The sequence below is a fragment of the Streptomyces sp. SP18CS02 genome, assembly GCF_036322365.1.
In the GTDB taxonomy this organism is placed as follows: domain Bacteria; phylum Actinomycetota; class Actinomycetes; order Streptomycetales; family Streptomycetaceae; genus Streptomyces.
Genome location: NZ_JAQYXC010000297.1, coordinates 230,687 through 344,841, shown reverse-complemented (window position 1 = coordinate 344,841; position 114,155 = coordinate 230,687). Strand labels below are relative to the sequence as shown.

General features: G+C 75.0%; 74 protein-coding genes and 2 pseudogenes (1 of these 76 cut by a window edge). 32 read left to right on the top strand and 44 right to left on the bottom strand.

What is annotated here, in order from left to right:
* The 8 genes and pseudogenes from PUR26_RS30115 to PUR26_RS30080 all read right to left on the bottom strand — a co-directional run.
* Nucleotides 1-7,840: pseudogene (locus PUR26_RS30115) on the bottom strand (type I polyketide synthase); the annotation flags it as partial.
* Nucleotides 7,841-8,049: 209 nt separating this feature from the next.
* The gene (locus PUR26_RS30110; RefSeq protein WP_329877206.1) at nucleotides 8,050-25,344 is read right to left on the bottom strand and encodes an SDR family NAD(P)-dependent oxidoreductase; all 17,295 of its coding nucleotides are present in this window, start codon (nucleotides 25,342-25,344) and stop codon (nucleotides 8,050-8,052) included.
* Between the two features lie 254 nt (nucleotides 25,345-25,598).
* Nucleotides 25,599-26,579: a quinone oxidoreductase family protein gene (locus PUR26_RS30105; RefSeq protein WP_329877204.1), complete on the bottom strand. Its 981-nt coding sequence runs from the start codon at nucleotides 26,577-26,579 to the stop codon at nucleotides 25,599-25,601.
* A 27-nt stretch (nucleotides 26,580-26,606) separates the two neighbouring features.
* Entirely contained in the window at nucleotides 26,607-26,933 is a 327-nt protein-coding gene (locus tag PUR26_RS30100) for a hypothetical protein (RefSeq protein ID WP_329877202.1), read from the bottom strand.
* A gap of 132 nt (nucleotides 26,934-27,065) precedes the next feature.
* Nucleotides 27,066-27,770 carry a 3-oxoacyl-ACP reductase FabG gene (gene fabG / locus PUR26_RS30095; RefSeq protein WP_329877200.1) on the bottom strand — a complete coding sequence of 235 codons (705 nt, stop codon included), beginning with the start codon at nucleotides 27,768-27,770 and terminating at the stop codon, nucleotides 27,066-27,068.
* Nucleotides 27,767-28,450 carry an HAD family hydrolase gene (locus PUR26_RS30090; protein ID WP_329877198.1) on the bottom strand — a complete coding sequence of 228 codons (684 nt, stop codon included), beginning with the start codon at nucleotides 28,448-28,450 and terminating at the stop codon, nucleotides 27,767-27,769. The genes fabG and PUR26_RS30090 overlap by 4 nt, the downstream gene beginning before the upstream one ends.
* Entirely contained in the window at nucleotides 28,447-29,451 is a 1,005-nt protein-coding gene (locus PUR26_RS30085) for a ScbA/BarX family gamma-butyrolactone biosynthesis protein (RefSeq protein ID WP_329877196.1), read from the bottom strand. The genes PUR26_RS30090 and PUR26_RS30085 overlap by 4 nt, the downstream gene beginning before the upstream one ends.
* A gap of 52 nt (nucleotides 29,452-29,503) precedes the next feature.
* Nucleotides 29,504-30,412 carry a hypothetical protein gene (locus PUR26_RS30080; RefSeq protein ID WP_329877194.1) on the bottom strand — a complete coding sequence of 303 codons (909 nt, stop codon included), beginning with the start codon at nucleotides 30,410-30,412 and terminating at the stop codon, nucleotides 29,504-29,506.
* A gap of 372 nt (nucleotides 30,413-30,784) precedes the next feature.
* On the opposite strand from PUR26_RS30080, the gene PUR26_RS30075 reads away from it, so the two are divergent.
* From PUR26_RS30075 to PUR26_RS30040, 8 genes are all read left to right on the top strand, one after another.
* A complete protein-coding gene (locus PUR26_RS30075) occupies nucleotides 30,785-31,069 on the top strand; it encodes an acyl carrier protein (RefSeq protein WP_329877192.1) in 285 nt (94 codons plus the stop codon).
* Nucleotides 31,062-32,285 carry a beta-ketoacyl-[acyl-carrier-protein] synthase family protein gene (locus PUR26_RS30070; RefSeq protein ID WP_329877190.1) on the top strand — a complete coding sequence of 408 codons (1,224 nt, stop codon included), beginning with the start codon at nucleotides 31,062-31,064 and terminating at the stop codon, nucleotides 32,283-32,285. Before PUR26_RS30075 ends, PUR26_RS30070 begins: the two co-directional genes overlap by 8 nt.
* Complete coding sequence (locus tag PUR26_RS30065; RefSeq protein WP_329877188.1) at nucleotides 32,282-33,457, top strand: beta-ketoacyl synthase N-terminal-like domain-containing protein; 1,176 nt, start codon at nucleotides 32,282-32,284, stop codon at nucleotides 33,455-33,457. Before PUR26_RS30070 ends, PUR26_RS30065 begins: the two co-directional genes overlap by 4 nt.
* The gene (locus PUR26_RS30060; protein WP_329877186.1) at nucleotides 33,454-35,076 is read left to right on the top strand and encodes an FAD-dependent monooxygenase; all 1,623 of its coding nucleotides are present in this window, start codon (nucleotides 33,454-33,456) and stop codon (nucleotides 35,074-35,076) included. Before PUR26_RS30065 ends, PUR26_RS30060 begins: the two co-directional genes overlap by 4 nt.
* Nucleotides 35,077-35,090: 14 nt before the next feature.
* Nucleotides 35,091-36,674 (top strand): MFS transporter, encoded by a 1,584-nt coding sequence (locus PUR26_RS30055; protein WP_329877184.1) that lies wholly within the window; start codon nucleotides 35,091-35,093, stop codon nucleotides 36,672-36,674.
* Nucleotides 36,675-36,753: 79 nt separating this feature from the next.
* Nucleotides 36,754-37,470, top strand: coding sequence for a 4'-phosphopantetheinyl transferase family protein (locus PUR26_RS30050; protein ID WP_329877182.1), 717 nt, complete (start codon nucleotides 36,754-36,756; stop codon nucleotides 37,468-37,470).
* Between the two features lie 51 nt (nucleotides 37,471-37,521).
* Nucleotides 37,522-38,670 (top strand): sensor histidine kinase, encoded by a 1,149-nt coding sequence (locus tag PUR26_RS30045; RefSeq protein ID WP_329877180.1) that lies wholly within the window; start codon nucleotides 37,522-37,524, stop codon nucleotides 38,668-38,670.
* Nucleotides 38,667-39,350: a response regulator transcription factor gene (locus PUR26_RS30040; protein WP_329877178.1), complete on the top strand. Its 684-nt coding sequence runs from the start codon at nucleotides 38,667-38,669 to the stop codon at nucleotides 39,348-39,350. Before PUR26_RS30045 ends, PUR26_RS30040 begins: the two co-directional genes overlap by 4 nt.
* 159 nt (nucleotides 39,351-39,509) lie before the next feature.
* Here PUR26_RS30040 and ctaD read toward each other — a convergent pair whose 3' ends face one another.
* Nucleotides 39,510-41,240 carry an aa3-type cytochrome oxidase subunit I gene (gene ctaD, locus PUR26_RS30035; RefSeq protein ID WP_329877176.1) on the bottom strand — a complete coding sequence of 577 codons (1,731 nt, stop codon included), beginning with the start codon at nucleotides 41,238-41,240 and terminating at the stop codon, nucleotides 39,510-39,512.
* Nucleotides 41,241-41,672: 432 nt separating this feature from the next.
* On the opposite strand from ctaD, the gene PUR26_RS30030 reads away from it, so the two are divergent.
* The 11 genes from PUR26_RS30030 (at nucleotide 41,673) to PUR26_RS29980 (ending at nucleotide 56,969) form a co-directional block, all read left to right on the top strand.
* Entirely contained in the window at nucleotides 41,673-43,013 is a 1,341-nt protein-coding gene (locus PUR26_RS30030) for a diaminobutyrate--2-oxoglutarate transaminase family protein (RefSeq protein ID WP_329877174.1), read from the top strand.
* Nucleotides 43,010-44,470 (top strand): pyridoxal phosphate-dependent decarboxylase family protein, encoded by a 1,461-nt coding sequence (locus tag PUR26_RS30025; protein WP_329877172.1) that lies wholly within the window; start codon nucleotides 43,010-43,012, stop codon nucleotides 44,468-44,470. Before PUR26_RS30030 ends, PUR26_RS30025 begins: the two co-directional genes overlap by 4 nt.
* Nucleotides 44,467-45,846: a lysine N(6)-hydroxylase/L-ornithine N(5)-oxygenase family protein gene (locus PUR26_RS30020; RefSeq protein ID WP_329877170.1), complete on the top strand. Its 1,380-nt coding sequence runs from the start codon at nucleotides 44,467-44,469 to the stop codon at nucleotides 45,844-45,846. The genes PUR26_RS30025 and PUR26_RS30020 overlap by 4 nt, the downstream gene beginning before the upstream one ends.
* A 65-nt stretch (nucleotides 45,847-45,911) precedes the next feature.
* The gene (locus PUR26_RS30015; RefSeq protein WP_329877168.1) at nucleotides 45,912-47,678 is read left to right on the top strand and encodes an IucA/IucC family protein; all 1,767 of its coding nucleotides are present in this window, start codon (nucleotides 45,912-45,914) and stop codon (nucleotides 47,676-47,678) included.
* The gene (locus PUR26_RS30010) at nucleotides 47,675-48,235 is read left to right on the top strand and encodes a GNAT family N-acetyltransferase (protein ID WP_329877166.1); all 561 of its coding nucleotides are present in this window, start codon (nucleotides 47,675-47,677) and stop codon (nucleotides 48,233-48,235) included. Before PUR26_RS30015 ends, PUR26_RS30010 begins: the two co-directional genes overlap by 4 nt.
* Nucleotides 48,232-49,446 carry an MFS transporter gene (locus PUR26_RS30005; protein WP_329877165.1) on the top strand — a complete coding sequence of 405 codons (1,215 nt, stop codon included), beginning with the start codon at nucleotides 48,232-48,234 and terminating at the stop codon, nucleotides 49,444-49,446. Before PUR26_RS30010 ends, PUR26_RS30005 begins: the two co-directional genes overlap by 4 nt.
* Nucleotides 49,430-51,184 carry a pyridoxal phosphate-dependent decarboxylase family protein gene (locus PUR26_RS30000; RefSeq protein WP_329877164.1) on the top strand — a complete coding sequence of 585 codons (1,755 nt, stop codon included), beginning with the start codon at nucleotides 49,430-49,432 and terminating at the stop codon, nucleotides 51,182-51,184. Before PUR26_RS30005 ends, PUR26_RS30000 begins: the two co-directional genes overlap by 17 nt.
* The gene (locus tag PUR26_RS29995) at nucleotides 51,171-53,066 is read left to right on the top strand and encodes an IucA/IucC family protein (protein WP_329877162.1); all 1,896 of its coding nucleotides are present in this window, start codon (nucleotides 51,171-51,173) and stop codon (nucleotides 53,064-53,066) included. Before PUR26_RS30000 ends, PUR26_RS29995 begins: the two co-directional genes overlap by 14 nt.
* Nucleotides 53,063-53,872, top strand: coding sequence for an ABC transporter ATP-binding protein (locus tag PUR26_RS29990; RefSeq protein ID WP_329877160.1), 810 nt, complete (start codon nucleotides 53,063-53,065; stop codon nucleotides 53,870-53,872). The genes PUR26_RS29995 and PUR26_RS29990 overlap by 4 nt, the downstream gene beginning before the upstream one ends.
* Before the next feature lie 38 nt (nucleotides 53,873-53,910).
* A complete protein-coding gene (locus PUR26_RS29985; protein ID WP_329877158.1) occupies nucleotides 53,911-54,909 on the top strand; it encodes an ABC transporter substrate-binding protein in 999 nt (332 codons plus the stop codon).
* Complete coding sequence (locus PUR26_RS29980; RefSeq protein ID WP_329877156.1) at nucleotides 54,906-56,969, top strand: iron ABC transporter permease; 2,064 nt, start codon at nucleotides 54,906-54,908, stop codon at nucleotides 56,967-56,969. Before PUR26_RS29985 ends, PUR26_RS29980 begins: the two co-directional genes overlap by 4 nt.
* Nucleotides 56,970-57,382: 413 nt before the next feature.
* Here the strand turns inward: PUR26_RS29980 and PUR26_RS29975 are convergent, their stop codons facing one another.
* Both PUR26_RS29975 and PUR26_RS29970 read right to left on the bottom strand, forming a co-directional pair.
* The gene (locus tag PUR26_RS29975) at nucleotides 57,383-58,756 is read right to left on the bottom strand and encodes a cryptochrome/photolyase family protein (protein ID WP_329877154.1); all 1,374 of its coding nucleotides are present in this window, start codon (nucleotides 58,754-58,756) and stop codon (nucleotides 57,383-57,385) included.
* Nucleotides 58,753-60,315: an SDR family oxidoreductase gene (locus PUR26_RS29970; RefSeq protein WP_329877153.1), complete on the bottom strand. Its 1,563-nt coding sequence runs from the start codon at nucleotides 60,313-60,315 to the stop codon at nucleotides 58,753-58,755. Before PUR26_RS29970 ends, PUR26_RS29975 begins: the two co-directional genes overlap by 4 nt.
* 109 nt (nucleotides 60,316-60,424) lie before the next feature.
* Here PUR26_RS29970 and PUR26_RS29965 point away from each other — a divergent pair, with 109 nt between their 5' ends.
* From PUR26_RS29965 to PUR26_RS29940, 6 genes are all read left to right on the top strand, one after another.
* Complete coding sequence (locus tag PUR26_RS29965) at nucleotides 60,425-60,922, top strand: MarR family winged helix-turn-helix transcriptional regulator (RefSeq protein ID WP_329877152.1); 498 nt, start codon at nucleotides 60,425-60,427, stop codon at nucleotides 60,920-60,922.
* Nucleotides 60,923-61,315: 393 nt separating this feature from the next.
* Entirely contained in the window at nucleotides 61,316-63,421 is a 2,106-nt protein-coding gene (locus PUR26_RS29960) for an MMPL family transporter (protein ID WP_329877151.1), read from the top strand.
* A gap of 125 nt (nucleotides 63,422-63,546) precedes the next feature.
* Nucleotides 63,547-64,863, top strand: a complete 1,317-nt coding sequence (locus PUR26_RS29955) for a polyprenyl synthetase family protein (protein ID WP_329877150.1) — start codon at nucleotides 63,547-63,549, stop codon at nucleotides 64,861-64,863.
* Nucleotides 64,860-66,440: a phytoene desaturase gene (locus tag PUR26_RS29950; protein ID WP_329877149.1), complete on the top strand. Its 1,581-nt coding sequence runs from the start codon at nucleotides 64,860-64,862 to the stop codon at nucleotides 66,438-66,440. Before PUR26_RS29955 ends, PUR26_RS29950 begins: the two co-directional genes overlap by 4 nt.
* Nucleotides 66,437-67,474 carry a phytoene/squalene synthase family protein gene (locus PUR26_RS29945; RefSeq protein WP_329877148.1) on the top strand — a complete coding sequence of 346 codons (1,038 nt, stop codon included), beginning with the start codon at nucleotides 66,437-66,439 and terminating at the stop codon, nucleotides 67,472-67,474. Before PUR26_RS29950 ends, PUR26_RS29945 begins: the two co-directional genes overlap by 4 nt.
* Entirely contained in the window at nucleotides 67,471-68,502 is a 1,032-nt protein-coding gene (locus PUR26_RS29940) for a DUF5914 domain-containing protein (protein WP_329877147.1), read from the top strand. The genes PUR26_RS29945 and PUR26_RS29940 overlap by 4 nt, the downstream gene beginning before the upstream one ends.
* 45 nt (nucleotides 68,503-68,547) lie before the next feature.
* Here PUR26_RS29940 and PUR26_RS29935 read toward each other — a convergent pair whose 3' ends face one another.
* From PUR26_RS29935 to PUR26_RS29860, 16 genes are all read right to left on the bottom strand, one after another.
* Nucleotides 68,548-70,092, bottom strand: a complete 1,545-nt coding sequence (locus PUR26_RS29935; protein WP_329877146.1) for an FAD-dependent oxidoreductase — start codon at nucleotides 70,090-70,092, stop codon at nucleotides 68,548-68,550.
* 193 nt (nucleotides 70,093-70,285) lie between these two features.
* Nucleotides 70,286-71,008, bottom strand: coding sequence for a class I SAM-dependent methyltransferase (locus PUR26_RS29930; protein ID WP_329877145.1), 723 nt, complete (start codon nucleotides 71,006-71,008; stop codon nucleotides 70,286-70,288).
* Entirely contained in the window at nucleotides 71,005-72,216 is a 1,212-nt protein-coding gene (locus PUR26_RS29925; RefSeq protein ID WP_329877144.1) for a lycopene cyclase family protein, read from the bottom strand. The genes PUR26_RS29930 and PUR26_RS29925 overlap by 4 nt, the downstream gene beginning before the upstream one ends.
* Nucleotides 72,217-72,630: 414 nt before the next feature.
* Nucleotides 72,631-73,554 (bottom strand): glutaminase, encoded by a 924-nt coding sequence (locus PUR26_RS29920; RefSeq protein ID WP_329877143.1) that lies wholly within the window; start codon nucleotides 73,552-73,554, stop codon nucleotides 72,631-72,633.
* A 45-nt stretch (nucleotides 73,555-73,599) separates the two neighbouring features.
* The gene (locus tag PUR26_RS29915; protein WP_329877142.1) at nucleotides 73,600-75,717 is read right to left on the bottom strand and encodes a xanthine dehydrogenase family protein molybdopterin-binding subunit; all 2,118 of its coding nucleotides are present in this window, start codon (nucleotides 75,715-75,717) and stop codon (nucleotides 73,600-73,602) included.
* A 63-nt stretch (nucleotides 75,718-75,780) separates the two neighbouring features.
* Nucleotides 75,781-76,788 carry an FAD binding domain-containing protein gene (locus PUR26_RS29910; protein WP_329877141.1) on the bottom strand — a complete coding sequence of 336 codons (1,008 nt, stop codon included), beginning with the start codon at nucleotides 76,786-76,788 and terminating at the stop codon, nucleotides 75,781-75,783.
* A complete protein-coding gene (locus PUR26_RS29905) occupies nucleotides 76,785-77,309 on the bottom strand; it encodes a 2Fe-2S iron-sulfur cluster-binding protein (RefSeq protein ID WP_329877140.1) in 525 nt (174 codons plus the stop codon). Before PUR26_RS29905 ends, PUR26_RS29910 begins: the two co-directional genes overlap by 4 nt.
* 26 nt (nucleotides 77,310-77,335) lie before the next feature.
* Nucleotides 77,336-77,818, bottom strand: coding sequence for a DUF5709 domain-containing protein (locus tag PUR26_RS29900; RefSeq protein WP_329877139.1), 483 nt, complete (start codon nucleotides 77,816-77,818; stop codon nucleotides 77,336-77,338).
* Nucleotides 77,819-78,009: 191 nt separating this feature from the next.
* Nucleotides 78,010-78,186, bottom strand: coding sequence for a CsbD family protein (locus tag PUR26_RS29895; RefSeq protein WP_329877138.1), 177 nt, complete (start codon nucleotides 78,184-78,186; stop codon nucleotides 78,010-78,012).
* Between the two features lie 80 nt (nucleotides 78,187-78,266).
* Entirely contained in the window at nucleotides 78,267-78,446 is a 180-nt protein-coding gene (locus PUR26_RS29890) for a hypothetical protein (protein ID WP_329877137.1), read from the bottom strand.
* A gap of 287 nt (nucleotides 78,447-78,733) precedes the next feature.
* Nucleotides 78,734-79,861: a glutamate--cysteine ligase 2 gene (locus tag PUR26_RS29885; protein WP_329877136.1), complete on the bottom strand. Its 1,128-nt coding sequence runs from the start codon at nucleotides 79,859-79,861 to the stop codon at nucleotides 78,734-78,736.
* 556 nt (nucleotides 79,862-80,417) lie between these two features.
* A complete protein-coding gene (locus tag PUR26_RS29880; protein ID WP_329877135.1) occupies nucleotides 80,418-81,554 on the bottom strand; it encodes an XdhC/CoxI family protein in 1,137 nt (378 codons plus the stop codon).
* A gap of 42 nt (nucleotides 81,555-81,596) precedes the next feature.
* Nucleotides 81,597-83,039, bottom strand: a complete 1,443-nt coding sequence (locus tag PUR26_RS29875) for an NCS2 family permease (RefSeq protein ID WP_329877134.1) — start codon at nucleotides 83,037-83,039, stop codon at nucleotides 81,597-81,599.
* A 343-nt stretch (nucleotides 83,040-83,382) separates the two neighbouring features.
* Nucleotides 83,383-85,791: a xanthine dehydrogenase subunit D gene (gene pucD, locus PUR26_RS29870; protein ID WP_329877133.1), complete on the bottom strand. Its 2,409-nt coding sequence runs from the start codon at nucleotides 85,789-85,791 to the stop codon at nucleotides 83,383-83,385.
* Nucleotides 85,792-85,796: 5 nt separating this feature from the next.
* The gene (locus PUR26_RS29865; protein ID WP_329877132.1) at nucleotides 85,797-86,420 is read right to left on the bottom strand and encodes a (2Fe-2S)-binding protein; all 624 of its coding nucleotides are present in this window, start codon (nucleotides 86,418-86,420) and stop codon (nucleotides 85,797-85,799) included.
* 2 nt (nucleotides 86,421-86,422) lie between these two features.
* Nucleotides 86,423-87,313: an FAD binding domain-containing protein gene (locus PUR26_RS29860; protein ID WP_329877130.1), complete on the bottom strand. Its 891-nt coding sequence runs from the start codon at nucleotides 87,311-87,313 to the stop codon at nucleotides 86,423-86,425.
* 344 nt (nucleotides 87,314-87,657) lie between these two features.
* Between PUR26_RS29860 and PUR26_RS29855 the strand changes: the two genes are divergently transcribed.
* Nucleotides 87,658-89,370, top strand: coding sequence for a PucR family transcriptional regulator (locus PUR26_RS29855; RefSeq protein WP_329877238.1), 1,713 nt, complete (start codon nucleotides 87,658-87,660; stop codon nucleotides 89,368-89,370).
* Between the two features lie 125 nt (nucleotides 89,371-89,495).
* Here PUR26_RS29855 and PUR26_RS29850 read toward each other — a convergent pair whose 3' ends face one another.
* From PUR26_RS29850 to PUR26_RS29800, 11 genes and pseudogenes are all read right to left on the bottom strand, one after another.
* Nucleotides 89,496-91,223 (bottom strand): ABC transporter ATP-binding protein, encoded by a 1,728-nt coding sequence (locus tag PUR26_RS29850; protein ID WP_443077214.1) that lies wholly within the window; start codon nucleotides 91,221-91,223, stop codon nucleotides 89,496-89,498.
* Entirely contained in the window at nucleotides 91,220-92,947 is a 1,728-nt protein-coding gene (locus PUR26_RS29845; RefSeq protein WP_329877128.1) for an ABC transporter ATP-binding protein/permease, read from the bottom strand. Before PUR26_RS29845 ends, PUR26_RS29850 begins: the two co-directional genes overlap by 4 nt.
* Nucleotides 92,944-94,254: a hypothetical protein gene (locus tag PUR26_RS29840; protein WP_329877126.1), complete on the bottom strand. Its 1,311-nt coding sequence runs from the start codon at nucleotides 94,252-94,254 to the stop codon at nucleotides 92,944-92,946. Before PUR26_RS29840 ends, PUR26_RS29845 begins: the two co-directional genes overlap by 4 nt.
* 7 nt (nucleotides 94,255-94,261) lie before the next feature.
* Nucleotides 94,262-95,632 carry a YcaO-like family protein gene (locus PUR26_RS29835; RefSeq protein WP_329877124.1) on the bottom strand — a complete coding sequence of 457 codons (1,371 nt, stop codon included), beginning with the start codon at nucleotides 95,630-95,632 and terminating at the stop codon, nucleotides 94,262-94,264.
* Complete coding sequence (locus PUR26_RS29830) at nucleotides 95,629-97,167, bottom strand: CocE/NonD family hydrolase (RefSeq protein WP_329877122.1); 1,539 nt, start codon at nucleotides 97,165-97,167, stop codon at nucleotides 95,629-95,631. The genes PUR26_RS29835 and PUR26_RS29830 overlap by 4 nt, the downstream gene beginning before the upstream one ends.
* Complete coding sequence (locus PUR26_RS29825) at nucleotides 97,161-98,051, bottom strand: hypothetical protein (protein ID WP_329877120.1); 891 nt, start codon at nucleotides 98,049-98,051, stop codon at nucleotides 97,161-97,163. Before PUR26_RS29825 ends, PUR26_RS29830 begins: the two co-directional genes overlap by 7 nt.
* A 111-nt stretch (nucleotides 98,052-98,162) precedes the next feature.
* A complete protein-coding gene (gene amiA, locus PUR26_RS29820) occupies nucleotides 98,163-98,309 on the bottom strand; it encodes a streptamidine family RiPP (protein WP_329877118.1) in 147 nt (48 codons plus the stop codon).
* A gap of 60 nt (nucleotides 98,310-98,369) precedes the next feature.
* A pseudogene (locus PUR26_RS29815) lies at nucleotides 98,370-99,225 on the bottom strand (ABC transporter ATP-binding protein).
* 8 nt (nucleotides 99,226-99,233) lie between these two features.
* Nucleotides 99,234-100,304: a FecCD family ABC transporter permease gene (locus PUR26_RS29810; RefSeq protein ID WP_329877116.1), complete on the bottom strand. Its 1,071-nt coding sequence runs from the start codon at nucleotides 100,302-100,304 to the stop codon at nucleotides 99,234-99,236.
* The gene (locus tag PUR26_RS29805) at nucleotides 100,301-101,269 is read right to left on the bottom strand and encodes a FecCD family ABC transporter permease (RefSeq protein ID WP_329877234.1); all 969 of its coding nucleotides are present in this window, start codon (nucleotides 101,267-101,269) and stop codon (nucleotides 100,301-100,303) included. Before PUR26_RS29805 ends, PUR26_RS29810 begins: the two co-directional genes overlap by 4 nt.
* Nucleotides 101,270-101,322: 53 nt before the next feature.
* A complete protein-coding gene (locus PUR26_RS29800) occupies nucleotides 101,323-102,303 on the bottom strand; it encodes an ABC transporter substrate-binding protein (protein WP_329877114.1) in 981 nt (326 codons plus the stop codon).
* Between the two features lie 146 nt (nucleotides 102,304-102,449).
* On the opposite strand from PUR26_RS29800, the gene PUR26_RS29795 reads away from it, so the two are divergent.
* From PUR26_RS29795 to PUR26_RS29780, 4 genes are all read left to right on the top strand, one after another.
* Nucleotides 102,450-103,706, top strand: coding sequence for a hypothetical protein (locus PUR26_RS29795; protein WP_329877112.1), 1,257 nt, complete (start codon nucleotides 102,450-102,452; stop codon nucleotides 103,704-103,706).
* Nucleotides 103,707-103,820: 114 nt separating this feature from the next.
* The gene (locus PUR26_RS29790; RefSeq protein ID WP_329877110.1) at nucleotides 103,821-104,582 is read left to right on the top strand and encodes a hypothetical protein; all 762 of its coding nucleotides are present in this window, start codon (nucleotides 103,821-103,823) and stop codon (nucleotides 104,580-104,582) included.
* A gap of 103 nt (nucleotides 104,583-104,685) precedes the next feature.
* Entirely contained in the window at nucleotides 104,686-105,243 is a 558-nt protein-coding gene (locus tag PUR26_RS29785) for a GNAT family N-acetyltransferase (RefSeq protein ID WP_329877108.1), read from the top strand.
* Between the two features lie 217 nt (nucleotides 105,244-105,460).
* Nucleotides 105,461-105,838: an antibiotic biosynthesis monooxygenase family protein gene (locus PUR26_RS29780; protein ID WP_329877106.1), complete on the top strand. Its 378-nt coding sequence runs from the start codon at nucleotides 105,461-105,463 to the stop codon at nucleotides 105,836-105,838.
* 28 nt (nucleotides 105,839-105,866) lie between these two features.
* Here PUR26_RS29780 and PUR26_RS29775 read toward each other — a convergent pair whose 3' ends face one another.
* The 4 genes from PUR26_RS29775 to PUR26_RS29760 form a co-directional block, all read right to left on the bottom strand.
* Nucleotides 105,867-106,358, bottom strand: a complete 492-nt coding sequence (locus PUR26_RS29775; protein ID WP_329877104.1) for an ATP-binding protein — start codon at nucleotides 106,356-106,358, stop codon at nucleotides 105,867-105,869.
* A gap of 225 nt (nucleotides 106,359-106,583) precedes the next feature.
* Entirely contained in the window at nucleotides 106,584-107,579 is a 996-nt protein-coding gene (locus PUR26_RS29770; RefSeq protein WP_329877102.1) for an ornithine cyclodeaminase family protein, read from the bottom strand.
* A gap of 47 nt (nucleotides 107,580-107,626) precedes the next feature.
* Nucleotides 107,627-108,886, bottom strand: coding sequence for a WD40 repeat domain-containing protein (locus PUR26_RS29765; RefSeq protein ID WP_329877101.1), 1,260 nt, complete (start codon nucleotides 108,884-108,886; stop codon nucleotides 107,627-107,629).
* Between the two features lie 11 nt (nucleotides 108,887-108,897).
* Complete coding sequence (locus tag PUR26_RS29760; protein ID WP_329877099.1) at nucleotides 108,898-109,659, bottom strand: GntR family transcriptional regulator; 762 nt, start codon at nucleotides 109,657-109,659, stop codon at nucleotides 108,898-108,900.
* A 151-nt stretch (nucleotides 109,660-109,810) separates the two neighbouring features.
* On the opposite strand from PUR26_RS29760, the gene PUR26_RS29755 reads away from it, so the two are divergent.
* Both PUR26_RS29755 and PUR26_RS29750 read left to right on the top strand, forming a co-directional pair.
* Nucleotides 109,811-110,656: a (2Fe-2S)-binding protein gene (locus PUR26_RS29755; protein ID WP_329877097.1), complete on the top strand. Its 846-nt coding sequence runs from the start codon at nucleotides 109,811-109,813 to the stop codon at nucleotides 110,654-110,656.
* 361 nt (nucleotides 110,657-111,017) lie between these two features.
* The gene (locus PUR26_RS29750) at nucleotides 111,018-112,091 is read left to right on the top strand and encodes a DUF2637 domain-containing protein (RefSeq protein ID WP_329877095.1); all 1,074 of its coding nucleotides are present in this window, start codon (nucleotides 111,018-111,020) and stop codon (nucleotides 112,089-112,091) included.
* A gap of 76 nt (nucleotides 112,092-112,167) precedes the next feature.
* Here the strand turns inward: PUR26_RS29750 and PUR26_RS29745 are convergent, their stop codons facing one another.
* Together PUR26_RS29745 and PUR26_RS29740 are read right to left on the bottom strand one after the other, a co-directional pair.
* Entirely contained in the window at nucleotides 112,168-112,548 is a 381-nt protein-coding gene (locus PUR26_RS29745; RefSeq protein WP_329877093.1) for an ATP-binding protein, read from the bottom strand.
* A 350-nt stretch (nucleotides 112,549-112,898) separates the two neighbouring features.
* Nucleotides 112,899-114,155: the 3' portion of a pyruvate dehydrogenase gene (locus PUR26_RS29740; protein ID WP_329877091.1), read on the bottom strand. It continues 486 nt past the right edge of the window; only the last 1,257 of its 1,743 coding nucleotides appear in the window; its start codon lies off the right edge, out of view; the stop codon is at nucleotides 112,899-112,901.

The window sequence follows — 114,155 nt, the reverse complement described above, 5'->3', positions numbered from 1 at the left end:
CGTCCGGGCCGCGACGGCTGGTCAGCAGCAGGCCGCGTACGCCGTGCGCGGTGACGAGGTGCCGGGCCAGGAGCGCCCCCAGGGCGCCGGTGCCACCGGTGATCAGCACCGTGCCGTCCGGGTCGAGCCGGGCGGACCCGGTGGTGACAGCGGGGACGGGGGTACGGGCGGGGTCCGTGCCGGCCGCCTCCGCGAGGTCCGTGCGGGAGGTGCGCGCCGGCGCGGTCGGCGGACGGTCCGCCGGGGCCAGCCGGGGTACGGAGATGACCCCCTCGCGCAGGGCGAGCTGGGGCTCGCCGGTGGTCAGCGCCGCGGGCAGGGCCCGCCACGAGGCGTCGCCGCCGTCCACGTCCGCGACGACGATCCGCCCCGGGTACTCGGCCTGGGCGGCCCGCGCCAGGCCCCAGACGGCGGCCTGCGCCGGGTCGCCCAGCTCCTCGTCCGGGGAGCACGCGACGGCGCCTCGGGTCACCAGGACCAGCTGCCCCCCGCCCTTCGCCAGGCGGTCCTCGCCCAGCCACGAGCGCACGGCCTCCAGCGCCCGCGCGGCCGCCGACCGGGCGGAGTCCGCGTCGCGCGGCTCCTCGACGGGGACCGGCACGAGGACGTGGGAGGGGGTCTCGCCGGACGCGAGCGCCGCTTCGGCGAGCGCGGCGAAGGTGGGATGAGGGCCGGCCGGGACACCGGGACCGCCGGGCCGGTCCGCACCCGGCCCCGGAGCCTGAGCCGGGTCCCGCTCACGGTCCAGGTCGAGGTCCAGGTCCAGGCCGAGGTCCGCCAGGTCGTCGGCGAGCCCCTTGACGAGGTCGTCGACCGCACCGCCGTCGGAGCCGGTGCCGGACCCCTCGCTCGCGAGCGCCGGCGGGACCGTCGTACCCAGCCACGCGAGGGCGGCCGGGCGCTCCCGCTCCGGCGTGGGCAACGCGGTCCAGTCGAGCCGGTACAGCCGTGCCTCGCCGTCGGCGGGGGCGAGGTGCCGGGCGGAGGCCCGCCTCGCCATGAGCCGTTCCACGCCGGCCACCGGGTCGCCCCGGCCGTCGGCGATCTCCATCGTGACCGCGCCCTCGCCGGCCGGCGCGATGCGCACCCGCACGGCCGTGGCCGCCGCGGTGCGCACCCGTACGCCCGCCCAGGAGAACGGCACCGCCGCGCCCGCCTCGGAGGTGAGCCCGTCCATGGCCGCCGGATGCTGCGCCGCGTCCCACAGAGCGGGATGCAGGGCGAACCGGCTCGTGTCGGCTCCCTCGGGCAGGGCCGCTTCGGCGTAGAGCACCTCGCCGTCGCGCCACACGGCCCGCACGCCCCGGAAGAGCGGCCCGTACCGCACCCCGGCGGCCTCGAAGGCCCGGTACAGGCCGTCCGTCTCCACCGGGACGGCGCCCTCCGGGGGCCACCGGGTCAGGTCATGGCCGGGCGCCGTGTCGCCGGCCGCCAGCGCGCCGTCGGCGTGCAGGGTCCACTCCCCCGCGTCCGTACCGTCGTACGGGCGGGCGTAAAGGCTCAGGGAGCGCGAACCGTCCGCGGTGTCGTCGGGCTCGCCGACGAGGAGCTGGAGTTCGATGTCGTCGCCGGCGCCCGGTACCAGCGGGGCGTGCAGCGTCAGCTCCCTTACGACCCCGCAGCCGACCGCCTCGGCCGCCTGCACCGCCAGCTCCAGGAAGAGCGTGCCGGGCACGACCGTGGCACCGAACACCTCGTGCTCGGCGAGCCAGGGAACCGCCTCCACCGACAGCCGGCCGGTGCACAGGAAGCGGTCGCTGTCCCCCAGCCGCACGGCCGTGGTGAGCACGGGGTGCCCGTCGGCGCCCGGGGCCCGCTTGGCGACACCGCGCCGCGGCCAGTACCGGCTGTGCTGGAAGGCGTACGTGGGCAGCTCGACGGGCCGGGCCGCACGGCCCGCGAACACCTCGCGCCAGTCGACCGGGAGCCCCCGGGCGTGCAGGGCGCCGGCCGCGAGCAGCAGCGACGCCTCCTGGGGGCGGTTCCCGCGCTGGGCCGCCAGGAAGACGCCCCGCCCCTCCAGGCATTCGGCGCCCATGGAGCTGAGCACGCCCAGCGGACCCACCTCGACGAAGACGGTGGCTCCGGCCTCCTCCAGGTGGTGCACGGCGTCCTCGAAGAGGACGGTACGGCGGACGTGGTCGACCCAGTGGCCGGGCGAGCACAGCTCCTCGGCCGTGGCCGGCCGTCCGGTGAGCGTGGAGACCAGGGGGATACGGGGGGCGTGGTACGTCAGTGTCCGCGCGATCCGTTCGAACTCGTCGAGCATCGGCTCCATGAGCGGCGAATGGAAGGCGTGGCTCACCCGCAGCCACGACACCCGCCGGCCGCGCTCCCTGAGCACGTCCACGGCCTCGGCGACCGCGTCCCGCTCTCCGGACAGGACGGTCGCCCGGGGCCCGTTGACGGCGGCGAGGGACACCCGCCCGGACGCGCCCGGCAGGTCCGCCAGCACCTCGCCGGCCTCGGCCGCGCCCGCCTCGACCGCGGCCATCGCCCCGCCGGCCGGCAGCCGCTGCATCAGCCGGCCGCGCGCGGCGACCAGTTCGGCCGCGTCCTCCAGCGAGAACACGCCCGCCACGTGCGCGGCCGTGATCTCCCCCACCGAGTGTCCGGCGAGGAGGTCCGGGGTGATCCCCCAGGACTCCAGCAGCCGGTGGAGCGCCACCTCGAAGGCGAACAGGGCGGGCTGCGCGTATCCGGTCCGGTCGACGAGCTCTGCACCACCGCCGTCCTCCGCGTCCTGCCCGGCCCCCTCCGGCCCGCTCCGGGCCCCGGTGAAGACCAGCTCGCGCAACGGCCGGTCCAGGTGCGGGTCCAGTGCCGCGCAGGCCGCGTCGAAGGCCTCGGCGAACACCGGGAAGGCGGCGTGCAGTTCCCGCCCCATCCCGAGGGTCTGGCTGCCCTGTCCGGCGAAGAGGAAGGCCGTTCTGTGCCCCTCCCCCGCCTCCGCGCGGACCACGTCCGCGGCGTCCTCGCCCCGGGCGAGGGCCGCCAGCGCGGACAGCGTCTCCTCGCGGCTCCCGGCGAGCACCACCGCGCGGTGCCGCAGCCGGGCGCGGGTCGTCGCCAGCGACCAGCCGACGTCGAGCGGCCGCAGCTCCGGCCGGGCCGTCAGGTGCTCGGCCAGCCTCAGCGCCTGCCCGCCCAGCGCCTCCGGGCTCTTCGCGGAGAGCGTCCAGGGCACGACACGGTCCTGGCCGGCGGTGTCCGCCGGGTTCCGCGCGTCGTCGGGCGCGGCGGCGGACGGCGGCGCGGCGGCGGGCAGTTCCGCCAGGTCCGCCGGGGGCTCCTCGATGAGGATGTGCGCGTTGGTGCCGCTGATCCCGAACGACGAGACACCGCCCCGGCGCGGGCGTCCGCCGCGCGGCCAGGGCCGGGCGTCGGTGAGCAGCCGCATCGCACCGGACGACCAGTCCACGTGCGGGGTCGGCTCGCTCACGTGCAGGGTCTTCGGCAGCCGCTCGTGGCGCATGGCCTCGACCAGCTTGATGATGCCCGCGACACCCGAAGCGGCCTGGGTGTGGCCGATGTTCGACTTGAGCGAGCCCAGCCACAGAGGGTCCTCGGCCGGGCGCCGGGCACCGTAGGTGGCGAGCAGCGCCTGTGCCTCGATGGGGTCGCCCAGCTTCGTCCCCGTACCGTGCGCCTCCACCGCGTCGACGTCCGCCGGGGAGAGTCCCGCGTCCGCGAGGGCGTGCCGGATGACGCGTTCCTGGGCGGGTCCGTTGGGCGCGGTGAGGCCGTTGCTGGCGCCGTCGGAGTTGATCGCGGAGCCGCGCACCACCGCGAGGACCCGGTGGCCCTTGCGCCGGGCGTCGGAGAGCCGCTCCACGAGCAGGACGCCGACGCCCTCGCTCCAGCTCGTCCCGTCGGCGTCGGCGGAGAAGGAGCGGGCCCGGCCGCCCGGGGAGAGCACCTTCTGCCGGTTGAACTCGGTGAACAGCAGCGGGCTCGTCATCAGCGTGACGCCGCCCACCAGCGCGAGCGAGCAGTCGCCGCGGCGCAGCGCCTGGGTCGCCCAGTGCAGCGCGACCAGCGAGGAGGAGCACGCCGTGTCGACCGTGACGGCGGGGCCTCCGAAGCCGAAGGCGTACGCCAGGCGCCCGGACAGGACGCTGGCGGTGTTGCCGGTCCCGATGTACCCCTCCAGGTCGTCCCTGCCGGTGGCCAGCACCCTCGGGTAGTCCTGGCCGTTCGTGCCGACGAAGACGCCGACCTGGCCGCCTCCGGCCACCGACCCGGGGTCGATGCCACCGCGTTCGAACGCCTCCCACGCGGTCTCCAGCAGCAGTCGTTGCTGCGGGTCCATGGCCAGCGCCTCGCGCGGGGAGATCCCGAAGAAGCCGGCGTCGAAGTCGGCGACCGTGTCGATGAAGCCGCCCTGCCGGGCGTAGGTCGTGCCGGGCCGGTCCGGGTCCGGGTGGTACAGCTCGGCGAAGTTCCAGCCGCGGTCGGCCGGGAAGTCGCCGATGACGTCGGCCTCCTCGGCCAGTACGTCCCACAGCTGCTCCGGTGAGCGCACGCCGCCGGGGAAGCGGCAGCTCATGGCGACGATCGCGATCGGCTCGGACCCGGCGTCGTGGCGCGGGACCGGGCCGGCGCCGGAGTGCGGGCCCTGGTCGGGCGCGGTGTCCGTGAGGGCGAGCAGGTGGCCGGCGACGGCACGCGGGGTGGGGCGGTCGAAGACCAGCGTCGCCGGGAGCCGCAGTCCGGTCGCCTCGCCCAGCCGGTTGCGCAGCTGGACGGCGGTGAGCGAGTCGAGCCCGAGCTCCTGGAAGCTCTGGTCGGTGCCGACCGCGTGGACGTCCGTGTGGCCGAGGACGGTGGCGACCTGGGTGCGGACCAGGTCCAGGACGAACTCCCGGCGCGCGCCCGGCTCCAGTTCCCGCAGCCGCGTCGCCACGGCGCTCCGCAGGGCCGCCCCAGGCCGGGAGGGGGCTCCCCCGACCCCCTCCTCCCGCGGTGCGTCGTCGTCCGGCCCGGGGTGTGCGGCGTCCGGCCGTGCGGTGCCGTGCGCCGCCGCGTCGCCCCCGGCCGTGGCGGAGGCGAGTGGCGCGGTCTCCTCGTCCCCGGCCAGCCAGAAGCGCGTGCGCTGGAAGGCGTACGTGGGCAGATCGACGCGGCGCGCGTCGCCGAAGAACGCGTCCGCGTCCAGCCGTGCGCCGCCCGCCAGGGCCTCGGCCACGGAGGTGGCGAACCGGAAGAGGGTTCCGTCGCCGCGGTGCAGGGAGCCGACGGCCACGGCACGGGCCTGCGCGTCCTCGATGGTCTCCTGGAGCGCCTGGGTGAGCACCGGGTGGGGGCCGCACTCGATGAACAGGTCGAAACCGTCGTCCAGCATGGCCCGGGTGGCCTGCTCGAACCGGACCGGATCCCGCAGGCTCCGGTACCAGAACGCGGCGTCCTGACCGAGCGGCTCCAGGAGCCCGCCGGTGGCCGGGGAGTAGACCGGCAGGCGGCCCGGCCGGGGCGACACGGGCGCGAGGTCGGCGGCCAGCGCGTCGCGGACCGCCTCGACCTCGGGCGAGTGGGAGGCGTACTCCAGCGGGACGCGCCGGGCCCACACACCGGCCGTCTCGCACTGGGCGCGCAGTGCGTCCAGGGCCTCGACCGGCCCGGCGACCACCACCGAACGGGGGCCGTTGACGGCGGCGACCACCAGGGCACCGCCCCACGGCGCCAGCCGCTGCCGTACCTCCTCCTGCGGTGCGGAGACCGACAGCACCCCGCCGCGGCCCGCGATCGAGGCGAGCGCCCGGGCGCGCAGCGCCACCACGCGCGCCCCGTCCGACAGGGACAGCGCACCGCTGACGGTGGCGGCGGCGATCTCGCCCTGCGAGTGTCCGACGACGCCGGAGACCTCGACGCCGCAGGACTCCCAGAGCGCGGCCAGGGAGACCATCACCGCCCACAGCGCGGGCTGGACGACCTCGGTGCGCTCCGGCGGGGGCGTGCCGGGCGCCCCGCGCAGCACGTCGCGGAGGTTCCAGTCCACGAAGGGCCCGAGCGCCTCGGCGCACTCGTCGATCCGCCGGGCGAACACCTCGGAGGTGTCGAGCAGTTCCCGGGCCATCCCGGTCCACTGCGAACCGGTGCCGGGGAAGACGAGGGCGGCCTTGCCGGAGCCGGCGAGGGACCGGACGACCCGGGGGACGGCCTCGCCGGCCGCCAGGGCGTCGACGCCCGCGAGGAGTTCGTCACGGTCCCGTCCGACGACCGCGGCGCGGTACGGGAAGCCGGTGCGGGTGCGCACCAGCGACCAGCCGACGTCCGAGGGACGCAGCGCGGGGTGGGCGCGCAGATGGGCGGCCAGACGGCCGGCCTGGCCGCGCAGGGCGTCGGCGCTCCTGGCGGACAGCGTCCACAGGGGCAGGCCCAGGGCGGTGGGGGCCGGCTCGCCGGACGTGCGCTCGCGCTCCGCCGACGGCCCGTCGGCGGATCCGGCCGGCCGGGGCGCGTCCCCGGGCGGCCCGTCGGCCGCACCCGGCCCGGGCTCGGACGCCTGTTCCAGCACGACGTGGGCGTTGGTGCCGCTGATCCCGAACGCGGAGACGGCGGCCCGGCGCGGCTCGCCGGAGTCGGGCCACGGCCGGGCCTCGGTGAGCAGTTCCAGCGGCCCCGACCGCCAGTCCACGTGCGGGCTCGGCTCGTCGGCGTGGAGCGTCGCGGGCAGGGTGGCGTGCCGCATCGCCATCACCATCTTGATGACCCCGGCGACGCCCGCCGCGGCCTGGGTGTGGCCGATGTTGGACTTCAGCGAGCCCAGCCACAGCGGCCGGCCGGCCGTGCGGTCCTGCCCGTACGCCTGCTGGAGCGCTTGCGCCTCGATGGGGTCGCCGAGCCGGGTGCCGGTGCCATGCGCCTCCACGACGTCGACCTGGGCGGGCAGCAGGCGGGCGCTGTCCAGGGCCTGCTGGATGACGCGCTGCTGGGCGGGGCCGTTGGGGGCGGTCAGGGCACCGCTGGCACCGTCCTGGTTCACCGCGCTGCCCCGCACGACGGCCAGCACCGGGTGGCCGTTGGCGCGGGCCGTGGAGAGCCGCTCCAGCAGCAGCAGACCGGCGCCCTCGGACCAGCCGGTGCCGTCGGCCCCCGCCCCGAACGCCTTGCAGCGTCCGTCGGGGGCCAGGCCGCGCTGGCGGCTGAAGCCGACGAAGGTGGCCGGGGTGGCCATCAGGGACACCCCGCCCGCCAGGGCCGTCTCGCAGTCGCCCTGGCGCAGGGCCTGGATCGCCAGGTGCAGGGCGACCAGGGACGAGGAACAGGCGGTGTCGAGGGTGACGGCCGGGCCCTCCAGGCCGAAGGTGTACGCCAGGCGCCCCGACGCGACGCTGCCGGAGCTTCCCGTGCCGAGGTACCCCTCGGTGTCCTCGGTGGGGCGCCGGACACGGCTGCCGTAGTCGTTGTACATCACCCCGGCGAACACCCCGGTACGGCTGCCGCGGACCTGCTCGGCGGGGATGCCCGCCCGCTCGAAGGCCTCCCAGGCGATCTCCAGCAGCATGCGCTGCTGCGGGTCCATGGCCAGCGCCTCACGGGGACTGATCCCGAAGAAGGCGGGGTCGAAGTCGGCGTAGCCGTCGACGAACCCGCCGTGCCGGGTGTAGGAGGTGCCGGTGTTGTCCGGGTCGGGGTGGTACAGCGCGTCGAGGTCCCAGCCGCGGTCGGTGGGGAAGCCGGAGACGGCGTCATGGCCGTCGGCGACCAGCTGCCACAGCTCCTCGGGCGTGCGGACGCCGCCGGGCAGCCGGCAGCTCATCGCGACGATGGCGATGGGCTCGTGCGCCGCCTCCTCGACCTCGTCGAGGCGCTTGCGGGTCTGCTGCAGATCGGCTGTCATCCACCGGAGGTAGTCGACAAGCTTCTCGTCGTCGGCCATCGGGAAGAACCTCACTCGTCGTCAAACGCTGTAGGGGTACGTGCGGGGAGGGCGGCGCCCGGGCCGGGAGTGGCCACGGGGAGCCGGGGGCCGGGGCCCGGGGCAGGTCCGCGAAGGGGTACCGGCGACGGTGACGGGGCTTCGCGGGCCCGCTTCGCGGACACGGCCTAGGGCCTTCTGAGGTTCTTGTCGATGAAGGCGAGCAGTTCGTCGGAGGTGGCGGTCGCCAGACCGTCGTCCAGGGCCGGTCCGGTGGCGGGCGCCGGTCCGGTGGCGGGCGCGGAGTCCCCCTGCCATCCGGACAGCAGCGTCTTCAGCCGCAGCTCCAGCCGGGCCCGCAGGTCCGGGTCGGGCGGTGCGGCGGCGAGCGACCGTTCCAGCCGGTCGAGTTCGTCGAGCGGCGAGCCGGGGGCGGTCGGCGAGCCGGGGCCGGGCGCCATGCCGCGCTCGTACTCCGTGCGCAGGTGCCCGGCCAACCGGGCGGGGGTCGGATGGTCGAAGACCAGCGTGGTGGGCAGCCGGAGGCCGCAGAGCTCGCCCAGCCGGTTGCGCAGCTCGACGGCGGTCAACGAGTCGAAGCCCAGGTCGAGCAGGCCGCCGTGTGCCTCGACGGCCGTGTGGGAGGACCGGCCCAGCACCCTGGCCGCCTCGCGGCGCACCAGGTCCAGCAGCAGGTGCTCGCGCTGCTCGGACGAGGCTGCCGCCAGGCGCGAGCGCCAGGCTTCGGCGGGCGCCCGCCCGGCGGCGGCCTTCCGTCGTGCGGCACGCGGGAAGCCGGTACCGGAGCCGGTCCCGGTGTCCGCCCCCGGCTCCGGGCCGGCCCGCCGGCCCGTCACCTCGTCCAGGACCGGTGCGAGCGTGCCCTGCCGGGCCTGGTCGCGCAGGGCGGCCCGGTCCAGGAGGACCGGGGCGAGCACGGGGGTGCCCCGGCCCGTCGCGGCGTCGAAGAGGGCCAGGGCCTCGGCGTGGCCGAGGGCGGCCACCCCGGACCGGGCCATCCTGGCCCGGCCGGCGTCACCGAGTTCGCCCGCCATGCCCCGCGCGTCCTCCCACCAGCCCCAGGCCAGCGCCGTGGCCGGCAGGCCCTGGGCGTGGCGGTGCAGGGCGAGGGCGTCCAGGAAGGCGTTGGCTGCGGCGTAGTTGCCCTGCCCGGCCGCGCCGAGGGTGCCGGCGACGGACGAGAAGAGCACGAACGCGCTCAGCGGCTGGTCCCTGGTCAGTTCGTGCAGGTGCCAGGCCGCGTCCGCCTTGGGCCGCAGGACCCGTTCGACGCGCTCCGGCGTCAGCGACTCCAGGACTCCGTCGTCCAGCACCCCGGCGCAGTGCACCACGGCGGTGAGCGGCCGGTCGGACGGCACCGAGCCGAGCAGCAGGGCGAGACCGTCGCGGTCGGCGACGTCGCAGGCCGCGATCCGCACCCGGGCGCCGAGCCGGGTCAGTTCGGCGGTCAGCTCCGGCGCGCCGGGGGCGGCCTCACCCCGCCTGCCGGTGAGCAGGAGGTGGCGCACGCCGTGTGCGGTGACGAGGTGCCGGGCGACCAGCGCGCCGAGCGCGCCCGTGCCGCCGGTGATCAGCACGGTGCCGGCCGGACCGAAGGGGGGCGCGGCGGGCGTCTCCCCGGGGCCGTCCGCCGTGGTGAGCCTGGGCACGGTGACGGCGCCGGCGCGGACGGCCGACTGCGGCTCCCCCGACAGGACGGCGTCGGCCAGCGCGTCGGCGGAGGAGGGTTCCCCGTCCGTGTCGACGAGCACCACCCTGCCGGGGTGCTCGCTCTGCGCGGAGCGCGCCAGGCCCCAGACGGCGCTCGCGGCGAGGTCGTCGGCCCGGTCACCGGGTGCGGCGGCCACCGCGCCGCGGGTCAGCAGCACCAGCCGGGAGGCGGCCAGGCGCGGTTCGGCCGTCCAGGCCCGCAGCAGTTCCGCGGCCCGGACGACGGCGCCGCGGACCTCCTCGGGCCGGGTCCGGTCGCCACGCGGCGCCGCCCCGGGGCCTGCCGTGGCGCCGGTGGCCCACACCAGTGCGACGTCCGGCGCGGGAGCGCCGCCGTCGAGCGCCGCGAGGAGCGCGTCGAGCCCGGCGTAGGGCACCGCCCTCTCGCCGGCGAAGGTCGTGGCCACCGGATCCGTACCGGGTTCCGTGCCGGAGTCCGTACCGATGACCGCCCAGGAACCGACGTGCCGCGGCGGGCCGGACGGCAGCGGGCGCCAGTCGACGCGGTACAGCGAGCCGTCCCGGTCGTCGTCCGCCGGTGCGGCGGGGCGCAGCAGCAGCGAGCCGACGGAGGCGACGGGCGCTCCGGACGGGTCCGCCAGCTCCAGCGACAGGGTGTCGTCGCCGTTGCCGGTCAGCCGTACGCGCAGGCTGTCCGCGCCTTCGGCGTGCAGGGCGACGGCGTTCCACGTGAACGGCAGCCGGGGCGCCTCGGCGGCGGCCGGGGAGAGCAGCGCCGCGGCGTGCAGGGCCGCGTCGAACAGCGCGGGGTGCAGGCCGAACCGTCCGGCCCCGGCGGCCGCCCGCTCCGGCAGGTCCACCTCGGCGAACACCTGGTCGCCGTGGGCCCATGCCCGGCGCAGGCCCCGGAAGGAGGGGCCGTACTCGACTCCGGACGCCGCGAGCCTCTCGTAGAGGTCCTCGACCGGCAGGGGCGCGGCGCCCGGCGGCGGCCAGGCACCGGCGAGGGCGCCGGTGGAGGTGTCGGCAGCGGACGTGCCGGGGCCGGCGGTGAGCACTCCGGTGGCGTGCAGGGTCCACGGCTCGCCCTCCGCCGCCTCCTCCCGGCGCGCGTACACCGACAGCGGGCGCCGTCCGGCGTCGTCGCACTCGTCGGCCTTCACCCGCAGTCGTACGCCGCCCAGCGCGGGCAGGACGAGGGGGCTGCCGACGGTGAGTTCGGCCAGCCGGCCGCAGCCCAGCAGCGATCCGGCCCGCAGCGCCAGTTCCACGAAGGCGGTACCCGGCAGCAGCACGTCGCCGCGCACGCCGTGGTCGGCCAGCCAGGGGTGCGACGCGAGGGACAGCCGTCCGGTGAACAACAGGCCGTCGGAGTCGGGCAGTTCGACGAGGGCGCCCAGCAGCGGATGCCCCGGCGTGTCGAGTCCGGCGCCCGCCATCCCGGCCGCCGCTCCCCCGCCCGCGCCACCGGCCGCGTCGGCCCCGGCCGTCCCGTGGACCCCTTCGCCTCCTTCGCTTTCGCCGGCTCCGTCGGTTTCGTGCCGCAGCCAGAAACGTTCCGGCCGGAAGGCGTACGTCGGCAGGTCCACCCGCCGCGCCCCGGTGCCCTCGAAGAAGGCCGGCCAGTCGACCGCCGCACCGCGCACGTGCAGCCGGCCCACCGCGTCCGCCAGGGCGTCCGGTTCGGGACGGTCGCGCCGCAGCGCCGCCACGGCCGCCACGGCCGGGTCCGCCTGGGCCGCGGCGAGGGTGCTCAGCGAGCCGTCGGGCCCGATGTCCAGCAGGGTCCGCGCCCCGTCGTCCACCAGGCGCCGGACGGCGTCGTGGAACCGCACGGGCAGGCGGACCTGCCGTGCCCAGTGGTCCGGGGACCCCAGCTCCTCGGCGGTCGCGGGGAGCCCGGTGACCGTGGAGACGATCGGGATGCGCGGCTCGTGGAACGTCAGGCCCCGCGCCACCTCGCGCAGCCCGGCCAGCATGGGGTCCATCCGCGGCGAGTGGAAGGCGTGGCTGACGCGCAGCCGGGTGGTCCGGTGGCCGCGCCCGGCCAGCCGTCCGGCGACGGCCAGTACCGCGTCCGTGGCGCCCGACAGCACCACGGCCGACGGGCCGTTGACCGCGGCGACGGCCGCCCCGTCGGTCAGCAGCGGCACGACCTCGTCCTCGGTGGCCTCCACGGCGACCATCGCGCCGCCCGGCGGCAGGGCCTGCATCAGCCGGCCCCGGGCCGTCACCAGGACGGCGGCGTCCGGCAGGTCCAGCACCCCGGCGACATGGGCGGCCGCCACTTCCCCCACCGAGTGACCGGCCAGCACGTCGGGCCGCACGCCCCAGTGCTCCAGCAGCCGGAACAACGCCACCTCGACCGCGAACAGGGCGGGCTGGGTGTACTCGGTCCGGTCGAGCTGGGCCGCCTCGTCCGAGCCCTCCTCGGCGTCGATCACCTCGCGCAGCGGCCGGTCGAGGTGCTTGTCCAGCTCGGCGCAGACCGCGTCGAAGGCATCGGCGAACACCGGGTGCGCCGCGCGCAGCTGGCGTCCCATGCCCGGGCGCTGGCTGCCCTGGCCCGCGAACAGGAAGGCGAGGCGGCCACCGGTCGTGCGGCCCACCGCGTCCCCGGGCGAGTGGGTCCCCTCGATCAGTTCGTCCAGCCGGTCGAGGAGGTCCTCGCGGGTGGCGGACACGAGGGCCGCCCGGTGCTCGAAGGCCGTACGGGTGGTGGCCAGCGCGTGACCGACGTCGAGCGGTCGCAGGTCCGGCCGCTCGTCGAGGCGTGCGCGCAGCCGCTCGGCCTGGTCCCGCAGCCCTTCGGCGGTACGGGCCGACAGCAGCCACGGCACGGCGGTGCCGGACCGGGCCCCACGGGGGGCCGGTCCGGCGGGGGCGGCCGGCTCGGCCGGGGCCTGTTCGAGGATGACGTGGGCGTTGGTGCCGCTGATGCCGAAGGAGGACACACCGGCCCTGCGGGGCCCGCCGCCGGCCGGCCAGGGCGTGTCGCGGGTGAGCAGCGACGCCGTGCCGGCCGACCAGTCGACGTGCGGGGTCGGTTCGTCGACGTGCAGCGTCCTGGGCAGGGCTCCGTGGCGCATCGCCATCACCATCTTGATGACCCCGGCGACGCCCGCCGCGGCCTGGGTGTGGCCGATGTTGGACTTCACCGACCCGAGCAGCAGCGGCCGGTCGGGCGAGCGGTCCCTGCCGTAGGCGGCGAGCAGGGCGTGGGCCTCGATCGGGTCGCCGAGGGCGGTGCCCGTCCCGTGTGCCTCGACGGCGTCCACGTCGGCGGGTTCCAGTCCGGCGGCGGCCAGCGCCTGGGCGATCACGCGTTCCTGGGAGGGGCCGTTGGGCGCGGTCAGGCCATTGCTGGCGCCGTCCTGGTTGACGGCGGAGCCGCGTACCAGCGCGAGGACCCGATGGCCGTTGCGGCGCGCGTCCGAGAGCCGTTCCAGCAGCAGGACGCCGACGCCCTCGCCCCAGCCGGTGCCGTCGGCGGCGGCCGCGAAGGGCTTGCAGCGCCCGTCGGGCGCGAGGCCGCGCTGGCGGGAGAACTCGATGAACGGCGTGGGTGTCGCCATGACCGTGACACCGCCGGCCAGCGCCAGCTCGCTCTCGCCCGACCGCAGGGACTGCACGGCCAGGTGCAGCGCCACGAGCGACGACGAGCAGGCCGTGTCCACCGATACGGCCGGGCCTTCGAGGCCCATCGTGTAGGCCACCCGGCCCGACGCCACGCTGCCGGCGGTGCCGGAGCCGAGATAGCCCTCGACGTCCTGGGGCACCCTGCGCATCCACGAGCCGTAGTCGTGGTACATCACCCCGGCGAAGACGCCGGTGCGGCTGCCGCGCAGGGCCGCCGGGTCGATGCCCGCCCGCTCCACGGCCTCCCAGGAGCTCTCCAGGAGCAGCCGCTGCTGGGGGTCCATGGCGAGGGCCTCGCGTGGACTGATCCCGAAGAACTCCGCGTCGAAGTCGGCGGCGCCGCGCAGGAACGCGCCGTGACGGGCGTAGCTCTTGCCGGGCCGGCCGGGGTCGGGGTCGTAGAGGCCCTCCAGGTCCCAGCCCCGGTCGGCCGGCATCCCGCCGACCGCGTCGGCTCCCCTGGCGATCAGGGCCCACAGCTCTTCGGGGGTGGTGACGTCGCCGGGGTAGCGGCAGGCCATGGCCACGATGGCGATCGGCTCGTCGGCCGCTGCCGCCGGTGCCGTGGCCGGGCGCCGGCGGTCCTGCTCGCGTCCGGACGCCTCGGCGCCCAGCAGTTCGGTGGCGAGGTGTGCGGCGAGCTCGTGCGGGGTGGGGCGGTCGAAGACCAGCCCGGCGGGCAGGCTCAGCCCGGTGAGCGCCCCCAGCCTGTTGCGCAGTTCGAGCGCGGTGAGGGAGTCCATGCCGAGCTCCGAGAACGCCCTGGTGTCCTGCGTGCTGTCGAGCGGGTCGAGCCCGAGGACGGCGGCGGCCTCCTCGCGGACCAGGTCCGCCAGGAACCGTTCCCGCTCGGTGCCGTCCATCGCCCGTACCCGCCGGGCCAGTCCGCCCTCCGGGGCGCCGGCCGGGGCGGGGCCGGACGGGCGGGGGGCGGCGCCGGGCGCCGGGGCCGGGCGCACCAGGCCGCGCAACAGCGGCGGTACGGACCCCCGCGCCTGTTCCGGCGCGGTGAGGTCGAGGCGTACGGGGGCGAGGACCGGCTCGTCGGCGGCCAGCGCCGCGTCCAGCAGCGCGAGGCCCTCCTCGGCGGGCAGGGGCAGCACACCGGTCCTCGCCAGCCTGGCCAGGTCGCCCTCGCCGAGTGCGGCGGTCAGTTCGCTGCGCTCGCGCCACAGACCCCAGGCGAGCGAGGTGGCGGGGAGCCCCTGTGCCCTGCGCGTGACGGCGAGGGCGTCGAGGAAGGCGTTGGCGGCGGCGTAGTTGCCCTGGCCCGCGGAGCCGAGGAGTCCGGCGGCCGACGAGAACAGCACGAAGGCCGACAGGTCCAGGTCCAGGGTCAGTTCGTGCAGGCGCCAGGCCGCGTCGGCCTTCGGGCGCATCACGTGCTCCACGCGCGCGGGGGTGAGCGATCCGATCGCGCCGTCGTCCAGGGCTCCGGCCGCGTGCACGACGGCCGTCAGCGGATGGGCGGCGGGGACGGTCGCGAGCAGGGCTCCCAGCGCGTCCCCGTCGGTGACGTCGCACGCGGCGAGGGTGACCCGCGCGCCCCGTCCGGTCAGCTCGTCGCGCAGCTCCGCGGCGCCGTCGGCGTCGGGGCCGCGCCGGCTGACCAGCAGCAGGTGCCGTACGCCGTGTCCGGCGACGAGGTGCCGGGCGACGAGCCGGCCGAGCAGTCCGGTCCCGCCGGTGATCAGGACGGTGCCGTTCGGGTCGATCGGGCGGCGCTGCCGCGCCGCCGGGCCGGTGACCCGCGCGAGGCGCGGTACGTGGACCGTTCCGGCGCGCAGGGCCGCCTGGGGTTCGTCGCCCGCCGCCACGTCGGGCAACGCGCGCAGCGAGGCGTCGGTGCCGTCCAGGTCGACCAGCACGAACCGGCCGGGGTGTTCGGTCTGGGCGGAGCGCAGCAGGCCCCATACGGCGGCGGCCGCCGGATCGGCCGTCTCCGCCGGTGTCACGGCCACCGCCGTGCTGGTCGCCAGCACGAGCCGGGCCTTCTCCAGGCGGGGGTCCGCGAGCCATTCCCGGGCCAGTGCGAGCGCCCGTGCGGCCGTCTCCCGGGCCCGATCCGCGGGGGTGCCGGCCGGATCGCCGGCGTCCGGGCGGGCCGTGGCGAGGACGAGGCCGGGCAGTGCGGCGCCTTCGTCGAGCGCGCGGCGCAGGGCGGCCAGGTCGTCGTGGCGGCGCGCAGGCCCGTCGGCCGCCCTGCCGCCGGGCACCGGGCCGTCCGCGCCGAGCACCGCCCAGCGGGGTGCCGCGGCCGGTCCGGGCGCCGGCCGGGCGGGGGCGGCCGGCCAGGTGAGGCGGTAGAGGTCGGTGTGGCCCGTGTGCGGGCGGCCGGCCGTCAACTCGTCGGGGAGCGGGCGCAGGACGACGGACCCGACGGCCGCGACCTGCCGCCCGTTCTCGTCGTACGCGGTCAGCGCGGCCTCGCCGGGGCCCGAGGTCGTGAGCCGTACGCGCAGGCCGGCCGCCCCTTGGCGGGTCGTCGTCACGTGCTGCCAGGTCCATGGGAGCAGGGCGGGGGACGAGCGGTCCGCGACCAGACCGATGGTGTGCAGGGCGGCGTCGAGGAGGGCGGGGTGCAGCCCGTACCGGCCGGCCTCGGCGCGCTCGGTCTCGGCCAGGGCGGCCTCCGCGAAGACGTCGTCGCCGCGCCGCCATGCCCGGGTCAGGCCCTGGAAGGCGGGGCCGTAGCCGTATCCGCGGCGGGTCAGGCGCTCGTAGAGACCGCTCACGTCGACGGGGGTGGCGCCGGGCGGGGGCCACTCGGGGGTGCTGTCGCCCCCCAGTGCCTCCGGGTCCCCGTAGGCACCGCACGCGTCCGGGTCCTCTGCCGTGTCGGAGGGCCGGGCCGACGCGAGCAGGCCGGTGGCGTGGTGCGTCCACGGCGGCTCGGTGCCCGTGCCGCCGGCCTCGGGGGCCCGGGCCGCGCCGAGGGCGGTGTCCTCGGGGCGGGAGTGGATCCGCACGGCCCGCCGTCCGGTCGCGTCCGCGGAGCCGACGGACACCTGGAGGGCGACGCCCCCGCTGGGCGGCAGGACGAGCGGAGCCGTCACGGACAGTTCGTCGAGCCGGGCGCGGCCGACCTGTTCGCCGGCGCACAGGGCGATCTCGACGAAGGCCGTGCCGGGCAGCAGGACCGTGCCGGCGACCTGGTGATCGGCGAGCCAGGGCTGTGACCCGCCGGACAGACGGCCGGTGAGCAGGTACTCGTCGGAGCCCGCGAGGCGCAGCACCGAGGACAGCAGCGGGTGGTCCAGCGGCCGCCCCCCGCCGGCCCCGGAACCCCCGGCGGCGGCCTGCGCCTTGGGCGCGTCCAGCCAGTACCGCTTGCGCTGGAAGGGATACGTGGGCAGCTCCACGGGCCGGACGTCGGCGCCGTCGAACACCGGGGCCCAGTCCACCTCGGCGCCCCGGACGAAGTCGTCGGCGAGGGAGGCGACGAGGCCCGCCGTCCCGGTGCCGCCGGCGTCGGCGATCCCGTGGACGGCCGGGGTCACGACGCCCTCGGCGCCGGAGGCGACGGCGTCGAGGCCCGCGAGGAGCTCCGCGCGCCCGGCGCCGACGACCACCGCGCGGTGCTCGAACACCGCCCGGGTGGTGGCCAGCGCGTGGCCGATCTCCGTCGCGCCCAGCTCCTCGCGGCCCGCCACGAAGGCGGCCAGGCGCGCTGCCTGGGAACGCAGTCCCTCGGGGGTGCGGGCCGACAGCGCCCAGGGGACCGTCCGCCGCTCGTCGGCGCCCGACCGCTCGGCGCCCGACCGCTCGGCGCCGGGCGCGGGCGCGGTGGTGGGCGCGTCGGTGCCGGGCTCCTCGATGATCACATGGGCGTTGGTGCCGCTGATGCCGAAGGAGGAGACGCCGGCCCGGCGGGGCCGTTCGCCGCCCGCCCAGGGCAGGTTCTCGGTCAGCAGGGACACCGCGCCCGCCGACCAGTCCACCTGCGGTGTGGGTGCGTCGACGTGCAGCGTCCTGGGCAGCACGCCGTGGCGCATCGCCATCACCATCTTGATGACCCCGGCGACACCGGCGGCCGCCTGGGAGTGCCCGATGTTCGACTTCAGCGATCCGAGCCGCAGCGGACGACCGGCCGGCCGCTCCTGGCCGTAGGTCGCGATCAGGGCCTGCGCCTCGATGGGGTCGCCGAGCCGGGTGCCGGTGCCGTGCGCCTCGACGGCGTCCACGTCCGCCGGCGACAGCCCCGCGCCGGCCAGGGCCTGACGGATGACCCGCTCCTGGGAGGGGCCGTTGGGCGCGGTCAGACCGTTGCTGGCGCCGTCCTGGTTGACGGCGGAGCCGCGTACCACCGCGAGGACCCGATGGCCGTTGCGGCGCGCGTCCGGGAGCCGTTCCAGCACCACGACGCCGACGCCCTCGGCCCAGCCGGTGCCGTCGGCGGCGGCCGCGAACGCCTTGGAGCGCCCGTCCGTCGACAGTCCCCGCTGGCGCGAGAACTCGACGAAGACACCGGGGCCCGACATGACCGTCACCCCGCCCGCCAGGGCGAGGGAGCACTCCCCCTGCCGCAGCGACTGCGCCGCCAGATGCAGCGCCACCAGCGACGACGAGCAGGCCGTGTCCACCGATACGGCCGGGCCTTCGAGGCCCAGCGAGTACGCCACCCGGCCCGAGACGACGCTGGCCGCGCTGCCGGTCAGGACGTATCCGTCCGCGCCGCCCGCCGGCTCCGAGAGCCGGGGGCCGTACTCGCCGCCCGACGCTCCGACATAGACACCGGTGTCCGTGCCGCGCAGCGCCGTCGGGTCGATGCCCGCCCGCTCCACGGCCTCCCACGAGGTCTCCAGGAGCAGCCGCTGCTGGGGGTCCATGGCGAGGGCCTCGCGCGGGCTGATCCCGAAGAACGCCGCGTCGAAGTCGGCCGCGTCGTAGAGGAATCCGCCGCTGCGGGTGTACGTCGAGCCGGTCCGGCCGGGCTCGGGGTGGTACAGCCGCTCCACGTCCCAGCCCCGGTCGTGCGGCAGGTCGCCGATGGCGTCGCCGCCCGAGACGACGAGATCCCACAGCGCGTCGGGCGACGCCGCCCCGCCGGGGTAACGGCAGGCCATGCCCACGATCGCCACCGGCTCGTCGGCCGCGAAGGCCGCTCCCGCGACCGGGGACGCCGCGGCGCCCTCGCCGGTGAGCCGGGAGAGGACGAACCGGGTCAGCGCCCGGGGGGTGGGGTGGTCGAAGATCAGGGTGGACGAGAGCCGCAGGCCCGTCGCCGCGTTCAGGCGGTTGCGCAGGTCCACCGCGGTCAGCGAGGTGAGGCCCAGTTCCGAGAACACCCGCTCCTCGCGGACGCGTTCGGGCGAGGCGAACCCGAGGACGGCGGCGACGGCGCCGCGCACCAGTTCCGACACCGCCCGTTCGCGCTCGGCCTCGTCGAGTCCTGCCAGCCGCCGCTCCAGGGCCTCGCCGCCGGTCTGCCGGGCGCCCGGGGCGAGCCCGGCGGCCAGGGCCTCGGGCAGCGCGTCGAACAGGGGGCTGGGACGGGCCGCGGTGAAGGCGGGGAGGAACGTCTCCCAGTCGACCCCGGCCACGGTGACGCAGACGTCGTCGCACTCCAGCGCCCGGCCCAGGGCGGCGAGCCCGGCACCGGGGTCGATCCCCCGCAGGCCGATCCGTTCGAAGCCTCCCGCGACGGCCGCGTCAGCCGCCATCCCGGCGCCCTCCCAGGGGCCCCAGGCGATCGAGGTCGCCGGCAGGCCCTCCGCGCGGCGGCGCTCGGCCAGGGCGTCCAGGTACGCGTTGCCGGGGGCGTAACCGCCCTGGCCGGGCAGCCCCCAGGTGGCGGCCACGGACGAGAACAGCACGAAGGCGGACACCTTCCACCGCCGGGTCAGGACGTCGAGGTGGTGTGCGGCGGTGGCCTTGGCGCGCAGCGCCCCGTCCAGCTGGGCGGGGGTCAGCGACTCGACGAGGGCGTCGTCGAGCCGGCCCGCGGCGTGCACCACCGTCGTCAGCGGGAGGTCCTCCGGCACGCCGGCGAGTACGGCCTCCAAGGCGTCGCGGTCGGCGGCGTCGCACGCGGCGATGGTCACCCGCGCCCCGAGGGCGGTCAGTTCCTCCCGCAGCCGGCCGGCCCCCGGAGCCCGCTCGCCCCGGCGGCCGACCAGCAGAAGGTGCTCGGTCCCGGCGGCGGCCAGCCACCGCGCGACCTGCGCTCCCAGCGCGCCCGTCCCGCCGGTGACGAGTGCGGTGCCGCGGGCCGCGACACCGCGGGCGGGGCGGGCCGGGGTGTGTGCGGCCTCGGCGCCGCGGCGGGCGGCGGCCCGCTCCAGGCGCCGGGCGAACACGCCGAGGGGCCGCACCGCGACCTGGTCCTCGGCGCCGGGGCCGGCCAGGAGACCGGCGAGGTGGGCGGCCGAGGCGTCGTCCGCCCGCTCGGGCAGGTCGACCAGACCGCCCCGGCGTTCGGGGTGCTCCAGGGCGACGATCCGCCCCAGGCCCCACACCTGGGCCTGTTCGGGACGGCGCGTGGGGTCCTCGACGCCGGTCGACACGGCGCCGCGGGTGGCGTACCAGAGCGGGGCCTCGATCTCCAGGTCGCCGACCGCCTGGGTCAGGGCCAGCGTGGCCGCCAGTCCGCTGGGTACGGAGGCGTGTGCGGCCAGATGGCCGTCGGCGAGGGCGAGCAGGGAGAGGATGCCGGCGGGCGCCGCGCCGTCGAGCTCGGCGCGCAGCCGCTCGCCGATGCGCTCCCGGCCGGCCCCCGGGTCGATCTCGACGGGGCGTACGTCCGCGCCGCGTGCGCGCAGCGCGCGCAGCGCCGCCTTCGCCCACGGGCCGCCGTCCGGGCCGGGCGGGACGGCCACGAGCCAGGTGCCGGGCACGCCGACGGCGGGTGCGGGCGCGACCCTGCGCCAGGTGACGCGGTAGCGCAGGGCGTCCAGGGCGGAGTCCGCGCGTCGCCGGCCGCGCCATGCGGAGAGCACGGGCAGTGCGGCCGACAGGGCTTCGCCGGGGGGCCCGTCTCGGTCGGAGCCGAGCTCATCGGCGAGGGCGTCCAGGTCGCCCTGCTCGACGGCGGCCCAGAAGCGTTCCTCCGCCCCGTCGGGCCCGGCCGAGGGGCCGGTGCTCCGCGGCTCGGGGGCCTCCAGCCAGAAGCGCTCCTTGCGGAAAGGGTAGGTGGGCAGCTCCGCCGGGCGCGCGTCCGTGCCGGCGAACACCACGTCCCAGTCCACCTCGGTGCCGTGGAGGAAGTCGTCGGCGACGGACGCCATGACGCCCCGGGCGTCACCGCGCCCCTCGGTGGTCTCCCCCGGTGCGGCCGGGGTCACGACGCCCTCGGCGCCGGAGGCGACGGCGGCGAGGCCCGCGAGGAGCTCCGCGCGCCCGGCGCCGACGACCACCGCGCGGTGCTCGAACACCGCACGGGCGGTGGCCAGCGCGCAGGCCACGTCGAGCGGGCGCGGCGCGGCGTCCGACAGCAGGTGCGCGCTGATCCGCAGGGCCTGCTCGCGCAGCGCCTCGGGGGTCCTGGCGGACAGCACCCACGCGAGGACCGGGTCGGTCCCGTTGGGTGCGTCGGCGGTGTCCGGGAGCGGCGGCGCCGGCTCGGACCGGCTGTCGGCCGGCTCGTCGGCAGCGCCGGGTTCCTCCAGGATGACATGGGCGTTGGTGCCGCTGATGCCGAAGGAGGAGACGCCGGCCCGGCGGGGCCGTTCGCCGCCCGCCCAGGGCAGGTTCTCCGTCAGCAGGGACACCGCGCCCGCCGACCAGTCGACGTGCGGGGTCGGTTCGTCGACGTGCAGCGTCCTGGGCAGCACGCCGTGGCGCATCGCCATCACCATCTTGATGACCCCGGCGACACCGGCGGCCGCCTGGGAGTGCCCGATGTTCGACTTCACCGATCCGAGCCGCAGGGGGCGGTCCTCGGGGCGGCCCCTGCCGTACGCCGCCAGCAGGGCCTGCGCCTCGATGGGGTCGCCGAGCCGGGTGCCGGTGCCGTGCGCCTCGACGGCGTCCACGTCCGCCGGCGACAGCCCCGCGCCGGCCAGGGCCTGGGCGATCACCCGCTCCTGCGCGGGGCCGCTGGGGGCGGTCAGACCGTTGCTGGCGCCGTCCTGGTTGACGGCGGAGCCGCGTACCACCGCGAGGACCCGATGGCCGTTGCGGCGCGCGTCCGAGAGGCGCTCGACCAGCAGCACGCCGACGCCCTCGGCCCAGCCGGTGCCGTCGGCGGCGGCCGCGAACGCCTTGCAGCGCCCGTCCGTCGAGAGTCCCCGCTGGCGCGAGAACTCGGCGAACGTACCGGGCGTCGACATGACCGTCACCCCGCCCGCCAGGGCGAGGGAGCACTCCCCCTGCCGCAGCGACTGCGCCGCCAGGTGCAGCGCCACCAGCGACGACGAGCAGGCCGTGTCCACCGATACGGCCGGGCCTTCGAGGCCGAAGGTGTACGCCAGCCGGCCGGAGGCGACGCTCGCCGCGCTGCCGGTGAGCAGGTGGCCGTCGGTGCCCTCCACCGCCTCGTGCAGGCGGGGCCCGTAGTCGGGCGCCATCAGGCCGGTGAACACGCCGGTACGGCTGCCGCGCAGCCGCTCCGGATCGATCCCGGCCCGCTCGAACGCCTCCCACGCCGTCTCCAGCAGCAGCCGCTGCTGCGGGTCGGTGGCCAGCGCCTCGCGCGGGGAGATGCCGAAGAACTCCGCGTCGAACCGGTCGGCGTCGTGCAGGAAGCCGCCGTGCCGGGTGTAGGAGGTGCCCGAGCGCTCGGGGTCGGGGTCGTAGAGGGCGTCCAGGTCCCAGCCGCGGTTGTCCGGGAAGCCGGTGATGGCGTCCCGTCCCTCGGCGACCAGGCGCCACAGGTCCTCCGGGCCGGTGACGCCGCCGGGGAAGCGGCATGCCATGCCCACGATCACCACGGGGTCGTCGGTCGGGACGGCGGGGGCGGCCGCGGATGTCCGGGGGACGGCCTGCCGGGTGCCGAGGAGCTCGGTCAGGAGGTGGGCCGCCAGGGCGTGGGGGGTGGGGTGGGCGAAGACCGCCGTGGTGGGCAACCGCAGTCCGGTCGCCGCGTTCAGCCGGTTGCGGAGCTCCACCGCGCCGAGGGAGTCGAAACCCAGCTCCTTGAAGGCGCGGGCCGGGTCGACCGTCGTGGCGGAACCGTGTCCCAGGACGGCGGCCGTCTCGGTACGTACGAGCTCCAGCAGCAGCACGTCCCGGTCGGCCTCGGGCGCGGCGGTCAGCCGCTGGGCCAGGGACCGGCGGGGGTCGTGCGCGTCCAGGGGCGCAGCGGCGGCCGGGGAGGGCGCGGGCCCGTCGGGGGCCGCCGCGGGGGCGGTGGCGGACGGCAGCCAGTACGGCTCGCGCTGGAAGGCGTACGTGGGCAGGTCGACCGGCCGGCCGTCGCCCAGGGCCGGGCTCCAGTCGACGGCCGCTCCGGCCACGTGGGCCTGGGCCAGCGAGGTCAGGACGCGGGCCCGGTCCCCCTGTTCACGGCGGAGCGTGCCCACCACGGCCGCCGGGTCCCCGGGGGTGGTGGCGAGGTCGATGGTCTCCTGGACGCCGACGGCGAGGACCGGGTGCGGGCTGGACTCGACGAACAGCCGGTGCCCGTCGGCGAGCAGGGCGCGCAGGGTCTCCTCGAACCGTACGGTCCGGCGCAGATTGCGGTACCAGTAGGCGCCGTCCAGGCCGGTGGTGTCGGCCATGCGGGCGCCGGTCACGGTCGAGTAGAAGGCGGTGCCGGTGGCGGGCAGCGGGGTGATGTCGTCGAGGGCGGCGAGCAGTTCGTCGCGGACGGCCTCGACCCCGGGCGAGTGCGAGGCGTAGTCGACGTCGATCCGCCGGGCCCGTACCCCTTCCTCCTCGTAGGCGGCCAGCAGGTGGTCCAGTACGCCGGGCTCGCCGGCGATCACGGTGGAGGACGGCCCGTTGACGGCGGCCACGGCGACGCTGCCGTTCCAGGGGGCGACGCGGTCGGCGACGTCGGCGACCGGCAGGGGTACGGAGACCATGCCGCCGGTCCCGGCGAGCCGGGCGAGCGCCTGGGAACGCAGGGCGACGATCTTGGCCGCGTCCCTCAGCGACAGCACCCCGGCCACCTGCGCGGCGGCGATCTCGCCCTGGGAGTGGCCGACCACCGCGTCCGGCACGACGCCGTGCGCCTTCCACACCTCGGCGAGCGAGACCATGACCGCCCACAGCGCGGGCTGCACCACGTCGACCCGCTCCAGCGAGGGGGCACCGGCGTCGGCGCGCAGCACGGCCGTGAGGGACCAGTCGACGAACTCGGACAGGGCGTCCTCGCAGGCGGCGACGTGCGCGGCGAAGACGTCGCTGTCCTCCAGGAGGGCCCGGCCCATGGCCTGCCACTGGGAACCCTGCCCGGGGAAGACCAGGACCGTGCGGCCGCCGGTCCCGGGGCCCGTGCCGACGACGGCGTTCCTGGCCGACCGGCCCTCGGCGACGGCGGTGAGGCCGGCCAGCAGGTCCTCGCGTCCGGCGCCCATCACGACCGCGCGGTGCTCGAACACCGACCGGGTGGCCACCAGGGAGTGCCCGATGTCCGCCGGGTCCAGGTCCGGCCGGTCCGTCACATGGGCGGCCAGCCGGGCGGCCTGGGCCCGCAGCGCCCCTGCGCTCCGGCCGGACAGGACCCATGGCACGACGGTGCCCGGCTCCGCGGCGCAGTCCGCCGCCGGTGCGCGGCCGGCGGTGTGCGGGGCCTCGGACAGCACCACATGGCAGTTGGTGCCGCCCACGCCGAAGGAGCTGACGCCCGCGACGAGTTCGCGGCGCTCGTCGGGCCAGCCGGTCAGCGCGGTGTGGACGCGCAGGTTCAGCTCGTCCAGCGGGATGCGCGGGTTGGGCGTCTCGTAGTGGAGGCTCGGCGGCAGCCGGCGGTGCCCGATGCTCAGCGCGACCTTGATGAGCCCCGCGATGCCGGCAGCACCCTCAAGGTGGCCGATATTGGTCTTGACGGATCCAACATGCAGGGGGTTCACGCCTGCCGTACGGGGGCGGCCGAGAGCGGCCCCGAGGGCGGCGGCCTCGACCGGATCGCCGACCGGCGTCCCCGTGCCGTGCAGCTCGACGTACTGCACGTCGTCGGGGCGGGTCCCGGCGCGGGCGTGGGCCCGGCGGATGACGTCCTCCTGGGCGCGCGGACTGGGGGCGGTGAGCCCGTCCCCGCCGCCGTCGTTGTTCGTCGCGCTGCCGCGGATCACGCACAGGACCCGGTCACCGTCGGCGAGGGCCCGGTCCAGGGGCTTGAGGACCACGAGGCCGCCGCCCTCGCCGCGTACGTAGCCGTTGGCGCGCGCGTCGAAGGCGTGGATGCGCCCGTCCGGGGACAGGCCGCCCATCGTGGCCGCGGTGACCGCGTTCTCCGCCGCCAGGGCCAGGTTCACCCCGCCGGCCAGGGCCAGCTCGCTCTCGCCGCGCCTCAGGCTCTCGCAGGCGAGGTGGACCGCGACGAGCGACGAGGACTGCGCCGAGTCGACGGTCAGGCTGGGGCCGCGCAGACCGAGGCCGTACGACACGCGGTTGGCGATGATGCCCCGCTGAAGACCCGTCAGCCAGTGGCGGGTGACCTTGCCGGTGCCCTCCCGGCGCAGCAGGGTGGCGTAGTCGTCCCAGATCGCCCCGACGAAGACACCGGTGCGGCTGCCCTCGATCCGCTCGGGGACGATCCGGGCGTGCTGGAGCGCCTCCCAGGCCAGCTCCAGGACCAGCCGCTGCTGGGGGTCCATCGCGAGCGCCTCGCGGGGGCCGATCCCGAAGAAGGCCGGGTCGAACCCGGTGACCGTGGACCAGTCGAGAAAGCCTCCGTGCCGGGTGTCGGCCCGGCCCGGGGCCTGGAGGTCGCCCTCGCCGTACAGCGCGGCGGCGTCCCACCGTTCGGTGGGCGTCGGGACCACGGCGTCGACACCGTCCCGCAGGAGCTCCCAGTACTCCTGGGGGGACGACGCCCGGGGCAGCCGGCAGGCCAGACCGACGATCGCGATCGGAGCGTCCGCCGTCGGACCCGCCGGGTCGAGGGCGCCCGAGGGAGCCGATGGACCGGACGGATCGAACGGACCGCCCAGCCGCGCACGCGGACTGCGCCCGGACCGCCCGGACCGCTCGGTCCCCTCGGCCCGTCGCGGCCGCTCGGGCCGTCCGGTGGCCCGGCCGCCGTTGTCGCCGTTTCCGCCGTCCATGAAGCCGACTCCCCCGTTTTCGTTCGGAGCAGCCCTGATCGGTGACCGGCGCTCCTCGGACTGCACTCTGTCTTTCCGGGCGGCGTCCCGCGCGCGTTCCGGACAGTGTTGAGCGGCCTTTGAGAGGCCTTTGTGCCTCCGCCCGCCGGGCCGGCAAGAACCGTGACGTGCGCGCGGAGTGGTCCCCGGAGCGTGCGAGCGCGGGCGGTCCCGACCAGCCTCGGTGTCCTTCGATGGACCTCCGTGTCCCTCGGTCAGGGAACGAGGACGACGCGGCCCATGCTCTGTCGCCGCTCCAGCAGGTCGTGGGCGTGCGGTGCCTCGTCGAGCGGCACTCGCGCGTGGATCACGGGGCGCACCGATCCCTCCGACACCATCCGCACCAGGTCCCGCACCGCTTCCTCGGCGAGGTCGGGCCTGTTCTGCAGGAGTGTCGGCATGCTGAAGCCCATGACCTGGCGCATGCCGAGAAGGTCCAGGACCGGGATGTCGGGCTGCTCGGCGTCCCCGCCCGAGCCGCCGAAGAACACCAGCCGGCCGTAGGGAGCCAGCAGATGGATGTCGGTGACGAGCTGCTTGCCGCCGATCCCGTCGAGGATCACGTCCACACCCCCGGTCCCCGCCGCCTCGGCGACCCGCTCCGTCCAGTCGGGAGCGGTGTAGTCGATGGCCGCGTCCGCGCCGAGCGAGCGGATGAAGTCCAGCTTGGCCGGGGAGCCGGCGGTCGCGAGGACCTTCCCCGCGCCCAGCGCCCTGGCGACCTGGACCGCGATGTGCCCGACCGCGCCGGCGCCGGCGTGGACCAGGACGGTCTCGCCGGCCGCCAGCCGCGCCGTGCGCAGCAGGTTGATGGCGACGCGACCGGTGGCGCCGAGGATGGTCGCCTCGGCGGGGTCGAGGCCGGCCGGGATGGGCAGGACACGGGCGGCCGGGGCCGCCACGTACTCCGCGTAGGCGTCACGCGCCTTCCACACCGTGACCCGCATGCCGGGCGTGATGCCGGCGACCTCGGCACCGACCTCCACGACGGTGCCGGAGACGTCGGTGGACGGGCAGTGGGGCAGGGAGGGAGCTCCCAGGGGGAACGTCCCGAGCCTGCGCTGCACGTCGGCGTGGTCGACGCCGATCGCCTCGGCCCGTACGAGCACGTCCTGGGGCCCGTATGCGGGGAGGTCGGCCTCCTCGGTCCGCAGTACGCCGGACGGGCCGTATTCATGGTGGCGGACTATGCGCACGCCGCTTCCTTTCGACAGTCGGTAGGTTCAGCCGCGGCCGGGGGTGTCGCCCCGCGCGGTGAGATCCCGCAACCGTACGCACATGTCCCACACATCGGTGTGGAGGGTGTGCAGCGGGCACAGGAGGAGCTCGGTCCGCCCCACGGCCGGGTGGCTGAAGGACAGCCGGGCGTCCTCCTCCGTGAGCCGGACACCGTGGGGCCGCAGCCATGACTCGTAGAGCGTCCGTGCGACGTGCCGCAGCCGCCAGCTCTTGCCCGTGGCGGCCACCGCCTGTTCGCCGGCGAGCTGTTCGGCCGCCCGGCACTTCGGGCCGTCACAGCCGGCGGGCCGATGGCAAACGGTCAGGGGCATCCACCGGTCGAGGATCTCCAGATCCTCCCTGGACAGCCCGGAACGGGGTGTGCAGTCGACTGTGATGGCGGGGCGTCCCTCCCCGCCGGTTCGGTGCACGCCGGTGTCTCCCATCCCTCCCTGCGCGGCGGGTCAGTGACCCATGCCGATGCCGCCGCTCACCGGTACGACAGCACCGGTGACGAAGGCGGCCGCGTCGCTCGCCAGGAACTGCACGACCGCGGCGACCTCCTCTGGCGTTCCGGTCCGCTTGAGCGGGGTGTTCGCGATGAGCTCGGCCCGCCGCTTGTCGGTGACGTGCTGGATCATGTCGGTCTCGATGAGACCGGGGGTGACGACGTTGGCCGTGATGTTGCGGCCGCCGAGCTCCCAGGCCAGCGAGCGGGCGAGGCCCACCAGGCCGCTCTTGGAGGCCGCGTAGTTGGTCTGGCCGGGCGAGCCGAGGGTGCCCATCACCGAGGACATGAAGACCAGCCGGCCCCACCGCTTGCGCAGCATGCCGCCGGTGGCGTGCTTGGCCAGCCGGAAGGCTCCCATGACGTTGGTGTCGAGGACGTCGTGGAAGTCGGCCTCCTTCATCATCGGCAGCAGGCCGTCGCGGGTGATGCCCGCGTTGGCGACCAGCACCTGGACGTGGCCGTACTGCGCCTCGACCTCGGCGACCGCGCGCTTGACGGACTCCTCGTCGGTGACGTCGCAGTGCACGCCGAACAGGTCGGCCGGCGGCTCGCCGCTGCGGTACGTCACCGCCACCTTGTCGCCGGCCTCGGCGAACGCGCGCGCCACGGCGAGACCGATGCCCCGGTTGCCTCCGCTGATCAGAACAGTGCGGCTCATGACGAAATCCTCTCGGGGGTCGGGGTGACGCCGGGGCCGGTCCGCGGGATTCCGCAGAGCTCCCGCAGTGCGCGGATGGCGTCCTCGGTGTCGGTGAAGTGCAGTCCGTGCCAGCCGGCCCGGACGGCGCCCTCGCAGTTCTCGGCGAGGTCGTCGGCGAGCAGACTCTGCTCCGCGGGGATCCGCGAGCGCTCGACCGCGAGGTCGAAGATCTCCTTGTCCGGCTTGCGGCAGCCGGTCTGGAAGGACATCACCAGGTCGTCGAAGTCCTCCGGCGGCACCATCAGGCGCCAGTACGCGTCCCAGCCGGGCGGCATGTTGGACAGCAGGCCGACGAAGACGCCGGCCGACCGCAGGCGACGCAGTTCGTCGATCCACGGCTGGTTGACGCGCCGGTCGGCGAACCACCGCTCGGCGAAGTTCGACATGTCGGCCGTGACGCCGAACTGGTCGTACAGCGCCGCCTCGACCTGCCGGCCCCACTCCTCCTCGGTGGCCAGCGGGGTGTCGAGGACCTCCATGGAGCCCGCGCCGTACGCCTTGCCCACGGTGCGCATGGCGGTGTGCAGCATCCGCGGTTCCAGACCCAGCGGCCGGCAGAACGCCTCCACGGCCCAGGGCAGGGGCGGGGTGAGGACGCCGCGGAAGTCGGTCCAGACCGCCCGTACGGTCCCGGTCAACTGTCCGCTCCGGTCCTCGGGTCGGGCTCCTGGTACAGCCGCACCGAGGCGGTGGCGATGGTGCGCCCCGACTGCTCGAAGGCGACGTCGAGGATGTTGCCGTCGCCCTGCGGCATCGTCGCGCTCAGCACCACGGGCGCGTCCAGCTCGGCGAAGCGCAGGAACGCGGCGTCCACGCCCAGCACATGGGTGGAGCCCAGCTGGCGGCCGCGCCAGAAGGCGGCCAGCAGGCCGAGCTGGCGAGCGCCTTCCAGCAGCGTCATGGCCGGGTAGTGGTCGTACTCGTGATCGAAGAGGCTGCGGTTCTCGAAGTCGGGGACCAGCTGGGCCGTCAGCCGGCCCTCGTCGAACGCGGGCGAGGCCAGCACGACATTGCCGCGCGAGGTACGTCCGACCTGCTCGGGGGCGAGGATCGCGGACCGGTCGGGGCGCGGCACCTCACGGGTGGAGGGCGCGACGCCGCCCCGCTGGTACTCGCGCAGCGCGCGGTACTCGGTCTTCGTCAGCGCGCTGACCTGCATGGTCGAGGTGCCGACGGCCCTGCCGTTGAAGGTCAGCTCCTGTGCGACGCCCACCTTGCGGGCGCGGTCGGCCTTCATCCGGACCGTCGGGTACTCGGTGAGCAGCTGGAGCTCGCCCGGGTCGCCGCCGGTGCGCAGGGCCTCGGGGTCGTCCAGCTGCACGGAGACCTCGTTGACGAGGAAGGAGGTGTCCATGGGGATGTCGAGGAAGGTGTGGGCCGCGCACACCGCGGCCTGACGGCACGCCTCCAGGACCAGCAGGACATCGGTGATGGCCGGCTTCTGGAGGTGGTCGTTGTAGTAGCTGTGGGACAGCGGGGTCTGGGCGCCGGCGAGATAGACGGAGTCGCCGATCTGCCGGGCGTCGGTGACGAACACCTCCGCCACCGCGGCGCGGTGGACCAGGTGACGGTCGACGGTGTGCGCGAAACGTATGTGGAGTGCGGGTTCGGCAGACGAGGCCACTACGGTCTCGGACATTGAGGGTTCTCTCTCCAGACTTCGGGAAGGGCGCCCGGCACGAGGGCGGCTGTCAGCGGCGGGCGCGCAGGACGACGGCCGAGGCGACGGCGCCCGCGGCCACCACGAGGCCCGTGGCGGTGAGGGTCGCGGCGTCGGGGTGGATCAGCGCCTGACCGCGCAGCGCCTGCCAGGTGACGATGGCCAGCAGACCGGTCCAGACCAGACCCAGGACGATGACGAACCGGGCGGCGGCGCCCTCGTCGGCGAAGCGGGAGCGCGGGCGGCGCCGTCCCGCGACACCGACGGCCAGGGCGGCCAGCGGCAGGACCTGGAGGGCGTGGATGCCGACGAAGTGCGGGATACGCAGGTCGCCGCCCTCGGTGCTCCAGTTGGTCAGCGGCATGCCGGGGCCGCCGTCCTCCACGCCGACGTTGTGCGCGCCGACGAGGGTGGGCAGTCCGGCGTCCATCGCCTGCTGCTGGTCGGGGGTCGGGGTGTTCATCAGCATGCCGAGCGCCATGCCGATCACGGCGAGCGCGAGTCCGATGCGTACGCCCCATCGCAGCGGCGGGGTGAGTGAGCGGTCCCGGAGGACCAGGACCGCCGCCACGAAGTTCGAGGTCCACAGGACGATCACGGCGACGGTCATGCTGTGCATGAACGCGGTGTTCACCGGGGTCGTCATGTTGAAGTGGCTGTAGGTGCCGCGCCATGCCTGGATCGAGATGATCAGGGCCTCGGCGAGCGAGCTGATGGCGATCATCGTACCCGCCCACCAGGCGGTCTTCGGGAAGCGCCGGATCTTGGGGATCAGCCAGGCGAGCGTCGCGCCGTAGACGGCGAGCGAGAAGGCGAAGTGCAGCGGCTTCAGCCAGATCGGCGCTCCGTTGAGGATCCGGTCGTCGGCGCCCACACCGGCCAGCGTGGCCAGGGTCAGGACTCCCATCGACACGGAGAAGGCGGCCAGGGGCCAGTGCACGGCCGAAGGTGCCGGCGTGCGCGCGGCCCCGGTTATCTCCGAGTCCGCCGACGTGCTTTCGCTGATTGTTGAGGGCATGGAATTCCCTTTCTCCGCCACGCCTATCGGGGGCGTTTGCGGGAATCAGCATGTGTGTACTCCGGGGCACTCCTCAACGCCGGTACCACCAAGGGGTACGGGCACTACCTCGAAAGTGACATCGAGAGGTACCGACCCCCCTCCACCAGGCATTCCCCCAACGACACAGGGCCCCTGCCACTTGCGGTGCAGGGGTACGCGCCTTGGGAGCAAAACCCTTCTCGTACCCGCTCCGACCTGCCAGATTCCTGTCATCGGTCGGCGGAGGTCGTCGGCCCAGGAGGGGAATTCACCATGTCGAACAACGCTGTCGCGCTGACGTCGGACGAGATCCTGGCCCGTATCCAGGTCATTGTCGCCGAGGAGCTGGAGCTCGAAGAGGAGCCCTCGACCCTCGACCCCGCCGCCCAGTTCGTCGAGGACTTCGACGCCGACTCGCTCGCGCTGATCCAGATACTGGCTCGCATCGACAAGGAGCTGGGCATAGCCGTCCCGGTCGAGGAGGCCGAGAACCTCACCGACCTGGGCACCCTCGCGGGCCACGTCGTCGCGCTCGCCTCGGGGGCCGAGCGTGCCTGAAGCCACTTCGCGTCGCGTCGTGGTGACCGGACTCGGCGCGGTGAGCAGTCTCGGCATGAGTGCCGAGGCCCTCACCGCGTCCGTCCGGGAGGGCCGCAGCGGCATCTCTCCCATCCGTTCCTTCGACACCACCGGTTTCCCCAGCGTGATGGCCGGTGAGGTGCACGACTTCGAACCCCGTGCGGCGCTGCGCACGCTCGACACCGAGCGCTGGGGCCGTTCCTCCCTGCTCGCCGCGGCCGCGGCGGCCCAGGCCGTCGAGGACGCCGGGCTGGACCGCGCGGAGCTGGCCAGGGCCCGCTCCGGCTCCGCCATGGGTACGACGAGCGGCGAGGCCCCGGCGGTCGACCGGCTGACCCAGGAGTGGGTCGGCGGCGGCCTCAAGAGCCTCTCCCCCCACCTGGTCTCCCAGGTGCCGGCCGGCCGGATCGCGGCCGCCGTCAACACCGAACTCGGCCTGACGGGCGAGGCGCAGACCATCCCCACCGCCTGCTCGGCCAGCAACTACGCCATCGGGTACGCGGCCGACCTGGTCCGCACCGGTGAGGCCGACTACATGCTGGCGGGCGGCGCCGACTCGGTGAACCGCTACACCCACGCGGGCTTCCTGCGGCTGGGCGCGCTCGCCGAGGAGGTCTGCCGGCCGTTCGACAAGGACCGCACCGGCATCCTGACCGCCGAGGGCGGTGTGGCGCTGCTGCTGGAGCCGCTGGAGCGGGCCCAGGCCCGTGGCGCGACGATCTACGCAGAGGTGCTCGGCTACGGACTGAGCTGCGACGCGAAGCACATGGTGCACCCGGATTCCGGGAGCATCGCCGAGTGCATCCGCCGGGCGCACCGCAACGCGGGCATCACGCCGGACCAGGTCGACTACATCAGTGCCCACGGCACCGGTACGCCGACCAACGACATCACCGAGGTCACCGCGATCCGCGAGGCCTTCGGGGACCGTCTTCCGCCGGTCAGCTCCGTGAAGTCCATGCTCGGTCACACCATGGGCGCGGCCAGCGGCTTCGGCGCCCTCATCTGCTGCAAGGCGATCCAGCAGGGGTTCCTGCCGCCCACGGCGAACCTCCGCGAGACCGACGCCGCGCTCGGCCCGGGCCTGGACCCGATCCCGAACACGGCCCGTCCGGCCGAGGTGCGCATCGCGCAGAACCACGGCTTCGCCTTCGGCGGCAACAACGCCATCACCATCCTCGGGAAAGTGTCATGACGACCACTCTCGCGTCCACGACGGACGTCACGACAGCGAGCCCGCTGCCCCGCGTCCGGCCCCTGGCGGTCACCGCCCACGGTGTCGTCTCGCCGGCCGGTACCGGGCTCGACGCGCTCGCCGAGGCGCTGCGCGGTACCCGTGAGGCGTGCTCCGACGCCGCCCAGCTGCCGCTCGGTCCGGCCGAGGCCGACGGTCTGCCGGACGCCGTGCGGGTCGTCCCGGACTTCCGGATCGCCGACCACGTGGGCCGCAAGGGCACGCGGCACCTGGACCGTACGACCGCGCTGGGGCTCGCCGCCGCGGCGGTGCTGCGCTCCTCCGCGGGCGCCTCGCCCGACGACCCGGGCTGGGCGGCCACCGGTGTGGTGCTCGGCAGCACCTCGGGCAGTGTCCGCAGCAGCAGCGAGTTCGCCCGCGACACCCATGTCGAGGACCGCCCCTACCTGGTCAACGCGGCCGCGTTCCCCAACACGGTGATGAACTCGGTCACCGGCCAGGTGGCCATCTGGCACGGTCTGCGCGGCATCAACGCCACGCTGTCGGGCGGCACCACGGCCACGCTGGCCGCCTTCCGGTACGCCCGCAACGCCCTCACCCAGGGCCACGCCGACCGCCTTCTGGTCGGCGGCGTCGAGGAGCTGTGCCCGCAGACCGCCTGGGGCTGGGCCGCCACCGGCGCGCTCGCCCCGGGCACCCCGGTCGGCGAGGGCGCGGCCCTGTTCGCCGTCGAGGACGCCGAGGCGGCCCGCGAGGCGGGGACCACGGTCCTCGCCGAGGTCCTCGCCTGTGAGACCGCCTTCGTGCCCGAGGGGGTGCGTCCGGGGCTCACCGGCGCGCTCGCCGACTGCATCGACCGGGCGCTCCGGCGCAGCGGTGTCGACGCCTCCGAGGTCGCTCTGGTCGCCCCGGGCGCCGACGGGCTGATCGCGCTGGAGGGTGCGGAGCAGCGCGCCCTGCGGCGGGTCCTGGGCGACCGCGAGGTCGAGGAGGTCCGCGTCAAGGACGTCGTCGGCGAGGCGTACAGCGCGGACGGCGCCCTCCAGGTCGCCGCGGTGCTGGCCCACTGGCAGGGCACCCCGGCCGACGGCGGCCGGATCGCGCTGGTCACCGGGCTCGGGCACGACGGCAATGTGGCCTGCCTGGTCCTGCGGGACGGGGCGGACCGATGACGGCCGGGCAGGACGGCGCCGGCGTGCTCATCGTCGGCGCCGGCCCGGTCGGGCTCACCGCCGCGGCCGGACTGCTCCAGCAGGGCATTCCGGTACGGCTGATCGACCGGTCCGAGCGGCCCAACCCGCACGCCAAGGCGATCACGCTGTGGCCGCGCGCCCTGGAGGCGCTGCACCGGCTCGGCGCGGCGGACGAGATCCTGGAGCGGGGTCTGGCGCTGCACGCGCAGAACTACCACTCGGCGGGCAAGCAGGTCGCCCGGCTCACCTTCGACCAGGTCAAGGACACCCGGTTCCCGTTCGCGGTCTCGCTGCCGCAGCAGGAGACCGAGGAGGCGCTGCGCCACCGGTTCGAGGCGCTGGGCGGCAAGACCGAGTTCGGGGTACGGCTGACCGGGCTGCGCCAGGACGCCGACGGCGTGACGGCGGAGCTGACGGACGGTGAGGGCACCTCCGAGGTGCGCGCGGACTGGCTGATCGGCGCCGACGGCGCCCACAGCACCGTGCGCACCGCGATCGGCACGGGTTACGTGGGGGAGACCTACCCCCAGCAGTTCCTGCTGTCCGACGGGCCGTGCGACACCCCGCTCGCCCAGGACGAGGCGCACTACTTCATGACGGCCAAGGGGGTGCTCGTCGTGGTCGGTCTGCCGGGCGGGAACTTCCGGGTCTTCACCAGCCTCCCCCCGGACGCGGAGATCGCCGAGGACATCCGCGCCGAGGTGCAGCGGGCCGCGTCCGAGCGCTGCCCTGTCCCGATCGAGCTCACCGGCGAGCACCGCACCGGTGTCTTCCGGGTGCACCGCAAGGTGGCCGACCGGTTCCGGGACGGCCGGGTGCTGCTGGCCGGCGACGCCGCGCACATCCACAGCCCGGCCGGCGGCCAGGGCCTCAACACCGGGATCGAGGACGCCTCGACGCTCGCCTGGCGGCTCGCCGCTGTGGTACGCGGTGAGCGGTCCGAGGCGTTCCTGGACCGCTGGGAGGACGAGCGGCGCGCCGTCGCCCGCGGCGTCCTCGACGACACCGACCTCCAGACCCGGCTGTGGACTATGAAGGGCTGGAAGCGCAATGTGCGCGACGCCGCCCTCATGGTCGGTGAGCGCACCGGTCTGCTCGACCGTTTCATCACTCCCCGCCAGACCCAGCTGTCCCTGGTCCACGACGGCCCCCGCCGGGCCGCCGGCCGGCTGCGCGAAGGCGCGCGGCTGCCCGACGTCCCCCTCTCCCCCGCCCGTCCGGCGGGTGGCGTGTCCGGCGAGCGGCTGCACGACCTGCTGGACGGCGGGCGGCCTCTGCTGCTGGTGTTCGCCGCCGACAGCGCCCACGCGGAACGTACGACGGAGGCCGTCGGAGCGGCCGCCGCGCTGGCCGCCCCCGGCCACCGGACCGTCGTCGTCTCCAGCGTCCCCGCACCCGAGGAACGGCCTGGTGCGCCGGTCCTCGCCGACCCGGCCGGAGCCCTGCACGCCGCACTCGGCCTGCGCGGCCCCACCGTGTGCCTGGTCCGTCCCGACGCGGTGGTCTCCACGGTCAGTCCCCTGGGCGATCTGCGCCTGGTCCATGACCTGGTGACCTCTCCCCCGCACCCGCACCCCGTACAGGATCCGCTCGAGTAAAGGAGCACGACCTCATGTCCACCCCCGACGCCCGGCCCGCTGCCGGGAACCGTACGGGGCTCACCCTTCTTGTGGTGTGCCTCGGCGTATTGATCGTGCCGCTGGGAGTCAGCGGCACCCCGGTGGCGCTGCCCGACATCGGGCGCGAACTCGGCGGCAGCCTGGCCTCTCTGCAGTGGGTGGTCAACGCCTACAACGTGATGGCGGCCAGCCTGATGATGGTCGCGGGTTCGCTCGCCGACCTCATCGGCCGCAAGAAGATGTTCGCCTTCGGCACCGGGCTGTACGCCGTCTCGCTGATCGCCACGGTCTTCGCCCCCAGCGTGCTCGTGATCGACATCGCGCGTGGTCTGGCGGGTGTCGGCGCCGCCGCGCTGATGACGTCGGCGACCGCGATCGTCGCCACCACGTTCGACGGCGCCGCCCGCGCCAAGGCGTTCGCCGTCGCGGGTATGACCCTCGGCGCCGGTCTGGCGCTCGGCCCGACGACCAGTGGTCTGCTGGTCGGCGCCTTCGGCTGGGAGTCGGTGTTCTACGCGCACCTCGCGCTCGTGGTGCTCTCGATGCTCGGTCTGCCCTTCCTGGCCGAGTCGCGCAACCCGGACGCCGGCCGGATCGACTGGCCCGGCACCGTGACCTTCAGCCTGGCGCTGGTGCTGTTCACGCTCGCCATCATCCAGGGCCCGCAGAACGGCTGGGCCAGCGGAACCGTGCTCGGCCTGTTCGCCGGCTCGATCGTGCTGATCGCGATCTTCGCGGTGGTGGAACGTCGCCACGCGGCACCGATGTTCGACCTGTCGCTGTTCAAGGAGCGCCGCTTCCTCGCGGTGAACCTGCTCAACGTGGCCTTCTCGTTCGGCTTCATCGGCCTGCTGCTGGTGCTCCCCGCGTACCTGATCGGTGCGAACGGCGCGAGCAGCGAGGGTGCCGGTCTGATCATGCTCCTGCTGACCGGACCCGTGCTGTTCTGTCCGCTCATCGGCGGCAGGATGGTCGCGGCCGGTGTGCAGATGCGTGTGGTGCTCGGCCTCGGTCTGATCCTGATCGCGGCGGGCTGTGCCTGGCTGACGGTCGCCCACCCCGGGATCAGCGTGCTCGGCCTCGCCGGTCCGCTCCTCGTCGCCGGTGTCGGCGTCGGTCTGATCATGGGTGTCCTCGACGGCGCCGCGGTCAGCACCGTGCCGCCGGAGCGCGCCGGCATGGCGGCCGGCATGTTCAACACCATCCGCCTGGCCAGTGAGGCCATCGCGGCCGTGGTGATGGTCGCCGCCCTCGCGTCCATGGTCCGCTCCCGGATCACCGACGGCCTCTCCCAGTACCTGGGCGACAAGGCCTCGGCCGGTACCGCCGCCGACCAGGTCGCCAGCGGTGACGCCGCCGGTGTCGTGGCCGACGCGCCCGCGAACCTGCGGGACTCGTTCCTGGACTTCCTGTCCCAGGGTCACACCGATGCCCTGCGCATCATCCTGTGGGCCTCCGCCGCGCTGTGTGCCGTCACCGCGGTGGCCGTCCACCTCATGCTCGCCGAGCGCGACGTGAGCGCGCCGGCCGACGAGGCGGCCGCGGCGCCGCGTAAGCGGACGCTCGTCGACGACTGACCCGCCCCCCTCCCTGCCGGGTCTCCGGTGCGCTCCCCCGCGCACCGGGGACCCGGCGGGCGTCGAAAGGAACCGGATCATGCTCGATCCCGACACGGTCGATGTGTGGGTGATACCCCTCGATGCCGTCGCCCCCGGCGGTCATGACTCCCGCGCGGGCGAACTCAGCCCGTACGAGCAGCAGCGGCTGCGCCGGCTCGAACGCAATCCGCGGGCCCGGCACCGCTACCTCGCCTCCCACCTCGCGGCCCGCGACATCGTCGCCGGATACCTGGGCTGCGAGCCCGCCGACCTCACCCATGTGCGCAACGCCCAGCACGGCAAGCCCGGTTACATCCTCGGCTGGTGCCCCGGCCCCGCGATCAGCCTCTCCCGTTCCGACGGACTGGCCCTGCTGGCGGTGCGGCAGCCGGGCTCGACGGTCGGCGTCGACGTGGAGCGCATCCGTCCGGGCATCGACTGGCCCAGGGTGCTCGGCCGGCCGAACGTGGAGACCGCGTCCGGATTCCGCGCCTGGACCCGGCTGGAGGCGTCCGTCAAGGCGTCGGGTCTCGGACTCTCCGCCTCGGTGGGACGGGACCTCTCCCCCTGGCCCGCCACCCCGGTGACACTGCCGCACCCCTTCCGCGACTACGCGGCGGCGGTCGCGACCGACCACGGCGGACGTGTCCAAGCCGACATCCGGCTGCGTCACCACTGCGCTTCGCGGACAGACCTGGCGAATTCAGCCAATCTCACAGGCCGGGACACGATAAACCGTGGTTACATATTGAATTCCGCTCGATCTTCAGCGTGATTGGTTCGCGTAGACTCCCTCCCGGTGACACTAGGGGGAAGGGTTCGCACCATGATGAAGACACAGCAGGACGAGTACGTCAGTTCAGCGGCTCGGCAGCTGGAGAACCGGTTGTCCGCAGGCAGAGACGAAATAATCAGCCGCTTCCAGGATTCCCTCATCAGCGTATGCAGCCCGTTGGTCTCCACCGACGAGCTCTGGAGCGAGGCACGGGAACACGCCAAACTGGTCCTTGAGGAGTGCTGCGAGTCGCTGCGCAACGGAACCGACGCCGCGGCCGCCGCGAACATCGCCCTCAGCCTCTCGGTGGGTCTGAGCACCCGCGGCATCCTGCAGACGGTGCACCCCGCCGACACGCTCCGCTCCTCCGGCCTGCTCTTCCAGATCACGCTGCAGTACCTGATCAACGCCGCCGCCGACCTGCCGCCCGAGCAGTCCTCCGAGTGCCTCGGCCGTGCGGTGTCGGCCCTCAACCACAGCCTCGCGACCTGCCTCCAGGTATCGGCCGCAGGGTATGACGCGTACCTGCTGAACAAGGTGGAGCAGACCGCCAACAGCCACCGCAAGCGGCTGGGCCGCGACCTCCACGACCACCTGGGCAACAGCCTGGCGATGGCCCACCGTTACCTGGATCTGCACGAGCTGGCGGTCGAGCAGGACCAGCCGGCGGAGAAGCGCGAGCGCTGCCTGGCCCGGGTCAGGGAGGCCCTGGACGAGGCGGGGGACTACACCCGCGGCCTGATCTCGGACCTGCGGGTGAGCACCGGCACCCGGCGGCTGGCCGATGCCCTGAGGGAGTACGCCGAGCGGCACCAGTCGCCCGATGTGGAGCTCCACATCGAGGTGAACGGGGACGAGAGCTGGCTGCCGCAGCAGCACTCCGAGGAGCTCTTCCTGGTCCTGCGGGAGTTCTTGCGCAACTCGCTGACGCACGCCCGGCCGCGCACGGTCGCGCTGAAGGTGGATGTGGCCCCCCACCGCGTGGACTGCTTCGCCCATGACGACGGGGACGGCTTCGACATGGACTGTCCGTCCGGCCGGCGGGGCAGCGGGCTCGCGTCGATGCGGGAGCGGACCATCGGTCTGGACGGCATGTTCTTCCTGAGCAGTACCCCCGGGGTGGGCACGGGCATGCGGATGTCCCTGCCGCTGCCACAGGGCAGCAGCGTCAGGACGTTCAAGGAGCCCGCCACTTCATGAGCTTGTACCGGATCATCATCGCCGACGATCACACGCTGCTGCGGGACGCACTCGCCGAACTGATCAGGGGCATGGGGGACTTCGACGTGGTCGCCGCCGTCGGTGACGCGCCCAGCATGGTGGCCGCGGTGGCGGAGCACCGCCCGGACGTGGTGCTGATGGACATCGAGATGCCGGGCAACGAGGATCCGGCGCGCACGGTCCGGGCCCTTCAGGCCGCCTCCACGGACACCAAGATCATGGTCCTGACCATGCACGACGACCCGCGCCTGCTCCAGGCCCTGCTGCCGCTGGGCATCCGGGGCTATCTGCACAAGACGGCCACGCACCGCTCGCTGACCGCGGCCCTCCGGGACGCGTGCAGCCAGGACGGGCTGACCGTGTCGCTGCCGCCCCGGTCCCGTCCGGGCCCCGAGCCGGAGCCCGAGCCGGAGCGCGAGGTCCTCAGCAGAAGAGAACTCGAAGTGATCGCGCTGGTGGCCACCGGCCTCAGCAACCGGCGCACCGCCACGCAGCTGGGCCTCACCGAGGGAACGGTGAAGCGCCATATGCGCAACATCTTTTCGAAACTCGGAGCGACGTCGAGAGTGGACGCCGCGAACAAGGCCGTGGCGGCCGGACTGATTCCCGCGCCCACGACGCCGCCGCCCGCCGCGCAGTCCCGGCAGTCGCCTCTTTAAGGGGTGCCCCGCCGGATTGCCGTCCGGTGGCTGTCGCGTGACCTTGTTCATGACGGCGAAACACTCCGGTGATATCGGGGTAACGCTTCCGCTTCCTCTCTCCACCATGTCGACGAATGATCGACGGGCTGAGTTCCCGGGCGGGTTCGCGCGGGCCGCTCAGCCGTCGTCATTCCCTTCGGAGAGCGGGGAGGCCACGCCCCGCCCGGGCTCGATGACGTCCCGGCGGCCCCCACGGTGCCTCTTGTCGAGGGCGCTGATCTCGGGGTGGTGCAGCTCGAAGGCGGGGGACTCGGAGCGGATCCTGGGCAGGGTGACGAAGTTGTGGCGCGGCGGCGGGCAGGAGGTGGCCCACTCCAGCGACCTGCCGTACCCCCAGGGGTCGTCGGTGTCCACGCGCCGGCCGGCCCTGGCCGTCCACCACACGTTGTAGAGGAAGGGCAGGGTCGACAGACCGAGCAGGAAGGAGCCGATGGACGCGAGGGTGTTGAGGGCGGTGAAGCCGTCGGCGGCCAGGTAGTCGGCGTACCGGCGGGGCATGCCCTCGGCGCCGAGCCAGTGCTGCACGAGGAACGTCATGTGGAAGCCGACGAACAGGGTCCAGAAATGGACGCGCCCCAGCCGTTCGTCGAGCATGGTGCCCGTCATCTTGGGCCACCAGAAGTGGAAGCCGGCGAACATCGCGAAGACGATCGTCCCGAAGAGCACGTAGTGGAAATGGGCGACGACGAAATACGAGTCGGTGACGTGGAAGTCCATCGGCGGTGAGGCGAGGATCACGCCGGTCAGCCCGCCGAAGAGAAAGGTCACCAGGAAGCCGATGGACCACAGCATCGGCGTCTCGAAGGTGAGGCTTCCCTTCCACATCGTTCCGATCCAGTTGAAGAACTTCACCCCGGTCGGGACGGCGATGAGGAAGCTCGTGAAGGAGAAGAACGGCAGGAGTACCGCACCTGTCGCGAACATGTGGTGTGCCCATACGACTGCCGAGAGACCGGTGATGGCGATGGTGGCGCCCACGAGCCCGATGTAGCCGAAGAGTGGTTTCCGGGAGAACACCGGGAGAATCTCCGTGACCACCCCGAAGAACGGCAACGCCAGAATGTATACCTCCGGATGGCCGAAGAACCAGAAGAGGTGCTGCCACAGCAGCGCTCCGCCGTTCGCCGGATCGAATACGTGCGAACCGAACCGGCGATCCGATTCGAGAGCCAGCAGGGTGGCCGCCAGGACCGGGAAGGCGAGCAGGACCAGCACGGAGGTCAGCAGCACATTCCAGGTGAAGATCGGAAGGCGGAACATCGTCATGCCCGGAGCCCGCATACAGACGACCGTGGTGATGAAATTCACCGCGCCCAGGATCGTGCCGAATCCGGCGAGCGCCAGGCCCATGATCCACATGTCGGCGCCCACGCCGGGCGTCCGTTCGGCACGGCTGAGCGGGGCGTAGGCCGTCCAGCCGAAGTCGGCGGTGCCGTCGGGGGTGAGCAGGCTCGCGAGGACGATGACGGCGCCGAACAGGAAGAGCCAGTACGACAGCATGTTCAGCCGGGGGAACGCGACGTCCGGGGAGCCGATCTGGAGCGGCATCACGGCGTTGGCGAAGCCGGCGAAGGTCGGTGTGGCGAAGAGCAGCAGCATCACGGTGCCGTGCAGGGTGAAAGCCTGGTTGTACTGCTCGTTGGAGATCAACTGAAGCCCCGGACGGGCCAGTTCCGCCCTCATCACCAGGGCGAGCAGCCCCCCGACGAGGAAGAGGGCGAAGGAGGTGATCAGGTAGAGGTGCCCGATCTTCTTGTGGTCCGTCGTCGTCAGCCAGGCCACCACGGCGGCACCCCTGCCGCGTCGCGCCACCGGCGGCGGAGCGATGGACCCGGTCGTTGTCACCATACGAATCCTCAGAACGCACGCACGGGCAGGACGCGCGGCAAAGTACCCCCTCACCGCCTCCGGAACGCTACGCGCGGCCGGGCGGATCGGCCCGCTTTGATCCCGCGCGCTGGACGGACGTCACTCGTATTGGGCAGCAGCGGCCCCCGGCCGGGCGCCCCGCCGGGCGTCAAGGGGGCATGTCGGGCCGGTGTGGCCGACGTCAACGCCACGCCCCTTCTTTCACCGTCCTGGCACATGCGCCACAACCTGCACTGTAAACAGGGAAGTTGAGCGGACGGATCGACATGAAAAGGCGTCAGAGGGCTTGATCTTTCACAAGGTTAGGCTAACCTAACTTTCTGTGAGGCGGCTGTGACCACGTGCACCTGCCGCCTCTGTACGTGCGCCCTGCGCGCGACTCCTCCGCATCACGACCGAAGGGCACCTGACATGCCGAACGGTGCGCTGCGCGCCGAGCTTCTCGAGCGCCAGGAGCGACGAGAGTCCTCCGCCCGTACCTACGCCAGCACCCTGCCTGTCGCCCCCGTTCACGCCTCCGGCGCGGTCATCACCGGCGCCGACGGCCGCAGTTACCTGGACTGCCTGTCCGGCGCGGGCACACTCGCGCTGGGGCACAACCACCCCGAGACCGTCGCCGCACTCCAGGCGGTCCTCGCGTCAGGAGCGCCCCTGCACACGCTTGACATGATCACCCCGCAGAAGGACGCCTTCACCACCGAGCTGCTCGACCGCCTGCCCGGCGGTCTGCGCGGTGACGCGCGGCTCCACTTCTGCAGCCCGGCCGGCACGGACGCGGTGGAGGCCGCGCTCAAACTGGCCCAGCACGCGACGGGGCGGCGCGGCATCGTCGCCTTCACCGGCGCCTACCACGGCATGACGCTCGGCGCCTCCGCCGTGTCGGGGCCGCCCAGGATGAGCGGCATGACCGGTGCGGACTCCGTGCCCGTGACCCGGGTGCCGTATCCGTCCGCTCTGCGCTGTCCCTTCGGGACGGACAGCGCCGACCGTTCGGGGGAGTTGTCCACGCGTCTGCTGGAGAGCCTGATCACCGACCCGAGCAGCGGGGTCGGGGTGCCCGCCGCGGTCATCCTGGAAGTGGTCCAGGGCGAGGGCGGGGTGGTGGAGGGCCCGGACGGCTGGCTCCGCGAGGTCCGCAGGATCACCGCCGAGCACGGCATCGTCCTGATCATCGACGAGGTCCAGACCGGCGTCGGCCGGACCGGGCACTACTGGGCCTGCGAGCGGGCGGGGGTGACCCCCGACGTCCTGGTCACCTCCAAGGCCGTCGGCGGCGGGCTGCCGCTCGCCCTCATCGCGTACCGGCCCGGACTCGACACCTGGCGCCCGGGGCACCACACGGGCACCTTCCGGGGCAACACCCTCGCCATGGTCTCGGGACTCATCACCCTGCGTACCGTCGCCGAGCAGCAACTGGCCGAAAGGGCGACCAAGTTGGGCGAGAGCATGCGCCGGGGGCTGCGTGAGATCGCCGCCTCGTACCCGGTCTTCGGCGACGTGCGCGGCCGGGGACTGATGATCGGCGTGGAGCTGGTCGACCCCGACGGCACTCCGGGGCGAGACGGCGCGGCCCCCGGCAACCCGGAGCTGGCGGGCGCGATGCGCGCCGCCTGCCTGGAGCGCGGGCTCATCCTGGAGCTCGGCGGCCGGGACGACACCGTGATGCGGCTGCTGCCGCCGCTGATCATCACCGACGAGCAGGCCGACTCGGTCGTGGAACGCGTCGCCTCCGCCCTGGAGAGCGTCGTATGAGCCCCGTCACCCCGTCGGCCGTCTCGGGGGGCACCCAGGGCCCCCTGGAGCTGGAGAAACTGACGGCGATCGTCCTCGACGCGCTCGCCGAGGGTGCCGCCGCCCGTGGCGGCCCCCTGCCCGCCGGAGGCCCGGGTGCCGTCGCCGACCGGCTGCGCGCCGCCTGCGGCCCCGTCCTCCCGGAGTACGGGGTGGGCGCCGAGGAGGCGCTCCACACCGTCGTACGCGCGGTGGCGGAGGGTGCGGCCGACCCTTCGGAGCCCGCCTGCGTCGCCCATCTGCACTGCCCGCCGCTCGCCGTCGCGGCGGCCGCCGATCTGGCGGCCTCGGCCCTGAACCCCTCGATGGACTCCTGGGACCAGGCCCCGGCCGCCGCCGCGCTGGAGGAGGAGACGACCGCCGCCCTCGCCGCGCTGGTCTACCCCCGCGCGGCGGCGCCGGACGCCATCGTCACCAGCGGCGGCACCGAGTCCAATCTGGTGGCGCTGCTGCTGGCCCGGGAGCACGCCCGCGACACCGGCGCGCGCGGTGTGCAGGTGGTGGTCGGTACGAACGCGCACCACAGCGTGCACCGGGCCGCCTGGACGCTCGGGCTGCCGACGCCGGTGTTCGTGGAGTGCCGGGCGGGGCGCATGGTGCCCGCCGCGCTCGACCGCACCCTGTCCGAACTGGCCTGCCCCGCACTGGTGGTGGCCACCGCCGGCACCACCGACGAGGGGCTCGTCGACCCGCTGCCCAAGATCGCCCGGATCACCGCCTCGCACGGCGCGCGGCTGCACGTCGACGCCGCCTACGGGGGCCCGCTGCTCTTCAGCGACCGGCTGGCGCCCCGGCTCGACGGGCTGGAGTCGGCCGTGTCGGTCACCTTCGACCTGCACAAGCTGGGCTGGCAGCCGGTGGCGGCCGGGCTGCTCGTCGTCGCCGACCGGGGGACGCTGCGGCCGCTGGACTTCCAGGCCGACTACCTGAACGCCGACGACGACACCGAGGCCGGCCTGCCCGATCTGCTCGGCCGCTCCCTGCGCACCTCGCGCCGCCCCGACGTGCTGAAGATCGCCGCGACCCTGCGCGCGCTCGGCCGCCGGGGGCTCGGCGAGCTCGTCGAGCGGTGCGTGCGCTCCGCCGAGGAGTTCGCCGCCCTGCTCGACGCCCATCCCGGAATGCGCCGCCGCCCCGGTGACCTGGGCATCAGCACCGTACTGTTCCGGCCCGCCGCCGCCGACGCCCTGTCCGGGACCGCGGGCGACGAGCTGGTCGCCGAGGTCCGGCGGCGGCTGCTGGCCGAGGGCCGGGCCGTCATCGGGCGGGCGGTCGCCGAGGACGCCGACGGCGTCAGGAAGCTGTGGCTCAAGGCCACGCTGCTGCACCCGGGCACGACCGGCGACGACCTGGCGGGCCTCCTCGGCCTCATAGCCGCCGCCGCAGCACACATATCCACCGTGGAAGGACAGCGATGACCGAGGAAACCACCGTCGATCTGCTCGGTGTGGGCATCGGCCCGTTCAACCTGTCGCTGGCGGCGCTGGCCGGCCAGGTGCCCGGACTGGACGCCGTCTTCCTCGAACAGCGCACCGCCTTCCAGTGGCACCCGGGGCTGCTGATCGAAGGGGCGACGCTCCAGGTCCCCTTCCTGGCCGACCTGGTGAGCCTGGTCGACCCGACCAGCCCGTGGTCGTTCCTCAACTACATACGGACCCATGAGCGGCTCTTCCCGTTCTACTTCGCCGAGCGGTTCCACATCGACCGCTCCGAGTACGACGACTACTGCCGCTGGGTCAGCGAGAGCCTGCCGTCCTGCCGCTTCGGCCACCAGGTCGACACCGTCCGCTGGGACGCCGCGCGCGGCGCGTTCGAGGTCGGCTTCACCCGGGTCGACGACCGCGGTGAGGCGGAGGGCGTGGGCCGCCTCTTCGCCCGGCACCTCGCCCTGGGCGTGGGTACGGCCCCCAAGGTGCCCGCCGCGCTGCGCGCCCTGACCGACGACCCGGACGCCCTGGTGCTGCACTCGGCCGACTACCTCCGCCACCGCGACCGGCTGCTGTCCGCCGGGCACGTCACCGTCGTGGGCTCCGGGCAGTCGGGCGCCGAGGTGCTGCTCGATCAGCTCCGGGCCAGGCCGGCCGGGCGGGAGGGGCTGACGTGGCTGGCCCGCACTCCGGCGTTCGCGCCCATGGAGTACAGCAAGCTGGGGCTGGAACACTTCACGCCCGACTACACCCGCTACTTCCACGACCTCCCCGAGCGGACCAGGGACCGGCTGCTGCCCGCCCAGTGGCAGCTGTACAAGGGCGTCAGCGGGGACACCCTCGGCGAGATCCACGACGAGCTCTACCGGCGGGCACGGACCGGCGGCTGGCCCGATGTGACCCTCACGCCCGGCGTCGCCGTCAGCGGTGCCGACCGGGTCGAGGGGCGGATCGAACTGAACGTGGTCCACGCCGAGCAGGAGAGCGCCGCACGGCTGACGACCGACGCCGTGGTGCTCGCCACGGGCTACGCCGAGCGGCCCGTCGACGGCCTGCTCGCGCCGCTGCGCGCGCACATCGCCCGTGACGAGTCGGGCCGGCCGAGGATCGGCCAGGACCAGCGGCTCGTCCTGGACGACGCCGTCGAGGGCTCGGTGTTCGTGCAGAACGCCGAACGGCACACGCACGGGGTCGGCACGCCCGATCTGGGGCTGGCCGCCTGGCGTTCGGCGGTGATCCTCAACGCCCTCGGCGACCGTGACGTCTACCCGCTGCCCCGTCGTACCGCCTTCACCAGCTTCGGACTGACGGGTGCGCTCGGCGGGGACCGGCAACGGGCCGAACCCGCGGGCTCCCGGCTGCGCTGACACCGCGGCATCCCGTCCTTCTCGCTACGCGGCCGTCCCGCGGCCGCCGGACAGAAAGAGTGCTCATGAGCCCGACCCTGGAGTCCCGCTCCCGGCCGGACAGCCTCCACCCGGACCACGGCGACCCGGCCACGGCGGCCGACCTCGCCGCCACCGAGAACCTGCTGCGCTGCTGGGTGCGGGAGACCGGTGTGCCCCGTCCCGACGACGGCGTGCTGCGCCTGGAGCTGCCGGCCTCCGGCACCGGCGTCGAGGCCCCGGTCCTGTACTGGTCGCCGGTCGGCTGGCACCGGTTCGGCCCCGCCCGGCTGCGGACCGGTACGCCCGCCTCCGCCACGGCGATCGCGGCGCTGCTCGGCGTCGAGGCGGCAGCCGGCGACCCGGCGGCCGTGGCCGACCTCACCGGGCGGGTCAGCGATTCGGTCCGCCGCGTCGAGGAGTTCGTACGGGTGCGCGGGCAGGCGCCCGAGGATCCGGCGGGCACCACCGCCTTCCTCGCCGGCGAGCAGGCCCTGATCACCGGTCATCCGCTGCACCCCACGCCCAAGAGCCGCGAGGGGCTCACGGAGACTGAGGCCGCGCGCTACTCGCCGGAGGTGCGGGGCAGCTTCGCGCTGCACTGGTTCGCCGCCGACCCCTCCGTCGTACGGTCCGACTCCGCACTCGACCGGTCCGCGCAGGCGCTGCTGGCGGAGTTCGCCGGTGACACCCTCGCTCCCCCGCCGGGCACGGTCCTGGTCCCGGCCCATCCGTGGCAGGCGCAGGACGTGCTCGCCCGGCCCGCCGTGCGGGAGCTGCTGGACGCGGGGCTGCTGCACGACCTGGGCCCGGCGGGTCCCGCCTGGTCGGCCACGTCGTCCATCCGGACCCTCTACCGCGCCGACGCGCCGGTGATGCTCAAGTTCTCGCTGGGCCTGCGGATCACGAACTCCCGCCGCGAGAACATGCGTTCCGAACTGCACCGGGGGCTCGCCGTGCACCGGCTGCTGGACGCCGGGCTGGGCGAGGCGCTGCGTACCGCGCACCCCGGCTTCGACATCGTCCGCGACCCGGCGTGGCTCGCGGTGGACACCCCGGAGGGTTCCCCGGACGGCTCGCCCACCGGGCTCGACGTCGTCGTGCGCGACAACCCGTTCCGGGCCGGCGCCGACGAGCAGGGCGTGTGCGTGGCCGGGCTCGTCGCCCCGCGACCGGACCTGCCCGGCGGCCGTTCCCGTCTGTCGGCCCTCGTCCACGGACTGGCCGGGCGCACCGGCCGCCCGGTGGAGGAGATCGCGCGGGAGTGGTTCGACCGCTACACCGAGCGGGTCATCGTCCCCGTCCTGTGGCTCTACGCCGCGTACGGGCTGGGCCTGGAGGCCCACCAGCAGAACACCCTCGTCGTCCTCGACGAGGACGGCTGGCCGGCCGGTGGCCGCTACCGCGACAACCAGGGCTACTACTTCTCGCCCGAGCGGAGCGAGGCCCTCTACGGCTGGGTCCCCGGCGTCGGCCGCGACCTCGGTACGTACGTCGCCGACGAGGTCATCGACGAACGCCTGGCCTACTACGTCGGCATCAACAACTGGCTGGGGCTGGCCGGGGCCCTCGGCTCCCAGGGGCTGGCCGACGAGGAGGAGCTGCTGCGCGCCGCGGACCGGACGCTCGCCGCGCTCGCCGGGGAACACGGCGAGCGGCTGCGGCTGGCGACGATCCTGCGCGAGGAGCCCACTCTGCGCTGCAAGGCGAACCTGCTCACCCGGGTCCACGGCATGGACGAGCTGACCGGTCCGCTCGAAGCGCAGTCGGTGTACGTCGACATCGTCAACCCGATCGCGGAGGTGCGCAGGTGACCGATGACGTGCGCGAGGACGGAGCGCTCGCCGAGACCCGCCTCGACCAGGGCACCTTCACGCTCCGGGCCGTCGGCCCGGACACCGACGCGAAGCTGATCCACCCCTGGATGAACGACCCGGAGGTGGCGCGGTACTGGGAGATGGCGCAGCCGCTCGAAGCCATCACGGCCTATCTGCGCTCCCAGGTCGAGAGCGCGCACTCCACGCCCTTCGTCGGCTGTCTCGACGGTGTTCCCATGAGCTACTGGGAGCTGTACCGCGCCGACCTCGACCCGCTCGCGGAGCACTACGCCGCCCAGCCCCATGACGCCGGCCTGCATCTGTTGCTGGGCCCGTCGGCGTTCCGCGGGCGGGGGCTGGGCGCGTTACTCCTGCGGGCGGTCTCCGACTGGCAGCTGCGCAGCGATCCGTACGCGCGGCGCGTCGTCGCCGAACCGGACGTGCGCAACGTCCGTTCCGTCCGCGCCTTCGAGCGGGCCGGTTTCCGGCGGGTCCGCGAGCTCGATCTGCCGGACAAGCGCGCCGCGTTCATGGTCCGCGAGCGCGGGATATGAGCGGGCACGGACGCCCGGTGCTGCTGGCGGCGGCGGGCCTGCACATGGTCACCCAGTCGGCCCTCGCCCCGTTCTACCCGGCCCTCTTCCGGGCCGCGTACGGGGTGGAGGAGCTGGCCGCCACGGGACTTTTCCTGATGCTCTGTCAGGTCGCGGCGGTCGTCGCCCTCCCGCTGTGGGGGCGCGCGACCCGCCGGGTACCGCTGGCCCGGCTGGTCACGGCCGGCCAGTCGGCGGCGGTCCTGCTGGCCGGCGCTCTGGTGCTGGCCCCGTCGTACGCCGTCTTCACCGTGGTGTCCGTGCTGCTCGTCGCCGCCAAGGCGGTGGTGCTGCTCGCCTATCCGGGGCTCGCCCGCAGCCATCGGCGCGGGGTGCTCCCCGGGGTGGTGCAGTACGTGGCCGTGCTGCACGCGGCGTCGGTCGTCGCCACCCTGCTGGGCGGTCTGGTGGTGTCCGTGCCCGACCCTCGCACGGCTCTTCCGCTGCTGGCGCTGCTGGAGGCGGTGCTGCTGGTCGCCTGTGCGCGGGTGCTGCGTCCCGCGCCGGTGCCCGCGGCCGGGGCGGTGCGCCCCGTGGCGGACCCGGACGGGCCCCTCCCCACGGGCGGCCAGGTCACACGGCTGGCCGTCTACGTCCTGATCACCGCCGTGGCCGTCTACGCCGCCCGCCCGTACTTCACCGAGTACGCCACGGGCGCCGGGGCCCCGGCCGCGCTGGCCACCGTGCTGTTCGTGCTGCCGCATACGGCCGTGCTGGCGGTACTGCCCGCCGCCGGCCGGCTGCGGGCCCGATTCGGGGAGCGGCTGCTGCCGGGGGCGATGCTGCTCGCGGCGGTGGCGCTCGGCGTCCAGGCCACCGTCACGGACCCGTTGGCGCTCGGCGGCGCCCGGCTGGTGTTCGGCGCCGGGCTCGGACTCGGCCAGGTGGCCCTGGACGAGCGGGTCATCACCACGAACGGCACCGGCGCCGCGTACAGCCTGATCGCCATGGCCCAGACCTGCGGACTGCTGCTGGCCCCGCTGGTGGCGACCGCCACGGCCACCGCCGCCCTGTGGGCCCCGCTGCTCGCCGGGGCCGTCCTGCTGGCCGCCCTCGCCTTCCTCGCGCCCGTCTCCGTACGTCCGACCCGCCCCGCTCCGAGACCCGTAGGGGGTCCCCCCCTATCCGCACCAGGGACAACAGGAATGACCTCCCATGACATTGCCCGGTAGTGCCCTGCCCGGCCAGGCGCCGAAGACGCCCATACCCTCTCCCCTGCTCGAACCCGATCTGCTCGCCGCCGATCCGGCCGGACTCGCCGATGTGGGGCGTCTGGTCGCCGAGATCACCCGGGAGGCGGCGACCGGACTGCGCCGCCGCAGCGGTCCGCTGCCCGCGCTCACCCCGGAAGCGCTGACCCGGCTGGTCGACGAACAGCTCCCGGACGGTGTCGTGCCGCGCACCGGCGGGGGCCGGGCCGCCGTGCTCGCCCTGGCCCGGGCGTGCGCGGAGACGACCGTGGACCTGGCCGACCCGAGGGCGGCCGCCCACCTCCAGCCGCCGTCCCTGGCCGTCGCCGCGGCCGCCGACGTCCTCGCCGGGATCTTCAACGCCTCGGTGGACACCTGGGACAGCGGCCCCTACGCCGTCGAGATCGAGCGGCGCCTGGTCCGGGGCCTGGCCTCCCTGGCCGGCTTCGGACCCGAGGCGGGCGGGGTGCTCACCCCGGGCGGCAGCGCCTCGAACCTCCAGGCGCTGCTGATCGCCCGTGACGCGGCGACGGCGAAGCTGCGCGACGTACGGGCCGACGGGCTGCACGGGCTCGGTTCCGAGCCCGTGGTGTTCTGCTCGGAGCTCGCCCACTTCTCGGTGGCCCGCGCCTGCGCGATCCTGGGGCTGGGCGAGGACGCCGTACGTCCGGTGCCCACCGACGCCCGGCACCGGATGCGACCGGAGGCGCTGGACGCGATGCTCCGCTCGCTGGACCCGGGCCGCGAACTGCCCGTCGCGGTCGTCGCCACGGCGGGGACCACCGACTACGGCTCGATCGACCCGCTGCCCGAGACGGCCGCGGTCGCGCGTGAGCACGGCGTCCGGTTGCACGTGGACGCCGCCTACGGCTGCGGGGCGCTCTTCTCCGACCGGCTGCGCCCGCTGCTGTCCGGGATCGAGGAGGCCGACTCGGTCACCCTCGACCTGCACAAGACGGCCTGGCAGCCCGCCGCCGCCAGCATGCTGCTGGTCCGCGACGCCGGGGACTTCGCCGCGACGACCGGTCTTCGTGTCGCCTACCTCAACCCCGACGACGACGGCGAGGCCGGCTACGACGGTCTGCTGGGCGTGTCCCTGCAGACCACGCGGCGCGCCGACGCCCTCAAGATCGCGGCGACGCTCCTGGCGCTGGGCACCGAGGGCATCGGCGCCATGCTGGACGCCTGCCACGACCTGGCCAGGCACGCCGAGGCGGTCGTCGGGGCCCACCCCCGGCTCTCCCTCACGGCCGGGGTGACGCTCTCCACGGTGGTCTTCCGCTACCTCACCCGGACGCCGGCGGACGCCGACGCGGTCAACGGCGAGCTGCGCCGGCGCCTGTTGCGCGAGGGCTCCGCGCTGATCGGCCGCACGGACGTGCCGGGGGACGACGGGCAGGGCGCCGTCCATCTCAAGCTCACCCTGCTCAACCCGCAGGCCCGCGCGAGCGACATCGACGAGCTGCTGGACGCGGTCGTACGGGCCGGGGAGGCCGCGGAGGCCTCAGCGGGCGCGGCGGCCCCCGGCGCCACCGCAGCCGCAGCCGCTCCGGCCACCGCCACCCCCACCGCCGCCACCGCCACCACCACCGCCACCACCACCGCCGAGGACACCACCCCCACCGAGGACACCACCCCCGACGTCTCCGCGGCCCGTGGGGCGCCCGGGCGCGGGGCGGACCGCACCGGCGCCACGAAAGGCGGCCATGAAGCGCCGTAAGGACGAGCAGCGCAAGCACTCCGAGCAGCCGAGGAAGCGGCGCGAGGAGAAGAGCGTCACCGACAAGAAAGGCACCGCCCGCATGACTGCCGGTCACCCCGTCCCCGAACTCGCCGATGTGTCGCCGGAATCCTGGCGGGAGGCCAACCGCCGGCTGCTCGCCAAGACGCTCTCCGAGTTCGCGTTCGAGGAACTGATCAAGCCCGTCCCGCTGGAGGGCGACCGTTACCGCGTCGACCTGGACAGCGGCGTCTCCTACGTCTTCTCCGCCTCCCAGGGGGCGCTGGGGTCCTGGCGGGCCGACAAGGACTCGGTCACCCGGGGCGCGGCGGGGCTGCTCGGCAACGAGATCGAGACCCCGGCCTGGGACGCCCAGCAGTTCCTGGTGGACTGCGCCGGCACCATCGGCACCGACGCTCCCACCCTCGGCATGTACCTCACCGAGGTGTCCGCGACGCTCGCGGTGGACGCCGCGCGCATCGAGCACGGCGGGGAGAACGCGGCCGAGCTGCGCGAGCTGGGCCACGCCGAGCTGGAGTGCCGGATGACCGGCCACCCCACCCTGGTGGCCAACAAGGGGCGGATCGGCTTCTCGGCCACCGACGTACGGGCCTACGCACCCGAGTCGCAGGAGCTCGTCAGGCTCCAGTGGATCGCGGTGCACCGGGGCCTGGCCGAGTTCCGCGGCACCCCCGATCTGAGCGAACGGGCCGTGCTGGCCCATGAGCTGAGCGAGGAGACCATCGCCGCCTTCCGGTCCCGGATCGAGCGGACGGGCGGGGACCCGGACGCGTACGTCTGGATGCCCGTCCACCCCTGGCAGTGGGACCACGCCGTCCAGGTGCTGTTCGCGGGCGAGGTCGCCCAGCGGCGCGTCATCCCGCTCGGCGAGAGTGCCGACGCCTATCTGCCGCAGCAGTCGGTGCGCACCATGACGAACATGTCCGAGCGCGAGCGCTTCGACGTCAAACTGCCCCTGAAGATCGTCAACACCCTGATCTGGCGGGGGATCCCGCCGCACTGCACCCAGGGCGCGCCCGTCGCCACCCAGTGGCTGACCGGGCTCCTCGACAAGGACCCGGTGCTCCGTGACGAGCTGCGCACGGTGTTCCTCGGCGAGATCGCCTCGGTGACCGTGCGCCACCCCTACCTCGACCGGGTGCCGGAGATGCCGTACCAGCACCTGGAGACGCTGGGCTGCATCTGGCGCGAGTCGGTCTCCTCGCGGCAGGACGAGGGCGAGCGGGTGCGCACCTTCGCCTCGCTGCTGTACGTCGACGAGCAGGGCACGTCCTTCGCGGCGGAGCTGGCCCGCGCCTCCGGGCTGCCCGCCGAGGAGTGGCTGACCCGGCTGTTCGAGACGGTCCTGCACCCGGTGCTGCACGTGATGTACACGTACGGCATCACGTTCAACCCGCACGGCCAGAACACCCTGATCGGCTACGACGGGGACGACGTGCCGCGCCGGCTGTTCCTGAAGGACTTCGTCGACGACGTCTCCGTCTCGCACACGCCGGTGCCCGAGCGGGGGCCCGAGCCGGACGGCTACGACCATGTGCTGCCGCGCAAGAACCCCGTCGTCATCCGCCAGCACGTCGTCGACCAGCTGCTGCTGGGCCACTTCCGCTATCTGGCACCGCTCGTCGCCGAGCAGCTGGGCGTCCCCGAGGAGCGGTTCTGGCGGCTGGTGCGCGGGGCGGTCGACGCCTACCACGGGCGTTTTCCCGAGAAGGCGGACCGGTTCGCCGAGTTCGACATGCTCGCGGACGAGTTCCCGCGCTACCCGTTCAACACCGACCGGCTCGTCATCACCCGCTATGTCGACCGGGCGCTGCGCCATGCGCTGCGCCCGAACGGCACCGTCGCCAACCCGCTGTCATGAGCGTGGAGATCAGGGCATCGGAGCTCACCCTCGGTCACGGGGGTGAGCCCGTGGCGCGTGCCGTCGGTCTGGAACTGACGCCCGGTGAGGTCACCGCGCTCGTGGGCCCCAACGGGTCGGGCAAGTCGACGCTGCTGCGGGCCCTGGCCCGGCTGCACACCCCGGACGCCGGCCGGATCGTCCTGGACGGCCGGGACCTCGCCGCGTACAGACCGCGGGAGCTGGCGCGCAAGCTCAGCTTCCTCACCCAGTCGCCGCTGGTGCCGGCCGGGGTGACGGTGGAGGAACTGGTGGCCTACGGGCGCCATCCGCACCAGGGGATGCTGGCCCGCGGCAACGGCGAGGAGGACCGGGAGGCGATCGGCTGGGCGCTGGACGCCACGAATCTGCGGCCCCTCGCCGAGCGGACGCTGGACCGGCTGTCCGGCGGGGAGCGCCAGCGCGCGTGGATCGCGATGGCGCTGGCCCAGCGCACCGGGCTGCTGCTGCTCGACGAGCCGACCACCTATCTCGACATCCGCTACCAGATCGAAGTGCTGCGTCTGGTGCGGCGTCTGGCGGACGAACACGGCATCACCGTGGCCGTCGTGCTGCACGACCTCAACCAGGCCGCCGCGTTCTCCGACGCGATGGTCGTGCTCGCCGGGGGCCGGATCGTGGCCTCGGGCACCCCCGGTGACGCGATGACGCGGGACACCATCCGTACGGCCTTCGGCATCGACACCACCGTCACCCTCGACCCCCACACGGGTGTTCCGACCTGTCTCCCCACCTGGCGCGAGCCCGCGCCCGCGGTCGCCACCTGAACCGTCCCCGTACGACGCACAGTAAGGAACCACCGCTCATGCGCACACCACGTACCTTCACCACGCTCCTCGCGGCCACCGCGCTGGCGCTCACCGTCGCCGGCTGCGGCTCGGCGGGCGACGAGGCGGGCGGTAAACGTGCCGGCGACGGCAAGGACACGACGGCCGCCGGGGGCGGCGCCGTCACGGTCTCCCATCTGAAGGGCTCCACCACGCTGGACAAGCCCGCCTCCAGGATCGTCGCCCTGGAGTGGACCTACGCCGAGGACCTGCTGGCCCTCGGGGTGTCGCCCACCGGAGTGGCGGACGTCAAGGGGTACGACCAGTGGGTCACCGGCGGCCCCCGGTTCGCTTCGTCCGTCAAGGACGTCGGCACACGGCAGGCGCCCAGCCTGGAGACGATCAAGGTGCTGAAGCCGGACCTGATCATCACCTCGAAGGTGCGCTCCGAGGGCAACTACGAGCAGCTGAACAAGATCGCGCCGACTCTGATGTTCGACCCGTACTCCACGGACAGCGAGTTCGAGGAGATGCGCGCGACGCTCAGGACCATCGGGACGGCGGTCGGCAAGGCGGACGCGGCCGACAAGGCCCTCAAGGACCTGGACGGCAGGATCGCGGCGGCGAAGAAGAAGATCGCCGACGGCGGGAAGGCCGGCGGGGAGGTGACGGTGGCCCGTGGCTACACCACCGACGGCGCGGCGGTCGTGGAGGTGCTCACCGACTCCACCATCCCCGGCGGGCTGCTGCCCCGGCTGGGCCTGAAGAACGCGTGGACCGGCAAGACCGACGCGTACGGCATGAGCAAGGTCGACGTCGAGGGCCTCAAGCCGGTCGAGAAGTCGAGCTTCGTGTACGTCGCCGCCAAGGACGACGACGTCTTCGCCACGTCCCTGCCGAAGAACGCCCTGTGGAAGAACCTGGACTTCACCAAGGGGGACCGCGTCCACGGCCTCGACCCGGGCACCTGGTTCTTCGGCGGGCCGTTCTCCACGGCCCAGGCCGCCGACGAGATCGCCGGCGCCCTCACTTCATGACGGGGATCGCTTCCACCGCACCGGGCCGGACCGGGAAGGCGCTGCGCCTCCCGGCCGGACCGGCCGTGATCGTCATCGGCGGGGTCCTCGCCCTCGTCCTGGTCGGCGCGCTGCACCTGGGCCACGGGCGCAGCGGTGTCGGCCTGCCGGAGCTGCTGGGGCTGCTCGTCGGCGGGGACGACCCGGAGGCCCGCTCGGTGCTGCTGGGCGGGCGGCTCCCCCGGACGCTGGCCGGTCTGGTGGCCGGGGCGGCGCTCGCCCTGTCCGGCTGCCTGCTCCAGTCGTCGGTACGCAATCCGCTGGCCTCGCCGGACACGCTGGGGGTGACGGCGGGCGCCTATCTCGCGGTCGCCGTCAGCGCCATCACCGGGTTCTCCCTGGGCGATCTGCCGCGCGGGGGCGTGGCGTTCGCCGGCGGGCTGCTCGCCGCGGGGCTCGTCCACACGGTGGCGGGCGGCTCACGCGGCCGGCCCGCCCATCTGGTGCTGGCCGGGGTGTCGGTGACGCTCGCGCTGTCGAGCGTCACCGCGGTGCTCGTGGTGCTGTTCCAGGAGGAGACCGGTGCGGTCTTCTTCTGGGGGCACGGCTCGCTGGCCGTCGCCGACAGCGGGCGTTCGCTGACCGTGCTGCCGCTGCTGGCGGCGGGGCTCGTGGGCGGGCTGCTGCTCGCCCGTACGCTCGACATCCTCGGCACGGGCGACGAGACCGCGCGGGGGCTGGGCGTGAACGTCGGCCGTACGCGGCTGACCGCCGTGGTGCTGTCCGTACTGCTGGCCGCGCTCGCGGTGTCGGTGACCGGGCCGATCGGGTTCATCGGCCTGGCGGCTCCCCATCTGGTGCGGATGGCGGGGGTGCGCAAGCACGCGGCGCTGCTCCCGGCGGCCGCGCTGTGGGGGGCGACCCTGCTGCTCGCGGCGGATCTGCTGGCCCGGGTCACCTCGCCGACCGGGAACGAGGTCGCGGCGGGCGTGGTGACCGCGCTGTTCGGGGCGCCTCTGTTCCTGTGGCTGGCCCGTCGGCTGCCCGCCGAGCCGGCGGCGCCCGGGACGGTCATGCCGGGGCGTCGGGGACGGCGGCTGCCGTATCCACCGCTGCTGGCGGCCGGGGCCGCGCTCGTGTGCCTGCTCCTGGCCGGTGGGCTGGTGCTCGGCGACATCGCGGTGCCGCCCGGGGAACTGCCGCGCCTGCTGATGGGCGGCGGGGACGGCCTGCTGCGCGCGGTCGTGCTGGAGTACCGGCTGCCACGGCTGCTGGTGGCGGCGCTCGCGGGGGCGCTGCTGGCGGTGGCGGGGGGTGTGGTGCAGACCGTCTCGCGCAACCCGCTCGCCGACCTGACCGTCATGGGGGTGAGCGGCGGGGCGGGCTTCGGTGCGGCGCTGGTGCTGGTGGCGCTGCCGTCGGTGCCGTACGCGATGCTGCCGGTGGCGGCGCTGCTGGGCGGTACGGCGGCGTTCGCGCTGACGTACGGGCTGGCGCGGCGCAAGGGCTCGGTGGCTCCCGAGCGGCTGGTGCTGGTGGGTATCGGTACGTTCGCCCTGACGACGGCGGCCACGAACTACCTGGTGGTGGGCGCCCGGTTCCAGGTGGCGCAGGCGCTGACGTGGCTGTCGGGGTCCACCTACGCCCGGGACACCACGGATCTGTCGGTCCTGGCGGGCGCGGCGGTGGTCGGGGTGCCGCTGCTGCTGCTCTCGTTCCGCCGGCTGGATCTGCTGGCGCTGGGCGAGGACACACCACGCACGCTCGGGCTGCCGCTGGAGCGCACGCGCCTGGCGGTACTGGTGCTGGCGGTGGCTCTGGCGGCGTGCGCGGTGGCCGTGGTGGGAACCGTGGCGTTCGTGGGTCTGGTCGCGCCGCATGCGGCGCGGATGCTCACCGGGTCGCGGGCGCACCGGCTGCTGCCGACGTCCGCGCTGCTGGGTGCGGCGCTGATGGTGGCCGCCGACACGGTGGGCCGGACCCTGATCGCGCCGGCGGAGATTCCGTCGGGGCTGCTGGCGGCGCTGATCGGAACGCCGTATTTCGTCTGGCAGTTGAGGCGGGGACACCGGACGGGATGAGCCGCCGTCCGTCCGGTGCCCCGCCGGGATGTCCGGGCGGGCCCGCCAGCCCGCCCGGACGGTCGTTCCACCCCTGCGGCGCCCATGGGGAGGCATGGGCGACGCCGCCGCGGGGTGGGTGGCCGCCTCCGGTCCGCGCGGTGTCGCCGGAGGCGGCGCCCGTACCGGTACGGAGGCCGTGGACCGGGTCGGGTCCGGTCACGGGCGGGCGTCGCGGGGGGGGTGCGATCGCTCATGTCCCGCCCTCCGTATCGGTCGGCCCGTCCGGCCCTTGTCCGTGGGGGAGGCCGGGCGGGCTCGCTGATCAGAGTGCCGGGCGGGCGGTCGCCGTTCCCAGGGCGTGACGCCCACTCGCCATTGGTATGACCGGTGTGCCGGTCGCCGGTCCCCGGGCGGCGCGGCGCGCCGGCGGCTCACTCCCGGCCGCGGGCGAGCCTGAAGCGCGCCAGACCCTCGGCGAGGTCGACGAGGGGGTCGGGGTAGTCGTACCGGGCGCGCTCGGCCGCAGGGAGCTTCCACGGCTGGTGCACGGCCGGGCCCTCGATCCCGGCCAGCTCGGGCACCCAGCGGCGCACATAGTCGCCGACGGGGTCGTAACGCCTGCCCTGGAGCACGGGGTTGAGGACGCGGTTGGGCCGGGAGTCCGTCCCCGTCCCGGCCACCCACTGCCAGTTGAGCTGGTTGTTGGCGATGTCTCCGTCGACCAGCAGGTCCAGGAAGTGCCGGGCGCCGACGCGCCAGTCGACGTAGAGGGTCTTGGCGAGGAAGCTGGCGGTCAGCAGCCGGCCTCGGTTGTGCATCCAGCCCTCGTGGGCGAGTTGCCGCATGGCCGCGTCGACCACCGGATAGCCGGTACGGCCCCGCTTCCACGCCTCGATCTCCTCCGCCGCCGTGTTCTCGGTGCGCCAGCGGTCGTGCCTCGTGCGGTAGTCGCGCGCGGAGGCGGCCGGACGGGCGGCGAGCACCTGGCGGTGGAAGTCCCGCCAGCACAGCTGCCGGACGAACGCCTCGGCGCCCGCTCCCCCCTGCCGCCGTGCCCGGTGGACGGCCTCGGTGGCGGACACCGTGCCGAAGTGCAGGTGCGGGGAGAGCCGGGAGGTGGCGTCGCCGGCCAGGTCGTCGTGCCGGCCGCCGTACTCCCGCTGTCCGTCGCGCTGCCAGGCCGCGAGCCGTTCGCGCCCCTCCCGCTCGCCGCCCCGCGCGAGCCCCTCGGAGACGCCCCGCACGTCCGTCCGGGAGGGGATCGGCTCGGAGGCGATGCCGTCGGGCACGCGCACGGTACGGGGGGCGGCGAGCGGTTCGCGCGGCCGCCGCTCGCTCCAGCGGCGGAAGTACGGGGTGAACACCGCGAAGTGGTCGGAGCCGCCGGGGGTGACCGCGCCGGGCGGCAGCACGGTGACCACCGCGTCGTGGACCGCCAGGGCGCGGCCGTCCGCCTCCAGGGCGGTCCGCAGCCGCTCCTCCCGGCGCTGGGCGTAGCGGCTGTGGTCGGCCGCCATGTGGACCTCGTGGGCGTCCGCCTCGGCGGCGACCTCGCACACCACCCGCGCCAGGTCCCCCGACCTGACGACCAGCCGTCCGCCCCGCCGGCGCAGGCCCGCGTCGAGGTCGTGCAGGCAGTCGGCGAGGAACGCCCGCCGGTTGGGCGCGGGGAAGCCGGTGGACGCGATGGCGTCGTCGAGGACGAAGAGCGGCACCACCGGTGCCCCGCGCCCCGTGGCCGCCCGCAGCGGCGGATGGTCGTACAGCCGCAGGTCGGCGGTGAACAGCACGACCGACACGCTCATGACGACACCCCTTCGGGGCCGGGGACGGGCTCGGTGCCCGGCTGCCGCCCGGCGGACTCCCCGGCGGACTCCCTGGCGGCCGCCCGCGCGATGTTGCGGGCCATGCCGCCGAAGACCACGGCGTGGAAGGGCGAGACGCTCCACCAGTAGGCGTGGCCGAGCAGGCCGTGCGGGTGGAACAGGGCCCGCTGCCGGTAGCGGGTGCGTCCCGCGCGGTCCCGTTCGGCGTACATCTCCAGCCAGGCCAGGCCGGGCAGCCGCATCTCGGCGCGCAGCCGCAGCAGCCTGCCCGGTTCGATCTCCTCGACCCGCCAGAAGTCCAGGGAGTCCCCGACCCGCAGCCGGTGCGCGTCGCGGCGGCCGCGCCGCAGCCCCACGCCGCCGGACAGCCGGTCGAGCCAGCCCCGCACCGCCCAGGCCGGCGGGAAGGAGTACCAGCCGTTGTCGCCGCCGATGCCCTCGATGACCCGCCACAGCGCCTGGGGCGTCGCGTCGACGGACAACTGCCGCCGGTCGGTGTAGAGGCTGCCGCCGGCCCAGTCGGGGTCGGTGGGCAGCGGGTCGCTGGGGGCTCCCGGCACGGAGGCCGACGACCAGCGGGTGGTCACCCGGGCCTCCCTGACCCGCTGGAGGGCGAGCCGGAGCGCCTCGTCGACGCCGGCGGGCCGGCCGGGCGGGTCCGGGACGTACTGGGCGATGTCGTGTTCCCGGCACACCACTTCGTGGCGCAGCGACTCGGCGAGCGGCCGGGCGATCGCGTGCGGTACGGGGGTGACGAGGCCGACCCAGTGGCTGGACAGGCGCGGTGTCAGCACGGGCACCGGCAGGATGAGGCGGCGGGGCAGGCCGGCGATCGTCGCGTACCGCTGCATCATGCCCCGGTAGGTCAGGACGTCGGGGCCTCCGATGTCGAAGGTGCGGCTGACGTCCTCGGGCATGTCCGCGCTGCCGACCAGGTAGCGCAGTACGTCGCGTACGGCGATCGGCTGGATGCGGGTGCGCACCCAGCTCGGGGTGACCATGACCGGGAGCCGTTCGGTGAGGTAGCGCAGCATCTCGAAGGAGGCCGAGCCGGAGCCGATGATGACGGCGGCCCGCAGCACGGTGGTGGGGACGCCCGAGTCGAGCAGGATCCTGCCGACCTCGGCGCGCGAGCGCAGATGGGGCGAGAGCGCGCGCTCCGGTACGCCGGCCGGTGCGAGGCCGCCCAGGTAGACGATCCGCCGGACGCCCGCGGAGCGGGCCCGGCGGCCGTAGATGGCGGCGGCCCTGCGGTCGGTCTCCTCGAACCCGGAACCGGTGGTGAGGGCGTGGACCAGGTAGTAGGCGACATCGACCCCCTTCATCGCCTCGCGGACCGAGTCCTCGTCGGTGACGTCGCCCGTCACCACCTCGACCCGGCCGGCCCATGGATGGTCCCGCAGCTTCTCGGGCGAGCGCGCCATGCAGCGGACCCGGTGGCCGGCGTCGAGCAGCTCGGGCACCAGGCGCCCGCCGATGTAGCCCGTCGCACCGGTGACCAGGCACAGGGAGCCCTGGGTGTCGCGCGTGTCGGTCATGGGAGCTCCGTCCGTGGGGTACGTCTCTTTTGCCCTGTTCCAGACTCCCCTATCGCGCGTCCGGACGGCTCGGGACGGACGCGTCGGCGGGTTTCTATAGGCTGACCGGGTGGCCAGTACAGATGACCGAGCGTCGGAGGGCTCCGCGCCGGGCGGGGCGGCTCCGGCGGATCTCTACGCGTACGCGGTGCAGCTGCGCCGGATGAACGGCGAGATCAACCGGCTGGTCCACGGCTTCGCCCTCCGTCAGGGCCTGCACGCCACCGATGTGCAGGCGCTCGCGGCGATCCTGGACGCCGACGCGCCGCTGACCCCCGGGCGGCTGCGGGAGCACCTGGGGCTGACCTCGGGCGCGGTCACCGCGTGTCTGGACCGGCTGGAGCGGGCCGGTCACATCCGCCGGTCGCGGGAGAGCGCGGACCGCCGGGTGGTCCACATCCACTACGTGGAGGAGGCCAAGCCGGTGGCCCGCTCCTACTTCCAGCCGCTGGCGCGGGCCACCGAGAACGCCCGGGAGGGTTTCACGGGCGAGGAGCTCGCGGTGGTCCTCCGCTTCCTGGTCGCGATGAACGAGGAGCTGACGGAGCTTCGGGTCCCGCGCCGCTGAACCGGCGGCCGCGTCCGGCGGCGCACCCGGCGGCAGGCCCGCGCCCGGTCGCCCGCGGGCGGGCCGGTGCGCGGGAGGCTTGTCGGCGGGTTCCCTGGGGGCGGCGTCGCCCGCCCGGCCGGCGCCGTCCGGGCGGAGCCCCGCGTGGGCCGGCGAGGGCGCCGCCGCCGTCGTGACCCGCACCGCGCCGCGGGCGTACCCGGCGGCGGGACCCGCGGCCGGGTTTGATCCGGGAGCATGCGGCGACACGGCTGGAGAAGAGCCCGGAGGCGAACTCGACGGTGAGCCCCCGCAATCCGGGGCCGTGGGCGGCGCGCGGAACCGGACACCCTATTATCTCTCAATGATTGAGATTGTTTTTCGTTGAGATATTCTCTCTGCGCGAGGAGTGCGATGTCACCCACCACCCGAAACGTCCGGCGCCTGCTGTTGCCGGTCGTCCTGCTCCTCGCCTGGCTGGCCGTCGGCGGGGGCCTCGGCCCGTACGCCGGGAAGCTGGGCGAGGTGGCCACCAACGACCAGGCCTCCTTCCTCCCGCGGAGCGCGGAGTCCACGCGCGTGCTGGACGCGCAGCGGGACTTCCGCCAGGAGGAGTCGCTGCCCGTGATCGTCGTATGGACCGCGAACGGGGCCGCCCCGGGCGGGCGGGTCGACCCGGCGCGGCAGGGAGAGGCGACCCGCGCGCTGGCGTCCCTCACCGGAACGCCCGGCGTGATCGGCCGTGCGACACCGGCCCTGCCCTCCGAGGACGGGCAGGCCCTCCAGGGCGTGGTGCAGCTGCGGCCCGACCTGGACGAGGCACTCCCCGACGTCCTGGAACGCGTGCGCCAGGCCGCCGACGCCGTACCCGGGACGACCGCTCTGCTGGGCGGCCCGGCGGCGACCCAGGCCGATCTGGGGGACGCCTTCGCCGGCATCGACGGACTGCTCCTGGTGGTCGCCCTGATCACCGTGTTGCTGATCCTGCTGCTCGTCTACCGCAGCGTGCTGCTGCCCCTGGTCATCATCCTCGGCGCGGTGTTCGCCCTGGGCCTGGCCTGCGCCGTCGTGTACGCCCTGGCGGAGGGTGACGTGGTGCGGGTCGACGGGCAGGTACAGGGCATCCTGTCCATCCTGGTGATCGGCGCGGCCACCGACTACGCCCTGCTGCTCACCGCGCGCTTCCGTGAGGAACTGACCGCCCGCGACGACCGGTTCGCCGCCATGCGGGCGGCGCTGCGGCAGTCCTTCGGGCCCATCACGGCAAGCGCCGCCACCGTCGCCCTGGGGCTGCTGGCCCTGCTGCTGAGCGACCTGACCAACAACCGCGCCCTCGGCCCGGTCGGCGCCATCGGCATCGTCTGCGCCGTGCTGAGCACGCTGACCTTCCTGCCCGCGGTGCTGGTGCTGCTGGGCCGCACCGCCTACTGGCCCGCCCGTCCCAAGCAGGACGGGGCCGGCGGGCACACCGTGTGGGCCAAGGTCGCCGCCGTGGTGGACCGCGCCCCGCGCAAGGTCTGGGCCATCACCCTCGCCGCGCTGCTGGCCTGCGCGGCCTTCGCCCCCACCCTCAGCACCAAGGGCGTCCCGCTGGACGAGATCTTCGTGAACGACACTCCCTCCGTCACCGCCCAGGCCACGCTGAGCAAGCACTTCCCCGGCGGATCCGGCAACCCGGCGGTGGTGATCGCCGACGCCGGACGGCTCGCCCGGGTGACCGCCGCGGTCGAGGGGACCGACGGGGTGGCGTCCGCCGCGCCCGTGACCGCCTCGGGCCGGCCGGGGCAGGGCGCGCCGCTCGTCGTCGACGGCCGGGTGCGGATCGACGCCGTACTGGAGGACGCCGCGGACAGCGACGCCGCCAAGGACACGGTCGCCGCGCTGCGCGACGCCGTGCACGCCGTGCCGGGGGCCGACGCGCTGGTGGGCGGCTACACGGCGCAGCAGTACGACACGCAGCGCACCGCCGAGCACGACCGCGCCCTCATCATCCCGGTCGTGCTCGCGATCATCCTGGTGATCCTGATCGGGCTGTTGCGCTCGCTGCTCATGCCGGTGCTGCTGATCGCCACGGTGGCGCTGAACTTCGTCGCCACCCTGGGCGTGTCGGCCGTGGTCTTCCAGCACGTCCTGGGCTTCAGCGGCACCGACGCGTCCGTGCCGCTGTACGGGTTCGTGTTCCTGGTCGCCCTCGGCGTGGACTACAACATCTTCCTGATGTCGCGGGTGCGGGAGGAGTCCCTGCGGCACGGCACCCGGGAGGGCGTCCTGCGCGGTCTGACGGCCACCGGCGGCGTGATCACGTCGGCCGGTGTCGTGCTCGCCGCGACCTTCGCCGCGCTCGGGGTGATCCCCCTGGCGTTCCTGCTCCAGATCGCCTTCATCGTCGCCTTCGGCGTGCTGCTCGACACGCTCGTCGTCCGGTCGCTGCTCGTACCGGCGCTGGTCCGGGACATCGGGCCGAAGTCCTGGTGGCCCGGGGCGCTGAGCCGGCGCGCCGATGGTCCCGGGGAGGGCTGACCGGTCACGGACGGACGCGGCCACGGGGCGGGGCGGGGCGGGCGGTGATGAACTGCTCGTGCGGCTTCGCCCCGCATCCGTCGTAGCGCGGAGGTCCCGTCGGTCACGCGACGAAAGGAAGCGCGATGGTCCCCACCCGGTCGGCACGGCATCCCGCCGCGCGACAGCCCGCCGGACCCGACACCGCCGGACCCGCTTCCGACCCCGGAGGGCCCGGCCCCGCCGCGGCACCCACCGGACCCGGCCCCGCCAGGACGGGAGCGCCGGCCGACGGGCCGTGCGCCGCCGGGCCCGGGGCTGTCGACGCCGATGTGGCGGGGGCGGTGGGGCGCACCCTGGAGGAGCTGCTGGACGCCCGGGTCGCCGAGGCGGCCGCCATCGACAGGACCTTCGCCCAGGACATCGCGGCGCGGGTCGCCCGCTTCACGCTGGACGGCGGCAAGCGGACGCGCTCGCGGTTCCTGTGGTGGGGGCTGCGCGTGTGCGGGGGCGGCCGGGACGGCGAACGGGCCGGGGCGGCCCTGCGCCTGGGCGCCGCGCTGGAACTCATCCAGACCTGCGCCCTGGTGCACGACGACGTGATGGACGGTTCGGCCCTGCGCCGGGGCCGGCCGTCCCTGCACACCGCGCTGGAGGAGCGGTACGGCGCCGGCCGGACCCGCACGGCGGCCGTGGGGTTCGCCGGCTCGGCCGCGGTCCTGGCCGGGGACCTGGCGCTCTCCTGGGCGGACGACATCGTGGCGGGCACCTCGCTGCCCGAACCGGTACGGCTGCGCACCGGCGCGGTGTGGCAGGCCATGCGGACGGAGATGGTGGCCGGCCAGTACCTCGACCTGCACGCCCAGGCCACCGGCACCCGCTCCCTGGTGCGTGCCGTGCGCACCGCCTGCCTGAAGAGCGCCCGCTACTCGGTGGAGCGGCCCCTGGAGCTCGGTGCCGCCCTCGCCGGCGCGGACGAGCGCACCGTCCGGGCGCTGCGCTCGGCGGGGCGCTGCGCGGGGCTCGCCTTCCAGTTGCGCGACGACCTGCTGGGCGTGTTCGGTGATCCCGACCGCACGGGCAAGCCCGTGGGCGACGACATCCGGGACGGCAAGTCGACCTGCCTGGTCGCCTTGGCGCGTTCCCGGGCGGACGGGGAGTCGCTCGCCGTCCTCGACGCCGCGCTCGGCGATCCGGAGCTGACCGGGAGCGGCCTCGCCCGGGTCAGGTCCGTGCTCGTGGAGACCGGGGCGCGCGCCGCCGTGGAGGCCCGCATCGAGCGGCTCACCGAACTGAGCGCCCGGCACCTGGACACGGTCCCCGCCGAGCCGGGTCCCCGCCGCCGGCTGGAGGAGCTGCTGCGTGCCGTGGCCGGCCCGCCCGGCTCACCGGGGCACCCGGGCGGCGATCCGTCCCCGGCGCCCGGGTACGGGGCCGCGGGCGGGCCGGGCGGGGGCCGATGAGGACCGTCCCGGGGCCCACGGACCATGTCGTGGTCGTCGGTGCCGGGCTCTCCGGTCTGTCGGCCGCGCTGCACCTGCTGGGCGCGGGGCGGCGGGTCACCGTCGTGGAGCGCGCCCGGGAGCCGGGCGGCCGGGCCGGGCTCGCCGAGGCGGGCGGCTACCGCATGGACACCGGTCCCACCGTGCTGACGATGCCGGACCTGGTGGAGGAGGCGTTCGCGGCCGTCGGCGGGACGCTGCGGGACCGGCTGGAGCTCATCCCGTTGCACCCCGCCTACCGCGCGTGCTTCGCCGACGGGGCGGTGCTGGACGTCCACACCGGGGCGGAGGCGATGGCCGCCGAGGTCGAACGGTTCGCCGGGGCCCGCGAGGCCGCGGGCTACCGGCGGCTGCGCGACTGGCTGGAGCGGCTGTACCGGGTGCAGATGCGCCGCTTCATCGACGCCAACTTCGACTCGCCGCTGCACCTGCTCAACACCGACCTGGCACGGCTCGCCGCGCTCGGGGGCTTCGGCCGGCTCGACGCCCGCGTCGGCGGGTTCCTGACCGACGAGCGGCTGCGGCGCGTCTTCTCCTTCCAGTCGCTGTACGCCGGGGTGCCGCCGGCGCGTGCCCTCGCCGCGTACGCCGTCATCGCGTACATGGACACGGTGGCGGGCGTCCACTTCCCGCGCGGCGGCATGCACGCCCTGCCGCGCGCCATGGCGGGCGCGGCCGTCGACGCGGGCGCCGAGGTGCGGTACGGGGAGGAGGTGACCCGGCTGGAACGTTCCGGCGCCCGGATCACGGCCGTCGTCACCGACCGGGACCGCATCCCGTGCGACGCGGTGGTGCTCACTCCCGATCTGCCCGTCGCCTACCGTCTGCTGGGGCACCGGCCGCGCCGGCCACTGCCGCTGCGCCACTCCCCCTCGGCGGTGGTCCTGCACGCGGGGACCGACCGCACCTGGCCCTGGCTGGCCCACCACACGCTGTCGTTCGGGGCGGCCTGGCACGGCACCTTCCGGGAACTCACCCGTACCGGACGGCTCATGTCGGACCCGTCCCTGCTCATCACCCGCCCCACGGCCACCGACCCGTCCCTGGCGCCGCCCGGCCGCCATCTGCACTACGTCCTGGCGCCCTGCCCCAACACCGACATCGGGCCGAGCGTCCACGAGTGGCACGACCTGGGGCCCCGCTACCGCTCCGCACTGCTCGCCGAGCTGGAGCGCCGGGGGATGGCCGGGCTGGGCGCCGCCATCGAGCAGGAGTGCCTCGTCACGCCGGTGGACTGGAGCGCCCAGGGGCACGCGGCGGGCACGCCGTTCTCCGCCGCCCACACCTTCGCCCAGACCGGTCCCTTCCGTCCGCGCAACCTGGTGCGCTCCGCCGAGAACGCGGTGCTCGCGGGGTGCGGCACCACGCCCGGGGTCGGCGTGCCGACCGTGCTGATCTCCGGGAAGCTCGCCGCCGCCCGGATCACCGGCCCACCGCCGCGCCCGGGGCAGCGGCCCTCCCCCGTCCGCCGAAGCGCCGGAGCGCGCCCCGCGTCCGCCTCCGCCGCCCGCACCACCCTGGAAGGCAGGCCCGAGTGACCGACCGTGAGCTGGACGCCGCGGGCATCGCCGAACCGTCGCTGCGCGCCGCCTACACGCACTGCCGCCGGCTCAACGCCCGTCACGGCAGGACCTACTTCCTCGCCACCCGGCTGCTCCCGGCCGCCCGGCGCCCGGCCGTGCACGCGCTGTACGGCTTCGCCCGCCGGGCCGACGACATCGTGGACGACCTGGGCGACACGGCGACCACGGCCGAGCGGTCCGCGGCGCTGGGCGCGCTCCAGGCGCAGCTGGACCGGGCGCTGGGCGGCGGGGACACCGAAGAGCCGGTGGTCCGGGCGCTCGCCCACACGGCCGCCGTGTACGGCATCGACCGGCGCCACTTCGCCGACTTCCTGGCGTCGATGCGGTCGGACCTGGTGGTCACGGACTATCCGACGTACGACGACCTGTGTGCCTACACCCACGGCTCGGCGGCGGTCATCGGTCTGCAGATGCTGCCCGTGCTGGGCACCGTCGTGCCGCGCGAGGAGGCGGCGCCGTGCGCGGCGGCGCTCGGTGTGGCGTTCCAGCTGACGAACTTCCTGCGCGACGTGGGCGAGGACCTGGACCGGGGCAGGGTGTACCTGCCGGCCGACCTGCTGGCCGCGCACGGTGTGGACCGGGAACTGCTGAGCTGGAGCCGGGTCACCGGGCTGGGCGACCGCCGGATCACCTCGGCCCTCATGGCCGCCGCCGACCTCACCCGGGGCGTGTATCGCAGGGCGGCGCCGGGACTCGCCATGCTGGACCCGGTGTCGCGGCCCTGCATCCGTACCGCGTTCGTCCTGTACGGGGAGATCCTGGACGCCATCCGCGACGACGGCTGGGCGGTGCTGCACCGCCGGGCGGCCGTCTCCCGGCGCCGACGCGCGGTGGTCGCCGCCGACGGCCTGGTCCGGCTGGCGTCGGCGCGGGTACGGGCCCGGGTCGCGTCCGGTGCGCAGGGCTGTGCGCCGAGCCCCGCGCCGGGGCCGGACGGGGGCAAGGCCCCCGTGCCGCTCGGCGGCTCCGCCCGGAAGGGGACGGCGTGAACGCCGGTCCCCGCCCCGGGCGGTACCCGTTGCGTCTGCGCCGCGGCTCCGAGCCCTGGGAGCGTCAGCGGCCCACCTGGCGCGATGCCCGGCCCGGTCTCATCGCCGACGCCCTCAAGCGCGCGCGGGCCCGTCCCTCCGGCAATTGGTACGTCCTGGGCGCGGCCCGTGACATCGGGCCGGACCGGCCGCTGGGCCGGACCGTCGGCGGCACGGAGGTCGTCGCCTGGCGCGGCGCGGACGGGGGACTGCGGGCGGGCCCCGGGGCCTGCCCGCACCTCGGGGCGCCCCTGAAGGAGGGCCGGGTGCGCTGCGGCACGCTGCTCTGCCGCTGGCACGGCCTGGCCCTGGAGGGCGGCCCGTTCGCCGGCTGGGAGCCCTTCCCCGTGTACGAGGACGGGGTGCTGGCGTGGGTGCGGCTGGACCGGGTCGGCGGCGAGGAGCCGCTGGAACGTCCGGTCGTGCCGGTGCGGCCCGACCCGGCGGCGGCGGTCGTGGCGGTGTGGACCGGCGTGGGGCGGTGCGAGCCCGACGACGTGGTCGCCAACCGGCTGGATCCCTGGCACGGCGCCTGGTTCCACCCGTACTCCTTCGTGGACCTGGCGGTCGTCCGGGCTCCCGACGCCACCGGCCGCGACGGCGGCGAGGGCCCGGCGGGCGAGGAGGACGGCTTCGTCGTCGACGTGTCGTTCAGGGTGGCCGGCCGGGCGGTGGTGCCGGTCCGCGCCCTGTTCAGCGCGCCGGAACCGAGGACCGTCGTCATGCGCATCACCGAGGGCGAGGGCCGGGGTTCGGTCGTCGAGACCCACGCGACTCCGCTCGGCCCGGACGCGTGGGGAAGGCCCCGCACCGCCGTGGTGGAGGCGTCGGTCGCCGTGTCGGACCGCCGGGGGTTCGCCCTGGCGCGGTCGGCGGCGCCGCTGCTGCGGCCGTTGATGCGGGCGGCGGCGGGCCGGCTCTGGCGCGACGACCTCGCGTACGCCCGGCGGCGCTGGGAGCTGCGCAGCACCGGCCGCTTCCCGGGATGAGCCGGGCGGGGGCGGCGGGCCGCTCCGGGGCCCGCGCCAACGCCTTCAGTCCGCCCCCAGCCGGGCCAGGGCGCGCAGCGCCGGCGACCGGCCCCGGTCGGGCACGGTCCAGAGCGTCTGCCCCTGTACGCCCCACCGCTCCAGCAGCGCGTTGGCGGCGAGGAAACCGCTGGTGGCGGCCCGTTCCATCAGCGCCACGGGAAGCCCGGTGCGCACCAGGTCGCCCGCCACCACCAGGGCGGGGTCGGGGGTGCGGACCGTGGGCCGGTCCGGGTAGCCGCCGACCGGGAAGTGGGGGCAGTCCGCGCGCCATTCGTGCCTGCGGTCCACGACCACGGCGGCACGGGTCTCCGGGTACACGGTGCGCAGCCCCGCAACAAGCCGTTCCTCGAACGCGGGCCGGTCGGTTCCGGGGGCCGTGGCGTAGGCGTGCAGTTCGATGACGCTGCCGCCGGTACGGGCCGCCCAGCGGGCCGCCTCGCCCTCCCAGCGGTTCAGCACGCTGACGTTGTCGAGTCCGTCGTAGCCGCTCGTCCCGAGGAAGCCGGGGCGGCCGTCGGCTACGGGACGGTCGAGCCAGAGCCGGGAGACGAGGAACGGCGGCGCGGTGCGCAGCCGGCCGATCCGGGCGCGCCACGCCTCGTCCCCGAGCCGGGGCGAGCCGGCCACGACGCCGCGCAGCCCGGCCGTGTCCATGGCGAGCACCACGGCGTCGTACGGGAGCCCGCCGTCCCCCGCGACGACGGTGAACCCTCCGCCGGCGGCGGGCTCCACCCGTTCCACGGCCCGGCCGCCGAGAAGGGCGGCGCCGAGGCCCCCGAGATAGGCGCCGAGGGGTTCCCACAGGGCCTGCGGGAAGGGCTCCGACGGCACGTCGAAGAGCAGACCCTCGCTGGATCCGAGGAAGTAGATGTGGAACATCAGCGCCAGCTCCGCCGCCGAGAGCGTGCGCGGGTCGACGAAGAAGCTCCGGGAGAACACCTCGAACGCCAGGTGGTACGCCGCCTCGGGGAAGCGGATCCGCTCCAGCAGCTCCTGGGCGCTGACGCCGTCCAGCCGCTCGTAGACGTCCGGTACGCGGACGTCGAGCAGCGGCAGCGCGGCGCGCGGGTTCATCCGGGCCAGGTCGCGCAGGCCGAAGGTGGGGCTGAGCGCGGCGAAGCCGAGCGCGCTCCAGGGCGGTGTGCGCGGGACCCGGGAGAAGCTGTCGTCCATGCCTCCGCTGTGTCGCAGGGGGTAGTCGGGAAGCGGGGTGAGCATGCCGAGCGCGGGGTCGGCCCGGCGCAGCAGCCCGCGCAGGTTGTAGTACTGGCGGAAGAAGGCGTGGAAGCCCCGGCTCATGGTGGCGGTGGAGCCGTCGGCGAGGGTGACGGGCCGGCCGGCCAGCCGTCCGCCGAGGGTCCGCTCGCGCTCGTAGAGCGTGACGCGCACGCCCCGTTCGGCGAGCGCGGTGGCGGCCGCGAGCCCGGCGATACCGCCGCCGACGACGGCGGCGGCCGGCGCGGGCCCGGGGACGCGGTGGCGGCCGGGGCGGGGCGTGAGGATCCTGGCCCGCCGGTCGCGGCCGCGCCGGGGCGCGGCGGCGCTCACGGGCACTCCCCCGCGCCCCGGCCGGCGCGCAGGGGCTTCCTCCGCGGGGCCCGGCCGGCGGGGCCGAGGCCCGCATCGCGGGACGCGGCGGCGGGCATGGGCGCCCCTTCCCGGCAGCTCGTTGCGGCCGTGCCCGCCGAAACCCGGCGCCCCGTTGCGGCCGTGCCCGCCGATGCCCGGTGCCTCGCGGCGCTCACGCGGGTTCCTCGCCGGACCTCGCGGCCGTCACCGTGTGGACGATGCCCGCCTGCCAGCCCGGCATCGGCAGGACCCGTACCCGGGTGAGGCCCGCCCGCCGGACCCGTGCGGCGAAGGCCGGCGCCGTGTCGAAGTCGACGACGCTGCGGTACAGATGGCGGTAGAGGCCGCGGTCGCCGCAGAGCGCTCCCGCGGGTTGCACGATGCCCCGGCAGACGGCGCGCCACACCAGCCGGTCGGCCGGGCGGCCGCCGAGGACGTACTCGTGCACGGCCAGCCGGCCCCCTGGCGCGAGGAGGTCGCGCACGGCCGCGAGCAGGAGGTCCGGGTCGGTGACGTTGCGGAAGAGGTAGGCGGCGAGGACCGCGTCGAACGGTCCGTGCACGCCCGCCCGCCGGAGTTCCTCGGCGGGGGCGTGGATGAAGCGGACCCCGGTCGGCCACCGCTTGGCCGCCGCCCGGTCCAGCATGCCCGCCGAGGCGTCCACGGCGGTGATGTCGGCCAGCGGGGCCGCTTCGAGCAGTGCCGCCGTCGACGCTCCCGTGCCGCATCCCAGGTCCAGCAGGCGCAGTCCCGCGCCCCGGCCGGGCAGGCGGAGCCGGCGGGCCGAGCGGCGCAGGTGGGCGTGGTAGCCGGGGTTGAGGGCGACGAGCCGGTCGTAGGCGGGGGCCGCGTGGTCGAACGCGGCGGTCAGGTCGTCGTCGCGCAGTACGGTCATGGGCGTCTCGCTTCCGGACGGTGGGGGGACGGGGCGGGGCTCCGGGCGAGCCGGGGCAGTTCGACGAGGGTGCGGAGCATGGGCAGGACGGGTGTGCGCAGGCCGATGAGGAATTCCTCGCCGGGCCGGGTGTCCCCGTCGAGGAAGCGCAGCAGGCGCTCGGCCGGCACGTCCCGGAAGAGTCGGGTGAAGAACGCGGGGCCGTCGATCCGTCCGCGGTGCAGGGCGCGCAGCAGCACCGCGTCCATGGCCAGGTGGCGCGCCCGGTGCGCGGGGGGCGGCTCTGGGGTGCGCCCGGCGTGGAGGGCGGCGGCGACGGCCCGCGACTGGCGCTGGATCCCGGCGAAGGTGTAGCCGGTCGAGGGCCGCGTGGCGCCGCCGGCCGTTCCGATGCGGAACACCGAGGCGCCGGCGCGGCGGCGGTGGCGGGCGTCGCTCATCGGGATGACGCCGTGTTCGGCCGCGCGCACGGTGAACCGGCCGAGTCCGAGTACCTCGCCCGTGTAGTGGCGCAGGGCGCTGTCGTATCCGTCGTCGTCGAGGACTGCGGCGGAGAACTCGGTGTACTCGACGAGTGCCTCGCTGGGGCCGAGCGGCAGGACGTATCCGAAGGACAGGCCCCGGTGCGGCTGCGGGGTGCGGAAGTCCATGAGATCGGCGACTGCCGGGTCGAACACCGGCCGGTCCGTGCGCACGAACCAGCCGCGGAAGTGCTGGAGCAGGGTGGTGCGGGCGGGGGGCGGCACGGGCGGGGGCCGTGAGTCGAACACCCAGCGGGCGCGCAGCCGGAAGGGGTCGCCGTGGGCGGTGACGCCGTCCACCCGCGCACCGCCGCCGGGCAGGTCACGGATGGTGTGGACGGTGACGTCGATCCGCCGCGCCGTCGTGCGGAGCCGTTCGCGCGCGGCGGCCTCGAAGGCGGCGGAGCGCAGCATCTTGTACCTCAGCGGGCCGGGGCTCCCGACCAGGGGGACGCCGTCGGGGCCGTGTACCCGCAGCCGGTCCCAGGAGGCGGCCAGCAGGTCGTCGAAGTCGCCGCCCGGTCCTTCCCAGAAGCACCAGGTGCGCTCGGGGGGTCTGAGCGGGCCGGGCGGGGCGTCCAGCACCGTCACGCGCGGGCGCGGCCCCGGGCCGGGCGCGCACAGCCGGTACGCGAGCGAGAGGCCGGCGGCGCCCGCGCCCACGATGGCGACGTCCGTGTGCAGCATCAGAGCTCCTCCGGTCGGGGGCCGATGCCTCAGCATTCCGGAGCGGAGGGCCGGAAGCGCGCAAGCGGCGGCCGTGGCGCGCGGTCGGGGGAACCGTCGCGTCCGCACTCGTCGTCGGCCCGCCGGTTCCGGCCGGGCACTCGTGGCACCCAGGGCGGTGAAGGCGGACCGGGCGCAGCCCCTCCTCCAGCTCCTCAGGGGCCAGGGCGTGGCCGACGCGCGCGCCATGTCCTCCGGCACCGCGTCCAGCCCCGGTCGGCCGGTGATCGTACGCGGCGCCGGCATCGGGGTCGGGGTTTCCCGGCGTGCGCGACGTCGCCGGGCCAGGTCCCGCCGACGGCTCCCGGCCGCCGAACGGTCCGCCCGGCCGGACCGGACCGAGCCGCAGCCGCTGACGCACGCCCGCAGCGGGCGTCAGAAGACCGACAGGCCCGTCAGCGTCGTGAAGCGGTCCAGGGCGTCCACGCCCGCCACCGAGTTGCCGCGCGCGTCGAGGCCCGGGCTCCAGACGCACAGGGTGCAGCGGCCGGGCACGACGGCGATGATCCCGCCGCCGACACCGCTCTTGCCGGGCAGGCCCACCCGGTAGGCGAAGTCGCCGGCCGCGTCGTAGGTGCCGCAGGTGAGCATGACCGCGTTGATCTGCTTCGCCTGGCTGCGGGTGAGCAGCGTCGTGCCGTCGGCCCGTATGCCGTGCCGGGCGAGGAAGCCGGCGGCCGACGCGAGGTCGGCGCAGGACGCCTCGACCGAGCACTGACGGAAGTACTGTGCGAGCAGGCCCGGGACGGGTCCGGAGATGTTGCCGTAGGACGCCATGAAGTGGGCGAGGGCGGCGTTGCGGTCGCCGTGCCCGGCCTCGGAGGCGGCGACCGTCTCGTCGAAGGCGAGCTCCGGGTTGCCGCTCTCGGCACGGAGGAAGTCGAGCAGGCACCCGGCCGCGTCGCCGGTGAGGGACTGCAGCCGGTCGGTGACGACGAGGGCGCCCGCGTTGATGAACGGGTTGCGCGGGATGCCGTTCTCGTACTCCAGCTGCACCAGGGAGTTGAACGGGTTGCCGGACGGTTCCCGGCCCACGTTCCGCCACAGCGCCTCGCCCTCCATCGAGAGCACGAGGGCGAGGGTGAAGACCTTGGTGATGGACTGGGCCGAGAAGGGCCGGCGCCAGTCCCCCACCCCGTACACCGTGCCGTCGAGTTCGGCGACCGCCATCCCGAAGCGCGAGGGGTCGGCCTCGGCGAGCACCGGGATGTAGTCCGCGGGGCGGCCCCGGGCGGGGGCGGCCGCGATCTCCTCGGCGATACGGTCCAGGACCGGCTGGAAGGACGAGGACTCGGTCACGTGCTCCGGCTCCCGACGGTGGTGCGATGGCGCGTCGCGCCCACCCTACGACAGGCGGGGCAGCACCCGGTCGGGCGTCAGCGGCAGCTCGCGGAAGCGCACGCCGGTGGCGTGGTGGACGGCGTTGCCGATGGCGGCGGCCGTGCCGACGGTGCCGATCTCCCCGATGCCCTTGCTGCCCATGGGGTTGAGATGGGTGTCGTCCTCGTCGATCCAGTGCGCCTCGACGGCCGGGACGTCGGCGTGGGCCGGCACGTGGTAGGACGCCAGGTCGCTCTCCACGAAGTCGCCGAAGGCCGGGTCCATCGTGCTGTGCTCGGTCAGTGCCATCCCGAGGCCCATGGTCATCCCGCCGATGAACTGGGAGCGTGCCGTGCGGGGGTTCAGGATGCGTCCCGCCGCGTACACGCCGAGCAGCCGGGACACCCGCACCTCTCCGGTGCTCGTGTCGACCCGTACCTCGGCGAACTGGGCGCCGAAGGCGTGCCGGGCGTAGGGGGGTTTGCGCCCGGCCGCCTCGGTGGTGTCGGCGGACGCGGACAGGCCCTCGGGCGGCAGCGCTCCGGAGTGCCCGGCCAGTCGCCGCAGCAGGTTCGCGCACGCCTCGTGCACCGCCCATCCCCAGGAGCCCGTCCCCGACGAGCCGCCGGCCAGGGAGGCCCGCGGCAGCCGGCTGCTGCCGATCTCGATGTGCACGGAGCCGAGGGGGACGCCCAGCGCCTCGGCGGCGACCTGGGCGAGGACCGTACGCGCTCCGGTGCCGATGTCCGTCGCGTTCACGCGCACGGCGTAACCGCCGTCGGGGAGCGCGGTGGCGGTGGCCGTGGAAGGGGCGATCAGTACGGGATAGGTCGCGGCGGCGACGCCCGTGCCGGTCAGCAGATCGCCGTCGCGACGGACGGCGGGGCGGGGGTCGCGGTCGTGCCACCCGAAGCGACGGGCCCCCTCGCGCAGGCACTCCACGAGGTGGCGGCTGCTGAAGGGCAGGTTGCTGTCGGGCTCGGTGGGGGGTTCGTTGCGCACGCGCAGCTCGACCGGGTCGATCCCGACGGCGTCGGCGAGCTCGTCCATGGCCGACTCCAGCGCGTACATGCCGGGGGTCTCGCCCGGTGCGCGCATCCACGAGGGGCTGGGGACGTCCAGCGCGACGACGCGGTGGGCGGTCAGGCTGTGCGGGGAGGCGTACATGACGCGCGCGGGCACGGCCGCCTGCTCGACGAACTCCTTGATGCGGGAGGTGTGGGTGGAGACCTCGTGGCTCACCGACACGAGGGTCCCGTCGGCCTCGGCGCCGAGCCGGAGGCGATGCAGCGTGGGGGCGCGGTGGCCGACCACGGCCGCCATCTGCTTCCTGGGAAGAGCGAGTTTCACCGGCCGGCCGGTGTGCCGGGCGGCCATGGCGGCGAGCACGACGTTCGGCCGTGGCGTGCCCTTGGAGCCGAAGCCGCCGCCGACGTGTTCGGAGACGACCGTGACCCGGTCCTCGGCCAGGCCGAAGAGCCCGGCCAGCACACCGCGCACCGTGGTCGACCCCTGACTGGAGTCGTACACGGTCAGGTGGTCGCCGCTCCAGCGGGCGTAGGCGGCATGCGGCTCCATCGGGTGGTTGTGCAGGGGCGGCACCCGGTAGGAGACGTCGACCCGGACGACCGAGCCGGCGAAGGCCGCGGCCGCGTCGCCGCGCTCCCGGCGGGCGGGGTGGCCGCCGTTGGCCTCCTCTGGTTCGTACAGGCCCGGATGGTCCTCGGTGAGGGTGACGTCGTGCGGCTCCTCGGCGTAGGAGACGCGCACGGCCTCGGCGGCGGCGCGGGCGGTCTCGATCGTGTCGGCGACGGCCAGGGCGACGAACCAGCCCCGGTGGGGAACGTCGGCGTTCTGCAGGACGGCGAGGATGGGGTCGTCGGGCTTCTCCAGCCGTGGCGCCGTGTCGGGGGTGAGGACGGCGATCACCCCGGGCAGGGCGTCGGCGGCCGAGGTGTCGATCGCGGTGATCCGGCCTCGGGCGACGGTGGCGGCGACAGGCCAGGCATAGGCGCAGTCGGGCGGGTTGTGCTCGTGCTCGGTGGCGTAACGGGCGACGCCGGTGACCTTGTCCCGGCCTTCGAGGCGTTCGGCGGGGGCGCCGAGCACGGTCGCGGTGGGGCGCGTGGCGGTGGGACGCATCACGGGGTCCTTCGCTTGCGGGGCCGGGTGGCTGGGACGGACGGGCAGAAGGGCGGCGGGGGTTCAGGCGCCGGCGGGAGGTGCGGGCCGGGCGGCCAGCTCGGTCAGGGCCCGCCGCGCGAGGTTGCGGGCGAGGGGGACCTTGAAGGCGTTGTCGCGCAGGGGCTGCGCCTGGTCGAGTTCGGCGTCCACCGCGCGGGCGATCCGCTCGTCGTCGGGTGCGGCTCCGAGCAGCGCGGCCTCCGCGAGGCGGGCGCGCCAGGGCCGGTGGGCCAGACCGCCGAACGCGATCGCGACCCGGCGGACGGTACCGTCGCCGTCCAGGTCGAGGACGGCCGCGACGGAGGCGAGGGCGAAGGCGTACGAGGCCCGGTCGCGGGCCTTGCGGTAGAGCGAGGGCAGTCCGGCGGCGGCGGACGGCAGGACGACGCCGGTGATCAGTTCGCCGGGCCTGATCACGGTGTCCAGCTCCGGGTGCTCCCCCGGGAGGCGGTGGAATTCGGTGACCGGGACCGACCGTTCGCCCTCGGCCCCGTGGAGCTCGACGACGGCGTCCAGTGCGGCGAGCGCCACGGCCATGTCGGAGGGGTTGGTGGCGATGCACCCGGGCGAGTGGCCGAGCACGGCGTGGTCGCGGTGGACGCCGTCGCGGGCCCCGCAGCCGCTGCCGGGCGCGCGCTTGTTGCAGGGCTTGGACAGGTCCTGGAAGTACGGGCAGCGGGTGCGCTGCAACAGGTTGCCGCCGGTGGTGGCGACGTTGCGCAGCTGTCCGGAGGCCCCCGCGAGCAGCGCCTGGGAGAGCGCGGGGTAGCGGCGTCGGACCAGCGGGTGGGCGGCGAGGTCGCTGTTGCGTACGGTCGCCCCGATCCGCAGGCCCCCGTCGGGCAGCTCCTCGACGCCGTCCAGCGGCAGCCGGCTGACGTCGACGAGGGTGGCCGGGCTCTCCACGCCGAGCTTCATCAGGTCGACGAGGTTGGTGCCGCCGGCGAGGTAGCGGGCGTCCTCGTGGGCGGCGTGGGCCGCGGTCGCCTCGTCGAGGCTGCCGGCGCGTACGTAGGCGAGGGGTTTCACCGGATCACGTCCTCGACGGCCTCGACGATGTGGGGGTAGGCGCCGCAGCGGCAGATGTTGCCGCTCAGCCGCTCCCGGATCTCCGGTGCGGTGAGTTCCGCCGGGCCGGTTCGGGGCAGGGCCGCGGGGTCGGTCACATGGGAGGGGTGTCCGTCGGCGGCCTCGGCGATGACCCCGACGGCGGAGCAGAGCTGCCCGGGGGTGCAGTACCCGCACTGGAAGGCGTCGCGTTCGATGAAGGCCCGCTGGAGGGGGTGGAGCGCGTCGCCGTCGGCGAGCCCCTCCACGGTGGTGACGGCGGAGCCGTCCTGGGCGACGGCGAGGAGGAGGCAGCTGTTGGCCCGGCGGCCGTCGACGAGGACGGTGCACGCCCCGCACTGGCCGTGGTCGCAGCCCTTCTTGGCCCCGGTGAGCCCGAGGTGTTCGCGCAGCACATCCAGGAGCGTGGCGCGGTTGTCGACGGTGAGGGTGTGGGAGGAGCCGTTCACCCGGAGGGTGAGGGGCGAGTGGGTCGGCTGCACGGGCCGGGACCTTTCCTGAGGTCTGGTCAGCGGGTTTCGTCGTCGGGGACGACGTGGACGGCGGCTTCCTCGGCGGAGGCCGCGGCGCCGTCTATCCCGACGTCACGGGCGACCATGTCGTGCTCGGAGTCCGTGCGCACGCCCTCGTCGGGCGCGACGAGCCGTCCGGAGCGGGAGGTGCCGACCTCGTCGTCGTACGGTTCGCCCTCGCCGCCGGGGAGATCGCCGATGTCGTCGGGCAGGTTGTCCGGGTCCTCGGTCTCCAGCGCCGGGTCGGGCATCTCCTCGGACAGCCGCTGGTCGAGCGTCTCGCCCTCGTTCTGCTCGCGGGCGGTGGTGCCGGTGCGCTCGACCCCGAGCGGGCGCTCGGGCGGGGACCAGCCCTCGTCGTACGGATCGGCCTCGCGGTCCGAGAGGGTGTCCTCGGCGTCCAGGATGCCCTCGTCCTCGGCGATCTCGGCATCGTCCGGCTGGTAGACCTCGTCGCCCATCGCTTCTTCGGTTCCCATGATGCGGCTCCCGTGTGCTGCTCTGCTGCCGTCGCGTCCGTACGCCTGATCGCGTATCCAGCCTGGATCAGGTCACACCTCGCGGCACTCCGGGGAGGGCCGGGAGCCCGCACCGCGCCCCGAACGGACGACGGTGGCCCGGCGGGAGATCCCGCCGGGCCACCGTGGGCATGACGCACGCGCGCCCTTCGTCACCGGTCGAACGCGTCCTTGGCCTTCTGGCCTGCGTCGCGCAGATCGCCCTTGGCCCGCTCCGCGCGTCCTTCCGCGGTCATCCGCTCGTTGCCGACGGCGCGGCCGACGTTCTCCTTGACCGCGCCCTTGGCCTTGTCGGCCTTGGCGGAGAGCCTCTTGTCCTTCTTGGCCATGGTCGCGCTCCTTCGTTGCTGAGCCGTTTCCCTTGACGAAGGAGCACGTGCCCGGGACCGGAGCGCGCAAACACGGACTCTCAGGACTGTTCGGGGTATTCCCCTCCCGGAGCGGAAGCGTCGGTGGACGGGCCGAGGAGCCGGTCGGCCTGCCGGTGGGTGAGGTCGGCGAGCTTTCTCGCCTCCCCCAGCACGTCGCCGTGCTCCTGGACGAGCTGGTCGTATATCGGCGAGCCGGGAGCGGCGTAGCGGGTGGTCACGTGCGGGTCTCCTTCGAACGCGGGCGGCGGGGGGCCGGGCGGCCCGGTCCCCCGCCACGCCTTCCCGGCGGCCCCGCGCCCATGCGCCCATGCGCCCGCGATCGCCCGGCGCCGCCCCGGCCACGCCATCACCGACACCGTCATCCGCGCCGAACGCGGGCGCCCGGCCGGTTTCCGGCAACCTCTTCGTCTCCCGGGAGACCCCGACCCCCGCCGCCGGCCCCATGCCGCCGGCCCCCGCCGACGCCCCCTCGCCCCACGCCCGGGCGCGACGCGGTCACCTCCGCTCACGACGGCGCGGGGGCCTCCTCGGCCCGCGCGCCTTCCTGGGTGCGGCGCACACAGGCCGCGACCACCTCCCGCAGGGAGCCGGTGCGCCGCAGCAGCTGCCGCTGGACGCGCGCGCCGTTGCCGGTCCTCAGCAGCCGGGCCAGGCCTTCGCGCGCGTGGTCGAGGTCGCCGTTGGCGTCGAGGGCGTCCTCGACATGGGCCAGCAGGGCGTGGACGACCCGCTCGGCCGGTGCCGGCCGCATGGTGAGGGGGTGGATCAAGGTGTCGTCCAGGCCCGATCTGCTCGCCCGCCAGGCCGCCGCGCGCAGCAGGCCCACACCGTGGCGCGCGGGAGGCTCCCCGTCCCGCCACTGGCGGGCGGCCGTGTCCACCAGGCCGCGCGTGAGCGTGGCGATCAGGGCGGTGGTGGAGGCGTCGAGGCAGACGTCGGCCGCCCGCACCTCGACGGTCGGGTAGGTGCGCGACAGCCGGGCGTCGAAGTAGATCATGCCCTCGTCGTGGAGTACCCCGGTGCCCAGCAGGTCGCGCACCTGCCGGTGGTAGCGGTCGGCCGAACCGAAGACCTCCACGGGCCCCGCGGAGGGCCAGCGGCCCCAGACCCGGCTGCGGTAACTGCTGTACCCACTGTCGTGCCCCTGCCAGAAGGGGGAGTTCGCGCTCAGGGCGAGCAGGACGGACAGCCAGGGCCGGATCCGGTCGAGGACCCCGACGCCCTCCTCGTCCGAGACCACCGAGACGTGGACGTGGCAGCCGCTGGTCAGCTGCTCCTGCGCGGTCAGCCCGAAGTGCTCCTGTATCCAGCGGTAGCGCTTGCCCTCGCTGAGCGCGGGGCCGGCCGGCAGCGGCGAGGTCGCCAGCGCGGCGACGGCTCCGCCGGCCTCGGCCGCGTGGTCGGCCGCCTCCGCGCGCCAGCGCCGTATCTCGGCGGCCAGCTCGCGCATGCCGGTCTGCGGGTGCGTGGCGAACTCGAGCTGCTGCCCATGGAGTTCCTTGGTGAAGGTGTGCTGCCGCCCCGCCCGGCTCCACCGGGCCGCGATGGCCAGCACGGCCGTGGACAGGGCGCGCGGTTCACCGGTCTTCGGGTCCACCAGGAGGAGTTCCTCCTCCACTCCCACACTGCGCAACGGAAACCACCTTTCCGATCGCGTACCGCGGCGACTGCCGGACCCCTCATCATCCCGGTTCCCGGCACACCGCGCACGGCCCGGTGCCCGGGCGGCACCGATCTGGCGGGTTCCCATCGGCCCCGGCGGTGGCCCGCCGCCGCACGGGGGCGGGCCGGTACACGACCGGTCGGGCGGGCCCGGCGCCCGGCCGCCGGAGCCGCCGGGGCCCGGTCACCGGTGTACCCGGGGACGCGCGCCGGTCCACGGCCGGGCCGGCCCGGGCCCTCCGGCCGGTGCCGGCCCGGCGGGAGCGGCCACCGCTCGGATCACGCCGCCCGTGGACACGGGCCGCGTCCCACATCCGCCACACCCGCCACACCCGCCACACCCGGCACACCCGGCACACCCGGCACTCGGCTCGTTCCGGAACCTGCCCATCGACGCCGCCGCCCCGGGCCGGGGCGGCGGAAGCCGTCGGACCGGGGCCGGAGCAGCCCCGCAGCAAAGGACACGGGACCGGGCGCACGGACCCGGGCCGGGCGCGACGGGGAAGCGTCACGGCCGGGGGCCGCCCTCAGGCGACCGAGCCGATGCGGCCCGCCGGGGCGTCCGGGCCGTCGTGGTGGATGGGCGTGTGGGCGCCGGTCAGGGAGCGCCCGCTGCCGCCCCTGCGGTTGGCCACGATCTCCGCGCCGATGGACAGGGCGGTCTCCTCGGGCGTGCGGGCGCCCAGGTCGAGGCCGATCGGCGAGCGGAGCCGGGCCAGCTCCAGCTCGGTGACCCCGACCGCGCGCAGACGCTCGTTGCGGTCCTCGTGGGTGCGGCGGGAGCCCATCGCGCCGACGTAGGCGACGGGAAGCCGGAGGGCCAGTTCGAGCAGCGGGACGTCGAACTTGGCGTCGTGGGTCAGCACGCACAGGACCGTACGTCCGTCGACCTCGGTCGACTCCAGGTACCGGTGCGGCCACTCGACGACGATGTCGTCGGCCTCGGGGAAACGGACGGCGGTGGCGAAGACCGGCCGGGCGTCGCAGACGGTCACGTGGTAACCGAGGAGCTTCCCGACCCGGACCAGCGCGGACGCGAAGTCGATCGCGCCGAAGACGATCATGCGCGGGGGCGGGACGCTCGACTCGACCAGCAGGGTGAGCGGCTGTCCGCAGCGCGAGCCGTCGGCACCGATGGTGAGCGTGCCGGTGCGGCCGGCGTCGAGCATGGCGAGGGCCTCGCCCGCCGCCGTGCGGTCGAGTTCCGGATGTCCGCCGAGCCCGCCCTCGTACGAGCCGTCGGGGCGGACCAGCAGCGCCTCGCCGCGCAGTCCGGCGGGCCCCTCCGTGATTCTGGCGAGAGCGGCCGCCTCCCCCCGGGCGGCGGCCGCGAGCGCGGCGGGGAAGACCCCGCCGCGGACCGGGGTGACGAGGATGTCGATGACGCCGCCGCAGGTCAGACCGACCGCGAAGGCGTCCTCGTCGCTGTAGCCGAAGCGCTCCAGGACGGTCTCGCCGTCCTGGAGCGACTGGACGCACAGGTCGTAGACGGCCCCTTCCACACATCCGCCGGACACCGAGCCGATCGCGGTCCCCTCGCCGTCGACGGCGAGGGCGGCACCCGGCTGCCGGGGTGCGCTGCCGCCGACCGCCACCACGGTGGCGACGGCGAAGTCACGGCCCTGCTCGACCCACCGGTCGAGCTCTTCGGCGATGTCCAGCATGTCGGTCTCCTCGATCAGGGTGGCGGATGTGTGGAGGGTGCCTCAGTGGGCGGTGCCCGTGGCGAAGTAGAAGACGAAGACCGCCGAGAGCACCCACATGAAGATGCTCGGCTCTCTCCACCTACCCTGCGCCGCCTTGATGGCGCAGTACGCGATGACCCCGGCGCCGACGCCGGTGGTGATGGTGTACGTGAACGGCATCAGGACGACCGTGAGGAAGACCGGCACCGCGACGGACCAGTCGGTCCAGTCGACGTGGCGGGCGTTCTGCAGCATCATCGCGCCGATGACGACCAGGGCGGCCGAGGCCACCTGGCCGGGAACCAGCTGGGTGAGCGGGGTGAAGAAGAGGCACCCGGCGAAGAAGAGGCCGGTGACGGTCGCCGAGAGACCGGTGCGTGCGCCCTCGCCGACGCCGGTGGCGGACTCGATGAAGACCGTCTGGCCGGACGCGCCGGCTACACCACCCACCGCGCCGCCCGCGCCGTCGATGAAGAGCGCCTTGTTCAGACCGGGCATGCGGCCCTTGGAGTCGGCGAGCCTGGCCTCCTGGCCGACGGCGATGATGGTGGCCATCGCGTCGAAGAAGCCCGCCAGCACCAGGGTGAAGACGATCGTGCCGACGGTGGTGACGCCCAGCTTCTCCCAGCCGCCGAACTCCACCTGGCCGAAGAGCGAGAAGTCCGGCATGGAGACGACGCTGCCGTGCAGGGCCGGCGCCTTGCCGCCCCACTCCGACTCCTTGATCAGCCCGGTGGCGGTGGCGGTGACGGAGATGACGGTGCCGATCACGATGCCCAGCAGGATCGCCCCGGGGACCTTGCGGGCCTGGAGCATGAAGATCAGCAGAAGCGTGACGGAGAAGAGGAGGACCGGCCAGCCGGTCAGCGAACCGCCGACGCCGAGGGTCACGGGGCCGCCGCCCTCGCCCTTGCCGACGAAGCCGGCGTTGACGAAACCGATCAGGGCGATGAAGAGACCGATGCCCATCGTGATGCCGTGCTTGAGCGCCAGCGGTATGGCGTTCATGATCACTTCGCGTACGCCGGTGACCACGAGCAGACAGATCACGCCGCCGTAGATGACACACATGCCCATGGCCTGCGGCCAGGTCATGTCGGGCGCGACCTGCGTGGACAGGACGCCCGCGACGCTGAGGCCCGCCGCGAGGGCGAGCGGTACCTTGCCGATGAGCCCCATCGCCAGGGTGGTGACCGCCGCCGCGAGGGCGGTGGCCGTGATCAGTGCCGGCTGGCTGAGCCTGTCGCCGAGCACGTCCTCGCCGCCGAGCAGCAGAGGGTTGAGCAGGAGGATGTACGCCATGGCCATGAAGGTCGTGACGCCGCCGCGCACCTCGCGCGCGACGGAGGATCCTCGGTGGGTGATGTGAAAGTACCGGTCGAGCCAAGACCGTCCGGCGGGAAGACGGGAACCGGATCCCGCGTCTTCGGCGACGGTCTTCGGCTCCACTGACGACTGGGTCATGGTGCCTACTCCCAAGGTTCACAGGGGCACCCGCGTGTACTGCGGTATGGGTCGCGGGATTTGGGATGGTGCGTGGGCTGCACGACCCGGGGGACGGCCCGAGGCGAACGGGTGGGGCGGGGTGTTGCGGAGCGGAACGTGGGGGGTCCCGCGTGGGGGACGTTCCGGGGGATGCTTCGCTGTTCCGGTCCGGGTCCCGACCGCGAGCGGTGCGGTGAGGACTCCGGGCGGTGCGGACCGCGGACCTGTGACGTTCCGTTGGGTGGCACGCACCGCCCGGAGGGCCGGGCGGCCTGTTCCGGACCCCGCCGGGCTCGCGCCCGGCGCGGAGCCGGAGCAGACGCTAAAGGGTGCCGGTGAGGTGCTCGGGGCGTACCGGCGTCCTGGTCAGCTCCAGGCCCGTCGCGTTCCGGATCGCCGCGAGGACGGCCGGGGTGGACGACAGGGTCGGGGCCTCGCCGATGCCGCGCAGCCCGTAGGGAGCGTGGTCGTCGGCGAGTTCGAGCACGTCGACGGGGATGGTCGGCGTGTCGAGGATCGTGGGGATGAGGTAGTCCGTGAAGGAGGGGTTCCTGACCTTGGCGGTCTTCGGATCGACGATGATCTCCTCCATGACCGCCATGCCCAGGCCCTGGGTGGTGCCGCCCTGGATCTGGCCGACGACGGACAGCGGGTTGAGCGCCTTGCCGACGTCCTGGGCGCAGGCCAGCTCGATGACCTTGACCAGGCCCAGCTCGGTGTCCACCTCGACGACCGCGCGGTGTGCGGCGAACGAGTACTGGACGTGGCCGTCTCCCTGGCCGGTGCGCAGGTCGAACGGTTCCGTCGGGCGGTGGCGCCATTCGGCCTCGACCTCGACGGCCTCGTCCGCCAGCACGTCGACGAGGTCGGACAGGACCTCACCGCCGTCGGTGACGACCTTGCCGCCTTCGAGCAGCAGCTCGGCGGTGGCCCAGGCGGGGTGGTACGTCCCGAACCTGCGCCGGCCGATCTCCAGGACCTTCTCGCGGACGAGCTCGCAGGAGTTCTTCACCGCGCCACCCGTGACGTAGGTCTGGCGGGAGGCGGAGGTGGATCCGGCCGAGCCGACCTGGGTGTCGGCGGGGTGGATGGTCACCTGGGTGACGCCGAGCTCGGTGCGGGCGATCTGCGCGTGGACGGTGATGCCGCCCTGCCCCACCTCCGCCATCGCGGTGTGCACGGTGGCGACGGCCTCGCCGTTGATGACCTCCATGCGCACCTTGGCGGTGGAGTAGTCGTCGAAGCCCTCGGAGAAGCCGACGTTCTTGAGGCCGACGGCGTAGCCGACCCCCCGTACGACACCCTCTCCGTGGGTGGTGTTGGACAGGCCGCCCGGCAGCGCGCGGACGTCGGCGCCCTCGGTGGACTCCCACTGGCGCTCCGGCGGCAGCGGGCGCGCCTTGACGCGCCGCAGCAGCTCGGCGACCGGAGCCGGGGAGTCGACCCGCTGCCCGGTGGGCAGCAGGGTCCCCTGCTCCATGGCGTTGAGCTGCCGCAGCTCCACCGGGTCCATGTCGAGGGCCTTGGCGAGCTTGTCCATCTGCGCCTCGTAGGCGAAGCACGCCTGGACCGCGCCGAAGCCCCGCATGGCGCCGCACGGCGGGTTGTTGGTGTAGAGCGCGATGGCCTCGATGTCGACGTCGTCGATGGCGTAGGGGCCGACGGCGAGCGAGGAGGCGTTGCCGACGACGGCCGGGGACGCGGAGGCGTACGCCCCGCCGTCCAGCACGATCCGGCACTTCATGTGCGTGATCCTGCCGTCCTTGGTGGCGCCGTGCTCGTACCAGAGCTTCGCCGGGTGCCGGTGGACATGGCCGAAGAAGGACTCGAACCGGTTGTAGACGATCTTGACCGGCTTGCCGGTGCGCAGCGCCAGAAGGCAGGCGTGGATCTGCATCGACAGGTCCTCGCGGCCGCCGAAGGCGCCGCCGACGCCGGAGAGCGTCATCCGGACCTTCTCCTCGGGCAGGCCGAGGACCGGGGCGATCTGGCGGAGGTCCGAGTGCAGCCACTGGGTGGCGACGTACAGGTCGACGCCGCCGTCCTCGGCGGGTACGGCGAGGCCGGACTCCGGGCCGAGGAACGCCTGGTCCTGCATGCCGAAGGTGTACTCGCCGGAGACGATCACGTCCGCCCGCCCGGCGGCCGCGTCGGCGTCGCCGCGGACGATCGGCTGGCGGTGCACGATGTTCGGGTGCGGGACGTGCCCGGCGTGGTGGTCGTCGCGGCCCGGGTGCAGCAGGGGCGCGCCGGGGGCGGTGGCGGATGCCTCGTCGGTGACGACGGGCAGCTCCCGGTACTCGACCTTGATCTTGGCGGCCGCCCGGCGGGCGGTCTCCGGGTGGTCGGCGGCGACCAGGGCCACCGGCTCGCCGTGGTGGCGCACGACGCCGTTGGCGAGGACGGGGGTGTCCTGGATCTCCAGGCCGTAGTTCTTGACCTCGGTGGGCAGGTCCTCGTAGGTGAGGACGGCGTGGACGCCGTCCTGGGCGAGGGCCTCGGAGATGTCGATGGAGACGATCTCGGCGTGGGCGACCGTGGAGCGCAGGATCTGGCCCCACAGCATGTCCTCGTGCCACATGTCCGAGGAGTAGGCGAACTCGCCGGTGACCTTGAGGGTGCCGTCCGGGCGGAGCGTCGACTCGCCGATGCCGCCCTTGGTGCGGGAACCCTGGGAGATGTCGGTGGGAGTGCCGGCCGGGGCGGCGGCGATTCGGGGATTCAGCGCCATCGTTCTCAGACCGTCGCTTCCTGGTGTCCCTGAGGTTCCTGACGGGCGGCCGCGAGGCGGACGGCGTCGAGGATCTTCTCGTATCCGGTGCAGCGGCAGAGGTTGCCGGAGAGCGCCTCGCGGATGTCCTCGTCGGACGGCGAGGGGTTGCGCTCCAGCATCTCGTCGGCGGCGACCAGCAGGCCCGGTGTGCAGAAACCGCACTGGACGGCGCCGGCGTCGATGAACGCCTGCTGGATCGGGGCGAGCTCGCCGCCCCCGCCGGTGCGGGAGTCGCTGATCCCGTCGGTGGGCCGGGCGGACCAGCTCCGCGCGTCCTGGAGCGAGGTGCCGGCGGGGCCGCAGGCGCCGGTTCCGCAGGAGCCGTGCTCGGCGCGCTGCCTGGCGAAGTCGGCGAGGCCCTCGACGGTGACGACCTCGCGGCCTTCGACCTGACCGGCGGCGACGAGGCAGGAGCAGACCGGCACGCCGTCGAGGCGGACCGTGCAGGAGCCGCATTCGCCCTGCTCACAGGCGTTCTTGGAGCCGGGCAGGCCCAGGCGCTCGCGCAGGACGTAGAGGAGGGACTCGCCCTCCCACACGTCGTCGGCCTCCTGCTGACGTCCGTTGACCGTGAAGTTGACGCGCATGGTTATGCAGCTCCTTCCAGGGCGCGGCCGGTGCCGCGGTACTGCTCCCAGGCCCAGCCGAGCGTGCGACGGGCCATGATGCCGACCGCGTGGCGGCGGTACCTGGCGGTGCCCCGTACGTCGTCGATCGGGTTGCAGGCGCCGGAGGCGAGCTCCGCGAACTGCTTGGCGACGGAGGGAGTGATGATCTTGCCGCTGTCCCAGAACCCGCCTTCTTCGAGCGCGGCGTTCAGGAACTCCTCGGCCGCCTTCGCCCGGACCGGGGTGGGGGCGGCGGAGCCGATGCCGGTCCGCACGGTCCGGGTCTCGGGGTGCAGCGCCAGGCCGAAGGCGCAGACGGCGATGACCATCGCGTTGCGGGTGCCGACCTTGGAGTACTGCTGGGGCCCGTCGGCCTTCTTGATGTGGACCGCCTTGATGAGCTCGTCGGGTGCCAGCGCGTTGCGCTTCACCCCGGTGTAGAACTCGTCGATGGGGATGAGACGGGAGCCGCGGACCGATTCGGCCTCCACCTCGGCTCCCGCGGCCAGCAGGGCGGGGTGGGCGTCACCGGCCGGGGAGGCGGTGCCCAGGTTGCCGCCGACACCCCCGCGGTTGCGGATCTGCGGGGAGGCCACGGTGTGCGAGGCCAGCGCCAGACCGGGCAGCTCGGTCCTCAGCCGCTCCATGATCCGGCTGTACGGGACGGAGGCGCCCAGACGGACGCTCTCCTCGCCGACCTCGTACTCCTCGAGCAGCGCGATGCGGTTCAGGTCCAGCAGGTACTCGGGCCGCCGGTGGTCGAAGTTGATCTCGACCATGACATCGGTCCCACCGGCGATGGGCACAGCCGTGGGGTGCTCGGCCTTCGCGGCGAGCGCCTCCTCCCAGCTGGCGGGGCGAAGGAAGTCCATGAGTGGCTCTCTCCTACGTGATCCGGAGACATGTGATCTCAAGCGATCGAAGATGTCCCGGTGATCTGCGTGATCGGGTGTTCCGCCGGGGCTCGGGGGACGGCCGGCCCACATCTGCGTGTTCATGTTCATGTGCTGTTGACGCGTCGTGGCCCCAGTACACCGAGCGCTGCTCCATCAGGTGCAGTCACCGAAACCATGAAGGAGTTGGCTGGTCGCCCTCCTCGTCTTGTAGATTCGAACGAAAGGTGAGGAGCAGTAACCTCTTCGTTTCCCCCTGGAAACGATGGCCACGGCTCACCGGCACCAACGAGACATCCACGAGACAGATCGGCGGCGACGAGATGCGGCTGCGCGCACTGCTGGAAACCGATGCGCTGGGGCTGCGGCTGCTGGGCGGCGAGGACGAGCTCGACCGCACGGTCCGCGGCGTGATGACCACGGACCTGCGCGACCCGAGCCGGTACCTGTCCGGCGGTGAGCTGGTGCTCACCGGCCTGGCCTGGCGGCATGACGCGTCCGACTCCGAACCGTTCGTCCGGATCCTGGCGGGCGCCGGGGTGGCGGGGCTCGCGGCCGGCGAGGCGGAGTTGGGAGCGGTCCCGGACGACCTGGTGGAGGCGTGTTCGCGCCATCACCTGCCACTTTTCGCCGTGCACGAATCGGTTGCTTTCGCAACGATCACTGAGCATGTGGTGCGACAGGTCTCGGGGGAGCGCGCCGGGGACCTCGCGGCTGTGGTGGATCGTCACAGACGTCTGATGACGTCCGGTCCCACGGGCGGCGGACCGGAGGTCGTCCTGGACCTGCTCGGCTCCGACCTGGACCTTCGGGCCTGGGTGCTCTCCCCGACCGGACGGCAGATCGCGGGGGCGGGCGCCCCGCTGCCTCCCGAGGTGGGCGCGGCGCTCGCCGGGGAGCACCTGGCGGCCACCCGTACCGGACGCCGCGGTCCGCACCGGACGGCGGCGAACGCGACGACGTACTCCCTCTTCCCGATCCGTAACACCGGGCGCGGCGCCTCGCCCGCGACGCGCGATGTGCGCGAGACGGTGCTGTCCGACTGGCTGCTGGCCGTCGAGGCGGACGCCGGCGACTGGCCGGCCGCCCGGCTCGACCTGCTCCAGGGCGTGACCCAGCTGATCGCGGTCGAGCGGGACCGGCGGGACGCGGCGCGGACGGTACGGCGCCGGCTCGCGCAGGAGGTCCTCGAACTCGTCCAGTCGGGCGCCGCCCCCGCCGAGATCGCGGCGCGTCTGCGGGTGGCCGCACCGGTGCTGCTGCCCGGTCTCGGGACCGCCCCGCACTGGCAGGTCGTGGTGGCGCGCGTGGAGTGGGGGCAGACCGGTACCTCCGCCACGGCCCCGGAGGCCGGACCGGTGGCGCAGGCACTGCTGGAGGAGATCCTGGTCGATCCGGCGGCCGCCGGCCCCGATTCGGCCGACCGGATCGCGGTGGCGCACAACGGCGACGAGGCGATCGCGCTGGTGCCACTGCCGGCCGAGGCGCCCGGCGCGTCCACGGGCGCGGAGGGCGGTGAAGAGGCCGCGGCGGGCGCCTCGGGGCTGCACGCGGACACCCTGCTGGCCTCCGTGCGGGAGCCGCTGGCGGCGGGCCTCGCGGACGACGGCCGTCTGACGCTGGGTGTCAGCGCCCCGGTTCACTCGGCCGAGGGACTGCGCGGGGCCCTGGAGGAGGCCCGCCACGCCCGTCGCGTGGCCGCCGCCCGCCCGGGACCGGTGTGCGCGGCCGGGCACCACGAGCTGGCCTCGCACGTCCTGCTGCTCCCGTTCGTGCCCGACGACGTGCGCCGCGCCTTCACCGCCCGGCTGCTGGACCCCCTGCGCGACTACGACCGGCGCCACCGGGCCGAGCTCATCCCGACCCTGGAGGCGTTCCTCGACTGTGACGGTTCCTGGACGCGGTGCGCGACGCGGCTGCACCTGCATGTGAACACCCTGCGCTACCGGGTGGGCCGGATCGAGCAGCTGACGGGGCGTGACCTGTCCCGGCTGGAGGACAAGCTCGACTTCTTCCTGGCCCTGCGCATGTCCTGACCCTGCGCCACGCGCGCGATTGCCGGGCGCCGGGTGTCGCGGCGTGCGGCACCGGCACCGCCTCGCCTACGAGGGCACCGGCGCCCGCACCGCCCTGGCGGCCCCGCTCCGCCGGACCGGCGCCGTCAGCGGGTCAGCACCCGGGTGAACTCCCCTTCCCGGCCCGACAGTTCGGCCCACGTGCCCTCCTGTACGACGCGGCCCGCGGCGAGCACGGCGATGCGGGAGGCCCGGCGGATCGTGGACGGCCGGTGGGCGATCACCACCGTGGTCCGCGTGCCCGAGGTACGGGCCAGGGCCGTGGCCAGCGCCGCGTCCCCCGCCGTGTCGAGGTGGGCGGTCGTCTCGTCGAGGATCAGGACGCGGGGCTCGGCCAGCAGGGCGCGGGCCAGGGCGATACGGGAGCGCTGCCCGCCGGAGAGGGTGGTGCCCCGCTCCCCCACCCGGGTCCCGTACCCGTCGGGCAGCGCCTCGGCGATCCGGTCGACCCCGCACAGCCGGGCGACGGCGCGCAGCCGGTCGTCGCTCGCCGCCGGTGCCGCCAGGCGGAGGTTGTCGGCGAGCGTGCCGTGGAAGAGCGGGGCGTCCTGGCCGACCACCGCGACGGCCCGCCGCAGCTCCGCCTCCGCCACCTCGCGCACGTCGCGCACCTGCGCGAAGTCGCCGTCCGCGCCGAAGAGCTCGACCGAGCCGGCCGCGGGGTCCCAGAAGCGGGCGAGCAGATGGGCGCAGGTCGACTTCCCGGCACCCGATGCGCCGACCAGCGCGAGGGTCTCGCCGGGGCGTACGGTCAGGTCCACTCCGTCGAGCACGGGCGCGCCGCCATAGTCGAAGCGCACACCCCGCAGCCGGATCCCCAGGGGGCCGTCCGGCAGCGGGAGGGGCTTTGGGGGGGCGGGCGCCCCGGCCCTCGCACCGATCGCCGCGCCCACCCGGGAGGCGGCCGCCCGCAGGCCGCCCGCCTGCCCCAGCGCGGCGGCGGAGTCGGCGACCGGGGCCAGCACGCCCAGTGCCAGCGCCATGGCGGCGGGCGCCCACGCCCCGCTGAGCGTGTGCGCGGCGGCGGCGACGACCCCGACGACCGCCGCGACCACCAGCAGGTCCCGGGCCGCCGCGGCGCCCGCCTCCCAGGCGTGTTCGGCCCGCTGGGCGTCGCCGAGCCGCTCCCCGTGCTCGCGCAGCCGTGCGCGGCGGCGCTCCAGGCCCCCGAACGCGAGGAGTTCGCGCAGTCCGTCGACGGCCTCCACCGCCTCGGCGGACAGGTCGGCGGCGGCCCGTCGGGTGCGGGCGCCGCGCACCGCCCGGCCCCGTCCGTCCAGCAGCGGGGCGAGGACGAGCAGCCCGGCCGCGGGCAGGACGGCGCAGAGCAGCCACGGCTCGACGCACGCGAGGACCACCGCGCCCGCCCCGAACACCGCTCCTGAGGCGACCAGTTGGGCGATGGCGTGCGCGTAGAAGAACTCCAGCGCCTCCACGTCGCCGAGGGCCGCCGCGGCGAGGTCGCCGCTGCGCCGGCCCGCGATCCGGGCGGGCGCGCTGCGGGCGAGCCCGTCGAAGACCCGTACCCGCAGCTCGGCGAGGACCCGGTAGGCGAGGTCGTGCGAGAGGTCCATCTCCCGCCAGGTGGCCAGCGAGCGCACCAGGACGAGCGCGATGAGCCCCGCGACCGTCCCGGCGTCGGGCGCGGACCGTTCGACGACGGCCGTGCCGACGGTGTGCGCGGCGAGGGTGACCAGCGCGACGAGGGCCGCCTGGTCGGTGAGCGCGGCGCCGAAGGTCCGCAGGGTCATCGTCCGGTGCGCGCCGAGTACCGGCAGGAGCGCGCGCAGCGCCCCCCGTTCCATCGCGGTCATGCCGCCTCCTGGGGGTGTCCCGCGGCGACCAGCCGCGCGTAGAGCCCGCTCTGTGCCAGCAGGCCGGTGTGGGTGCCGGTCGCGTCGACCCGGCCGCCGTCGAGGACGACGATGCGGTCCGCGTCCCGTACCGACGCGAGCCGGTGGGCGACGATCAGACAGGTGCGTCCGCGTGCGGCGTGCGCCATGGCGCGGCCGATGCGCGCCTCGCGCCGTTCGTCGACGGCGCTGGTCGCCTCGTCCAGGACGAGGACCGGGGCGTCGGCGAGCAGCGCCCGGGCGAGGGCGAGGCGCTGGCGCTGACCGCCGGAGAGGGTGGCGCCGCGTTCGCCGATCGCGGTGGCGTAGCCGTCGGGCAGCGAGACGATCTCGTCGTGGACGCCGGCCGCGCGGGCCGCCGCGCGCAGCTCCCGGTCCGAGGCGTCCGGCCGGGCCAGGCGCAGGTTGTCGGCGACGGAGCCGTGGAAGAGGTACGTCTCCTGGGAGACGACCGCGATGCCGCGCCGCAGCGAGGCGAGGGTGTACGCGGCGCAGTCGGTTCCGTCGATCCGCACCCGGCCGCCGTCGGGGTCCCACTGCCGCAGCAGCAGCGCCAGCAGGGTCGACTTGCCGGCGCCGGACGGGCCGACGACGGCCGTCGTGCGTCCCGCCTCGGCGGTGAAGGTGACCCCGTCCAGCGCGGGTGCGAGGGCGCCGGGGTAGCTGAAGCGGACGTCCTCGAAACATATGTCCGGAGCCTTCGACGGAGCGTGCAGCGTGCCCTCGTCCGGCACTCCGCCGTCCGCCGTGCGCAGTTCGGCGATCCCGTCGGCGGCCGAGACGCCCAGGTAACCGGCGTGCCATTCGCGCGAGAGGTCGCGGACCGGCCGGAAGCACTCGGAGGCCAGCATCAGCACCAGGTAGGTGCCGGTGGCCGCGGTCCGCCCGGAGGCGGCCGAGGCGCAGGCGACGAGGGCGGCGGCGACCGTGCCGCCCTGGACAGCGAGGTCCGTGAGGCCGGTGTCGACCAGTGAGACGCGCAGCTTGGCGACGGTCGCCCGGTGCAGGGCTGCCGACCGGGCCTCCAGCCGCGCGCGGGTCCGGCCCACCGCCCCGGCAGCGCGCAGGGCGGGCATGCCCTGCAGGGCCTCCAGGTAGTCGGCGGACAGCGCCTCGTACGCCCCCCAGTGCTCCTGCCCCCGGCGGGCCAGGAGCCGGTCCCACCAGCGGGGCGCGAAGAGGGCCAGGACGAGGGCGGGGGCGAGGGCGAGCAGGGCGTACGGCTCGACGACGGCGACGGACACCAGGAGCAACGGGGGCAGGGCGCAGGTGATCAGCAGCTGCGGCAGGTAGCGCGACACAAAGGCGTCGACCCCCTCGACGCCGTCGACGAGGGTGGCGCGCACCGCCCCGGCCCGGTCGTCGGCGCCGCGCAGGGGGCCCCGCGCGCCCAGCCGGGCCAGCAGTTCGTCGCGGAGCCCCGTCCGTACCCGCGCCCCGGCCGACACGGCGGTCCGCCGCTGGAGCCGGCCGAGTGCCGCGCGGGCCGCGACGGCGAGCAGTACGCCCGTCAGCAGGGCAGGCAGGCCGGTGAGGTCGCCGCGCGCGATCCGGGCGAGCGCGAGGGCGAGCAGCACGGCCTGCGCGAGGTGGGTGACGACCACGGCGCCGAGCAGGGCGGTGGCCCCGATGAGTGGTCCGCGCGCGATCCGGGCGGCGCGCAGCAGCTCGGGGTGGAGCATCATGACCGTTGGTCTCCTTCGGTGCGGTGCCGGAGCGCCGGGCCGTGCCGGGCCCGCGTGCGGTTCCGGGGCTCCGTGCCGGGCCCGGCTTCCGTGCGGCGTCCCAGCGCGAGCCCGTGCACGATGTGGCGGGGCCCCGGACTCCCGTGCTGCCAGGAGCCGACGGGCCGGGAGGCCAGCCCCAGCGCGCAGGCGAGCGCCTGGGCGGCCCCGACGGCGTACCCGGCGGCGAGATGGTCGAGGCGGACCCGGGCGGACCCGGCGTCGTCGGGGCACCCGTGGGCCAGGAGCACGGCTCCCGTGTCGCTGAGCCACGCCTGGCCGGCGGCCCTGCGGGCGAGGCCGTCGGGGGCGGGACCGGGCCCGCGCGGGCGGCCCGGACCACGGGGAGGTGCGGCGATCCGCTCCGGTACCGCCCCGCCGCCCCTCCCGGCGGACGGGCCGGCTGCCATGGTCCACAGCAGGCCGCGGTCGCCGGCCGCCCGCCGCGCGGCGGCGAGCACGGCACCGGCCTCCGTACGGTCGGGCGCGCCGGGGAATCCGGGCGGCGCGCTGCGCCGGCCGAGGAGGACCTCGTCCGGCAGGACGGGGACGGCGACGGGGCGCCAGGCGGCGCGCACGGAGCCCGTCCGCGTCAGCTGGTCCAGCAGCCGCCAGGTCTCACGCAGGACGGGCGGGGCCGCCCGGTCCGCCGGCAGCGGGCGGCGCGCGGGGCCCTGGGCCGCCCAGCGCGTCGGCGCGTCGGGTGGTCCGGGCGTCAGCCGTACGGCGGCCAGGGCGTGTTCGGGTTCGGCGTCCCCCCAGTCGCGGGGCAGACCGGCGGCCGCCGCGAGGAGGGCGCCGTCGGCGTCCGGGCACCAGGTGGCCGCGCCCGCCAGGGCCAGCGCCGCCGCCGCGTGGCCGGTGTCCAGCAACAGGAGCGGCCAGCCGCGGTGGCCGTAGTGGGACACGGTGCGCCGCGCGGTGACGGTCAGCACGGCGATCGCCCCGCGCGGCGCGTCCGCGCCCGCCCCGCCGCGCGGGTGGAGGCGGTGGCGTACGGGGTCGTAGGCGTACCTGCCGGGCGGCAGGGTGCCGTCGGGGCCGAGCAGCAGATGCGTGTTGACCGGGTGCAGGGCCCCCGCCGAGGCGGCGGGGCGAAGCCGTCCGCCCGCCAGCGAGAGCCGGAGCGTGCGGTCCAGTTCGGGCGGGACGGGAAGCGGTTCGCCCGGCCAGGCGGTGACCTGGCGTCCGGCCGGGAAGTCCGGTGCGGGCGGTTCGGGTGAACGGGCGCGGGCGAGCGTGAGCGCGTCGGGTGGGGGGGAGGTCATGGGTGCCTCACATGTGCGGCGGCGGGGCGAGTGTGAAGTCGCCGGGCCCGGTGGGGGCGGTGGTCCGCCAGCCCCGGTCCAGGGCGGCCCGGGCGAAGCGGGCGCAGCCGAACAGGGCGAAGGCCGCGGGGGCGTTGGGGATGAGGCCCGACACGAGGACGCGGGCGACGCGCAGGGGTGTCTCGGCGACGTCCTCCGTCGTCAGGTCGAGCGTGATGAGGCGGTGCCCGCCCGCCGCGAGCCGGGCGTCGAGGGCGGTACGGCTTGCGGGCGCGATGTCGCGCACGTCGACGGTCCCGAGCGCGGGTTCGGTGAAGCGCCGGACGTAGGGCGCCATGCGGGGGTCGAGCCACACCTGCACATGGGCGCCCAGGTCGCGTACGGCCCGGAAGTCGTCGCCGCAGTCGTCGAGGTAGCGGCGGTCCGCCCGGTGGTCGAGGTAGAGGCCCCGCGCGAGCATCCCCTCCTCGATCGCGCGGAACACCCAGCCGTCGGCGTCCACCGCGCCCTGGGTGAACACCCAGGTGTGCACCGCCTCCAGGACCGCCTTGCGAGCCGCCTCCGCCGGGTCGAACCGGCAGGCGAACCCGGCCGCGTGGATGCCGCGCACCGGGTCGTGCACCAGCGCGGCCACGCACGGCGCGAACTCCGAGGGCATCTCGACGATCCACACGTCCAGCCCGCAGCCTTCGAGGTCCTGGGAGAGCCCGGGGACGGACGCGGGGTCGATGCCCCGGGCCGGCCCGTCGAGGTGCCACCACAGCTCCAGCGCGTCCCGCTCGACGACCTCCAGCAGCCCGCGCTCCACCGCGTCGTCGAACCCCTGGCCGGTGGCGATGCCCGCGTAGTTCAGGTGATGGGTGCGCGGCAGCGAACGCAGTGCGCCCTGGCGCCAGTTGAGGTGGCTGAGCGCGACGGGCACCCAGCACTCCCGGCCGGCCTCGGTCCCGCGCGCCCACAGGGCGGGGGTGTCGTCCTCCAGCGGACGGTAGGGGAAGCCGGGCCGGGCGTACTGCCAGGGCGCGTAGGCGGGCAGGTCGCCCGGACCGTACAGGGTGCGCCCCTCGGCGGCCAGTGCGGCGGCGGTGGTGCGCCGGGGGGCGTCGGGGTGGCCGGGCGGCGGCAGCCGGTTGCCGCAGTACCGTTCGGCGGCTTCGGCGATCGCGGCGATCCTGGCGCCGTCCGGGTCGCCGAAGGTGGTGCCGAGGGAGACCCGGTCGGCGGGCCAGGCCCCCAGCCGCCGGGCGTCGGAGACGTCCGCGGTCATGGCGGTGTAGCGGGGCGGGGCGCCGGCCGGGTGCGGTACGGGTCCGACGCCGCGTATCAGTCCGCACACGGGGTCCACGAGCGCCTCGATGTCCAGCGGTGCGCTGCTCAACTCTTCATCTCCTGTACGGGGTCGACCCGGGGCACGTGGTGCACGACGGGCAGCAGCAGGGTGCTTCCGGTCATCCGGACCGTGCGGTGGGAGGCGACCAGCCGGGTGGCGGTCACCGGGTCCTCGCCGGTGTGCGGGTTGCGGGCGTGGGCGGGGAAGTGGTGTCCGGCGACCTCGACGCGCAGGCGGGTCCCGGCGTCGAGGCGGCGGGCGAGGTGCCCGAGCGGCACGGTGAACGGTCCGGGGCGTACGCGTCTGACGATCCCGGTGGCGAGCGGCTCGGCGCGTCCGCCGGGGTCCAGGGCGACGAGCCGCACGGCCCAGTCGGCGGACGGCACATGGCCTCCTCGCGGGGTGCCGGCGGGGGTGGCGGACCGGGCCTCCGCGTCGAGGTGCGCCTCGGCGGGGCCGAGCAGGTCGAGGGGGCGCGGCAGGGGCGCGGTGACGAGCAGGCAGCGGTCGGGGACGCCGTGCCCGGGGACGTCGAGGTGGTCGGAGCGCACCGGCCGGGCGGGGTCGGCGACGAACTCGCCGCCGCGCAGCGGGCGCAGCCCGGCGCGATCGCCGAAGGGGTACGCGGTGGGCCGCCCGGCGCCGGGCAGGCCGCCGCCGCTCCCCCGGGGCGCGAACCCTCCCACCGCCGGCCGCACCCCGCACCAGTGCCCGCTGCCGCCGAGCGCGACGGCGCCCGTGCTGCCCGCCAGGGTCCCGCCGAGTGCCGCCCGGGCCCAGCGCACGTACAGCGAGCCGAGGTCGAGGCGGTGCTCCGGACGCGCCCCGGGGGCGGGGTCGGCGGTGAGCCCGTGTCCCCAGGGCCCGAACAGCAGGCGCGCCGGGCCTCCCCAGGCGCGCCACAGCCATACGGTGTCCTCGGCGAACGGGTCGTACGCGCCGCCGACCGCGAGCAGCGGGACGGCGGCCGACGCGGCCCGGGCCGCCGACCGCTCGTCCTGCCCGCGTGCGCGCCAGACGGAGGGCCAGGACGGCAGGTCCAGCAGTGCGGTGACGGGCAGCCGGCTCAGCAGCCGCGGGTCCGGGGCGGCGTCCGGCGACGATTCCCGCCGGTCGCCGTGGGCGGCCCACCATCCCACGCGCGCCTGGAGGCGTTCGGGGCCGGTCGCCTCCCGGGCCGTGCGGGCCTTCCCAAGCGCCGGTACGGCGGCGATCACGGCGTCGGCGCGGCCGTGCGGCTCGCCGCCGTACGCCAGGGCGAGCGCGCAGTGGGCCGCGTACGACGCGCCGGCGGCGACCACCCGCCCGTCGCTCCACTCCTGGGCGCGGAGCCAGCGCAGGGTGGCGGTGCCGTCGCGCTCCTCGTGGTCGCCGTAGGGCAGCCACCGGCCCTCCGAGGCGTACCGGCCGCGGACGTCCTGGGCGACGGCGGCGAAGCCGTGGGCCGCCCAGCCTCGCAGTTCGGCGCGGTGCGAGCGGCGGTCGTAGGGGGTGCGCAGGACGACCGCGGGGTACGGGCCGGGCAGGGCGGGGAGGCAGACGTCGGTGGCGAGGCCGTCGATCCGTACGGTCGCCGTCACCATCTCGCGCCCTCTTCCGCGGGCGCTGCCGCCGCACGCACGGGCAGCGGGGCGACGGCCGGGACCGGCAGCACCGGGTGCTCGGTGACGGTGAGGTCGCGCAGGTCGAGGCGGCGCAGCCGGCGCCGTGTCCGCACGGGTGCCCCACCCGCCCAGGCGATGAGGTCGCCGGTGAGCAGCGCCGCGGTGAGCGCGGCGGACGCCGCCGTGTGGGCCGGCCCGTCGTCGGGCGTGCGCCGCCCGTCCCAGTAGGCGGCGAGCTCCCGGTGGGCGGGGGTCGCGGCGAGCCGCCGGAGCCGTACACCGGCCGAGGTGACGTCGCCCGGGCCGGCGGCGAGGGGTTCGATCCAGGCGAGGGCGCCCTCCCGGTGGCAGCGCAGCCAGCCGACGCCGTGCGCGGGCAGCAGCCGGTCGGCGTCGTCCCAGAGGCCGGGCGGTACGGGCCCGTCGAGGCACCAGACCACGGCGGTGGGCACGGCCGGGTCCCCGTCGAGGGCGTCGCGCACCGTGTCGCCCTCGCGCACCTCGCCACCCTCGTCCCGGAGGCACCGGGCGAGCGGCCCGGTCAGCCGGCGGTCCCCCAGCACCACCACGGTGCGCCCGGCCAGCGGGCGGGGCGCCGCGGGACCGGCGGGTACGGCGTACCCGGCGGCCTCGAAGGCGTCCGCGAGGGCGTCCAGCCGGGCCTCGGCCGACGGGTCTGTCCGGATGCCGTCCGGCCGGGTGTCACCGACAGCCGGGCCGGAGGTCAGCCGGGCCACCAGGGTGTCCGCGTCCAGCCCGCCCGTGTCGACGCGCAGAAAGGTTCCGTCGGGTGTGCGGACGGCGAGACCCCGGTCGGGGACGGTGACGAGGACGACACCTGGGGCGAGTCGCACGGTGGCCACGGGGTTCCTCCTGGGAGCGGGACGTGAGCGGGGGCGAAGGGCGGGAGGGGGAACGGGTCGGGCCCGCCCGGGAAAGGGATCCGGGCGGGCCCGAGCTCCGCGGTACGGGTGTTACTTGACGGCGTCGGTCACGACGGCGTCAGCGGCCTCGACGGCCTCGTCGAAAGGGTTCTCGACGAGCGCGTTGGAGTGCGTCGCCGACAGGTGGGCGAGCTGACCCTGCTCGGCGATCGGGGTGAACACCTTGTGCTGCTCCATGAGTTGAGCCTCCGTTCGATACGGGTGGTGCGCCCCCGGAGCGGCGGCGCACCATGAACACTAATGAATATGATTTTCATTTCGCAAGCCCGTGCGGGACGGGAAGAGGGTGATCCGGGTAACACACCGGCCAGCCGCCCTCCGGATCGCGACCGACCCGCCCCGCCACACCCAGCACATCGGCCAGCAGGGCGGGGGTGACGACCTCGGCGGGCGGGCCGTCGGCCGCCACCCGTCCCGCGCGCAGCGCCACGACCCGGTCCGCGAAGCGCGCCGCGTGGCCCAGGTCGTGCAGCACCATGACCACGGTCGGCCCTCGTTCGTCGCGCAGCCGCACCACGGTCTGCATGACCTCCAGTTGGTGGCGCAGGTCGAGGTACGTCGTCGGTTCGTCGAGCAGCAGGACACGGGTGTCCTGGGCGAGTGCCATCGCCAGCCGCACCCGCTGGCGCTCGCCGCCCGACAGGGCGTCCACCGGGCGGTCGGCCCACTGTGCGACCCCCACGTCCGCCATGGCGCGGGCGCACACGGCGTCGTCCCCGTCGCGCAGCATGCCGAGCGGCCCCCGGGCCGCGTACCGCCCCTGGCGCACGAGTTGACGTACCGTCATACCGGGTACGCCGGGCGCCGACTGGTGCAGCAGCGCCACCCGCCGCGCGGCGGCCCGGCGCGAGAGCCGTCCCAGGTCGTCGCCGCCGAGGAGCACCCGCCCGGCGTCCGGCCTCAGCAGCCCGGCGCACAGCCGCAGCAGCGTGCTCTTGCCGCAGCCGTTCAGTCCGACGAGGGCGACCAGTTCGCCCGCGCCGATCCGCAGGTCGACGCCGGCCAGCACCTCCCGTCCGGGGTAGCCGAAGCGCACTCCCTCGACCCGGATCGCCCCGGCCTCCTCGTGCCCGGCCGGCGCACCGGCCGCGATCTCCGCTGTCACTCCCACTCCTCGTTCGCACTCCTGCGCCGTGCCACGATCAGCAGCAGCGCGGCGCCGACGCAGGTCGTCAGCGCCCCGACCGGCACGCTCAGCCGGTCCGTCTCCAGCACCCGGGCGAGCACCTGCGACAGCCACTGGGCCGCCGCGTCCGCGCCGCCCACCACCACCGCACCCAGCAGCGCCGCCCCGGGCAGGGCCGCCCGCAGGTCCGCTCCGAACAGCGCGAACGCCAGGTGCGGCACCAGCAGGCCCACGAAGCCCAGCGCGCCCACCGCGGAGACGGCCCCCGCGGTCAGCGCCACCGCGCACACCAGAGCGGCGATCCGGGCCCGGCCGGTGCGCAGCCCCGCCGCCGACGCCTGTTCGTCGCCGCAGCGCAGCAGGGTCAGCGGCGCGGCGAGCGCGCAGGCCGCGACCGCCCAGACCGCCGCCCAGGGCCACAGCAGGTTCCAGTGCTCCCACACCCGGCCCTCGGTGGAGCCGACCAGCCACTGCACGACGCTGCCGAGTTCGCCCGGTGCGACGAGCAGCACCATGGCGGTCAGCCCGGACAGCACGGCCGAGACCAGGACGCCGTGCACGGCGGTCTGCCCGGGGTCGCCCTTCTCGCGCCCCGCGAGCAGCCACAGGAGCCCCGCCCCGGCGAACCCGCCCAGACAGGAGGCGGTGACCACGGCGGCCGGGGATTCCCAGCCCGCGAGGCCCAGTCCGGTCGCCGTGACCGCGCCGAGGACGGCGCCCGGGGTGACGCCGGTGACCTCGGGCCCGGCGAGCGGGTTGCGAAGCGCCGACTGCAGGACGGTGCCCGCGAGCCCGAGGGAGGCGCCCGCGACCAGGGCCACCAGGGTGCGCGGCAGACGCAGCCGCAGGACGACGTGCCGGGCGGTCGGATCACCGCCCCCGAGCAGGACGTCCCAGACGCCCGACGCGGGCACGGCGCGCCCGGCGACGAGCCCGGCGGCCGCCACGGCGAGGACGGCGACCGCGGAGAGTGCGGCGAGGACCGCCGGCGTCCGCGTCCACCGGGGCGAAGTCCCTGTCAGGGGGGCGGAGTTCGCCGAGGTCATCGCCGCGCCCTCCGTCCCGCGCGCAGCAGCGCGACCCCGGCCGGGACACCGAGCAGCGCCGTCCAGGCCCCCACCGGTGTTTCCACCGGTGCGAGCGCGAGCCGGGCGGGCTGGTCCGCGCAGGCCACGACCAGCGCGCCGCACACCGCCGACCAGGGGAGCCACCGGACCGCGTCGGCGGCCGGGCGCAGGGCGCGGGCCAGGTGCGGCGCGAGGAAGCCGACCCAGGCGACCGGGCCGCAGACGGCGACGACGGGTGCGATCAGCAGGATCGCGAGGGCCAGGGCGCCGAGCCGGGCCCGCCGCACCCGCACTCCGAGGGCCCGTGCGTCGTCGTCACCGAGCCGCAGCACGCCGAGGACCGGAGCGCACAGCACCAGCGCGGGCACGGAGAGAACCAGCCACGGCCACAGGCCCGTCACGTCGTCCCAGGTCCGCGCGGAGAGGCTGCCCAGCAGGTAGCGGTAGACGAGCTGGAGGTCGAGCTGGTCGGCCAGGACCATCAGGACCAGCAGCGCGGCCTGGAGCGCGGCGGCCACGGCCGCTCCGGTGAGGAGCACGGCCGAGGGGCTGCGCCCGAACCCGGCGGCCAGCAGGGTCAGTACGCCGCCGAGCGCCGCACCGCCGAGCGCGAGCAGCGGCTGGACGGCGAGCGGCACGGACAGGGCGAGGACGAGCGGCGCGGCGACCCCGAGCGCGGCTCCGCCGGAGACGCCGAGCATCTCGGGGACGGCGAGCGGGTTGCGCAGCGCTTCCTGGAGGACCAGCCCGGCCGTGCCGAGGCAGGCCCCCGCCACCAGGGCGAGGACCAGCCGGGGCAGCCGCAGTTCGGTGACGATCACACCGGCGAGGTCATCGCCGCCGAGCGCGCCCGCCAGGGCGGTGGGCGGTACGTACGGCGTGCCCAGGCACAGGCCGCAGCCGACGACCGCGACCAGCACCGCACCGGCACCGACGCCGGCGATCCCGCGTGCGCGGGCGTTCACCCGGGTCCGACGGGTCGCGTGGGTGCGGGCGTTCACCTGAGTGCGGCCGTCGCCTCGTCGAGGACCAGGCCGAGGGAGCGGGTGCCGCGCCCCTTGGCCCAGACCTCGGCGTCGACCTCGTGCACATCGCCGTTCCTGACGGCGGGGATGCGCGACCACAGCGGGTTCTTGGCGAGGGTGTCGGAGAGCGTGTTGTCGGGCGCGCCGCCGAAGGAGAGGGTCTCCACGAACAGCACGTCGACGTCGCGGGCGAGGATCTCCTCCATGCTGTAGGTGCCGTCCACGCCTCGGCTCTTCCAGGGGTAGTCGGCGATCCCCGGGAAGAGGCCGGCGGTGACGTCGTCGCCCGGGGTGGCGACGCCGAAGTTCTCGTCACTGCCGAAGATGATCAGCGCGGTCCTGTCGCTCCTGGCCTCCTCCGCCCTGGCGAGCTTCTGGCGGAAGGCCCGCTCGGCCGCCTCGCCCTGTTCCGTACGCCCGGTCAGCGCGGCCAGGTCGCGCAGATAGCCGACGCTGCCCCGCCAGTCCCCGGGCTGGACCGGCCAGAAAGTGGTCGCCCCCTTGAGGGCGGGGGCCAGCTTCCCGTGGGTGTCCTCCAGGCCGATCACCAGATCCGGCTCGTACGAGAGGATCGCCTCGGCCTCGGGGCTGAGGAAGCCGCCCGGCACCACGGGAATCCTCGCGGCCGCCTCCTTGCCGAGGAACGCGGGGTGCTGGAGCAGGGCCGAGTTGGTGGCCGCGGGCGACATGCCCAGCTCGGCGAGCATGTCGTCGCAGAGCGCGACGAGACAGACGACCCGCCGGGGCGGAGCGGTCGTCGAGACGGTCACCTTCCTGTGGTCGGTGATGGTGCGTGCGGCGGTGATGGGCTCGACCGTCACCGCCGTCCTCGGCCGGACCCCGTCGTCCTTCCGGCCGGTCTCGGCGGCGGGGGCGCCGCAGCCGGACAGCAGCGTCCCCATCACGGCCGCGGCGGCCCAGCGGCGCACGGTCCCCAACATCCTGCGTGACATGTGGCTCTCGGTTTCTGGCTCGGTCCCGGGGCGGGGCAGGCGTGCGGAGGAGGGCGCCCCGGGCCGGTCCCCCCGCCGCACAGAATTGCCACATGATAATCATTATCAAAAAGCTGTCCGTCCCCACACCCCCGCCGGAGCCCGCCATGACACCTGCCCCCCGTCTGCTCGTAGCCGATCAAGTCGCCGGATCCGTACGGGTCCTGGAGCTGCCGGGCGGGCGGGTGACGGGACTGGTGGAGGGCCGCCACCTCGCCGAGCACGCCGGCTTCCTCGCGCTTCCCGGCGGCCGCGCCGCCTTCGTGGACGACCTGGCGGGCGAGCTCGTGATCCTCGATCCGTACGGCCCCGACACCGGCCGGCCGCTGGTCGCGGCGACCGTGCCGGTGGCGATACCCGCCGAGCACCTCGCGGCCGACCCCTCGGGGAGCCGCCTCGCCGTCACGACCGGGGCGGGCCGCAACGAGGAGACCTGGACCGACCTGCTCACCGCGGTGGACCTGCGCTCCCCCGGCGGCCCGAGGTCCGTCCGGGTCCGCACCCGCCGGGGCGAACCGGGAGTGACCGTCCTGGGCCCGGCGCCCGGGGCCGGGCCGTCCGGCGGGCACCTGCCTCTCGTCGTCCTGCGCCACCGCGAGCCCGGCTCCCTCACCGCCTACCGGCACGCCGACCTCATGGCGGCCGCGCCCGCCTGCCCGCCGGCCGTCCCCGCGTACGAGACGGCCCTGCCCGACCACGACGGGCACGGCGACGCCCACGATCCGCTCACCGGACGGCTCTTCGCGGCGGCGGGTTCCGGGGTGCACCGGGCCCGCCGCGAGGGCGACACCCTCCTCGTCGAGGAGCCACTGCCCTGGGCGGGCCCCGGGCGCGGCTACTACCTGCGCCTCGATCCCGTCCGCCGCGCCCTGTGGTCGTGCGTGCGCGGCGGCCCCGCCGATCCGGGACGCTGGCCGGAATGGACCAACGACGCCTGGTTCCACGGGCTCGACACCGGCCGCACCGGCCGCCTCGCCCTCGGCCCGGGTCTGGTCTTCCGGCTCGCGGTCGCCCAGGGGCACGTCGCGTACGCCCGGGTGCACCCCGACGGCGACGAACTCGTCCTGGTGGGCGCCGGGTCCGGCGGCCGGCCCCGGGTCCTCGCCCGGCTGCCGCTTCCGCCGATGAAAGGAGCCCCCCGGCCGGGCGGTACCCCGTGGGACGGAGTACAGCGACGTGCCGTCGCCGCCTCACCGGGCTGCGGGCTCACCGCCGTCAGCCGGGGCGGCCATGGCGAGATTCACCTTTTCGACGGAACCGGACCACTCACCACGCTCACCGTGCCCACCCCCCTCGACGACGGGGGCCACCTCGCCCTGCTGGCGCCGGGCGACGGATCGGAGGGCGATCCGGTGGGCCGCTGATTGTGAATCAATTCACTCGGCCCTCTTGGCCGGGCGTGCGGATCCATGCTGAGATGCGTCCGAACTCAACAGCTCGATGGCGCGCTCGGGGAGGGCAACGTGGCGCATACCGCCATGTCTGGTTCCGGAACGACCGAAAGCGACGATCCACTCCAGACCGCGGTATGGCGGCTGCGTTCGCGCGGCTGTTGGACCGACGCGGCCGCCCTCCTCGCACCCGGTGCGGCGGACCCGCCGGTAGCGCTCCAGCGCGCGGCGCTGCTGATCGAGCGGTGCCTGTACACCGAGCAGGGCTGGGCCGACGCGGACGACGCCCTGCGGGCGGCGGAGGCGATCGCCCAGAGCGACGAGGAGCGCGGCGCCGCGGCCTGCGAACGCGGCTACCTCGCCTACGCCTCCACCCTGTTGGGCGCGCGGGACCGGGCGGACGAGGCGCGGGCCGCCCTCGGCCGGGCCGCGGCCCTGATCGCCCCGGCGGGGCGCGGTCGCCCCCTGCTGGACTTCCGGCGCGGCCTGGTCGCCCAGTACCTCGCCGAGTCCCCCCAGGCCGCCCGCGCCGCCTACCGCCGGGCCCACGCCGGCGCCACGGCACAGGGCGACACCCTGCTCCTCTCCTCCACCTGGCGGCACCTGGCCGGACTGGCTTTGCGGGAAGGGGAGTTGGCGGAGGCGCGGCACGGTTTCGCCGAGTCGCTGCGACTGCGCGAGGAGCTGGGATACCTGGTCGGTACGGCGCCGGCGCTGGCGGCCCTCGCCGAGACGGAACCCGAGCCGGACGCGGCCAGGCTGCGCGCCGAGGCGCGCAGGCTGTTCCGGCTCCTGGGCGGGGTGCCGATCTGGCTGGCGGCGCAGCTGGCACCGCAGGCAGCGGCCTGAGCGGACGGTGCCCACGGCGCCGGGGCCGTGCGGGTGCGGGGCCCGTCGCGACACCGCCCGCGCCTCCCCCGGCGCCCGTCCGTACGCGTGCGAGGATCGCTCGGTGAAGGATCTGAACCACCGCCTCGCCGGGGAGGCCGACCTCGCCGCTCTCGTCCGCCTGCGGGACGACGCCGCCCGCTGGATGATCGCCCAGGGCATCACCGGCCAGTGGCGCCCCGGTGAGCTGGACGAGGATCACTTCCGCCGGATCATGGCGCGCGGCGAGGTCTGGCTCGCCGAGACCGACGGCAGGGTGGCGGGGGCCTGGGAGCTGTGGTGGGAGGACGAGGACGCCTGGGGGCCCCAGCCGCCGGTGGCCGGCTATGTGCACCGGCTGATGGTGGACCGCGGCTGCGCCCCGCCCGGCACCGGGCGGCTGCTGCTGCGCGCCGCGGAGCACCGCGTGGCGGCCTCGGGGCGGGCGTTCGTACGTCTGGACTGCCTGGCCGGCAACGCGCGTCTGAACGCCTACTACCTGGACGACGGCTACCGGGCCGTCGGCCACAGGGCGGGCAAGCCGCAGCCGGGCGGCACGCCCAAGTCGTTCACCCTGCTCGAGAAGACCGTAGGGACGGACCGTGAGGACCACCGCCCGGCGTCCGCGCCTCCCGCGCCCTGACACGGCCGTGCGCGCGGCGCCGCGGCCTCGGGTGCCGCGAGGACCCGCACCCCGTGCCGTCGAGGACCGGCCGCCATCGGGCTGCCCGCAGAGCCACCCGGCCCCGGGCCCCGGGTAAAGACATGGATCCCTTTCGCCATGGTCCCTGGACGGGGAGCCCCCTGGCGCCGGAGGGTGGAGGTCGATCCCGCCCCGCCTTCCGCACCCAGGGAGAAGCATGTCCTCAGCACTGGTCCCGGCCCACGAACCGCCGTACTACGCCGTCGTCTTCACGTCCCGGCGCACCGAGGGCGACAACGGATACGGAGAGACCGCGGCCCGTCTGGGCCGGCTCGCCGCCGGGCAGCCGGGGTTCCTCGGCCACGAATCGGTCCGCGACGCCGACGGCCGGGGCATCACCGTCGCCTACTTCACCGACGAGGAGGCCATCGCCGGCTGGCGCGCCGACGAACGGCACGCGGCGGCCCGCGCGTACGGGCGCGAGCACTGGTACGAGGAGTACGTGCTGCACGTGGCCAGAGTGGAGCGGGCCTACTCCTTCACGCGGCCCGGGGAGAACACGGCCGACAGCGTGGACACCACCGGCCCGTCCTGAACGCGGCCGGGCCCCGGTGGCGGCAGCGCTACAGCGCGGTCGCGCCCCACGGCCCGGGTCCGCTCGGGGCGAGGCAGGCCCCGCCGAAGGGGCGGTGTCCGCCCGTACGCAGCTCCGCCCACACGGTCTTGCCGACCGGCCGGCGCTCGACCACTCCCCAGGCCTCGGCCAGGGTCGCGACGAGCAGCAGCCCCCGCCCGCACTCGCCCTGGTCCTCCGGACGGGCCAGCAGCGGGCGGCGCTCCCCCCGGGCGTCGCTCACCTCGATGCGCAGCTCGCGGGCGCCCGACAGCACGAGCCGCAGCTCGAAGTCCCGCCCGGGCACCCGGCCGTGTGTCGCGGCGTTCGCGGCGAGTTCGGCGACGATCAGGGCGGCCGCCTCGCCGCAGTCGCTCCCGTACGGGATTCCCCATGTGTCGAGGCGGTGTCCGGCGAGGTGCCGGGCGAGCCGCGCACCCAGGCGCGTGGAGCTGAATCGCTGGGTGAACGCACGTACCGTGACCAGGCTTTGGTTTTTCACATGACCCGTCCTACCCCTGTGAAGGCCGTCGCTCACCCCAACTGACCAGCGAAGATAGTCGCGCTCTCAACCAGCTCGCCGATGGCGGCCGGGCCCCGGGAGGTGACCGTGCGTGAACCCGTGCGTGAACCCGTGCGTACTCCGCTCCCCGGAACGGCGGTCCGTCGTCCGTCGCCCGTCCCCCGCCGCCCCGGCCGGTCCGCCGGGGCGGCCCCGTCCGTCGGGTCAGCGCAGGGTGATCTCCTCGCCGAGCCCCCGCGCGCGGGCGGCGGAGAGGACCAGCGCGGCCGCGGCCGCGTCCTGGGCGGCGACGCCCACCGACTTGTAGAGCGTGATGAGGCCGGGTGAAGTGCGCCCCGGCCTGGTGCCGTTGATGATCTCGCCCACCTCGGCGTGGATGTGCTCGGCCGTGATGACTCCGTCGCGGATCGGCATCAGCAGGTCGCTGCTACCCGCGGGGAAGGGGGCCAGGGCGGCCTGCCGGGACTCGACGCAGACAAGCGCGTCGGCGACCGTCGCGTCGTCGACCTCCCGGCCCGCCGGGTTGAACCCGACGGAGGCGATGTGCACGCCGGGGGACAGCCATTCGCGCCGGACGACGGGGTCCACGGCGTGGGTCGCGGCGGCGACGACGTCGGCGCCGTCGAGCGCCTGCGGGTAGTCCGCGACGGCCAGGACGTCGATGCCCGGCTCCAGGGCCGACGCGAGTTCGTCGGCGAGCGCGTGCGCCTTGGCCGGGTCGCGCCCGGCGACCCTGATCCGGCGGATGGGGCGCACCCGGCACAGGGCGCGCGCGTGCGCGCGGGCCTGCACGCCGGTGCCGAGGACGGCGAGCACCGTGGCGTCCTCGCGGGCCAGCAGACGGGCCGACAGCGCCGAACCGGCGGCGGTGCGGGCGGCGGTGATGACCGTTCCGTCCAGCAGTCCGGTGGGCGCGCCGGTCTCCGGGTCGAACACGACGATGACGGCCTGGTGGGTCGGCAGCCGTGTGCCCTCGTTGCGGGGGAAGAGGGAGACCAGTTTGGCCATCAGCACCCCGGCGGAGGGCACATGGCCCGGCATGGCGGCGAGGAACGCCTCCCGCTCCGGTACCAGGGCGGCCACGCGGTCGGGCACGGACGCCCGGCCGGCGCTGAGGTCCGACATGGCCGACGCCAGGGCGTCGATCAGCTCGTCGGTGTCGAGCAGCTCCTCCACCTGGGAGGCCCCGAGGACCAGCACGCGTCAGCCTCCTTCGCCGCTTGCGACGCAGCATAGGCGAACGGTCCTCACCGGGGCCGCAGGCAGACCAGCGCCTCGTCCGTTCCGACGACCAGGGAGCCGTCGGGCAGGACGGCCAGCGCGCGGACCGGCGGGCCGGGGCGAAAGTGCCGCGCCGCGCCGTCGCGGCGGCCCGGGCCCGGTCGGTGGAGGGCGACGAGGCCGTCGTTCCAGGCCACCGCGACGGCCGGTCCCGTGGGCGTCGGCGCCGCGTGCAGGGCGACGACCGGGTACGGGCGCCGGGCGATCGGGTCGCGGAGGGCCGGACCGCCGGGCGACCAGGCGCGTACCGTGCCGTCCGTTCCTCCGCTATACACGAGCGGGGCGGGCGCGTCGACGGCCGCCAGCGCGGTGACCCGCCCGGAGTGCGGTGCCTCCTGGTGCAGGCCCTGCGGGCCGAAGGCGTGGACGGAGCCCGTACGGTCGCCGACCACCACGGCGCCGGCCGTCACCGCGAGCGAGGTGCCCGGGTGCCGCTCCAGGGTGGTCGCGACGGCGGTGACGAGCCGGGGCGCGGGGGCGCCCCGGACGTGCAGGCGGCCCCGTTCGTCCAACAGCAGCAGCGTGGGGTCGCCGGAACGTCCGTCCGTCAGGGCCGCGAGCGCCTTCACCCTCGGACCGCCGGGCGTCACCCGGTCCGGTGTTCCTTCGCCGGGCGCGCCCAGGGACCGTACGGTGCCGAGGCGATCGGCCATCAGCAGCCGCCCCCCGCCGGTGGTCAGCGCGGCCACCGGGCCGGGCCACGGAGCGGAGGCATCGCCCCGCGCACGGGACCAGCGCACGCTCCAGTCCGCTCCCGCAGCCAGTTCCTTCAGCGTGTCGCGCGTGCGCGGGTCCGCCCCGTCGGTCAGCGCGGCGAGCAGTACCAGCGCGCGGGCGGCCGGCTCCTGGTCCCGGATCAGGGACTGCCCGGCCCGCAGCCACGCCGGCCGCAGTCCGCCGTGGTCGTCGCCGTCGGCCATGGCTTCGTAGGCCGCCGTGACCCCGAGGGGTCCGGCCGCACAGACGGCGGCGGGGTCGCGGAGATCGAAGGGGGCCGGCCGGGCGGCTCCGGCGGCCGGGGAGGGCCGGGTCCCGAGCTCCACCCGCAGATGACCCAGCGTGCGCAGCGAGTCGACGAGTCCGGTGACGTCGCGCGGGTGCGGCGACGGCAGTTCCACCCGTACCGTGCGCCGGGCGTCCGTCAGCAGGGCGGCCGAGAGCAGTTCGCCCGGGGTGGCGGCGACCACGCCCAGCTGGTTCGCCAGCTCCCATACCGCCGCGCGCACGCGCGCTCCCCTCAGCCCTTGGCGCTGGTGAAGTGCTCCCGCACCAGCGACTGCACCACCGTCAGGTCCTGGGCGACGAGCGCGTCGAGAAGGGCGCCGTGTTCCGCCGCGTCCGCGACGAGGTCCGCGCGCCGGGTGGCGGGCATGTTCACCAGGGGCCACTGGGCGCGGCGGTGCAGGTCCTCGGCGACGGCGACCAGTTGTTCGTTGCCGGCGAGCCCGAGGACCGCGCGGTGGAAGGCGCGGTCGGACTCGGCGTAGTGGGCGCGGTCGCCGCGGGCCGCCGCGGCGGCCGTTGCCTCGGCCAGCGGGCGGAGCTCGCTCCAGCGGGCGGCCGGGACGGTGCGGGCCAGGCGCAGCATGACCGGGACCTCGATCAGGGCGCGGATCTCGGCGAGCTCGGCGAGCTCGCGGGGGGTGCGCTCGGTGACGCGGAATCCCCGGTTGGGCACGACCTTGACCGCGCCCTCGATGGCGAGCTGCTGCATCGCCTCGCGGACCGGGGTGGCGGAGACCCCGAAGCGCTCGCCGAGGACGGGTGCCGAGTAGACCACGCCGGGAACCAGCTCACCGCCGACGAGCGCGGTGCGCAGGGCGTCGAGGATCTGTCCGCGCACGGAGTGGCGCTGCACGGCGTGCCGGACGGCGGCGGGGCGCTTGGCGGACGGTTCGCCGTGGGTGTGCTCGCCGCGAGCCTGCTCGGGGACGCGTGAGGCGGCATGGGACGCGCGTGGCCGCGGCGTGGCGTCCTCGCACGCTCTTCGCTGCTCCACTCGGGTCCTCCTGCCGCCTGGGGGCTGGGCCCGGCTCGCAGTGGAGGGGCCCCCTGTGCACGATAGGCGCACGAGGGCACAGTTCACACATCGATCAGATCGGGTAAGGTAAGGCTTACCTGCCAACGATCCCGATTCGGTGGTCCTCCGCATGTCTGTCCACACCCTGTTGCCCGCCCTCGCCTCACCCGTCACCGACGCCTACGCCCGCCTCGCCGAGGTGTTCCCGGGGCTGCGCGTGCGGGAGCTCGCGGACGACGAGCGGTCTCCCCGGGGGGACGGCTGGGTCGGCGCGGACGAGCTCGCGGCCGGCGGACCCTCCCTGGACGCGTTCCTGGCCTGGGACGACGCCCAGGTCCTGCGGGACTACGGGCAGCGGGCCCGCCCCGACGTCGTCGCCAGCTTCGGCCTGCACCGGTACGCCTGGCCCGCCTGTCTCCTGATCACCGTCCCCTGGTTCGTGGACCGCCGGGTACCCCGTCTGGCGGTCGAGGACGTGGCCTTCCACCGGGAGCTCGGGCGGATGGACGTGCGGGTGCGGGAGTTCTCGTGCCTGCCGGACGACCCGGCCGCCTCGCTCCCGGGCGCGCGTGTCGTCCCCGACGAGGAGGCGCTGCGCGGCGAGGCCCGCGCGGCCGTCGCCGAGCATCTCGGTCCGGTCCTGGACGGCTTCGGCCCCCGTATGCGGCGCGGCAAGCGGGCCCTGTGGGGCATGGCGACCGACGAGATCGTCGAAAGCCTCTGGTACATCGGGCACCTGCTGGGCGAGGAGGGGCGCGCCATGGCCGAGCTGGGGCTGCTGCTGCCGGGCACGGCCAAGCCGTACGTCGGCACGCCCGGGTTCCGCGAGCTGGCGGGCCCGGACGGCGAGGTGCTGCCGACCCGCGACCGGGCGAGCTGCTGCCTCTTCTACACGCTCCGCCCCGAGGACACCTGCGTCACCTGCCCGCGCACCTGCGACGCCGACCGCGTCCGCAAGCTCAGCGCGACGGCCTGAGGCCCGCTCCCACCCCGTCACCGCATGCGGCGGGGCCCGCGGTCCCGCACGCGCTCCGCCCCGGACCCGGCACGTCCTCCGGAGGGACCGCGCGGAAGGGGCCCGGCCGCCCCGGCCGTACTGTCCCGCCCCGGCCGCATCGTCCCGGCCCGGCCCGGCCGCACCAGGGGCCGCACCACCCGGACGAGTGACATGAATCGAACCGAATGCGGTTCACCCGTAAGGCAGTTCGACCGAACCGCACCTCTTCGTATGCCGCGCCACCCCGATGGCGTTCTCTTGCACCGAAACCCCTTGAGGCTCCTGGGGCTTCGGCCAGTATGGCGGCCGAAACGCCCTACCGCGATGCAAGGGACACCGCATGAGACCGACCGACATATCGCTGGACTGGCTGCTTCCCGGTGGCGTGATGCTCGTGGGAGTCCTGGCGGCGGTGGCAGTGCTCGCGCGCGGCAGGCGCGCCGGGGACAAGGCCGCGGCCGACGACACCTGGGAGCGCACCGAGGAGCGCCGCAGGCGCAAGGAGGCCGTCTACGGCACCGCCTCCTATCTGCTCCTCTTCTGCTGCGCGGCGGTCGCCGCCGCACTCTCCTTCCACGGCCTGGTCGGCTTCGGCCGCCAGAACCTCAGCCTCTCCGGCGGCTGGGAGTACCTCGTCCCGTTCGGCCTCGACGGCGCCGCCATGTTCTGCTCGGTCCTCGCGGTCCGCGAGGCGAGCCATGGCGACGCGGCCCTCGGCTCGCGCCTGCTGGTCTGGACGTTCGCCGGCGCGGCGGCCTGGTTCAACTGGGTGCACGCTCCCCGGGGGCTGGGGCACGCCGGCGCCCCGCAGTTCTTCGCCGGGATGTCCCTGTCGGCCGCGGTCCTCTTCGACCGGGCGCTGAAGCAGACCCGGCGGGCCGCGCTGCGCGAACAGGGCCTGGTGCCCCGCCCGCTCCCGCAGATCCGGATCGTACGGTGGCTGCGCGCCCCCCGCGAGACGTTCGGCGCCTGGTCGCTGATGCTCCTCGAAGGGGTCCGTACGCTGGACGAGGCGGTCGAGGAGGTCCGTGAGGACCGCCGGGAGAAGCAGCTCAACCGGCACCGGCGGCGCGACCAGGAGAAGCTGGAGCGTGCGCACATCAAGGCGCTCAACCGTCAGCACCGGGCCTGGGGGCTCGGACGCGGCGGCGGCCGTCAGGTCGAGGTCCAGGCCATGACCGCGGCACCCGCCGCCTCATCGGGTTCCGCACCGGCCGCCGTCGGGGCGTCCGTCGCGGAGCCCGCCATAGCGGATCCCGGACGTCTGCCGCATAGGCCCCGGCCCTCCCTCCAGGCCGTCGGGGGCGCTGAGTCCCGCGCCGTCGACCTCACCGCGGAGGACGACACCCAGGCGCTCCCCCGGCTCGACTCGCTGGAGCGCAAGCTCAAGGACCTGGAGCAGCAGTTCGGCTAGGGAGTGTCCTCACCAGGGCGTCGTCCGCCCGAAGGGCGGGGCAGGCGCTCCGGGACGGTACGCTGGCCGGCGTCCGTCAGACGGACCCGCCGATCATCTCGAACCACACGACCTTGCCCACGCCGTGGGTCTTCACGCCCCACGCGTCCGCGAGCGCCTGGACCAGGATGAGCCCCCTGCCGTGCGTACCGTCGTCGGCGACCGGTACGTACGGCGCGGGCAGCTCGGAGACGAAGTCGCGGACCTCGACGCGGAGCCGGGAGCCCGTCACGGTCGCCGTGACGACCGCGCCGCTGTCGGTGTGGATCAGCGCGTTGGTCACCAGCTCGCTCGTGAGCAGTTCCGCCACGGCGGCCGTGTCCGGTTCGCCCCAGTGCCGCATCAGATCACGCAGGGCGCGCCGCACTTCGGACACGGCCGTCAGATCGGCGCAGCCGACGTTTCTGCGCCACACCACCGGCCGTCCCGGCGACGCGAGCGGCTCTCCCGGTCGCGCCGGCCTTCCCGGCCGCTTCCTCTCCCCCTCCGGTGCTCGTTCCCGCTCGCCCGTCACGGGCCCGGCCCCTCCCTGACGCCCACTCATAGCCCCCACCCGCACGTCATCGGCCCTTTCCCTCGAACAGGCTCACGGCATGCATGCCCTCGCCCCTGAACCATCACGCCTGCGGGCCCGTCCGGCGACGGCGCGCCGGAGGGGCGCACAGGGGCACGCCGGGGTCAGGAGAAAGCCCGTGGGAGCTCAGGGCGGGGCAGAGGAGCGGACGGGGTGGGCAGGGCGACGACAAGGGGCGGGCGGGGGCACGGCGGTCAGGGTCGGGGGACGTTGCGCAGGTTGGAACGGGCCATCTGGAGCATCCGCCCCACCCCTCCGTCCAGGACGATCTTGCTGGCCGACAGCGCGAAACCCGTCACCATGTCCGCGCTGATCCTGGGCGGGATGGAGAGGGCGTTGGGGTCGGTGACCACGTCCACGAGCGCCGGGCCCTTGTGCTTGAAGGCGTCCTTGAGCGCGCCCGCGAGCTGCTTCGGCTTCTCCACGCGCACACCGTACGCGCCCGCCGCGCGCGCGATGGCCGCGAAGTCCGGGTTGTGATTGTTCGTTCCGTACGACGGCAGGCCCGCCACCAGCATCTCCAGCTCCACCATGCCCAGCGAGGAGTTGTTGAACAGCACGATCTTCACCGGCAGGTCGTACTGCACCAGGGTGAGGAAGTCCCCCATCAGCATGGAGAATCCGCCGTCGCCCGACATGGAGACGACCTGGCGCTTGCGGTCGACGAACTGGGCGCCGATGGCCTGGGGCAGCGCGTTCGCCATCGAGCCGTGGCTGAACGAGCCGATGATCCGCCGTCGTCCGTTGGGCGTGAGGTAACGGGCCGCCCAGACGTTGCACATCCCGGTGTCGACGGTGAAGACGGCGTCGTCGTCGGCGATTTCGTCCAGGACGGAGGCGACGTACTCCGGGTGGATCGGGATGTGCTTCTCGACCTTGCGGGTGTACGCCTTGACGACCCCTTCGAGGGCGTCGGCGTGCTTCTTCAGCATCTTGTCGAGGAACTTGCGGCTGGTCTTGGGGCGTACCCGCGGGATGACGCAGCGCAGCGTCTCGCGCACGTCGCCCCAGACGGCCAGGTCCAGCTTGGAGCGGCGGCCGAGGTGTTCGGGCCGCACATCCACCTGGACGATCTTCACGTCGTCGGGCAGGAACGCCTGGTAGGGGAAGTCGGTGCCCAGCAGGATCAGCAGGTCGCACTCATGGGTGGCCTCGTAGGCGGCGCCGTACCCGAGCAGGCCGCTCATCCCGACGTCGTACGGATTGTCGTACTGGATCCATTCCTTCCCGCGCAGGGCGTGCCCGACCGGCGCCTTCACGCGCTCCGCGAACTGCATCACCTCCGCGTGCGCGCTCCTCGTGCCGCTGCCGCAGAACAGGGTGACCCGGTCGGCGTCGTCGATCATCCTGACGAGCTGGTCGATCTCGGCGTCTCCGGGGCGGACGGTGGGCCGCGAGGTGACCAGCGCGTGCTCGACGGTCTTGTCGGGGGCCGCTTCGGAGGCGATGTC

Excerpts from the sequence above, each read along its gene's own strand:
- PUR26_RS30110 (WP_329877206.1), bottom strand. The coding sequence starts at position 25,344 with ATGGACGGCGGAAACGGCGACAACGGCGGCCGGGCCACCGGACGGCCC.
- PUR26_RS30100 (WP_329877202.1), bottom strand. The coding sequence starts at position 26,933 with ATGCCCCTGACCGTTTGCCATCGGCCCGCCGGCTGTGACGGCCCGAAG.
- fabG (WP_329877200.1), bottom strand. The coding sequence starts at position 27,770 with ATGAGCCGCACTGTTCTGATCAGCGGAGGCAACCGGGGCATCGGTCTC.
- PUR26_RS30085 (WP_329877196.1), bottom strand. The coding sequence starts at position 29,451 with ATGTCCGAGACCGTAGTGGCCTCGTCTGCCGAACCCGCACTCCACATA.
- PUR26_RS30075 (WP_329877192.1), top strand. The coding sequence starts at position 30,785 with ATGTCGAACAACGCTGTCGCGCTGACGTCGGACGAGATCCTGGCCCGT.
- PUR26_RS30065 (WP_329877188.1), top strand. The coding sequence starts at position 32,282 with ATGACGACCACTCTCGCGTCCACGACGGACGTCACGACAGCGAGCCCG.
- PUR26_RS30060 (WP_329877186.1), top strand. The coding sequence starts at position 33,454 with ATGACGGCCGGGCAGGACGGCGCCGGCGTGCTCATCGTCGGCGCCGGC.
- PUR26_RS30055 (WP_329877184.1), top strand. The coding sequence starts at position 35,091 with ATGTCCACCCCCGACGCCCGGCCCGCTGCCGGGAACCGTACGGGGCTC.
- PUR26_RS30050 (WP_329877182.1), top strand. The coding sequence starts at position 36,754 with ATGCTCGATCCCGACACGGTCGATGTGTGGGTGATACCCCTCGATGCC.
- PUR26_RS30045 (WP_329877180.1), top strand. The coding sequence starts at position 37,522 with ATGATGAAGACACAGCAGGACGAGTACGTCAGTTCAGCGGCTCGGCAG.
- PUR26_RS30040 (WP_329877178.1), top strand. The coding sequence starts at position 38,667 with ATGAGCTTGTACCGGATCATCATCGCCGACGATCACACGCTGCTGCGG.
- ctaD (WP_329877176.1), bottom strand. The coding sequence starts at position 41,240 with ATGGTGACAACGACCGGGTCCATCGCTCCGCCGCCGGTGGCGCGACGC.
- PUR26_RS30030 (WP_329877174.1), top strand. The coding sequence starts at position 41,673 with ATGCCGAACGGTGCGCTGCGCGCCGAGCTTCTCGAGCGCCAGGAGCGA.
- PUR26_RS30025 (WP_329877172.1), top strand. The coding sequence starts at position 43,010 with ATGAGCCCCGTCACCCCGTCGGCCGTCTCGGGGGGCACCCAGGGCCCC.
- PUR26_RS30020 (WP_329877170.1), top strand. The coding sequence starts at position 44,467 with ATGACCGAGGAAACCACCGTCGATCTGCTCGGTGTGGGCATCGGCCCG.
- PUR26_RS30015 (WP_329877168.1), top strand. The coding sequence starts at position 45,912 with ATGAGCCCGACCCTGGAGTCCCGCTCCCGGCCGGACAGCCTCCACCCG.
- PUR26_RS30005 (WP_329877165.1), top strand. The coding sequence starts at position 48,232 with ATGAGCGGGCACGGACGCCCGGTGCTGCTGGCGGCGGCGGGCCTGCAC.
- PUR26_RS30000 (WP_329877164.1), top strand. The coding sequence starts at position 49,430 with ATGACATTGCCCGGTAGTGCCCTGCCCGGCCAGGCGCCGAAGACGCCC.
- PUR26_RS29995 (WP_329877162.1), top strand. The coding sequence starts at position 51,171 with ATGAAGCGCCGTAAGGACGAGCAGCGCAAGCACTCCGAGCAGCCGAGG.
- PUR26_RS29990 (WP_329877160.1), top strand. The coding sequence starts at position 53,063 with ATGAGCGTGGAGATCAGGGCATCGGAGCTCACCCTCGGTCACGGGGGT.
- PUR26_RS29985 (WP_329877158.1), top strand. The coding sequence starts at position 53,911 with ATGCGCACACCACGTACCTTCACCACGCTCCTCGCGGCCACCGCGCTG.
- PUR26_RS29980 (WP_329877156.1), top strand. The coding sequence starts at position 54,906 with ATGACGGGGATCGCTTCCACCGCACCGGGCCGGACCGGGAAGGCGCTG.
- PUR26_RS29975 (WP_329877154.1), bottom strand. The coding sequence starts at position 58,756 with ATGAGCGTGTCGGTCGTGCTGTTCACCGCCGACCTGCGGCTGTACGAC.
- PUR26_RS29970 (WP_329877153.1), bottom strand. The coding sequence starts at position 60,315 with ATGACCGACACGCGCGACACCCAGGGCTCCCTGTGCCTGGTCACCGGT.
- PUR26_RS29960 (WP_329877151.1), top strand. The coding sequence starts at position 61,316 with ATGTCACCCACCACCCGAAACGTCCGGCGCCTGCTGTTGCCGGTCGTC.
- PUR26_RS29955 (WP_329877150.1), top strand. The coding sequence starts at position 63,547 with ATGGTCCCCACCCGGTCGGCACGGCATCCCGCCGCGCGACAGCCCGCC.
- PUR26_RS29950 (WP_329877149.1), top strand. The coding sequence starts at position 64,860 with ATGAGGACCGTCCCGGGGCCCACGGACCATGTCGTGGTCGTCGGTGCC.
- PUR26_RS29930 (WP_329877145.1), bottom strand. The coding sequence starts at position 71,008 with ATGACCGTACTGCGCGACGACGACCTGACCGCCGCGTTCGACCACGCG.
- PUR26_RS29925 (WP_329877144.1), bottom strand. The coding sequence starts at position 72,216 with ATGCTGCACACGGACGTCGCCATCGTGGGCGCGGGCGCCGCCGGCCTC.
- PUR26_RS29915 (WP_329877142.1), bottom strand. The coding sequence starts at position 75,717 with ATGCGTCCCACCGCCACGCGCCCCACCGCGACCGTGCTCGGCGCCCCC.
- PUR26_RS29900 (WP_329877139.1), bottom strand. The coding sequence starts at position 77,818 with ATGGGAACCGAAGAAGCGATGGGCGACGAGGTCTACCAGCCGGACGAT.
- PUR26_RS29895 (WP_329877138.1), bottom strand. The coding sequence starts at position 78,186 with ATGGCCAAGAAGGACAAGAGGCTCTCCGCCAAGGCCGACAAGGCCAAG.
- PUR26_RS29880 (WP_329877135.1), bottom strand. The coding sequence starts at position 81,554 with ATGCTGGACATCGCCGAAGAGCTCGACCGGTGGGTCGAGCAGGGCCGT.
- PUR26_RS29875 (WP_329877134.1), bottom strand. The coding sequence starts at position 83,039 with ATGACCCAGTCGTCAGTGGAGCCGAAGACCGTCGCCGAAGACGCGGGA.
- pucD (WP_329877133.1), bottom strand. The coding sequence starts at position 85,791 with ATGGCGCTGAATCCCCGAATCGCCGCCGCCCCGGCCGGCACTCCCACC.
- PUR26_RS29865 (WP_329877132.1), bottom strand. The coding sequence starts at position 86,420 with ATGCGCGTCAACTTCACGGTCAACGGACGTCAGCAGGAGGCCGACGAC.
- PUR26_RS29860 (WP_329877130.1), bottom strand. The coding sequence starts at position 87,313 with ATGGACTTCCTTCGCCCCGCCAGCTGGGAGGAGGCGCTCGCCGCGAAG.
- PUR26_RS29855 (WP_329877238.1), top strand. The coding sequence starts at position 87,658 with ATGCGGCTGCGCGCACTGCTGGAAACCGATGCGCTGGGGCTGCGGCTG.
- PUR26_RS29850 (WP_443077214.1), bottom strand. The coding sequence starts at position 91,223 with ATGACCGCGATGGAACGGGGGGCGCTGCGCGCGCTCCTGCCGGTACTC.
- PUR26_RS29845 (WP_329877128.1), bottom strand. The coding sequence starts at position 92,947 with ATGATGCTCCACCCCGAGCTGCTGCGCGCCGCCCGGATCGCGCGCGGA.
- PUR26_RS29840 (WP_329877126.1), bottom strand. The coding sequence starts at position 94,254 with ATGACCTCCCCCCCACCCGACGCGCTCACGCTCGCCCGCGCCCGTTCA.
- PUR26_RS29830 (WP_329877122.1), bottom strand. The coding sequence starts at position 97,167 with ATGGTGACGGCGACCGTACGGATCGACGGCCTCGCCACCGACGTCTGC.
- amiA (WP_329877118.1), bottom strand. The coding sequence starts at position 98,309 with ATGGAGCAGCACAAGGTGTTCACCCCGATCGCCGAGCAGGGTCAGCTC.
- PUR26_RS29810 (WP_329877116.1), bottom strand. The coding sequence starts at position 100,304 with ATGACCTCGGCGAACTCCGCCCCCCTGACAGGGACTTCGCCCCGGTGG.
- PUR26_RS29800 (WP_329877114.1), bottom strand. The coding sequence starts at position 102,303 with ATGTCACGCAGGATGTTGGGGACCGTGCGCCGCTGGGCCGCCGCGGCC.
- PUR26_RS29795 (WP_329877112.1), top strand. The coding sequence starts at position 102,450 with ATGACACCTGCCCCCCGTCTGCTCGTAGCCGATCAAGTCGCCGGATCC.
- PUR26_RS29790 (WP_329877110.1), top strand. The coding sequence starts at position 103,821 with ATGTCTGGTTCCGGAACGACCGAAAGCGACGATCCACTCCAGACCGCG.
- PUR26_RS29780 (WP_329877106.1), top strand. The coding sequence starts at position 105,461 with ATGTCCTCAGCACTGGTCCCGGCCCACGAACCGCCGTACTACGCCGTC.
- PUR26_RS29755 (WP_329877097.1), top strand. The coding sequence starts at position 109,811 with ATGTCTGTCCACACCCTGTTGCCCGCCCTCGCCTCACCCGTCACCGAC.
- PUR26_RS29750 (WP_329877095.1), top strand. The coding sequence starts at position 111,018 with ATGAGACCGACCGACATATCGCTGGACTGGCTGCTTCCCGGTGGCGTG.